The organism is Skermanella rosea (genome assembly GCF_016806835.2).
Taxonomy (GTDB): Bacteria; Pseudomonadota; Alphaproteobacteria; order Azospirillales; family Azospirillaceae; genus Skermanella; species Skermanella rosea.
Window position 1 is genome coordinate 4,517,422 of sequence record NZ_CP086111.1, and the last position, 113,587, is coordinate 4,631,008.

Annotated in this window: 108 protein-coding genes, 1 tRNA gene and 4 pseudogenes (2 of these 113 running past the window's edge); 73 read left to right on the top strand and 40 right to left on the bottom strand. The window is 67.6% G+C overall.

What is annotated here, in order from left to right; all coding sequences use genetic code 11:
* From gsiC to JL101_RS21155, 5 genes are all read right to left on the bottom strand, one after another.
* A protein-coding gene (gene gsiC, locus JL101_RS21135) for a glutathione ABC transporter permease GsiC (RefSeq protein WP_203096481.1) crosses the window boundary here: on the bottom strand, window positions 1-495 show its 5' portion. Its footprint begins 426 nt before the window's first position; only the first 495 of its 921 coding nucleotides appear in the window; it begins with the start codon at window positions 493-495; its stop codon lies beyond the left edge, outside the window.
* 67 nt (window positions 496-562) lie between these two features.
* Window positions 563-2,092 carry a glutathione ABC transporter substrate-binding protein gene (locus JL101_RS21140; protein ID WP_228435039.1) on the bottom strand — a complete coding sequence of 510 codons (1,530 nt, stop codon included), beginning with the start codon at window positions 2,090-2,092 and terminating at the stop codon, window positions 563-565.
* A gap of 28 nt (window positions 2,093-2,120) precedes the next feature.
* Complete coding sequence (locus tag JL101_RS21145) at window positions 2,121-4,022, bottom strand: ABC transporter ATP-binding protein (RefSeq protein WP_203096480.1); 1,902 nt, start codon at window positions 4,020-4,022, stop codon at window positions 2,121-2,123.
* An 11-nt stretch (window positions 4,023-4,033) separates the two neighbouring features.
* On the bottom strand, window positions 4,034-4,891 hold the full coding sequence (locus tag JL101_RS21150; RefSeq protein WP_203096479.1) for a D-amino acid aminotransferase: 858 nt from the start codon (window positions 4,889-4,891) through the stop codon (window positions 4,034-4,036).
* Window positions 4,888-5,748 (bottom strand): MurR/RpiR family transcriptional regulator, encoded by an 861-nt coding sequence (locus JL101_RS21155; protein WP_203096478.1) that lies wholly within the window; start codon window positions 5,746-5,748, stop codon window positions 4,888-4,890. Before JL101_RS21155 ends, JL101_RS21150 begins: the two co-directional genes overlap by 4 nt.
* Window positions 5,749-6,212: 464 nt before the next feature.
* On the opposite strand from JL101_RS21155, the gene JL101_RS21160 reads away from it, so the two are divergent.
* The 9 genes from JL101_RS21160 to JL101_RS21200 all read left to right on the top strand — a co-directional run bounded on the left by JL101_RS21160 (window position 6,213) and on the right by JL101_RS21200 (window position 15,566).
* Window positions 6,213-7,082, top strand: coding sequence for a nitrilase family protein (locus JL101_RS21160; protein WP_203096477.1), 870 nt, complete (start codon window positions 6,213-6,215; stop codon window positions 7,080-7,082).
* A 45-nt stretch (window positions 7,083-7,127) separates the two neighbouring features.
* A complete protein-coding gene (locus JL101_RS21165) occupies window positions 7,128-8,279 on the top strand; it encodes a substrate-binding protein (RefSeq protein ID WP_203096476.1) in 1,152 nt (383 codons plus the stop codon).
* Window positions 8,280-8,355: 76 nt separating this feature from the next.
* Window positions 8,356-9,192: a branched-chain amino acid ABC transporter permease gene (locus JL101_RS21170; protein WP_203096475.1), complete on the top strand. Its 837-nt coding sequence runs from the start codon at window positions 8,356-8,358 to the stop codon at window positions 9,190-9,192.
* Window positions 9,185-11,002, top strand: coding sequence for a branched-chain amino acid ABC transporter ATP-binding protein/permease (locus tag JL101_RS21175; RefSeq protein ID WP_203096474.1), 1,818 nt, complete (start codon window positions 9,185-9,187; stop codon window positions 11,000-11,002). Before JL101_RS21170 ends, JL101_RS21175 begins: the two co-directional genes overlap by 8 nt.
* Window positions 10,999-11,730 carry an ABC transporter ATP-binding protein gene (locus JL101_RS21180; RefSeq protein ID WP_203096473.1) on the top strand — a complete coding sequence of 244 codons (732 nt, stop codon included), beginning with the start codon at window positions 10,999-11,001 and terminating at the stop codon, window positions 11,728-11,730. Before JL101_RS21175 ends, JL101_RS21180 begins: the two co-directional genes overlap by 4 nt.
* Window positions 11,731-11,746: 16 nt before the next feature.
* Window positions 11,747-12,490 (top strand): DUF1028 domain-containing protein, encoded by a 744-nt coding sequence (locus JL101_RS21185; protein ID WP_203096472.1) that lies wholly within the window; start codon window positions 11,747-11,749, stop codon window positions 12,488-12,490.
* Between the two features lie 23 nt (window positions 12,491-12,513).
* A complete protein-coding gene (locus JL101_RS21190; protein WP_203096471.1) occupies window positions 12,514-12,687 on the top strand; it encodes a hypothetical protein in 174 nt (57 codons plus the stop codon).
* Window positions 12,687-14,084 (top strand): amidase, encoded by a 1,398-nt coding sequence (locus tag JL101_RS21195; protein WP_203096470.1) that lies wholly within the window; start codon window positions 12,687-12,689, stop codon window positions 14,082-14,084. The genes JL101_RS21190 and JL101_RS21195 overlap by 1 nt, the downstream gene beginning before the upstream one ends.
* 75 nt (window positions 14,085-14,159) lie before the next feature.
* On the top strand, window positions 14,160-15,566 hold the full coding sequence (locus JL101_RS21200; RefSeq protein ID WP_228435043.1) for an amidase: 1,407 nt from the start codon (window positions 14,160-14,162) through the stop codon (window positions 15,564-15,566).
* 151 nt (window positions 15,567-15,717) lie between these two features.
* Here JL101_RS21200 and JL101_RS36915 read toward each other — a convergent pair.
* Both JL101_RS36915 and JL101_RS21210 read right to left on the bottom strand, forming a co-directional pair.
* A pseudogene (locus tag JL101_RS36915) lies at window positions 15,718-15,822 on the bottom strand (hypothetical protein); the annotation flags it as partial.
* Between the two features lie 302 nt (window positions 15,823-16,124).
* A tRNA-Val gene (locus tag JL101_RS21210) sits at window positions 16,125-16,199 on the bottom strand.
* Window positions 16,200-16,389: 190 nt separating this feature from the next.
* Here JL101_RS21210 and JL101_RS21215 point away from each other — a divergent pair.
* A complete protein-coding gene (locus JL101_RS21215) occupies window positions 16,390-17,274 on the top strand; it encodes an N-formylglutamate amidohydrolase (protein WP_203096469.1) in 885 nt (294 codons plus the stop codon).
* Window positions 17,275-17,302: 28 nt separating this feature from the next.
* Here the strand turns inward: JL101_RS21215 and JL101_RS21220 are convergent, their stop codons facing one another.
* Window positions 17,303-18,064 (bottom strand): aspartate/glutamate racemase family protein, encoded by a 762-nt coding sequence (locus tag JL101_RS21220; RefSeq protein ID WP_203096468.1) that lies wholly within the window; start codon window positions 18,062-18,064, stop codon window positions 17,303-17,305.
* A 122-nt stretch (window positions 18,065-18,186) separates the two neighbouring features.
* Here JL101_RS21220 and JL101_RS21225 point away from each other — a divergent pair, with 122 nt between their 5' ends.
* From JL101_RS21225 to JL101_RS21250, 6 genes are all read left to right on the top strand, one after another.
* On the top strand, window positions 18,187-19,038 hold the full coding sequence (locus JL101_RS21225; protein ID WP_203096467.1) for a MurR/RpiR family transcriptional regulator: 852 nt from the start codon (window positions 18,187-18,189) through the stop codon (window positions 19,036-19,038).
* Between the two features lie 50 nt (window positions 19,039-19,088).
* Window positions 19,089-19,946 (top strand): FAS1-like dehydratase domain-containing protein, encoded by an 858-nt coding sequence (locus JL101_RS21230; RefSeq protein WP_203096466.1) that lies wholly within the window; start codon window positions 19,089-19,091, stop codon window positions 19,944-19,946.
* Window positions 19,943-21,142, top strand: coding sequence for a CaiB/BaiF CoA transferase family protein (locus JL101_RS21235; protein ID WP_203096465.1), 1,200 nt, complete (start codon window positions 19,943-19,945; stop codon window positions 21,140-21,142). The genes JL101_RS21230 and JL101_RS21235 overlap by 4 nt, the downstream gene beginning before the upstream one ends.
* Before the next feature lie 137 nt (window positions 21,143-21,279).
* Window positions 21,280-21,948, top strand: a complete 669-nt coding sequence (msrA, locus tag JL101_RS21240) for a peptide-methionine (S)-S-oxide reductase MsrA (protein ID WP_203096464.1) — start codon at window positions 21,280-21,282, stop codon at window positions 21,946-21,948.
* A gap of 236 nt (window positions 21,949-22,184) precedes the next feature.
* Window positions 22,185-23,672, top strand: a complete 1,488-nt coding sequence (locus JL101_RS21245) for a SulP family inorganic anion transporter (RefSeq protein WP_203096463.1) — start codon at window positions 22,185-22,187, stop codon at window positions 23,670-23,672.
* Between the two features lie 22 nt (window positions 23,673-23,694).
* On the top strand, window positions 23,695-24,558 hold the full coding sequence (locus tag JL101_RS21250) for a universal stress protein (RefSeq protein ID WP_203096462.1): 864 nt from the start codon (window positions 23,695-23,697) through the stop codon (window positions 24,556-24,558).
* Window positions 24,559-24,578: 20 nt separating this feature from the next.
* On the opposite strand, the gene JL101_RS21255 is transcribed toward JL101_RS21250, so the two are convergent.
* Both JL101_RS21255 and JL101_RS21260 read right to left on the bottom strand, forming a co-directional pair.
* Window positions 24,579-26,393: an extracellular solute-binding protein gene (locus JL101_RS21255; RefSeq protein ID WP_203096461.1), complete on the bottom strand. Its 1,815-nt coding sequence runs from the start codon at window positions 26,391-26,393 to the stop codon at window positions 24,579-24,581.
* Between the two features lie 155 nt (window positions 26,394-26,548).
* Window positions 26,549-27,055 (bottom strand): DUF4405 domain-containing protein, encoded by a 507-nt coding sequence (locus JL101_RS21260; RefSeq protein ID WP_203096460.1) that lies wholly within the window; start codon window positions 27,053-27,055, stop codon window positions 26,549-26,551.
* 216 nt (window positions 27,056-27,271) lie between these two features.
* On the opposite strand from JL101_RS21260, the gene JL101_RS21265 reads away from it, so the two are divergent.
* On the top strand, window positions 27,272-27,853 hold the full coding sequence (locus JL101_RS21265; RefSeq protein WP_203096459.1) for a superoxide dismutase family protein: 582 nt from the start codon (window positions 27,272-27,274) through the stop codon (window positions 27,851-27,853).
* Window positions 27,854-27,901: 48 nt separating this feature from the next.
* Here JL101_RS21265 and JL101_RS21270 read toward each other — a convergent pair whose 3' ends face one another.
* A complete protein-coding gene (locus JL101_RS21270) occupies window positions 27,902-28,441 on the bottom strand; it encodes a hypothetical protein (protein WP_203096458.1) in 540 nt (179 codons plus the stop codon).
* Between the two features lie 8 nt (window positions 28,442-28,449).
* The gene (locus JL101_RS21275; RefSeq protein WP_203096457.1) at window positions 28,450-29,244 is read right to left on the bottom strand and encodes a DUF3891 family protein; all 795 of its coding nucleotides are present in this window, start codon (window positions 29,242-29,244) and stop codon (window positions 28,450-28,452) included.
* 574 nt (window positions 29,245-29,818) lie between these two features.
* On the opposite strand from JL101_RS21275, the gene otsB reads away from it, so the two are divergent.
* From otsB to JL101_RS21295, 4 genes are read left to right on the top strand one after another with little or no spacing between them, the layout of a single operon-like run.
* On the top strand, window positions 29,819-30,583 hold the full coding sequence (gene otsB / locus JL101_RS21280) for a trehalose-phosphatase (RefSeq protein WP_203096456.1): 765 nt from the start codon (window positions 29,819-29,821) through the stop codon (window positions 30,581-30,583).
* Window positions 30,584-30,599: 16 nt separating this feature from the next.
* Window positions 30,600-32,438: a glycoside hydrolase family 15 protein gene (locus tag JL101_RS21285; protein ID WP_203096455.1), complete on the top strand. Its 1,839-nt coding sequence runs from the start codon at window positions 30,600-30,602 to the stop codon at window positions 32,436-32,438.
* Entirely contained in the window at window positions 32,435-33,832 is a 1,398-nt protein-coding gene (otsA, locus tag JL101_RS21290; protein WP_203096454.1) for an alpha,alpha-trehalose-phosphate synthase (UDP-forming), read from the top strand. Before JL101_RS21285 ends, otsA begins: the two co-directional genes overlap by 4 nt.
* A 30-nt stretch (window positions 33,833-33,862) precedes the next feature.
* Window positions 33,863-34,822, top strand: a complete 960-nt coding sequence (locus JL101_RS21295) for a glucokinase (RefSeq protein ID WP_203096453.1) — start codon at window positions 33,863-33,865, stop codon at window positions 34,820-34,822.
* 134 nt (window positions 34,823-34,956) lie between these two features.
* Here the strand turns inward: JL101_RS21295 and JL101_RS21300 are convergent, their stop codons facing one another.
* Complete coding sequence (locus JL101_RS21300; RefSeq protein WP_203096452.1) at window positions 34,957-36,414, bottom strand: phospholipase D-like domain-containing protein; 1,458 nt, start codon at window positions 36,412-36,414, stop codon at window positions 34,957-34,959.
* Between the two features lie 255 nt (window positions 36,415-36,669).
* Here JL101_RS21300 and JL101_RS21305 point away from each other — a divergent pair, with 255 nt between their 5' ends.
* The 4 genes from JL101_RS21305 to JL101_RS21320 all read left to right on the top strand — a co-directional run bounded on the left by JL101_RS21305 (window position 36,670) and on the right by JL101_RS21320 (window position 41,532).
* Window positions 36,670-37,191 (top strand): (2Fe-2S)-binding protein, encoded by a 522-nt coding sequence (locus JL101_RS21305; RefSeq protein ID WP_203096614.1) that lies wholly within the window; start codon window positions 36,670-36,672, stop codon window positions 37,189-37,191.
* Complete coding sequence (locus JL101_RS21310; RefSeq protein ID WP_203096451.1) at window positions 37,188-38,204, top strand: FAD binding domain-containing protein; 1,017 nt, start codon at window positions 37,188-37,190, stop codon at window positions 38,202-38,204. Before JL101_RS21305 ends, JL101_RS21310 begins: the two co-directional genes overlap by 4 nt.
* An 11-nt stretch (window positions 38,205-38,215) precedes the next feature.
* The gene (locus JL101_RS21315) at window positions 38,216-40,492 is read left to right on the top strand and encodes a xanthine dehydrogenase family protein molybdopterin-binding subunit (protein WP_203096450.1); all 2,277 of its coding nucleotides are present in this window, start codon (window positions 38,216-38,218) and stop codon (window positions 40,490-40,492) included.
* Between the two features lie 473 nt (window positions 40,493-40,965).
* The gene (locus JL101_RS21320) at window positions 40,966-41,532 is read left to right on the top strand and encodes a DUF1003 domain-containing protein (RefSeq protein ID WP_203096449.1); all 567 of its coding nucleotides are present in this window, start codon (window positions 40,966-40,968) and stop codon (window positions 41,530-41,532) included.
* 35 nt (window positions 41,533-41,567) lie between these two features.
* On the opposite strand, the gene JL101_RS21325 is transcribed toward JL101_RS21320, so the two are convergent.
* Entirely contained in the window at window positions 41,568-42,719 is a 1,152-nt protein-coding gene (locus tag JL101_RS21325; RefSeq protein ID WP_228435044.1) for a TIGR03364 family FAD-dependent oxidoreductase, read from the bottom strand.
* A 318-nt stretch (window positions 42,720-43,037) separates the two neighbouring features.
* The gene (locus JL101_RS21330) at window positions 43,038-43,217 is read right to left on the bottom strand and encodes a hypothetical protein (protein WP_203096448.1); all 180 of its coding nucleotides are present in this window, start codon (window positions 43,215-43,217) and stop codon (window positions 43,038-43,040) included.
* A gap of 232 nt (window positions 43,218-43,449) precedes the next feature.
* Here JL101_RS21330 and JL101_RS21335 point away from each other — a divergent pair, with 232 nt between their 5' ends.
* From JL101_RS21335 to JL101_RS21345, 3 genes are all read left to right on the top strand, one after another.
* Complete coding sequence (locus JL101_RS21335; RefSeq protein ID WP_203096447.1) at window positions 43,450-44,088, top strand: acyltransferase; 639 nt, start codon at window positions 43,450-43,452, stop codon at window positions 44,086-44,088.
* Window positions 44,089-44,250: 162 nt separating this feature from the next.
* Complete coding sequence (locus JL101_RS21340; protein ID WP_323374677.1) at window positions 44,251-45,327, top strand: glycosyltransferase family 2 protein; 1,077 nt, start codon at window positions 44,251-44,253, stop codon at window positions 45,325-45,327.
* Between the two features lie 14 nt (window positions 45,328-45,341).
* Window positions 45,342-46,985, top strand: coding sequence for a glycosyltransferase family 39 protein (locus JL101_RS21345; RefSeq protein ID WP_203096446.1), 1,644 nt, complete (start codon window positions 45,342-45,344; stop codon window positions 46,983-46,985).
* A gap of 34 nt (window positions 46,986-47,019) precedes the next feature.
* Here the strand turns inward: JL101_RS21345 and JL101_RS21350 are convergent, their stop codons facing one another.
* Complete coding sequence (locus JL101_RS21350) at window positions 47,020-48,474, bottom strand: putative bifunctional diguanylate cyclase/phosphodiesterase (RefSeq protein ID WP_203096445.1); 1,455 nt, start codon at window positions 48,472-48,474, stop codon at window positions 47,020-47,022.
* Between the two features lie 226 nt (window positions 48,475-48,700).
* Here JL101_RS21350 and bktB point away from each other — a divergent pair, with 226 nt between their 5' ends.
* From bktB to JL101_RS21425, 15 genes are all read left to right on the top strand, one after another.
* Window positions 48,701-49,903 carry a beta-ketothiolase BktB gene (bktB, locus tag JL101_RS21355; protein ID WP_203096444.1) on the top strand — a complete coding sequence of 401 codons (1,203 nt, stop codon included), beginning with the start codon at window positions 48,701-48,703 and terminating at the stop codon, window positions 49,901-49,903.
* On the top strand, window positions 49,896-50,312 hold the full coding sequence (locus JL101_RS21360) for a PaaI family thioesterase (protein ID WP_203096443.1): 417 nt from the start codon (window positions 49,896-49,898) through the stop codon (window positions 50,310-50,312). Before bktB ends, JL101_RS21360 begins: the two co-directional genes overlap by 8 nt.
* Window positions 50,313-50,345: 33 nt before the next feature.
* Window positions 50,346-50,789: a GNAT family N-acetyltransferase gene (locus JL101_RS21365; protein ID WP_203096442.1), complete on the top strand. Its 444-nt coding sequence runs from the start codon at window positions 50,346-50,348 to the stop codon at window positions 50,787-50,789.
* Window positions 50,790-50,854: 65 nt separating this feature from the next.
* Window positions 50,855-51,565 (top strand): transcriptional regulator NanR, encoded by a 711-nt coding sequence (locus JL101_RS21370; RefSeq protein WP_203096441.1) that lies wholly within the window; start codon window positions 50,855-50,857, stop codon window positions 51,563-51,565.
* A 50-nt stretch (window positions 51,566-51,615) separates the two neighbouring features.
* Window positions 51,616-53,361: a hypothetical protein gene (locus tag JL101_RS21375; RefSeq protein WP_203096440.1), complete on the top strand. Its 1,746-nt coding sequence runs from the start codon at window positions 51,616-51,618 to the stop codon at window positions 53,359-53,361.
* Between the two features lie 86 nt (window positions 53,362-53,447).
* Window positions 53,448-54,449 carry a sugar ABC transporter substrate-binding protein gene (locus tag JL101_RS21380; RefSeq protein WP_203096439.1) on the top strand — a complete coding sequence of 334 codons (1,002 nt, stop codon included), beginning with the start codon at window positions 53,448-53,450 and terminating at the stop codon, window positions 54,447-54,449.
* Window positions 54,446-55,471, top strand: a complete 1,026-nt coding sequence (locus JL101_RS21385; RefSeq protein WP_203096438.1) for an ABC transporter permease — start codon at window positions 54,446-54,448, stop codon at window positions 55,469-55,471. The genes JL101_RS21380 and JL101_RS21385 overlap by 4 nt, the downstream gene beginning before the upstream one ends.
* 12 nt (window positions 55,472-55,483) lie before the next feature.
* On the top strand, window positions 55,484-57,022 hold the full coding sequence (locus JL101_RS21390; RefSeq protein WP_203096437.1) for a sugar ABC transporter ATP-binding protein: 1,539 nt from the start codon (window positions 55,484-55,486) through the stop codon (window positions 57,020-57,022).
* Complete coding sequence (locus tag JL101_RS21395) at window positions 57,022-58,002, top strand: ABC transporter permease (RefSeq protein ID WP_203096436.1); 981 nt, start codon at window positions 57,022-57,024, stop codon at window positions 58,000-58,002. Before JL101_RS21390 ends, JL101_RS21395 begins: the two co-directional genes overlap by 1 nt.
* On the top strand, window positions 57,999-59,087 hold the full coding sequence (locus JL101_RS21400) for a Gfo/Idh/MocA family protein (RefSeq protein WP_203096435.1): 1,089 nt from the start codon (window positions 57,999-58,001) through the stop codon (window positions 59,085-59,087). The genes JL101_RS21395 and JL101_RS21400 overlap by 4 nt, the downstream gene beginning before the upstream one ends.
* A 622-nt stretch (window positions 59,088-59,709) precedes the next feature.
* The gene (locus JL101_RS21405) at window positions 59,710-59,844 is read left to right on the top strand and encodes a YHYH domain-containing protein (RefSeq protein ID WP_211111106.1); all 135 of its coding nucleotides are present in this window, start codon (window positions 59,710-59,712) and stop codon (window positions 59,842-59,844) included.
* A 597-nt stretch (window positions 59,845-60,441) separates the two neighbouring features.
* Window positions 60,442-60,831 carry a DUF4160 domain-containing protein gene (locus tag JL101_RS21410; protein WP_203096434.1) on the top strand — a complete coding sequence of 130 codons (390 nt, stop codon included), beginning with the start codon at window positions 60,442-60,444 and terminating at the stop codon, window positions 60,829-60,831.
* A complete protein-coding gene (locus tag JL101_RS21415; protein ID WP_203096433.1) occupies window positions 60,824-61,237 on the top strand; it encodes a DUF2442 domain-containing protein in 414 nt (137 codons plus the stop codon). The genes JL101_RS21410 and JL101_RS21415 overlap by 8 nt, the downstream gene beginning before the upstream one ends.
* A gap of 113 nt (window positions 61,238-61,350) precedes the next feature.
* Window positions 61,351-61,554: a type II toxin-antitoxin system Phd/YefM family antitoxin gene (locus JL101_RS21420; RefSeq protein WP_203096432.1), complete on the top strand. Its 204-nt coding sequence runs from the start codon at window positions 61,351-61,353 to the stop codon at window positions 61,552-61,554.
* Window positions 61,555-61,670: 116 nt separating this feature from the next.
* Entirely contained in the window at window positions 61,671-62,216 is a 546-nt protein-coding gene (locus JL101_RS21425; protein ID WP_203096431.1) for a type I pantothenate kinase, read from the top strand.
* 419 nt (window positions 62,217-62,635) lie between these two features.
* On the opposite strand, the gene JL101_RS21430 is transcribed toward JL101_RS21425, so the two are convergent.
* Window positions 62,636-63,370 (bottom strand): HNH endonuclease, encoded by a 735-nt coding sequence (locus JL101_RS21430; protein ID WP_203096430.1) that lies wholly within the window; start codon window positions 63,368-63,370, stop codon window positions 62,636-62,638.
* 825 nt (window positions 63,371-64,195) lie between these two features.
* Here JL101_RS21430 and JL101_RS21435 point away from each other — a divergent pair.
* From JL101_RS21435 to JL101_RS21480, 11 genes and pseudogenes are all read left to right on the top strand, one after another.
* Complete coding sequence (locus JL101_RS21435; protein WP_203096429.1) at window positions 64,196-64,576, top strand: hypothetical protein; 381 nt, start codon at window positions 64,196-64,198, stop codon at window positions 64,574-64,576.
* Complete coding sequence (locus JL101_RS21440) at window positions 64,573-64,860, top strand: hypothetical protein (RefSeq protein ID WP_203096428.1); 288 nt, start codon at window positions 64,573-64,575, stop codon at window positions 64,858-64,860. The genes JL101_RS21435 and JL101_RS21440 overlap by 4 nt, the downstream gene beginning before the upstream one ends.
* 217 nt (window positions 64,861-65,077) lie before the next feature.
* Window positions 65,078-65,911, top strand: coding sequence for a flagellin (locus JL101_RS21445; protein ID WP_203096427.1), 834 nt, complete (start codon window positions 65,078-65,080; stop codon window positions 65,909-65,911).
* A gap of 84 nt (window positions 65,912-65,995) precedes the next feature.
* Complete coding sequence (locus JL101_RS21450; RefSeq protein WP_228435048.1) at window positions 65,996-67,213, top strand: ribulose-bisphosphate carboxylase large subunit family protein; 1,218 nt, start codon at window positions 65,996-65,998, stop codon at window positions 67,211-67,213.
* Between the two features lie 384 nt (window positions 67,214-67,597).
* Complete coding sequence (locus JL101_RS21455) at window positions 67,598-68,995, top strand: four-carbon acid sugar kinase family protein (protein WP_228435050.1); 1,398 nt, start codon at window positions 67,598-67,600, stop codon at window positions 68,993-68,995.
* 37 nt (window positions 68,996-69,032) lie between these two features.
* Window positions 69,033-69,869: a phosphogluconate dehydrogenase C-terminal domain-containing protein gene (locus tag JL101_RS21460; RefSeq protein WP_203096425.1), complete on the top strand. Its 837-nt coding sequence runs from the start codon at window positions 69,033-69,035 to the stop codon at window positions 69,867-69,869.
* 36 nt (window positions 69,870-69,905) lie between these two features.
* A complete protein-coding gene (locus JL101_RS21465; RefSeq protein WP_203096424.1) occupies window positions 69,906-70,877 on the top strand; it encodes a TRAP transporter substrate-binding protein in 972 nt (323 codons plus the stop codon).
* Window positions 70,878-70,913: 36 nt separating this feature from the next.
* A complete protein-coding gene (locus JL101_RS21470) occupies window positions 70,914-71,420 on the top strand; it encodes a TRAP transporter small permease (RefSeq protein WP_203096423.1) in 507 nt (168 codons plus the stop codon).
* A gap of 26 nt (window positions 71,421-71,446) precedes the next feature.
* Window positions 71,447-72,721, top strand: coding sequence for a TRAP transporter large permease (locus tag JL101_RS21475; protein WP_203096422.1), 1,275 nt, complete (start codon window positions 71,447-71,449; stop codon window positions 72,719-72,721).
* 238 nt (window positions 72,722-72,959) lie between these two features.
* A pseudogene (locus JL101_RS36920) lies at window positions 72,960-73,121 on the top strand (hypothetical protein); the annotation flags it as partial.
* 64 nt (window positions 73,122-73,185) lie between these two features.
* Window positions 73,186-73,704, top strand: a pseudogene (locus JL101_RS21480) (EAL domain-containing protein); the annotation flags it as partial.
* 11 nt (window positions 73,705-73,715) lie between these two features.
* On the opposite strand, the gene JL101_RS21485 reads toward JL101_RS21480, so the two are convergent.
* Window positions 73,716-74,432, bottom strand: a complete 717-nt coding sequence (locus JL101_RS21485) for a VIT1/CCC1 transporter family protein (protein ID WP_203096421.1) — start codon at window positions 74,430-74,432, stop codon at window positions 73,716-73,718.
* 235 nt (window positions 74,433-74,667) lie between these two features.
* Here JL101_RS21485 and JL101_RS21490 point away from each other — a divergent pair, with 235 nt between their 5' ends.
* A complete protein-coding gene (locus tag JL101_RS21490) occupies window positions 74,668-75,522 on the top strand; it encodes a DUF2279 domain-containing protein (RefSeq protein WP_203096420.1) in 855 nt (284 codons plus the stop codon).
* Here JL101_RS21490 and JL101_RS21495 read toward each other — a convergent pair.
* The 3 genes and pseudogenes from JL101_RS21495 to JL101_RS36930 all read right to left on the bottom strand — a co-directional run bounded on the left by JL101_RS21495 (window position 75,483) and on the right by JL101_RS36930 (window position 76,490).
* Window positions 75,483-75,827 (bottom strand): ATP-binding protein, encoded by a 345-nt coding sequence (locus JL101_RS21495; protein WP_407697440.1) that lies wholly within the window; start codon window positions 75,825-75,827, stop codon window positions 75,483-75,485. The two genes, JL101_RS21490 and JL101_RS21495, sit on opposite strands and share 40 nt — an antisense overlap.
* Window positions 75,801-76,299: pseudogene (locus JL101_RS36925) on the bottom strand (methyl-accepting chemotaxis protein); the annotation flags it as partial. The gene JL101_RS21495 and the pseudogene JL101_RS36925, both read right to left, overlap by 27 nt.
* Window positions 76,185-76,490 carry a HAMP domain-containing protein gene (locus JL101_RS36930; RefSeq protein WP_407697441.1) on the bottom strand — a complete coding sequence of 102 codons (306 nt, stop codon included), beginning with the start codon at window positions 76,488-76,490 and terminating at the stop codon, window positions 76,185-76,187. The gene JL101_RS36930 and the pseudogene JL101_RS36925, both read right to left, overlap by 115 nt.
* Between JL101_RS36930 and JL101_RS21505 the strand changes: the two genes are divergently transcribed.
* Together JL101_RS21505 and JL101_RS21510 are read left to right on the top strand one after the other, a co-directional pair.
* Window positions 76,387-76,608, top strand: a complete 222-nt coding sequence (locus tag JL101_RS21505) for a hypothetical protein (protein WP_203096633.1) — start codon at window positions 76,387-76,389, stop codon at window positions 76,606-76,608. The genes JL101_RS36930 and JL101_RS21505 overlap by 104 nt on opposite strands.
* A 429-nt stretch (window positions 76,609-77,037) precedes the next feature.
* Window positions 77,038-78,195, top strand: coding sequence for an epoxide hydrolase family protein (locus JL101_RS21510; protein WP_203096418.1), 1,158 nt, complete (start codon window positions 77,038-77,040; stop codon window positions 78,193-78,195).
* A 15-nt stretch (window positions 78,196-78,210) separates the two neighbouring features.
* On the opposite strand, the gene JL101_RS21515 is transcribed toward JL101_RS21510, so the two are convergent.
* Window positions 78,211-78,732, bottom strand: coding sequence for a 2'-5' RNA ligase family protein (locus JL101_RS21515; RefSeq protein WP_203096417.1), 522 nt, complete (start codon window positions 78,730-78,732; stop codon window positions 78,211-78,213).
* Between the two features lie 239 nt (window positions 78,733-78,971).
* Between JL101_RS21515 and JL101_RS21520 the strand changes: the two genes are divergently transcribed.
* On the top strand, window positions 78,972-79,229 hold the full coding sequence (locus JL101_RS21520) for a hypothetical protein (protein WP_203096416.1): 258 nt from the start codon (window positions 78,972-78,974) through the stop codon (window positions 79,227-79,229).
* Between the two features lie 875 nt (window positions 79,230-80,104).
* Complete coding sequence (locus tag JL101_RS21525; protein WP_203096415.1) at window positions 80,105-80,788, top strand: class I SAM-dependent methyltransferase; 684 nt, start codon at window positions 80,105-80,107, stop codon at window positions 80,786-80,788.
* 5 nt (window positions 80,789-80,793) lie between these two features.
* On the opposite strand, the gene JL101_RS21530 is transcribed toward JL101_RS21525, so the two are convergent.
* From JL101_RS21530 to JL101_RS21550, 5 genes are all read right to left on the bottom strand, one after another.
* Window positions 80,794-82,221, bottom strand: a complete 1,428-nt coding sequence (locus tag JL101_RS21530) for a sensor histidine kinase (protein WP_203096414.1) — start codon at window positions 82,219-82,221, stop codon at window positions 80,794-80,796.
* 82 nt (window positions 82,222-82,303) lie between these two features.
* Complete coding sequence (locus tag JL101_RS21535; RefSeq protein ID WP_203096413.1) at window positions 82,304-82,837, bottom strand: molybdopterin-dependent oxidoreductase; 534 nt, start codon at window positions 82,835-82,837, stop codon at window positions 82,304-82,306.
* Between the two features lie 360 nt (window positions 82,838-83,197).
* Window positions 83,198-84,868 (bottom strand): alpha-amylase family protein, encoded by a 1,671-nt coding sequence (locus JL101_RS21540; RefSeq protein ID WP_203096412.1) that lies wholly within the window; start codon window positions 84,866-84,868, stop codon window positions 83,198-83,200.
* Window positions 84,869-84,965: 97 nt separating this feature from the next.
* Entirely contained in the window at window positions 84,966-86,471 is a 1,506-nt protein-coding gene (locus JL101_RS21545) for a tripartite tricarboxylate transporter permease (RefSeq protein ID WP_203096411.1), read from the bottom strand.
* 10 nt (window positions 86,472-86,481) lie between these two features.
* Window positions 86,482-86,991: a tripartite tricarboxylate transporter TctB family protein gene (locus JL101_RS21550; protein WP_203096410.1), complete on the bottom strand. Its 510-nt coding sequence runs from the start codon at window positions 86,989-86,991 to the stop codon at window positions 86,482-86,484.
* A 282-nt stretch (window positions 86,992-87,273) separates the two neighbouring features.
* On the opposite strand from JL101_RS21550, the gene JL101_RS21555 reads away from it, so the two are divergent.
* Window positions 87,274-88,893 (top strand): vanadium-dependent haloperoxidase, encoded by a 1,620-nt coding sequence (locus JL101_RS21555; RefSeq protein WP_203096409.1) that lies wholly within the window; start codon window positions 87,274-87,276, stop codon window positions 88,891-88,893.
* A 14-nt stretch (window positions 88,894-88,907) separates the two neighbouring features.
* On the opposite strand, the gene JL101_RS21560 is transcribed toward JL101_RS21555, so the two are convergent.
* Together JL101_RS21560 and JL101_RS21565 are read right to left on the bottom strand one after the other, a co-directional pair.
* Window positions 88,908-89,795, bottom strand: a complete 888-nt coding sequence (locus JL101_RS21560; protein ID WP_203096408.1) for an inositol monophosphatase family protein — start codon at window positions 89,793-89,795, stop codon at window positions 88,908-88,910.
* Window positions 89,792-90,706, bottom strand: coding sequence for a diacylglycerol/lipid kinase family protein (locus tag JL101_RS21565; RefSeq protein WP_203096407.1), 915 nt, complete (start codon window positions 90,704-90,706; stop codon window positions 89,792-89,794). Before JL101_RS21565 ends, JL101_RS21560 begins: the two co-directional genes overlap by 4 nt.
* 264 nt (window positions 90,707-90,970) lie before the next feature.
* On the opposite strand from JL101_RS21565, the gene JL101_RS21570 reads away from it, so the two are divergent.
* The 5 genes from JL101_RS21570 (at window position 90,971) to JL101_RS21590 (ending at window position 96,013) form a co-directional block, all read left to right on the top strand.
* On the top strand, window positions 90,971-91,459 hold the full coding sequence (locus tag JL101_RS21570) for an NUDIX hydrolase (RefSeq protein WP_203096406.1): 489 nt from the start codon (window positions 90,971-90,973) through the stop codon (window positions 91,457-91,459).
* Window positions 91,460-91,586: 127 nt separating this feature from the next.
* The gene (gene ilvA, locus JL101_RS21575) at window positions 91,587-93,143 is read left to right on the top strand and encodes a threonine ammonia-lyase, biosynthetic (protein ID WP_203096405.1); all 1,557 of its coding nucleotides are present in this window, start codon (window positions 91,587-91,589) and stop codon (window positions 93,141-93,143) included.
* A gap of 114 nt (window positions 93,144-93,257) precedes the next feature.
* Entirely contained in the window at window positions 93,258-94,139 is an 882-nt protein-coding gene (locus tag JL101_RS21580) for an ABC transporter ATP-binding protein (RefSeq protein WP_203096404.1), read from the top strand.
* Window positions 94,140-94,141: 2 nt separating this feature from the next.
* Window positions 94,142-94,924, top strand: a complete 783-nt coding sequence (locus tag JL101_RS21585; RefSeq protein ID WP_228435052.1) for an ABC transporter permease — start codon at window positions 94,142-94,144, stop codon at window positions 94,922-94,924.
* Between the two features lie 60 nt (window positions 94,925-94,984).
* A complete protein-coding gene (locus JL101_RS21590) occupies window positions 94,985-96,013 on the top strand; it encodes an ABC transporter substrate-binding protein (RefSeq protein WP_203096402.1) in 1,029 nt (342 codons plus the stop codon).
* A gap of 263 nt (window positions 96,014-96,276) precedes the next feature.
* On the opposite strand, the gene JL101_RS21595 is transcribed toward JL101_RS21590, so the two are convergent.
* On the bottom strand, window positions 96,277-97,221 hold the full coding sequence (locus JL101_RS21595) for a GlxA family transcriptional regulator (protein WP_203096401.1): 945 nt from the start codon (window positions 97,219-97,221) through the stop codon (window positions 96,277-96,279).
* A 121-nt stretch (window positions 97,222-97,342) separates the two neighbouring features.
* On the opposite strand from JL101_RS21595, the gene JL101_RS21600 reads away from it, so the two are divergent.
* The 4 genes from JL101_RS21600 (at window position 97,343) to JL101_RS21615 (ending at window position 101,462) form a co-directional block, all read left to right on the top strand.
* Window positions 97,343-98,155: an SDR family NAD(P)-dependent oxidoreductase gene (locus JL101_RS21600; RefSeq protein WP_202682010.1), complete on the top strand. Its 813-nt coding sequence runs from the start codon at window positions 97,343-97,345 to the stop codon at window positions 98,153-98,155.
* Window positions 98,156-98,221: 66 nt separating this feature from the next.
* Entirely contained in the window at window positions 98,222-99,589 is a 1,368-nt protein-coding gene (locus tag JL101_RS21605; protein ID WP_203096400.1) for an epoxide hydrolase family protein, read from the top strand.
* A 343-nt stretch (window positions 99,590-99,932) separates the two neighbouring features.
* Window positions 99,933-100,349, top strand: coding sequence for an organic hydroperoxide resistance protein (locus tag JL101_RS21610; RefSeq protein ID WP_202682008.1), 417 nt, complete (start codon window positions 99,933-99,935; stop codon window positions 100,347-100,349).
* Window positions 100,350-100,421: 72 nt separating this feature from the next.
* Window positions 100,422-101,462, top strand: coding sequence for an alpha/beta fold hydrolase (locus tag JL101_RS21615; protein ID WP_202682007.1), 1,041 nt, complete (start codon window positions 100,422-100,424; stop codon window positions 101,460-101,462).
* A 42-nt stretch (window positions 101,463-101,504) separates the two neighbouring features.
* Here the strand turns inward: JL101_RS21615 and soxA are convergent, their stop codons facing one another.
* From soxA to JL101_RS21660, 9 genes are all read right to left on the bottom strand, one after another.
* Window positions 101,505-102,272, bottom strand: a complete 768-nt coding sequence (soxA, locus tag JL101_RS21620; RefSeq protein ID WP_228435053.1) for a sulfur oxidation c-type cytochrome SoxA — start codon at window positions 102,270-102,272, stop codon at window positions 101,505-101,507.
* Window positions 102,269-102,589, bottom strand: coding sequence for a thiosulfate oxidation carrier complex protein SoxZ (gene soxZ, locus JL101_RS21625; RefSeq protein WP_203096399.1), 321 nt, complete (start codon window positions 102,587-102,589; stop codon window positions 102,269-102,271). Before soxZ ends, soxA begins: the two co-directional genes overlap by 4 nt.
* Window positions 102,590-102,592: 3 nt before the next feature.
* Window positions 102,593-103,057, bottom strand: a complete 465-nt coding sequence (locus JL101_RS21630) for a SoxY-related AACIE arm protein (protein ID WP_203096398.1) — start codon at window positions 103,055-103,057, stop codon at window positions 102,593-102,595.
* Window positions 103,058-103,070: 13 nt separating this feature from the next.
* Window positions 103,071-103,493 (bottom strand): sulfur oxidation c-type cytochrome SoxX, encoded by a 423-nt coding sequence (gene soxX, locus JL101_RS21635; protein WP_203096397.1) that lies wholly within the window; start codon window positions 103,491-103,493, stop codon window positions 103,071-103,073.
* Window positions 103,490-104,758 (bottom strand): NAD(P)/FAD-dependent oxidoreductase, encoded by a 1,269-nt coding sequence (locus JL101_RS21640; protein ID WP_211111105.1) that lies wholly within the window; start codon window positions 104,756-104,758, stop codon window positions 103,490-103,492. Before JL101_RS21640 ends, soxX begins: the two co-directional genes overlap by 4 nt.
* 10 nt (window positions 104,759-104,768) lie before the next feature.
* Window positions 104,769-105,053, bottom strand: coding sequence for a c-type cytochrome (locus tag JL101_RS21645; RefSeq protein ID WP_203096396.1), 285 nt, complete (start codon window positions 105,051-105,053; stop codon window positions 104,769-104,771).
* Entirely contained in the window at window positions 105,050-107,245 is a 2,196-nt protein-coding gene (locus tag JL101_RS21650; protein WP_203096395.1) for a xanthine dehydrogenase family protein molybdopterin-binding subunit, read from the bottom strand. Before JL101_RS21650 ends, JL101_RS21645 begins: the two co-directional genes overlap by 4 nt.
* Window positions 107,246-107,280: 35 nt before the next feature.
* Window positions 107,281-107,748 carry a (2Fe-2S)-binding protein gene (locus JL101_RS21655; RefSeq protein ID WP_203096394.1) on the bottom strand — a complete coding sequence of 156 codons (468 nt, stop codon included), beginning with the start codon at window positions 107,746-107,748 and terminating at the stop codon, window positions 107,281-107,283.
* 140 nt (window positions 107,749-107,888) lie between these two features.
* Window positions 107,889-108,818, bottom strand: a complete 930-nt coding sequence (locus JL101_RS21660) for a LysR family transcriptional regulator (protein ID WP_203096393.1) — start codon at window positions 108,816-108,818, stop codon at window positions 107,889-107,891.
* A gap of 78 nt (window positions 108,819-108,896) precedes the next feature.
* On the opposite strand from JL101_RS21660, the gene JL101_RS21665 reads away from it, so the two are divergent.
* Together JL101_RS21665 and JL101_RS21670 are read left to right on the top strand one after the other, a co-directional pair.
* Window positions 108,897-109,529, top strand: coding sequence for an NADPH-dependent F420 reductase (locus tag JL101_RS21665; protein WP_203096392.1), 633 nt, complete (start codon window positions 108,897-108,899; stop codon window positions 109,527-109,529).
* A 23-nt stretch (window positions 109,530-109,552) separates the two neighbouring features.
* Window positions 109,553-110,278: an SDR family oxidoreductase gene (locus JL101_RS21670; RefSeq protein WP_203096391.1), complete on the top strand. Its 726-nt coding sequence runs from the start codon at window positions 109,553-109,555 to the stop codon at window positions 110,276-110,278.
* A 22-nt stretch (window positions 110,279-110,300) separates the two neighbouring features.
* On the opposite strand, the gene JL101_RS21675 is transcribed toward JL101_RS21670, so the two are convergent.
* Entirely contained in the window at window positions 110,301-112,214 is a 1,914-nt protein-coding gene (locus tag JL101_RS21675) for a potassium transporter Kup (RefSeq protein WP_407697342.1), read from the bottom strand.
* A gap of 261 nt (window positions 112,215-112,475) precedes the next feature.
* Between JL101_RS21675 and JL101_RS21680 the strand changes: the two genes are divergently transcribed.
* Window positions 112,476-112,682: a hypothetical protein gene (locus JL101_RS21680; RefSeq protein ID WP_203096390.1), complete on the top strand. Its 207-nt coding sequence runs from the start codon at window positions 112,476-112,478 to the stop codon at window positions 112,680-112,682.
* 199 nt (window positions 112,683-112,881) lie between these two features.
* A protein-coding gene (locus JL101_RS21685; protein ID WP_203096389.1) for an AAA family ATPase crosses the window boundary here: on the top strand, window positions 112,882-113,587 show its 5' portion. It continues 299 nt past the right edge of the window; the window shows 706 of its 1,005 coding nt (coding positions 1-706); its start codon is at window positions 112,882-112,884; its stop codon lies beyond the right edge, outside the window.

The following is a 113,587-nucleotide window of genomic DNA, read 5'->3' on the forward strand; positions in this document are numbered from 1 at the left end:
GCCGGTCGGCAGCCAGCCGAGTTGGACCGAGAAGGCGTCGATCAGCAGCAGACCCAGCCAGAACGACGGGAACGATATGCCGGAAACCGCCACCAGCATGCCGGTATAGTCCTGCCACCGGCCGCGCCTGACGGCGGAAAGCACGCCGATCAGCAGGCCGGCGACGGTGGCCCAGACCATGCTCACGACCGTCAGCCAGAACGTCGGCATCAGCCGCTCGCCGATCTCCTCGATGACCGGGCGGCGGGTCTTCAGGGAGATGCCGAAATCGCCCTGGACCGCATTGCCGAGGAAGACCGCGTACTGCTCCCACAGCGGCCGGTCGAGGCCGAGCGACTGCCGGACGTTGGCGACGTCCTGGGGCGTGGCGTCGGGTCCCGCCACCAGCCGGGCCGGATCGCCCGGCAGGAGGTGGACGAAGGCGAAGACGAGCAGCGAGATCACCAGGATGACCGGCACCGTGCCGATCAGCCGCCTGATCAGATAACTGGACATAGATGGATCCCAACGTCCTGCTGGCGAAGCCCCCGCGCGGCACCGGTGCCGCGCGGGGGGACGGCGCTCAGTTCGTGAAGGCCGCTTCCTCGAGCGAGAAGCCGCGGTCGGGAAGCATGTAGACGCCGCTGAGGTTCTTGCTCTGGGCGGTCAGGAGCTGGTTGGTGCCCAGGAACACCCAGGGCGCGTCCTGCCAGATCAGCTTCTGGGCCTCGGCGTAGAACCCCGCCCGCTTGTCGGCGTCGGCCGTCCCGATCGCCGACTGGATGGCCTTGTCGACGGCCTCGTTGCGGTAGTAGGCGACGTTGAACATGGCCGGCGGGAAGCTGGTGCTCGCCAGGAGCGGACGCAGCGCCCAGTCGGCGTCGCCGGTCGAGGACGACCAGCCGGCGAACTGCATCTTGACCGTGGCGTCCTCCGGCTTCGCGACGCTCCAGATGCGCTGGGCCTCGACGCCCGCCTCCAGCGGGGTCACCGCGACCTTGACCCCGACCTGGGCGAACTGCTGCTGGAGGAACTGCATGGCCCGCATGGCCGTGGTGTTGTTCTTGCCGAACATCTCGGTCTCGAACCCGTTCGGATAGCCGGCCTCCGCCAGCAGCGCCTTGGCCTTCGCCAGGTCGAAGGCATAGGGCTCCTGCGCCTGGTGGAACCGGAGCAGCGACGGCAACGGCGAGTCGAGCGGGTCGCAGAAGCCGTTCTCGACGACCTTGCAATAGGCCTGCTTGTTGACGGCGTAGTTCAGCGCCCGCCGGACGCGGACGTCGTCGAACGGCTTCTTCAAGGTGTTCATCGCCACGTACCAGCCGACGATGGATGGGCGCTTGACGACCTCGAGGTCGGCGTTGCGCTCCGCGACCGTCACCATCTCGGGCGGCAGCGGGGTGATGAACTGCGCCTCCCCGGCCTGGAGCATCGCGACGCGGCTGCCGTTCTCCGGCACCGAGCGGATCGTGACGCCGTCCACCTTCGGCAGGTCCGGCTTCCAGTAATCCTCGTTGCGTACGACCTCGAAGGTGTCGGCGGCCCAACGCTTGAACTTGAAGGCGCCGGTGCCGACCGGGTTGCGGCCGATGTCCTTGCCGTGCTTCGCGATCGCCGCCGGGCTGATCATCATCGCGCCGGGATGGGCGAGATTGTTGGGGAAGGCGCCGAACGGCTCCTTCAGCACGACCTTGACCGTGGCGGGGTCCACCACCTCGACCCGATCCACCATCGACACCAGGCTGCGGCGGGACAGTCGGTTCTCGGGGTTGGCGAGCCGCTCGATGTTGACCTTCACGGCCTCCGCGTCGAAGTCGGTGCCGTCGTGGAACTTGACGCCCCGGCGGAGATGGAACGTGTACTCGGTCGCGTCGTCGCTGGCCTCGAACCGTTCGGCCAGCAGCGGAACCAGCTTCATGTCGCGGTCGAAGCCGAACAGGCCCTGGTAGACGGTGCGCAGCGAGGTCTGCGACAGCGTGTCGTTGATGTTGGTGGGGTCGAGGCCGGTGAGGTTGTCCTGCACGCCGACCACCAGGGTCCTCGCGGATGCCGTGGCCGGCATCGCGGCCAGGGCCGCGAGCGCGCAGGCCGTCATCAGTTCCTTGAATGCCACTGTGCTCTATCCCTTCGTTGTCGTGTTTTCAGCGGAAGTCGCCCACCGGATGCCGGGCGACCCAGTGTCCCGGACCGACCTCGACCAGCCGGTCCCAGGCCGGCTCGTCGCCGACCAGCCGCATCGGGCTCGGGATCTCGCCTTCCAGGAGCGGGCGGTTGCGGTCGCGCCGGGCCGGATCGGCGACCGGGACCGCCGCCATCAGCCGGCGGGTATAGGGATGCCGCGGGTTCTCGAAGACGGACTGGCGCGGCCCCAGCTCGACGATCTGCCCCAGGTACATGACGGCGACGCGATGGCTGACCCGCTCCACCACGGCCATGTCGTGGGAGATGAACAGGTAGCTGAGCCGCCGCTTCTCCTGGAGGTCCATGAACAGGTTGACGATCTGCGCCTGGACCGACACGTCCAGCGCCGCCACCGCCTCGTCGGCGATGATCAGTTCGGGCTCGGAGGCGAGCGCCCGCGCGATGCAGATGCGCTGCCGCTGCCCGCCGGAGAACTCGTGCGGGTAGCGCTTGGCGTGGTCGGGAGAAAGGCCGACGTCGGTCAGGAGACGGGCGACGCGCTCCTCCACTTCCCGCCCGGCCGCCAGCCCGTGGGTGACGAGCGGTTCCGCGATGCTGAAGCCGACCGTCAGGCGCGGGTTCAGCGAGGCGTAGGGGTCCTGGAAGATGTACTGGATCTTGCGGCGCATGCGGCGCCGCTCCTCGGCCTTCATGGCGAAGATGTCCTCGCCCCGGAACCGGATCGACCCGGACTCCGCCTGCTGCAACTGCATGATCGTGCGGCCGGTGGTGGACTTGCCGCAGCCGGACTCGCCGACGATGGCGAGCGTCTCGCCCGGCCGGACGTCGAAGCTGACCCGCTCGACCGCATGGACGCGGCCGACCAGACGGCCGAACAGCCCGCGGCGGACCTCGAACCGCGTGACGAGGTCGCTGACCTCTAGCAGCGGCTTCTCGTCCCGCCTGACGGTGTCCTGGACCTGCCCGGCATCCGCCGCGACGGCGGGAGCGCCTTCCGCCCTGTCGGACAGCACCGGGAAGCGGCGCGGCAGCGGTTCCCCCGAGAGGCTGCCGAGCTTCGGGACCGCGGCCAGCAACGCCCTGGTATAGGCCTGCCGGGGCCGCGCGAAGACGTCCTCCACCGGGCCCTCCTCGACCTTCCGGCCGCCATACATGACGAGCACCCGGTCGGCGACCTCGGCCACCACGCCCATGTCGTGGGTGATGAACATGACGGCCATGCCCATCTCTTCCTGGAGCGTGCGGATCAGGCGCAGGATCTGGGCCTGGATGGTGACGTCGAGCGCGGTCGTCGGCTCGTCGGCGATCAGCAGGCTCGGCCGGCACGACAGGGCCATCGCGATCATCACCCGCTGGCGCATCCCGCCGGACAGCTGGTGGGGATGGCGGTCGAGCAGGCGGCGGGCCTCCGGGATGCGCACCTTCTCCAGCATCGCCAGCGCCTCGGCGCGGGCCTCGCGCCGGCTCAGCCCCTGGTGCAGCATGACCGCCTCGGCGATCTGGTCGCCGATGGTGAAGACCGGGTTGAGCGAGGTCATCGGTTCCTGGAAGATCATGGCGATCTCGTCGCCGCGGACCGCGTTCATGGCCGGCAGGGTCTGCCGCGCCAGGTCGCGGCGCGCGCCGTCGCGCCCCTCCAGCCACAGGGAGCCCGAAGCGATGCGGCCGCCGCCGAACTCGACGAGGCGCATCAGGCTGAGCGAGGTCACCGACTTGCCCGAACCGGACTCCCCGACGATGGCCAGCGTCTCGCCGCGGTGGATGGTGAAGCTCAGGTCGTCGACGGCGCGGAAGGCGCCGTCCTCGGTCGGGAACTCCACGGTCAGGCCCCGGACCTCGATCAGCGGGCCGCCCTGCGTCCTGGAGACGGGGCCGGTGGTGACGTCGATGGTGGCTGTCATGGGTATCCGGGTCATCCTTGGCTGGCCTGGCGGCCGATCAGGGCGTCGAAGGCGGCGCGGATCTCGCGCCAGACGGGACCGGGCTTCCCGGACCCGACCGCGGCGCCATCGAGGGTCACGACCGGCGCCACTTCCTTGGTGGTGCTGGTGATCCAGATCTCGTCGGCCGTCCGAAGCTCCTCCAGCATGACGTTCCGCTCCTGCACCGGGATGCCGTGGTGGCGGGCGAGCCTGATGACGACCTGCCGGTCGATGCCGTCGAGGATGCGGTGATCGGCGACGGGAGTGGCGATCCGGCCCTCCTTGACGATCAGCACGTTGCTCGACGAGCATTCCGTCACCAGCCCGTCGCGGTGCAGGATCGTCTCCAGCGCGTTCCGCTCCTTGGCGGCCTGGGCCGACAGGACGGCGGGAAGCAGGGAGATCGCCTTGATGTCGCACCGCTGCCAGCGGATATCCGGAGCGGTCACCGCCGGGAAGCCCGCCGCCAGCGCATCGGGCCGCAGGCGGGCGAGCGGCGTGGCGAAGCCGAACACCGAAGGGGTCGCGTCGGCGGGAAAGGCATGGCCCCGGGTCTCGGGCGCGCCCCGCGTCACCTGGAGATAGACGGTGGCGTCGCCCGCGCCGCACTCCGCGCGCAGGCGGCGGAAGATCCCCGCGAAGCCGCAGGCGATCGGGTCGAGGGCGATCCTGATTTCGGCGAGGCTGCGCGCCAGCCGGGCGAGATGGGCGTCGAGCTCGAAGGCCTCGGTGCCATAGAAGGCCACGACCTCGTACACGCCGTCGCCGAAGACGAAGCCCCGGTCCAGCGGCGAGACCTTCACCGCGTCCAGGGGCATGTACTGTCCGTTCCAGTAAGCGAGCGTCAAATGGGATCCTCCGGCGGGGCGGGCGGCTGGGCGGGATCCGCCGGCCCGGCATCGTCGTCGACGAGATAGGGATAGATGCGTTCGGTGAGTTCGGTGGCGTCGGCGACCGTCTGGCGCCGGCGGGTCAGCACGGCGGCCAGCCCCTCCGCCATCGCGACGATCCCGGTGACGGAGGCGTGCAGGACCGGATGCTGGGCGCTGCCGAACAGCGCCACGTCGCAGTAGGGGACGATCGGCGAGGTCGGCGCGTCGGTCAGGCCGATCACGCCGGCGCCCTGCCCGCGTAGCGACCGGACCAGGTCGATGGTCGACCGGGAGTAGCGGGGGACGGTCAGCCCGATCACCACGTCACCGCCGCCGATCCGCATGGCGTGCCGCATCATCCGCTCCGGCCCGCCCCAGCCGGTCAGCAGGAGCTGGCCCCTGCAGAAGGGCGCCATGATCTCGGCCGTGAAATCCGCCAGGGCGGCGCCGATGCCGGCCCCGACGAGAACGACCGTGCCGGCCGACAGGATCATGTCCGCGGCCCTGCCGCAGGCGTCGCCGTTCAGCAGGCGCTCGCTTTCCTCCACATTGGCGGCGGCGGCGCGGAGGGCGGCCGCGAAGATCGCCGCGGGTTCGCGCGGAGCGCCCTCCTGGTCGCGAAGCTTCTCGATGGGGCCGATGGTCTGCTGGAACGCCTCGACCGAGCGCGCGCGGAATTCCGCGTAGCCGGCAAGCCCGAGCGCGCGGACGAAGCGGTTGACGGTCGCCACCGAAACACCCGCGGCACCGGCGAGCTGCTCGATCCCCATGGTGGCCGATTGCAGCGGGTTCGCCAGGATATGGTCCGCCAGCCGGCCATGGGACGCGGACATCGAACCGCGGTGGTCCAGGATAAGGGAGATGAGGGAACTTCGGCTTTCCATCGCACCATGCGCCCGATTGATGAAACATTTTTTTTCGAAACAACACTTTTATGCAAGGCTTTTTTTCACCAAGCGAATGGCTAGCCTTATCCCGCGTCCGCTTGGAAATGTCGTCGCCGGTGCCGAAACCCTTGACCGATGATCGGTCAGGCGATCGGAGGCCAAGAACGCCGTGTTTCGCGGCATAGCGCGGTCAAACTTTGCGCATAGTGTCTGTCCAATAGGCGTGTACGAAATTTGTGCGCGTTTCAGCGCCAATTTTCTTGATCGTGCTTCCGTATTCTGTATTGGGAATGCAACATAGTTAACGCGCTGGTAATACCAGCTGTCCAGCGAAACGACCGTGGGCAACCAGCGTCGCGGGTGGGCGGGAGCCTGCCGCCGGGCGCTTTGATCGGTAGGGCGGTGTGCACATGACAGGTGAAGCGGAGATCCAGATTTCATGCTTGCAGTTCGAGCCGCGGATCGGCGAACTGGAGCGCAACGTCGAGACCAGCATTTCCCTGATCCGCGACGCGGCGGGACAGGGCTCGAAGCTTGTGGTTCTTCCGGAACTCTGCAGTTCGGGCTATGTGCTCGGCTCCCGGAAGGAGGCCTACGAGCTTTCGGAAACCGTCGAAACCGGAAGCTCCATCGCCGCCTGGGCAAAGGCGGCGGCCGACCACGACCTCCATGTCGTCGCCGGTTTCCTCGAGCGGCAGGATGATCGCCTCTACAACAGCGCGGCCGTCATCGGGCCCAAGGGTGTGATCGGCACCTATCGCAAGAACCATCTGTGGAACGCGGAAGCGCTCTACTTCGAGCGCGGAGACCTGGGATTCCCGGTCTTCCACACGCCGTTCGGCAGGATCGGCGTCCTGATCTGCTATGACGGCTGGTTCCCCGAGGCGTGGCGGCTCCTGGCCCTTCAGGGTGCGGATCTGGTTTGTGTTCCGACCAACTGGGTGCCCATGGCGGAGCAGCCGGCCAACGCGCCGGCGATGGCCAACATCCTTTGCATGGCGGCCGCCCACAGCAACTCGATGTTCGTCGCCGCCTGCGACAGGATCGGAACCGAGCGCGGCCAGCCGTTCATCGGGCAGAGCCTGATCATCAATCCCAACGGCTGGCCGATCGCCGGCCCCGCAAGCGTCTCCGAGCCCGCGATGGTGACCGGCATCTGCAATCTTTCGGCAGCGCGCCGCCAGCGCACCTGGAACAATTTCAACCAGGTCATGCGGGATCGGCGGACCGACCTCTATCCGGAAATGCTCGGCACGTCGGCGCGGCCCAACTGGTACTGACAAGAACCTCGCCCAATAAACATCACTCAGGACAGGGAAAGAACCATGAAGACGCTTCAATGGATCGGAGGCCTCGCGCTGCTGGGCGCGCTGATGAACGGCGCCGCCGCGCAGGAGACGGTCAAGATCGGCATCCCGGTCGGACTGAGCGGCGCCAACAGCGTGGTGGCGCCCTCGGTCGTGCAGTCGAGCCAACTGGCCGTGGAAGAGATCAACGCGGCGGGCGGCATTCTCGGACGGCAGGTCGAATTGGTCGTCGCCGACGACGGCAGCGGCGCGCAGGGTGCGCAACGCGCCTTCAACTCCCTGGTCTTCCAGGACGACGTGGACGTCCTGATCTCGATGGAGACGAGCGCCGCCCGCAATGCCGGCCTGCCGATCGTCAACCGGGCGGGAAAGCCGTACATCTACACATCCTTCTACGAGGGCCGCTCGTGCAGCCCCTGGATGTTCGTCCCCGCCTGGGTTCCGGACCAGCAGGTCAAGCCGATCGTCGACCATTTCAGCGATACGCTGAACGCGAAGACCTTCTACCTGATCGGCAGCGACTACAATTTCGGGCGCGGCATGCTCGAGTTCACGCGGCAATACATCGAAGAAAAGGGCGGCCGGGTCCTGGGTGAGGAATACCTGCCGATGGACGGTTCCGACTGGACTCCGATCATCAGCGACCTGCGCTCCAAGAACCCCGACGCCCTGATCACCTCCACGGCCGGCGGTGCGCCCAACGTCACCCTGACCAAGCAGCTGCGCAACGCGGGCGTCACGATCCCCTACGGCAACCTCGCCGTCGACGAGGGCACCGCCAAGACGATGGGTGCCGATGCCACCGGCATGTTCATCTCGCAGTCCTACATGACCGGCATCGATAGTGCCGAGAACAAGAAGTTCCTGGATGCGATGCAGAAGAAGTTCGGCGGCGAGCTCAAGACCCCGAACGATCTCTCCGTCCCGCAGTACGAGGCGATCTACCTCTACAAGGCCGCCGTCGAGAAGGCCGGTTCCACTGATCCGGAGGAAGTCGTCGAGGCCCTGCCCGAAGTGTCGTTCACCGGGCCGCGCGGCACCATCCGGATGGACAAGCAGCACCACACCGCGCTGACGATGTATCTGGGCCAGGTCAAGGACGGCGGCAGCGTCGAGGTCATCAAGACCTTCGAGAACGTCGATCCCGGCCAGCAGTGCCCAAACCTCTGATCCTTCGTTCCGTAGGGCGGAAGGCCGCCGATAAGCCGCCCGCCCCGCTTCCAGCACGGCCAAGAACGGAAACCGGATGGCAGTCCTTCTGCTCGACATCGCGACGACGGCCTCGATGCTCTTCATCGTGGCCACCGGACTGATGATCATCCTCGGCGTCATGAAGCTGATCAACTTCGCCCATGGCGCCTTCCTGACCGTGGGCGGCTACACCGCCCATGTCGTCACCGCCCACGGTTACAGCCCCTGGCTGACCATACCGGCCGCCGCGGCCTTCGGCTTCGTCCTCGGGATCGTGGTCGAACGGCTGGTGGTCCGGCCGCTCTATTCCAGGCCCCTCGACGCGATCCTGGCGACCTGGGGACTGGGGATCATCATAGCGCAGGTCATCGTCTTCGCCTTCGGGCGGGAGGTGCAGTTCGCCCAAAGCCCGATCTCGGGGACCGTCGACCTGCTCGGGACCGCCTACTCCTCTTGGAGGCTCATCCTGATCGGGGTCGCGGTCGTCCTGGGCCTATTGCTGACGGCGCTGCTCTATCTCACCCGCTTCGGCCTCAATGCCCGCGCGGTGATCATGAACGAGAACCTCGCGCGGGGGCTCGGCATCGACAGCGTCAAGGTGCGCGCCGTGACGTTCGGGCTCGGCGCGGCGCTAGCCTGCGCGGCGGGCGCCCTGATCACGCCGCTACTGTCGGTGGATCCCAACATGGGCCTGCCCTGGCTGGTCAACTCGTTCATGCTGGTGCTTGTTTCCGGGGTCGCGGTGCCCGGCCTGGCCCTCGCCTCCCTGGTCCTCGGCGGCGCCCAGGTGCTCGTCAGCACCTTCGTCAGCCCCATCCTCGGCGGCATCACGATCGTCGTGCTCGCGGCGGTCATCCTGCGCATCAAACCTCAAGGACTCTCCCGTGGCTGAAGCGATTCCGGATACAACCGGGCGGTCGAGACGCCAGATCGGGCGCACGGCCGTGGGCGCGGCCATCGCCCTGATCATCATCGGTACGGCGCCGCTCTATCTCGGCACCTACATGACGAACATCCTCACCCGCGCGCTGTTCCTCGCGGCCCTGGCGCTGACGGTGGACCTTGTCTGGGGCTATGCGGGCGTCCTGACCTTCGGGCAGTCGGCCTTCTTCGGCATCGGAGCCTATGCCTGCGCGCTGGTCTTCACCCACTGGGGCTTCGGCCCGGGGTGGGCGATCGGCGCGCTGGCCGCCGGCATCGCCGTGGCGATGGTCACGGCCTGGCTGACGGGCCTGCTCTCGTTCTACCACGGCGCCTCGCCCCTCTATTCCTCGATCGTCACGCTGGCCCTGCCGATCGTGCTGGTGCAGGTCATCTTCTCCGGCGGGCGCTTCACCGGGTCGAGCAGCGGCCTGTCCGGGTTCCCGACCTATTACTGGTCGATCGACACCTGGTTCTGGATCGCCGGCGTCTTCCTGGTGGTGGTCGGCTCCCTCGCGTGGCTCTTCGTCCGCAGCGACTACGGCCGCATCCTGGTGGCGATCCGGGAAAACGAGGACCGCTGCGCCTATCTCGGCATCCCGGTTTCCCGGATCAAGACCGGCCTCTTCGTGGCCTGCGCCGGCATCGCGGCCGTCGCCGGTTTCGGCTACGCGGCCTTTTCCAACGTGGTGGCGCCGGAACTGGCCGGCTTTCTCCTGGGCACCGAGTCCCTGATCTGGGTGGCTCTCGGCGGGCGGGGCACGCTCATCGGCCCGATCCTGGGCGCAATCGGCATCGACGTCACGTCATCATATCTGTCGGGCAACCTGCCGTTCCTCTGGAACTTCATCGTCGGCGTCACCTTCGTGGTCGTCATCATCCTGCTGCCGAACGGCGTGGCGTCCCTTGTGACGGGCGCATGGCGCCGGTACCGCAGGCGCGATGCCGCCGACGGGGAGACGGCACGGGGAACCGGCATCAGGCTCGTCTCCTCCGCCAAGGGGAGCCCGGCCGCCACGAGCGGCTCTACCGCCCCGATCCGGATCGACGGCCTGACGTGCCGGTACGGCAGCCTGACCGTGCTGGACGGCATCCAGGTCGAGGGCATCGCGGGGCAACTGCTCAGCATCGTCGGGCCGAACGGCGCCGGCAAGACGACCCTGATGCGCTGCATCAGCAACGGCACGGAGCGCACCGGCGGCACCGTCGCGATCGCCGGGACCGAGATCGGGCGGAGCTCGCCGCAGCGGATCGTCGGGCTCGGCGTCGGTCGCAGCTTCCAGAACACCAGCTTGTTCGACAGCCTGACCGTCGGCGAGTGCCTCAAGCTGGCCCGCTACCGCATCGACGGAGCCAGCGGCCTCCATCGGAGCGAGACGGTGGCGCTGCCCGATCCGGCGCTGGAAATCCTGGCGGCCACCGGCCTGGACCACAAACTGGGCGTTGAAACGAGATACCTGTCGCACGGCATGAAGCGCGGGCTCGAACTGGCGATGGTCCTCGCCACCGAGCCGCGCGTCCTGCTGCTGGACGAACCGACGGCCGGCCTTACCCGGCCCGAGCGAGTCGCGATCGGGCATGTCCTGACCCGGCTGGTCGAGGAATACCGCCTCTGCATCTTCCTGATCGAGCACGACCTCGATTTCGTCCGGGAAATTTCCAACCGCATCGTCGTCCTGCACCAGGGCAAGCTGCTGCTCGACGGCACGGTCGAGGAGGTCGTCTCGTCCGATCTCGTCAAGGCCGTCTATGCCGGTCAGGAACTGGAGACCGCACCGTGAGCGGAACGAATATGGAAGCCGCCGGCAGAAGCCGGCTGGAGATCGCCGGCCTGAGCAGCGGATACGGCGCCGCGACGGTCATCCGCGACGTCTCGTTCTCGATCGCACCGGGCGAGATCCTGGTCGTCCTGGGCAAGAACGGGATGGGCAAGTCGACGCTGCTGAAGACCATCATGGGCTTCGTCCGGGCCAGGACCGGCACGATCCGCCTGGACGGGAACGAGATCACGAACCGCGCGCCGCACCTCAACGCCCGCGAGGCGCTGGCCTACACGCCGCAGGAATATGCGATCTTCCAGGATCTCACCGTCGAGGAGAACCTTCGGCTGGGGGTGACCGAGGATCGCCTCCTCGGCGAACGGATGGACGAGGTCGAGGCTGCCTTCCCGGTCATCGCCAAGCGGTTCAAGCAGCGGGCGGGAACGCTGAGCGGCGGCGAGCAGAAGATGCTGCTGCTGTCGCGCAGCCTCGTCTCCCGGCCCAAGATCATGCTGATTGACGAGATCTCCGAGGGCCTCCAGCCTTCGATGGTGAACAGGATGGCGCAGGTCCTGCGCTCGACCAAGGAGCGGAACGGGGTGACCGTCCTGCTGGTCGAGCAGAACCTGCCCTTCGCCCTGTCCGTCGCCGACCGCTACGCGATCCTGAAGATCGGCGAGATCGTGGAGGAAGGCGACGTGGCGCACGCCGACACCGCCGCGGCCCTGGAGCAGCATTTGCGCATCTGATGCGGAGGAACCAAGCATGAGTATCGAGGCGAATACCTTCTCCATCGTCGCCCGCTGCGCTTCGACGGGCGAGTTCGGGGTGGCGGTCGCGTCTGCGGTTCCCGCCGTCGGCTCGATCTGCCCGTTCGTCCGCGCCGGCGTCGGGGCCGTCAGCACCCAGTCCTGGGTCAACCCCTATCTGGCCGTCCGCATACTCGACGCCATGCAGGCCGGAAGCGACGCCCGGTCCGCGCTGGACGGAGCGCTGGCCCAGGATGCGGAGGCGAACCTGCGCCAGGTCGGGGTCGTGGACGCGTCCGGCGGCTCGGCGTCCTGGACAGGGGGCGATTGCACGCCCTGGCACGGCGAGGTCAACGGCCGGGATTTCGCGGTGCAGGGCAACATGCTGACGGGGGGCGAGGTGCTTTCCGCCATGGCCGAGTCGTTCCGGGAGACCGGGGGGCAACCCTTGGAAAACCGTTTGATGGCTTGCCTGGAGGCGGCGCAGGCGGCGGGCGGCGACAAGCGCGGCCGCCAGTCCGCCGCCCTGGTCGTGTTCGGCGCCGAAGCCTATGCGAAGCTCGACGTGCGGGTCGACGAGGACCCCGACCCGATCCCCCGCCTGCGCCGGACCTTCGAGATCGCCAAGGCGCAGCTGCTTCCCTTCATCGCCGGGATGCCGAAGCGGGAGGGCGGCAGCGCGTTCCCGCCCGAGGTCATGGACCTGCTCCTGCTGTCGCCGCCGGACCGGCCGGCAGGCGGGGGGAGCGCCGAGCCATGAGCGACGGAAGAGGAGAAAGCGTCATGCAGGAACACGCATCTGACCCCGAAACCCTGGTCGCGGCGGAGCGGGTCGCCGCTGTTCGCGAGGCCTTCAAGGTGATCGCCGCCGAGATCGGCAAACTGCGCGGCCTCGACCTGGGCGATCACCCCCCCGCCGTCGTATTCCGCCCATTGCGGAGAAAGGATGCCTCCTGATGCGTATCGAAGAGGCAATGCACCGGCCGATCGAGGAGGTCGCCGGGGCGATCCGGACCGGGGAACTTTCCCCCGTCGAGCTTACGGCCGCCTATCTCGACCGGATCGCGGATAAGGACGGCGTTCTGAACGCCTTCGTCCATGTCGCGGCCGATGCCCTCGACCAGGCCGGGACCCTGGCGGTCGCGGCCAAGGAGGGGAGGATCCTGGGGCCGCTCCACGGCATTCCCCTCGCGATCAAGGACAATTACCTGACCGCCGGCATGCCGACGCGGGCGGGCACCGAAGCCGCCATCGAGTTTCCAGGCACCGAAGGGGCGGCGGTCCGCAAGCTGCGCGAGGCCGGCGCCATCCTGCTCGGCAAGACCCGGATGCACGAGTTCGCCTGGGGCATGGAGACACCGCCGGCCCGCAATCCGTTCGACACCGACCGGGTTCCCGGCGGCTCCAGCGGCGGCTCGGGGATCGCCGTCACGGCGGGATTAGCCATGGCGGCGCTCGGGTCCGACACCGGCGGGTCGATCCGCATCCCGGCAAGCCTCTGCGGCACCGTCGGCATCAAGCCGACCTTCGGGCGGATCGGGCGGTCCGGCATCGTTCCCCACAGCTGGTCCCTGGACCATGCCGGTCCGCTGACGCGCAGCGTCGCCGACGCGGCATTGCTGGTCGATGTCCTGTCCGGACACGATCCCGCCGATGCCGGCTCCGCCGACGAACCGCCGACCGCCCTTCATGCTGCCGTCCGCCCGGCACGCGAGGCCGGCGCCGCCGGACTGCGCGTCGGCGTCTGCCGCAACCACTTCTTCGAGGCGCTTGACGACGAGGTCGGCGCCGCCGTCGAAGCGACGATCTCCCGGCTCGCCTCCGACGGCGCCGAGGTGGTCGAGTTCCAGGTTCCGGAGCTGGCCTATGGCCTGGGCGCCATCTTCGCGATCGAACTGGCGTCCTCGACCGCCTACCATGTCCATCACCTCGCGGCCGGCAGGACTTCCGCCTACCGGGACGACGTCCGCCTGCTGGTGGAGATGGGACGGCTCGTCACCGCACCGGATTATCTCCAGGCGGAGCGGTACCGCACGATGCTGGCGGAGAGGTTTCTCCAGGTGTTCGCCGAGGTCGATGTCGTCGTCGGCCCGACGATGCCGATCACGGCCTGGCGCTCGGGCCAGCGGGAAGTCGAGCTCGACGGCAAGCGGGAAAGCGTGCTCGAAACCTCCTGGAGGTTCACCTACCCGTGGAACCTGCTCGGCCTGCCGGCCATCAGCCTGCCCTGCGGCTATGACCGCAACGGCCTTCCCATCGGCTTCCAGATCGCGGGGGCCGCATTCGACGAGGCGAGCGTGATCAGGGCCGCGGCCGTGGTGGAGCGGACGGTGCAGCCACGGTGGTGCTTCTGAGGAGCGGGGAGACGGTCGCCCCAGCCGGCTGTTGCCACCGGGGAAAACAGAAGACAAGAGCGCCGGGAGACAGCGTTGACATCCGCCAGCCTGCACTATGAGTCCCTGACGAGGGTATCGGAGCTGATCCGGCGCCGCGAGGTCTCGCCGGTCGAGATCACCGGGGCGATGCTGGATCGTATCGGCGATCTCGACGGCCGCTATCACAGCTACGCGACCGTTCTCGCCGACCGCGCGTTGGACAGGGCGAGGACCGCCGAGGCCGAGATCGCCAAGGGCATCTGGCGCGGCCCGCTGCACGGCGTGCCGGTCGCCATCAAGGATCTGTGCTACACGACGTTCGGCGCGACCGCCGGCGGCACGACCCTGCACAAGGCGTTCATGCCCGACCACGACGCGACGGTCGTCGAGCGGCTGGAACAGGGCGGCGCGGTGCTGCTCGGCAAGCTCAAGATGACCGAGGGCGCCTATACGAGCCATCACCCTGACGATCAGGCCCCGCTCAATCCCTGGAACACGGAGCACTGGGTGGGCTCGTCCTCGACCGGCTCCGGCGTCGCGACGGCCGCGGGGATGTGCTACGGATCGCTCGGCTCCGACACCGGAGGGTCGATCCGCTTTCCCTCCGCGACGTGCGGCCTGACGGGCATCAAGCCGACCTGGGGGCGCGTCAGCCGGCACGGGGTCTTCCCGCTCGCCGATTCATTGGATCATGTCGGTCCCATGGCCCGGTCGGCCGCGGACGCGGCGGCGATCCTCGGCGTCATCGCGGGAGCCGACCCGAACGATCCCACGGCGCTTCAGGACCCGGTACCGAACTACCTGGCGGGGCTCGGCGACGGCATCCGCGGCGTCACGATCGGCATCGACCGTTCCTATGCCGGCGACGGCATAGACCCGGAAGTGGTCGGCGCCCTGGAAGAAGCCGAGCGCGTCCTTGTCTCGCTGGGCGCCCGGATCCGCGACGTCGGGTTTCCCCCCTTCGAGAAACTGGTCGGCATGTGGATCCCCCTGTGCTCGGTCGAGACGGCGATCGCCCACGATCATACGTATCCGGCGCGCGCCTCGGAATACGGGCCGGATCTCGCCGCCCTGATCGACCAGGGGCGCTCGCTCACCGGAGTCGAGGTGGGGGAGATCAACCACGAGCGGCTCAAGTTCTCGGGCGGCCTCGCGGCGATGTTCCGGGATATCGACCTGCTCCTGGTGCCCACCATGCCCATGCCCGTCCCGAGCCTGGAAAGGATGAGCGAGTACGGCGAAGATCCCGGCGTCCTGAACGGGATCCTCCGCTTCACCGCACCGTTCGATTTCTCCGGCAGCCCGACGATCACGCTGCCCAACGGGATCGACCGCATGGGGATGCCCCTGAGCATGCAACTCGTCGGCAGGCATGTCCGCGAGGACCTGCTGGTCCGGGCCGGTCACGCGTACCAGTCGGTGACCGACTGGCATGTTCGCCGCCCTCCGGATCTTGCCTGACGCTTCCGACGGCGCCACGATGGGGTAGCAGGCCATGGTTGCCCGATACGGGATTCCATCCCATCGGTGCGTCGGGCGGGACCAGGACGATCCGGGGGAAGAAGCTGATCAGCATCGGCTCGGCGACCAGCGCGAGGATGAAAGGCATCCCCTCGACGGTGAAACGCTGCAAGCGGACATTGGGTATCGAGCAGATCGTGTACATCGAGGTTCCGATCGGCGGCGTCACGCCGCCGATCGTCAGGTTCACCACCATCACCAGGCCGACCAGGCCGAAATGCACCGGGTACTCCCAAGCCGCCTTCCGGCAGCATGATCTGGCCCTGTCGCTCGGCACCCTTCACCGGATGGCTGGTGCGGCATGGCGAGCAGCACGTCCGGCTGAAGCCGCTTACGACTCAGCCAAAGAGCCCATGCGAACCGCCAATTACTCTTTCGACGCAACTTTGGCACGCTTGAAATGATGTACCCAGACCCAACAACGCGGGCGAGCGGAAGCTTTTGCTTGCCACCCGACCCGATCCAATCCGGAAAGATCCGCTAAATCAATTGAAAAGATGGTGGGCGCGACAGGGATTGAACCTGTGACCCCTACGATGTCAACGTAGTGCTCTCCCGCTGAGCTACGCGCCCATCTTTTTGCCTGCGAGGCAGTGCCCCGCTGCGGTGAAGCGGTGATTAGCAAACCGCGGACGGCCCCGCAAGCCCTCTCGTTCATCAAAACGCAAAAAGCTTCATCCCGCGGACAGTCCGGCCTGCCCCGCCCCGGCCCTCACCATCACCAGATGACAGAACCGTCTGATTCGGCTACACAAGATTGACCATGGATCGCCACTTCGACGCCGATGCGGACCGGGCCCAGGTTTTCGAAATCCTGGAACCACCGGTCCAGACGCTCCCGCTGGTGCTGGCTTCGCCGCACAGCGGTGCCTTGTACCTGCCCGAATTCCTGGCGGCCTCCCGGCTTGACGGTTTCGCGCTCCGCAAGTCGGAGGACAGCTTCGTCGACGAGATCTTCCTCGCCGCCCCGCTGCTCGGGGCGCCGCTGATCCGGGCGCTGTTCCCCCGTGCCTTCCTGGATGCCAACCGGGAGGCGTTCGAACTGGACCCTGAGATGTTCGCCGACGCCCTTCCGGCCTACGTCAACACCCGCTCGCCCCGCGTCGCCGCCGGCCTGGGAACCATCGCGAAGGTGGTCGCGAACGGGGAGGAGATCTATCGCGGCAAGCTGCGCTTCGCCGAAGCGCTGGGCCGGGTCAACCGGTTCTATCATCCCTACCACGCGGCGCTGAAACGCCTGATCGACCAGACCCGCCAGCGCTTCGGCTATTGCGTGCTGGTCGACTGCCATTCCATGCCTTCCACCGGCGTGCCGACCGACGCTCCGTCGGGCCGGTCCAAGGTGGATTTCGTCCTGGGCGACTGCTACGGCAGTTCCTGCACGCCGCTGCTGATCGAGACCGCCGAACGCGCGCTCCGCGCCCATGGCTACGTCGTCAACCGCAACACTCCCTATGCCGGCGGCTTCACCACCCGGCATTACGGGCGGCCGCGCATGGGGATCCATGCGCTCCAGGTCGAGATCAACCGGTCGCTCTACATGGACGAGCGCACGATCACGCGGAAACCCTACATCGCGACCTTGTCCGACCATATGGAGCGGCTGGTCGACATCCTCGCCAAGGTCCGCATCCCGAGGGCCGACTGACCGACGGGACCGCGGCCCGGCCGCCCGCCTACCTCGCCGCCGGGGCGAAGCGGGCGAGGTCCCCCGTATAGGTCTTGGGCAGCGGCCAGGCGAGATCGCCGTGCTTGCTGGTTCCCAGGCCGAGCCTGACCAGGCCCTCGACCTGGACGACCGCCGCGGCCACGCCGTCGATCACCGGCAGGCCGACCTCGCGCTGGACCCTGGCCACCAGGTCGGCCATGCCGGCGCAGCCCAGGACGATGGCGCCGCAGCGGTCCTCGGCCGCGGCCCGCCTGCACTCCGCGACGATCGCCCGGAACACCGGGCCGCCGCCCTCCCCGGCTTCCTCCCCGGTGCCTTCCAGGTCGAGCACGGGAATGTCGGTGCCGCGCACCTTGCGGCAGGCATGGTGCATGCCGTAGCGCTCGACCAGATGCTCGGCGATGACGCAGGTCCGGGTCAGCGTCGTCACGATGGAGAACCCGGTCGAGATGAAGCTCGCCGCATGCATCGCGGCCTCCGCGATGCCGACCACCGGCCCGGTCGCGACCTCGCGGGCGGCGAGCAGGCCGGGGTCCCCGAAGCAGGCGATGACATAGCCGTCGCACCCCTCGGCCTCGCCCTTCCTGACCTCCTCCAGGACGCCCAGGACGCTGACGGCCTCGTCGTAATGGCCCTCGATCGATACCGGGCCGGCGGCGGGGTTGACCGCGACGATCTCCGTTCCCGGCGCGGCGATCGCGCGCGCCGCCTCGCCGATCTTCGCCGTCATGCCGGCCGTCGTGTTGGGATTGATCACCTTGATCCGCATGGCGGGCCTCCAGGGTCGGTTGCAACTGGTTCCGTTCGACGCGCATCCTCGGCGCCCTTGAAATTCAGGTCAACGAATGCCTTCCTAGTGAAAATGGATTTTCATACCGGTACCTTCGGGGGATGGAAGCCCAAAGCGTCCCCCAGTCGCTGTCCGCACGGATCCGCTCCTGCTACGGCGACCTGTCTCCGACCGACCGGCGGCTGGCCGACCTGATGCTCGAATATCCCGGCGACATCGCCAGCTATTCCGCGTCCGAACTGGCGCGCCTTGCCAACTCGTCCAACGCGGCGGTCAGCCGCTTCGTCCAGCGCCTGGGCTTCCGCAATTACGAGGAATTGCGGGTACTGGCGCGGGAGGCGAAATCCTGGGGCTCGCCGCTCTACCTGCTGAACCAGGAGCAGCCGGGCTCCGGGCCCGATTTCGTCCAGGCGCACCTGAAGACCTGCGCGGACAATATCGCCGGCACCTTCCAGCAGATCGACCCGGCCGTGATCGACGACCTCGCCGGCGCCGTCGCATCGGCCCGGCAGGTCTGGCTGGTCGGGTTCCGCAACAGCTATTTCCTCGCTGGATACCTGCGCTGGCAGTTCATCCAGGTACGCGACGGCGTGCGGCTGCTGCCGGCGGCCGGCGAGACGCTGGGCGAGTATCTGGCCGGCTTCGCGCCCGACGACATCGTTATCGTCTTCGGCCTGCGCCGCCGCGTGCCGGAAATCGGCCGCATCGTCACGGCCGCCCACCGCATCGGCGCCCGCGTCGCCTATGTCGCCGACCACGGGATGACCGCCGATCCGGGAGCGACCTGGCTCCTGCGCTGCGACACCCGCTCCCACGGGCCGCTGGACAACCACGTCTCGGTGCTGGCGCTCTGCCATATCCTGGCGAACCAGGTGATCGCCAGGACCGGCGCCGAAGGCCGAAAACGCTTGTCCTCCATCGAGGAAATGCACGAGAACCTGGACGAGTTCTGATCCGGGCACCGGCCGGAAGGGACTTCGGACAGCACCAAGGGGACTTCGACATGGATTTCAGCGACTGGATCGGCCGGAGCGAGACGGTGTCCGACACCGTGACCGCGACTCCCTACGCCGCCCTGTCCGCCACGCTCGACCGGCCGGCCGACCGGCCGCCCGACGGCACTCCCCTGCCCGCCCTGTGGCACTGGCTCTATTTCCTGCCGCTGCACCGCCAGTCCGAGATCGGCCCCGACGGGCACGCCAGGCGGGGCGGCTTCCTCCCCCCGGTGCCGCTGCCGCGGCGCATGTGGGCCGGCAGCCGGTTCGAGTTCCACCGGCCGGTCCGCATCGGCGACCACGTGACCCGGGTCTCCACCATCCAGGACGTGACGGAGAAATCCGGCCGCACCGGTCCCCTGGTCTTCGTGAAGGTGCGGCACGAGATCGGCACGGCCGGCTCCGCCGATGCTCCTTCCGATCCGGCGATCACCGAATTCCACGACATCGTCTACCGCGAGGCGCCGAAACCCGGCGACTCCGCCCCTCCCCCCCGGGAGGCGCCGTCCGATGCCGCCTGGGAGCGGGAGTGGCGGCCCGACGACGTCCTGCTGTTCCGCTACTCCGCGCTGACCTTCAACGGCCACCGCATCCATTACGACCGCCGCTACGTCACCGAGGCCGAGGGCTATCCCGGCCTGGTCGTCCACGGGCCGCTGATCGCCACCCTGCTGCTCGACCAGTTGCGCCACCGCCTCCCCGACGCGGAAGTCGCCCGGTACGAGTTCCGCGCGGTCCGCCCGACCTTCGACATCAATCCCTTCTTCGTGTGCGGCAGGCCGGAACCGGACGGCAGGACGTTCCATCTCTGGGCCAGGGACCACGAAGGCTGGCTCACCATGGAAGCGACGGCGGTGATCCGATGAGCACCGGTTCCCTCCTCCGCCCCCTCGCCGGGATCACGGTCGTCACCCTGGAGCACGCCATCGCCGCCCCCTTCGCGACCCGCCAGCTCGCCGACCTCGGCGCCCGGGTGATCAAGGTGGAGCGGCCGGGCGTCGGGGATTTCGCCCGCGGCTACGACGAGCGGGTCAAGGGTCTGGCGTCCCATTTCGTCTGGACCAACCGCTCCAAGGAAAGCCTGACCCTCGACCTCAAGGACGCGGAGGCGCAAGGGATCCTGAAGCGCCTGATCCGGGAGCAGGCCGACGTCGTGGTCCAGAACCTGGCCCCCGGGGCGGCGTCCCGCCTCGGCCTCTCCTACGATGCCTTGGCGGCGGAGAAGCCCGGCATCATCGTGTGCGACATCTCCGGCTACGGCAACGACGGCCCCTACCGCGACCGCAAGGCCTACGACCTGCTGATCCAAGGCGAGGCGGGTTTCCTCTCGGTCACCGGCACCCCCGACACGCCGTCCAAGGCGGGCGCCTCGGTGGCGGACATCGCCGCCGGGATGTACGCCTATTCCAGCATCCTGGCGGCCCTGTTCCACCGGGCGAACACGGGCCAGGGCCGGCACATCGACATCTCCATGCTGGAGTCGCTGGTGGAGTGGATGGGCTACCCGCTCTATTACGCCCATGACGGCGCGCCCCCGCCGGCGCGGGCCGGCGCCAGCCACGCCACCATCTACCCCTACGGCCCGTTCCCGGCGGGCGACGGCCGCACGGTCCTGCTGGGATTGCAGAACGAGCGGGAATGGACAGCCTTCTGCGACGTGGTGCTGCGGCGGCCCGAGTTGGCGGCCGACGAGCGCTTCTCCAGCAACTCCCGGCGCCACGCGGCGCGCGACGACCTCGGCCGCATCATCGCCGAAACCTTTTCCACCCTGACCGCCGAGCAGGTGATCGCCCGGCTGGAGGAGGCCCGCATCGCCAACGGCCGCGTCAACGACATGGCCGAGGTCTGGAACCACCCGCAGCTGGCCGCCCGCAACCGCTGGCGGGAAGTCGGGTCGGAACAGGGGACTATACCGGCGCTGCTGCCGCCGGGATTTCCCGGCGACGGCGACGCCCGCATGGACCCCGTCCCGGCGCTCGGCCAGCACACCGACGCCATCCTGGCGGCGCTCGGCTATACCGCCGACCGGATCGACCGGCTGCGCGCCGCCAAGGTGATCTGAACGGGAGTGATCCGAACGGGGCGGTCCGGCGGCTCCCTCACGGGCATGTGACCGGGCGGCACCCGACCGTGACTGGCGCCGGCCGGCACGGCGAGCCAGATCAAGGTCGTACGAACCACCCATGCGGAGGAAGCGCCATGAAGACCAAGTTCACCATGCCGCCCATCGGGCGCCGGCTGGCGCTGGCCCTCGGGCTCCTGCTGGGAGCGACCGCCGCGAGCGCCGCCCAGGATACGCCCCCGGCGGCGATCGAGAGCGTCATCCTCGCTGGCGGCTGCTTCTGGTGCGTCGAATCCGACTTCGACAAGGTTCCCGGCGTCGTCGAGACAGTCTCCGGATACGCCGGCGGCCACACGCCGAACCCGACCTACAAGGCGGTTTCCGCCGGCGGCACCGGGCATCTGGAGGTGGTCCGCATCACCTACGACCCGGCCAAGGTCAGCTTCGGCCAGCTCATCGCCTATTTCTGGCGGACCGTCAATCCGACCGATGCCGGCGGCCAGTTCTGCGACCGGGGAGACAGCTACCGGACCGCGATCTTCGTTTCCTCTCCGGAACAGCGGAAGCTGGCGGAGGATAGCAAGGCCGGGATCGAAAAGCTGCTCGGCAGGCCGGTGGTGACGCCGGTGATCCCGCTCGACCCGAAATCCTTCACCCCGGCCGAGGACTATCATCAGGACTTCCACAACACCAACAATCTGAAATACAGCTTCTACCGGTACCGCTGCGGCCGCGATGCCCGCTTGGCGGATCTGTGGGGCGACGCCGCCGGCAAATGGCCGCCGGCCGACGCTCCCCAGAGCTGACAGGCCCGGACCGGATAGCGCAATACAGCCCTCGGGAGGGCGGCCATTGCGTTGCGGACGCGTCGGTGGTACACAACGACCATGCTGCATCGCAATACGCCGCCCTGATCCCCGGGATCTTCAGCCGTTTTGCCCGGCGCCTGCCTGGACAGGCAGCCGCAGCTTTCATCGTGCCTTCCATTCATAGGTCGCCCTGACTTCGTCGGAGATGCGGCCCCATTTCCTTTCAGGTTTCAATGACCCTCGATACTGCCAGACTCCGTTCGGAGTGGTTCGGCAACGTGCGAGGCGACGTGCTCGCCGGCATCGTCGTCGCACTTGCCCTTATTCCCGAAGCGATTGCCTTCTCGATCATCGCGGGCGTCGACCCTAAGGTCGGCCTCTACGCCTCCTTCGTCATCGCGGTCACCATTTCCATCGTCGGCGGACGGCCGGGCATGATCTCCGCCGCCACCGGCGCCATGGCCCTCCTGATGATCGACCTGGTCAAGGATCATGGGCTCGATTACCTGTTCGCCACCACCCTGCTGACCGGCGTCCTTCAGATCGCCGTCGGTCTGCTCAAGCTGGGCCGCTACATGCGGTTCGTCTCGCGCTCGGTCATGACCGGCTTCGTCAACGCCCTGGCGATCCTGATCTTCATGGCCCAATTACCGGAATTCGCCGGCGCCAACTGGCAGATGTACGCCATCGTCGCGGCCGGGCTGGGCATCATCTACCTGCTGCCGCTGGTCACCACCGCGGTGCCATCGCCCCTGGTCGCGATCGTGGCCCTGACCGCAGTCGCGATCCTGACCGGCGCCGACGTGCGGACGGTCGGCGACATGGGGGAGCTGCCCAGCGCATTCCCCGCCTTCCTGATCCCGAACGTTCCGCTGAACCTCGAGACCTTCGGCATCATCCTCCCGGTCGCCGTCACCCTTACCGTCGTGGGTTTGCTGGAGTCGCTGCTGACCGCGTCGATCGTCGACGACCTGACCGACACTCAAAGTGACAAGAACACCGAGACCCGCGGGCAAGGTATCGCCAACATCGCGTCGGGCCTGTTCGGTGGCATGGCGGGCTGCGCCATGATCGGCCAGTCCGTCATCAACGTGAAGTCCGGCGGGCGCGGCAGGCTGTCGAGCTTCATTGCCGGTACCGTCCTGCTGTTCCTGATCCTGGTGCTCCAGGACTGGGTCGTCCGGATCCCCATGGCGGCCCTGGCGGCCGTCATGATCATGGTGTCGATCGGCACCTTCAACTGGGGCTCGCTCCGTCAGCTGCGCACCATGCCGGTCAGTTCCTCGATCGTGATGATCGCCACGACCCTCACCACCGTCTTCACCCACGACCTGTCGAAGGGAGTCCTGGCCGGGGTCCTGCTCAGCGCCCTGTTCTTCGCCCGCAAGGTCGCCCACTTCGTCGCGGTCGAAAGCACCCTGGCGCAGGATGGCCGCTCCCGGACCTACAAGGTCTACGGCCAACTCTTCTTCGCCTCGGCCGACGATTTCATCGCCCGGTTCGATTTCCAGGAAAGCCTCGAACGCGTCGAAATCGACCTGACCGGCGCCCACCTGTGGGACTACACCGCGGTCGGCGCCGTCGACAAGGTCGTGCTGCGGTTCCGCCGGGAAGGCGCCGACGTAGAGCTGATCGGGCTGAACCAGCCCAGCAGCACGCTGCTCGACCGCCTGGGCGCCCACGACAAGCCGGAAGCAGCGCAGCAGGTCGGCGGTCACTGAGAAGAACCGGAGGAAACCAGCCATGAAACGCATCCTGCTCTGCCTGGACGGATCGGTCTATGCCCGCAGCGTCTGCGAGCACGCCGCCTGGTTCGCCAGCCGCCTGGAAGCGTCGGTCGATCTCCTGCACGTGGTGGATATCCGGGAGCGCGCCCCGGCCGGGCGCCAGGACCTCAGCGGCAACATCGGCATAGAGACACTGGACCACCTGATGAGCGAGATGGTCGACCAGGACCATGCGCGTTCCCGGACAGCCCAGCGGATCGGCCGCCACCTCCTCGACGAGGGCCGCTCGATCCTGAAGGAGGCCGGCGTCGCGAACACGACGGCAAGCCTGCGCAACGGCGCCGTGGTCGACGCGGTCCAGGACCTGTCGGCCAAGGCCGACCTGATCGTCATGGGCAAGCGCGGCGAAGGCGTCGATTTCGCATCAGGCCACCTGGGGTCGAACCTGGAGCGGGTCGTCCGCGCGATCGATCGCCCCTGTCTGGTGGCCGCCCGCGCCTTCAAGCCGATCGAACGCGTCCTGATCGCCTATGACGGCGGCAGAAACGCCCGTCGCGCCGTCAGCTTCCTGGCGAACTCTCCCGGCTTCAAGGATCTGGACATCCACCTGGTACTCGCCTCCGACCGGCCCGGCGACGCCGAGGTGACCAAGGCGCTCGCCTGGGCCGAGGAGGAACTGTCATCCGCCGGGCTCAAGGCCGCGTGCCGAATCGTCCAGGGCGAGCCGGAAGCGGTCATCACCGGCACGGTGGCGTCCGACGGCATCGGCCTGCTGGTCATGGGCGCCTACGGCCACTCCCGCATCCGCAACCTGATCATCGGCAGCACGACCACCGAGATGATCCGCGACTGCCGGATCCCCGTGCTCCTGTTCCGGTAAGTCCGGCGAGCTCTGGCCCGTCACCTGCCCGCGGAAGCGCCCTCGACCCACCAGGCGTCGAACGCGATACCGTAGGGCGGCAGGTCGCGGGGATGCTCCAGCTTGTCCCAGTAGGCGACGCGCACCGCGCCGGCATACCAGTGCGGGATGACGTAGTGCCCCCACAGCAGCACCCGGTCCAGCGCCGCGGCGCGGGCGCGCAGGTCCTCGCGGGTATCCGCCGCGATCAGCAGATCGACGAGTTGATCCACCGCCTCGCTCCGGATGCCGGCATAGTTGCGGCTGCCCGGCCGGTCGGCCGCGGCCGAAGTCCAGAAGTCGCGCTGCTCGTTGCCCGGCGACAGCGACTGCCCCCAGACGGCGGTGGTCATGTCGAAATCGAAGTCGCTGATCCGGTTCTGGTATTGGGCGGTGTCCACGGTCCGCACGCGGGCGTCGATCCCCAGCCGGCGCAGGTTCGCGACGAACGGCAGCGCCACCCGCTCCATCGAGGGGCTGTTGAGGAGGATCGTGAACTCCAGCGGCTGTCCGGTCTCCGCATTGACCCGGCGACCGTCCCGGATCACCCAACCGGCCTCCTCCAGAAGCTCGCGGGCCTTCAGCAGGTTCTCGCGCACGGCGGTCCGGCTTCCGGCGGACGGCGGGCTGTATCGTTCCGTGAAGACCTCGTCCGGGATGTTGCCGCGCAGCGGTTCCAGGAGCTTCATCTCCGCCTCGCCGGGCAGGCCCTCCGCCTCCAGGTCGGAGTTCTCGAAGTAGCTGTCGGCGCGCTGATAGGCGCCGTAGAACAGCACCGAGTTCGCCCATTCGAAATCGAAGGCGTGGGCGATCGCGTAGCGCACCCGGGGATCGGCGAAGACCGGCCGGCGCGTGTTGAACACGAAGCCCTGCATGCCCGCCGGCGTCTCGACGTCGATCTCCTCCTTTCTGATCCTGCCGGCCTCGACCGCCTGCCTGTCATAAGCGGTCGCCCAGTTCTTGGCGACGTTCTCGACCCGGAAATCCACCAGCCCGCCGTTGAAGGCCTGGAGCGCCACGGTCGGGTCGAGATAATAGTCGTAGCGCATGGTGCCGAAGTTGAACCGGCCGACATTGACCGCCAGGTCCTTGCCCCAGTAGTCCGGCACCCGCTCGTAGGTGATCGAGCGGCCGGGGTCGACGCGCGCTATCCTGTAGGGGCCGCTGCCGAGCGGCGGATCCAGCGTCGTTTGGTCGAAGGTCCGGCCCTCCCAATAGTGCTTCGGCAGGACCGGAAGCTGCCCCAGGATCAGGGGCAGTTCCCGGTTGTCGCCCGGCGCGAAGGTGAACCTGACCGTCCGCTCCCCCGTCCGCTCGACCTTCGCGACATTGGCATAGTAGGCCCGGTAGAACGGGTGGGCCTCGCGCAACGTGTCGAAGGTGAAGATGACGTCCTCCACCCCGATCGGCTGGCCGTCGTGGAACCGGGCTTCGGGCCGCAGGGTGAAGGCGACCCAAGCGCGGTCTTCCGGCAGCTCGATGCTTTCGGCGACGAGCGGATACTGGGTGAACGGCTCGTCCAGCGACTCCACCATCAGCGTGTCGAAGGTGTTGGCGATGCCGGCCGCCGCCACGCCCCGGATCGTGAAGGGATTGAGCGTGTCGAACCCGCCGAGCGCCGACAGCACCACGGAACCGCCGTTCGGAGCATCCGGGTTGACATAGTCGAAATGATCGAAACCCGGAGGATATTTCGGCTCACCGTACATTGCCAGACCGTGCCGTGGCGGATCGTCCGCCGCGAGCACCGCCATCCCCGCCGGAAGCGTCAGCAGCCATGAAACGAGGACGAGGAACGATGTACCAAGCCTAGTCATCGGCATTCCCATTGCTGAAAGCGGATCCCGTCATGTCTGACCTTTCCCGAGTCAAGCCGTCGCCTCAGGAAACACGCGGGCGGGAGGGATGGATGCAGGCGGTTTGCACGGTGATGCCGCAGCGGAGATCACCTCATGTCCTGGGGCTGAGCCATTCAACGACGTGCTTGCGTCGCGAGAATCGTGGCGACCGCTGCCGGACCGATGCCCGTGCGGGCACCGATCTCGCCCAAGGTTTCGCTGCCCGAGACTTCGATATTCGCAGACTTCAGTCTGGCGACGGCATCGCTCGGAGTCATTCCGAATGCCGGAGCGGCGGACTCCAGCGTGGCACCGGACAGGGCACGGAATACGGCACCGGGACTCGCATTCGAGGTATCGCCCGTAATCCCGGTAAAGACGATGCTTGCGACGAGGCTTGTGGATAGAACGGCGAGAGCCGTATTGCGCCTCAGGTACGCGGTGAAGGGCCTCCAGTTTCTCGCGAGGTGCCATATCGCCACGGCAGAGAATGCGAGGCTCAACCATTCATGAGAGAATCTGACGAGACCGGCTTTCCAGTGGAGCAGAAGCATGATCCCCGTGATCGTCGAGACGATGAAAGCAACGAACGTGACGGGGGTGACGACATCCCGGATCGGGATTCCAGCTTTTGGGAACATGGGGGAAACCACCTCGGTGGACGATCATTCAAATCCACTCAGGTGTAGCGCTGCAGCGTAACCGCAGTATGTCCCGGACGGAACAGGCTTGTAACGGAATGTAACGACGCCGAATCCGATCCGGTCTCCCGCCCCTTCCGGCCCACGAAATTGGGAACATCCGCCGCGCCCGGAGGTTGGCCTTGGGACACCTTCGGATCACGAAACGAGGTAGAGATGATCAGCAGCTTCCGCAAATCCGCCGTCTTCGCCACCGCGCTGGCTGCATCGGCACTGGCCCTTCCCGCAGCGGCCCAACAGCAGACGACGCCTCCGAACCCGACCACTCCCGCCCTCGGCACCGCGACGCTCAAGAACGCCCAGGACAAGGCGATCGGCACCGTCGCCTTCGTCGAGACCCCGAATGGCGTGCTGATCCAGGCGCGGATCGATCCCGGCAGCGGCCTTGCCCCGGGCATGCACGGATTCCACATCCACCAGAACGGGGCCTGCGAACCGCCGAACTTCCAGTCGGCCGGCGGCCACTTCAACCCGACCAACCACGAGCACGGTGTCCTGTCCCCGCGCGGCATCCACGCCGGCGACCTGCCCAACATCTGGGTCGCGTCGGACGGTGCTGCCCAGGCCGATATCGTGACCGACGCGGTGACGTTCCGCGAGGGATCCAACAGCCTGGTCAAGCCGGGCGGTACCTCGATCCTCATCCATGCGACGCCCGACGACTATACGACCAATCCGGCCGGCAGTTCCGGAGACCGGGTCGCCTGCGGCGTCATCGCCCAGACGGCCTCCCGCTAGGCGCAAGCCCCCTGGGGAGGATCGGACCGTCCCTCCCCGGGGAACGTCTCACCGGCCGTTCACGCCGGTTCCGATCAGGTGAACCGGCATCAGGAAGACCGCCAGGAGGAACAGCACCAGGGCGACGATCAGCAGGACGAACGCCCTGCTGCGGTCCCGCTCGGCGTCGACGTTGCTGGCCAATGCCTCGTCGTAGGCCCGGTGGAAGTAATCGATCTCGGATTGCGCTTCCCTGACAGCCTCGATCCGGTCGAAGTCGTCCAGGACGAGGCGCCGGTCCAGCTTGACCAGGCGCGCCATGGCCATGAACATCGAGGTGAGCGACGCCAGGCAGAGGATGATCATGGCCATCGTCACCGGCTCGCGCCACCGGGACACGTCCAGATATTGTGCGAACGAGACGAAGCCGAAGATCGAGAAGGAAATGATCGACACCGGCACGCTCAGGAGCGACTGGACGTTCGACCGCCGGGACCGTTCGGCCAGATACAGGCTCTTCAGGCTGTCGGTGGAAATCAGCCGCCCTGCGTGCCCCTCGTCATGAGGCTTGTCGTCGTGTCTTTCCCTAGTGTCGTGATGCTCTTGCACGGACAACCTCAGCGTGGGAGTAGGACGGTGTGAATCCCGACGCGTTCCGCGTCGCGCAGGGCGATGCGCAGTCGGGTCTCGTCGGAATGGTTTCCCCGCAGGCGCTTGCCCTCGCACACCGCCTCGACCCGGTCAGCCGCGAACGGCCAGGGATCGACCGTCAGGACGCCCGGATCGCCGTTCCGCGCCCGGATGATCAAACTCGTCCGGTCCTTTCCGACCGTAGGCACGTCGGGGATGACGGCTCCGCCCTCCCCGATTCCCCAGCAGACTTCCAGCGACATGCGGTCCGTCGCCGCGACCAGCCGACGGTTCCGCTCCACCGCCTCGGGCGCGACATCGGCGGCGAGCCTCGGGTCGGCGCCCAGCGCCTCCAGGGCCGCGCGCTGGAAGGCATGCTGATCCTCCAGGAAATCACGGACCAGCCGGGCATCCTCGGGCGGAGCCTTGTCGATATCGAAGTACGAGGAATAGATCGTGTCGGCGTGCAGCGAGACCAGCAGCGCCGGGTAAAGTCCGAAAACCCTGGCGCGCTCGACCCCCTCCGTCCACAGCGGAGCATGGACCGGGGGTCCGAGTTCCCGGAAATCGTGAGGCCTGCCGGTCCCACGGTTCAGCGTCGGCGCGGTCTCCCAGGACAGCCAGCCGATGTCGTGCAACTCGGCGCCGAGACAGACTTCCTCATACGGCGAAGGCCGCGCGAAGCCATCGCTGCCCCAGGCCCGCACGAACTGGCCGGCCAGCCAGGAATGGCTCGGCTGCCCGATCGCGATCACGCCGTCGCCGTCTTTCCGGAAAAGCATGGAGTCCGTCTCCCGTTCGTCACCTCCCCCGACTGAACAAAAAAAAGGGGCCGTGGTTGCCCACGGCCCGAGTCTAGGGAGGAAACGCCCAAGAAGTGCGTTACAGGATCGACCGCATCGCAGACACCATCAATCCCGCACTGCACAATATGATCGCACACGGTTTCGAAATCAAGCGAAAAAAGAAAGATGTATGGCAACAACCGCTTAGCGAGCTGGTTGGAATCAAAACAATCAATACCGCGAACAGTCATTGCTGCACTGCGGTATGGCTTCAACGGGGTTTTCAAGGGTGGTCCGGGGAATTTCATACACCCGGACTGTCTCCGGAGGCAGCGCTCCGGGATCGGGTGCCAGACTGCATGAAAGGTATGACCACTTCACCGTATCACAAGGTCGCATGGGCAAGAATTTTCGGGCGCGGAGGGCTTCCGCCGGAGCAATGCGGTCCTGCCCGCCGTTTTCTTCGGCACCGCATCGACCCGCGACACGGTTTCATGCGTTAAACCAGGGGTGGACGCGCTTAGCGATGGCTTCGGGCGTCCTCGATCCGTCAACGAAGCAGGCAGCAAGCATGGACGACAAAACGACGCATCCCATGACCGAATTGCCCGCTCCATCCTCCGACTGGGCGCTCTTCCTGGACTTCGACGGCACACTGGTGGAGATCGCCGCCCAACCCGACGGCGTCCAGGTGGCGCCCGGACTTCCGGAACTCCTGACCCGCCTGCACGAGGCGCTCGGCGGCGCCGTGGCCCTGGTCAGCGGCCGTGGCCTCGACGACATCGACCGCCTGCTCGGGCGCCTGCCGCTCGCCGCGGCCGGCCAGCACGGGCTGGAACGGCGCGACGCGGAGGGGCGGCGCGTGACCGCGTCGATCGATCGCCCGGCGCTGGCCGAGATCACGAGAGGCCTGGAAGAATTCGTGGCCGCCCATCCGGGCACGCGGCTGGAGCCGAAGGGCATGACCGTGGCGCTCCATTTCCGCAACGCGCCGGAAGCGGAAGCCGACGCCCGGGCGGTGACGGCCGCCCTGATGGAACGTTTCGGCGACGGCTTCCACGTGCAGGAAGGCAAGATGGTCCTGGAGGTGAAGCCGAAGGGGTCCACCAAGGGAACGGTGGTCGAACAGCTTCTGGCCGAACCGCCCTTCGCCGGGCGCACCCCGGTGTTCATCGGCGACGACGTGACCGACGAGGACGGCTTCCGCGTGGCAAACGCCCATGGCGGCCTGTCGATCCAGATCGGTACCCGCCTGCCGACCGACGCGCGGTCCCGCATCCCGTCCGTCCCCGACCTTCACCGGTGGCTGGCCGACATGGCCGACCTTCTCCGCTGAACGCGCCGGCCGAGCGATGGACAACCTCAACCTGGCCCTGATCGGCAATTGCAGCTTCACCGCCCTGCTCGATACCAGGGCCCGCATCGTCTGGTCCTGCCTGCCGCGTCCGGACGGCGATCCGGTCTTCTGCAGCCTTCTGAACGGCGCACCGGGTGATGACGGGCGCACAGTCCCCGACTGGGGCTTCTACGAGATCGAGCTGCTGGGCTGCACCGGCTCGGAACAGCGCTACCTGCCCAACACGGCCGTGGTGGAAACCGTCCTCCACGATGGCAACGGATCCGCGATCGAGATCACCGACTTCGCGCCGCGCCACCAGCACCACGGCAGGTCGTACCGGCCGGCCACGATCGTCCGCCTGGTCCGGGCGTTGCGCGGAACGCCGCGCATCGTGATCCGGGTCCGTCCGCGGTTCGACTATGGCGAGGTGGCGCCCGAGATTACCCGCGGCAGCAACCATATCCGCTACGTCTCGGCGGACAAGGTGCTCCGCCTGACCACCGCGGCGCCGATCGCTTACATCCTGGACGAGACTCCGTTCGTGCTGGACGACCCGGTCACCCTGATCCTCGGCCCGGACGAGCCCCTGCGCGCGCCGATCGACGAGAGCGGGCGCCGGCTGCTCGAGTTGACGCGCGACTATTGGCAGCAGTACGCCCGGTCGCTGGCGCTGCCGTTCGAGTGGCAGGACGCGGTGATCCGCGCCGCCATTACCCTGAAAATGTGCACCTTCGAGGAGACCGGCGCGGTCATCGCGGCGGTCACCACCTCGATCCCGGAGGCGCCGGGCACGATACGCAACTGGGACTACCGGTATTGTTGGGTCCGGGACGCCTATTTCGTCATCCAGGCGCTCAACAGCCTGGGCGTGACCATCACGATGGAGAATTATCTCCACTACATCACCAACATCGTGGCCGGCGCTTCCAAGGGCACGCTCCAGCCGGTCTACGGCATCGCGCAGGAGATGCGGCTGGTCGAGCGCACGGCGTCGAGCCTCGCAGGATACCGCGGCATGGGGCCGGTCCGCGTCGGCAACGAGGCCTATGCGCAGATCCAGAACGACAGCTACGGCGCCGTGATCCTGGCCTCCGCCCAGGCCTTCTTCGACCAGCGGCTGGCCAGGCCGGGGGGTATCGACCTGTTCCGGCGGCTGGAACTGCTGGGCGAGCAGGCGGTCATGCTCTACGACAAGCCGGACGCCGGCCTGTGGGAGCTGCGCACCACCGAGCACGTCCATACCTTCTCCTCGGTGATGTGCTGGGCCGCCTGCGACCGGCTGGCCCGGATCGCCTGCCAGCTCCGCCTGGACGAGCGCGCGGCCTACTGGCGGGAGCAGGCCGACGGGATCCGGGAGACCGTGCTGGAGCGGGCCTGGAATCCCCGGCTGAACAGCTTCGTGGACGCCTACCGCGGCGGCGACGGGTTCGACCATGACGACCGCGAGGGAATCGGCAAGATCGACGCCAGCCTGCTGCTGATGCATGAACTCCGCTTCATCGAGGCGCGCGATCCCCGCTTCCTCGGCACGCTGGCGGCGATCGAGAACACGCTCAAGCGGGGTAGCATGCTCTACCGGTACGTGGCCGCGGATGATTTCGGTTATCCTGAGACGGCTTTCACCATCTGCACCTTCTGGTATATCGACGCCCTCGCGGCGATCGGCCGGAAGGAAGAGGCTCGGACTCTGTTCGAGCAGATGCTGTCCCACCGCAACCATGTGGGATTGCTGTCGGAGGACATCGACCCGGCCACCGGCGAGCTCTGGGGCAACTATCCCCAGACCTATTCGATGGTCGGCCTGATAAACTCGGCCATGCGGCTGAGCAAACCGTGGGAGGAAGCGTTTTGAGCAGACTGGTCGTGGTGTCGAACCGGGTCGCCCCGATCGACGAGGGCAAGCAGTCGGCCGGCGGACTCGCCGTCGCCGTGCTGGCCGCCCTCAAGAAGACCGGCGGCATCTGGTTCGGCTGGAGCGGCGACGTCGTCGCGGCGCCGCCGTCCGCCCCCAGCCTGACACCGGTCGGTCGCCTGACCTATGCGACCCTGGACCTGGCGAAGCGGGACTACGAGGAATATTACAACGGCTACGCCAACTCCACGCTGTGGCCGCTGTTCCACTTCCGGCTCGGGCTGACCAATTTCAGCCGGCGCAACTACGCGGGCTACCAGCGGGTCAACAGCCTGTTCGCCTCCAAGCTGGCGCCGCTGCTGGAACCGGACGACATGGTCTGGGTCCACGACTACCACCTGATCCCGTTCGCCGAGCAACTTCGCATGATCGGGATGAAGCACCGCATGGGCTTCTTCCTGCACACCCCCTTCCCCGCGCCCGAGATCCTGGTGGCGCTGCCCAACCACGAGGACCTGGTGCGGGCGCTGTGCGCCTATGACGTGGTCGGGTTCCACACGCTGTGCGACCTGCGCTGCTTCATCAACTACATCCGGTTCGAGGCCCGCGGCACGGTGACCGACCGAGGTCCCGGCGAGGGCTATTACATCAAGGCGTTCGGCCGCACCCTGGTGGCCCGCTCGTTCCCGATCAGCATCGACACCGAGCCACTGGTGGCGCTGGCGGCGCAGGCGGCCAACACCCGCCAGACCGAGCGCCTGCGGGACAGCCTGGTCGGGCGCGACCTGATCATCGGCGTCGACCGGCTGGACTATTCCAAGGGACTGCCGCAGCGCTTCGAGTCCTTCCACTGCCTGCTGGAGAACTACCCGGCCAACCGGGGCCACGTCTCGTTCCTCCAGATCGCCCCGCCGTCCCGCTCCGACGTGCCGGAATACATCGCGATCCGCAAGGAGCTGGAGACGCTGAGCGGCCACATCAACGGCCGCTTCGCCGAGTTCGACTGGGTGCCGATCCGCTACCTGAACAAGAGCTTCACCCGCCGCTCGCTGGCCGGGTTCTTCCGGGTCAGCAAGGTCGGGCTGGTGACTCCGCTCCGCGACGGCATGAACCTGGTCGCCAAGGAGTACGTCGCCTGCCAGGACCCGGAGGACCCCGGCGTGCTGGTCCTGTCCCGCTTCGCCGGCGCCGCGGAGGAGCTGGATTCGGCGCTGATCGTCAATCCCTACGACATCGAATCCGTCGCCGACGCGCTCCAGCGGGCGCTGACCATGCCGCTGGAGGAGCGAAAGCAGCGCCATGCCGACATGATGGGCGTGCTCCGGCGGAACGATATCTCCGTCTGGCGCGAAAATTTCGTCACGGCGCTGACGCGGGCGCCCTACGATAGCTGACCACGGGGGGAAGCAGAAGGAGACGGACCCATGACCGGAACACGCTATCTCGTCGCCGACATCGGCGCGACCAACGCCCGATTCGGGTTGCTCGACGCGGCCGGCCGCCTGCTCCACACCCGCACCCTGCCCTGCACCGGCTATCCCACGCTGGAGGCCGCGGGCCAGGCCTACCTGGCCTCCGCCCAGCCCGACGCCCACCCGGCGGAAGGCGCGTTCGCGATCGCCGGGCCGGTGACCGGCGACGTTCTGACCATGACCAACCATCCCTGGACCTTCTCGGTGCTGGAGACCTGCAAGGCGCTCGGCCTCGGCCGGCTGGAGGTGGTCAACGACTTCACCGCCGTCGCCATGTCGATCCCGCTGCTGACCGAGGCCGACCGGCTCCAGGTCGGCGACGGGTCACCCGTCCCGGGCGACGTGATCGGCGTGATCGGTCCCGGCACGGGTCTGGGCGTCTCGGGCCTGGTCCATGGTCCCGGCGGCTGGACGGCGCTTGCGGGCGAAGGCGGGCACGTGACCATGGCGCCGATCTCGGACCGGGAGAGCGCCGTGCTCGACCGGCTCCGCAAGAAGTTCGCCCATGTCTCGGCGGAGCGGGTGATCTCCGGCCAGGGGCTCGTCAACCTGTACGAGGCCCTGTCCCTGCTCGAACACCGCGAGCCCGAGGGCCTCACCCCCGCCGACGTCGCCGGCCGCGGACTGGACGGCAGCGACGCGACCTGCGTCGAGGCGCTTGAGATGTTCTGCGCCATGCTCGGCACCGTCGCCGGCAATCTCGCGCTGACCCTGGGCTCGCGCGGCGGCGTCTATATCGCGGGCGGCATCGTGCCCCGGCTGGGCAGCTTCTTCACCCATTCCCGGTTCCGCGAGCGCTTCGTCGAGAAGGGCCGGCTGCGCGACTTTCTCGGGCCGATACCGACATATGTCGTGACCCACGAGCTGCCGGCCTTCCTGGGGCTGAAGGCCGTACTGGACAAGGTCGCGTAATGCTTCCCCACCGCTATTGGTGCTGCACAATGATCCTGAGCGGTAGGTCGGCCTTCGCCCGCCAGGGCGAACGCCGACACCCTGCGTCAACGCTCCGGCCAATCTGTCGGCGTCGGCCTTCGGCCGAGGCCGACCTACGATAAATCCAGGCGCACCTTGGCGGGATGCCTGAGCTTCCAGGCGCGCATCAGCAGCCCGCCGCCGACCAGCAGCGCCGCCAGCATGATCGGGACGGCGATCAGGCGCGGGAAGAAGGCGGCCAGGACCGCCACCACCAGCAGGATCGCCCCGGCCCCCGCCAGGACGCCGGCCTCCGCCCGGCCGACGGCGCGGCGGTTGGTCAGGGCCGCCCCCACCGTGTTGCCGATGCCGAGGCTGCCCGCCGCGACGCGGGCGGTGCTGGGTTTCTTCTGGCGGTGCCCCCGGGGGCTGCGGGGTGCTATGGCCTTGGGCCGGTGCTTGACGTCGAGCACCACCTCGGTCGACTGCGCCAGGTCCTCCAGGTACATGGTCTCCATCGCCTCGGCGAAGCCGCTGTCCTCGATCGCGAGGTCCAGTTCCCAGTTGCCGATCCAGCTGGCGATGTTGAGATTGGTCGAGCCAACCCGCGCCCAGTGGCCGTCGGCCACCGCGGTCTTGGCATGGAGCATCGGGCCGTTCCATTCGAAGATGCGGACGCCCGCCTCCAGCAGCGGCCGGTAGCTCGCCCGCGACAGCGCCTGGGTGATCGGGATGTCGCTGATGCCGGGCACCAGCAGCCTGACGTCCACGCCGTCGCGCGCCGCCTCGCCCAGCGCCTGGATATAGGCGGTGGTGCCGACGAAATAGGCGTCGGTCAGCCACAGCCGGTCCTGTACCCCGGCGGCGATCAGCAGGTCAAGGCGGTAGACTCCCATCTCCGAGGGCTGGCCCTCGATCAGCCGGATCGAGACGTCGCCGGCCGATACGGGGAGACCGCGCGGCTCCCGCGGCTCCAGCCGTTCCAGCGCCGGCCCCGCGGCGTTCCAGCTGTGGCGGAACGCCGCCTCCAGGTCGTCCAGCACGGGACCCTCGATCGCGACGCCGGTATCGCGCCAGGGCTTGCGCCTGCCGGTCGGATCGCCGGCCCAGGCATCGCCCACGCACAGGCCGGAGACGAAGCCGATCCGCCCATCCACGGTCAGCGTCTTGCGGTGGTTACGGCTGAGCCAGCCGAGGGGGCTGTCCAGGCGCGGCGGGTTGAAGGTCCGGATCTGGACGCCGGCCTGGGCCAGGGTCCGGAGCATGGGGCGCGACAGCTTGCGGAAGCAGCCGAGCCAGTCGTACAGGAAATATATACGGACGCCCGCGCGGGCGCGCTCCGCCAGCAGGTCCACGAAGGTGCGCCCGGTCGCGTCGTCGTAGATGATGTAGTTCTCGAACTGGATCCAGTCGCGGGCCGACACGATCGCCTCGATCCAGGCCGGGTAGTTCTCGGCCCCGTTCCGGAGCAGGCGGAGGCCGTTGCCGGGCACGGCCGTGGCGCCGGTCACCCTGGAAAGGGCCTGGCTCGCCAGCATCTGGTCCAGCGACCGCTCCTTGCGTGTCGCGGCGTGAAGAACGTTGGTCCGCATGGGGTCTACCGGCTCCGAGGGAAGTTCGTCCTGAAGGGTTCGTCTGGGTGGCCCGATGCCGATCCGGACAACACCCATATGCCGCTCCGGTTGCCCGGTTTCCACCGAATCCGACGGGAACCAGGCCTGCCGGGAACCCGGGGCCGGGGCTAAAGGTTAATGTCCGAACGGCCGAGTGATCTCCGCCCATCGGTCACGCCGTTCGGACGATTTCCATACCATCGACGCTTCCAGAGGAGGTTCGCCTTGAACTCCATGCCGAACATCGGGCCGGCAAGCGGCTCCGCGCAAGCCATCCCGATCACCCTGACCATCAACGGCGAGGTCCGGCACCTGACGGTCGAACCCTGGACCAGCCTCCTCGACCTGCTGCGCGACGGTCTCGACCTGACCGGCACGAAGAAGGGATGCGACCACGGACAGTGCGGCGCCTGCACCGTGCTGATCGACGACCGCCGGGTCAATTCCTGCCTGACCCTGGCGGTCATGCAGGACGGCGCCAGCGTCACCACGATCGAGGGCATCGCTGGCGGCCAGGACCTTCACCCGATCCAGGACGCCTTCATCGAGCACGACGCCTTCCAATGCGGCTACTGTACGCCCGGGCAGATCTGTTCCGCCGTGGGCCTGATCAAGGAAGGCAGGGCCCACACCGCCGACGAGATCCGCGAGCTGATGAGCGGCAACCTGTGCCGCTGCGGCTGCTACACGAACATCGTGGCGGCGATCGAAGAGGTGGTCGGCCAGGGCGACCGGATGAAGGAGGCCGCGGAATGAACCGCTTCTCCTATGCCCGCCCGAGCGACGTGGCCGGGGCCGTCCGCGAGGTGGCGTCCGATCCCCATGCCCGCTTCATCGCCGGCGGCACCAACCTGGTCGACCTGATGAAGTACAATGTCGAGCGGCCGACCCGGCTGGTCGACATCACCCGGCTGCCCCTGGACCGGATCGAGAAATCCCCCGGCGGCGGGCTGAGGATCGGCGCCCTGGTGCCGAACGCCGACCTCGCCTACGACCCGCAGGTCTCGAAGCGCTACCCGCTGCTGACGGATTCGATCCTGGCCGGCGCGTCGCCCCAGCTCCGCAACATGGCATCGACCGGCGGCAACCTGCTCCAGCGCACCCGTTGCCTGTATTTCTACGACACCGGCACGCCCTGCAACAAGCGCGAGCCGGGCAGCGGCTGCTCCGCGATGAACGGGGTCAACCGGATCAACGCGATCCTGGGCACCAGCGACAAGTGCATCGCGACCCACCCGTCCGACATGTGCGTCGGGCTGGCGGCGCTGGCGGCGAAGGTCCACGTGGCCGGGCCGGACGGCGAGCGGGTGATCCCGATGGCCGATTTCCACCGGCTGCCGGGCGATGAGCCGGAGCGCGACACCAACCTCGGCCCGCGCGAGCTGATCGTCGCGGTCGAGCTGCCGGACGAGGATTTCTCCAGCAACTATTCGTACCTGAAGCTGCGCGACCGGCTGTCCTACGCCTTCGCCCTGGTCTCGGTCGCGGCGGCGTTGCGCCTCGACGGCGGCCGGATCGCGGAAGCCAGGATCGCCCTGGGCGGCGTCGCCCACAAGCCGTGGCGCGACACCTCGGCGGAGGACCTGCTGCGCGGCAAGGCGCCGGAGGAGGCCGTCTTCAGGCAGGCGGCGGACCATATCCTGCGCGACGCCAAGGGCTTCGGCCACAACGACTTCAAGATCGACCTGGGACGCCGCGCCATCGTGCGGGCGCTGGCCCAGGCCGCGGCGGGAACGCCGCAGACCCAGATCGACAAGCGGATCCAGTGAGGCGAGACGGCATGACCAGCAACATCCAGGATTTCCGCCGCCCCGAGGGCGGGCGTTATGTCGGCTCGGCCCAGCGCCGGATCGACGGCCGGCTGAAGGTGACCGGCGGAGCCAGGTACGCCGGCGAGTTCCCGACTCCCGGCCTGACCTTCGGCTTCGTGATCTGCTCCGAGATCGCCCACGGCCGGATCACCCGCATCGACACCTCGGCCGCCGAGGCGGTCCCCGGCGTCATCAAGGTGCTCACCCACCTGAACCGGCCCAAGATCGCCGACGAGGACAAGAAATACCAGGACCAGACCGCCCCGCCGGGCTCGCCCATGCGGGCGCTGGGCGACGACAAGATCGCCTACAGCGGCCAGCCGATCGGGCTGGTCGTGGCGGAGACGTTCGAACTGGCCCGCTACGCCGCCACCCTGGTGGAGATCGAGTACGAGAGCTGGCCGCACAAGTCGGACCTGAAGGCCGAGCGCGCCGCCGCCTATGAGCCCAAGGAGAAGCGGAACGGCATCTCCCCGGCCCCGCCGCCGCGCGGCGACGTGGATGCCGCCTTCGCCAAGGCGCCGGTCCGGTTCGAGAACGAGTACCGGGTCGCGGTGGAGCACCACAATCCGATGGAGCCCCACGCCTCCACGGTGATCTGGGGCGACGGCGGCAAGCTGACCATCTACGACAAGACCCAGGGCGTCCAGAACTCCCAGAACTACGTCACCGGCGTGTTCGGTCTGAAGAAGGAGGACGTCCGGGTCATCTCGCCCTTCGTCGGCGGCGCCTTCGGCTCCGGCCTGCGGCCGCAATACCAGCTCTACCTGGCGGTGATGGCGGCGCTGGACCTGAAGCGGTCGGTCCGGGTGGTGCTGACCCGCGACCAGATGTTCACCTTCGTCCATCGGCCGGACACGATCCAGACGCTGGCGATGGCGGCCGACAGGGACGGCAAGCTCCAGGGCATCCGGCACGACGCGCTGGCCGAGACCTCGACCTTCGAGGACTACCAGGAGGTGGTCGTCAACTGGTCGGGCCTGCTGTACGACTGCCCCAACACCAAGCTCACCTACGAGCTTGCGAAGATGAACACCTACACGCCCGGGGACATGCGCGCCCCCGGCGCCACGCTGGGCGTCTATGCGCTGGAATCGGCGATGGACGAGCTGGCCTACGCGACCGGCGTCGATCCCGTCGATCTCCGGCTCAAGAACTATGCCGAGAAGGACGAGAACGAGGGCAAGCCGTTCAGCAGCAAGGAGCTGCGGGCCTGCTACGCCAAGGCCGCCGAGCGGTTCGGCTGGTCGAAGCGGAACCCGGAGCCCCGCTCCATGCGGGAGGGCCGGGAACTGATCGGCTGGGGCATGGCGAGCGGCGTCTGGGAAGCCATGATGATGCAGACCAGCGCGCGGGCCGTCGTGAAGGCCGACGGCACGCTGGAGGTCGCGACCGCCACCGCCGATATCGGCACCGGCACCTATACCATCCTGGCCCAGCTCGGCGCCGACGCCCTGGGCGTGCCGATCGAGGCCGTGACGGTCAAGATCGGCGACAGCTCCCTGCCGACCTCGCCGGTCGAGGGCGGGTCCTGGGCCGCGGCGTCGGCCGGCACCGCCGTCCAGGCCGCTTGCTACGCCGTGCGCGAGAAGCTGTTCAACGCGGCCCGCACCGTCGAGGGCTCGCCGCTCGCCAACTTCAGCATCGACCGCGTGGTTTTCGGGGGCGGGCGGATCTCCGTGGACGGCGACCCGTCGCGTTTCGTCACCCTGGCCGACGCCCTGGCCGCCAGCGGGCAGTCCGAGATCTCGGCCGAGGAGACGACCAAGCCCGATCCGGAGACCAAGAAGAAGTACTCGGGCTACACCCACTCCGCCATCTTCGCCGAGGTGCGGATCGACGAGGAGCTTGGCGTGATCCGCCTGACGCGCGTCGTCAACGCGGTGGCCGCCGGCAAGATCCTGAACACCAAGACCGCCCGCAGCCAGATCCTGGGCGGCGTCGTGTTCGGCATCGGCATGGCGCTCCACGAGGAGAGCCTGATGGACAAGGAGCTCGGCCGCTTCATGAACCACAACATCGCCGAGTACCACATCCCCGCCCATGCCGACGTCCGGGATATCGACGTGATCTTCGTGGACGAGCACGACGACAAGGCGAGCCCGATCGGCGTGAAGGGCCTGGGCGAGATCGGCATCGTCGGCACGGCGGCGGCGATCGCCAACGCCGTGTACCATGCCACCGGCCGCCGCATCCGGCACCTGCCGATCACGATCGACAAGGTGATGGGCGCGGGAGAGGCGTAGGCTCGGACGGCGGGGGTGGGATGGTGCGGCCATCCCGCCCTCCCCCCTCGGTTATGGACGCGAATGTCATCATTCGTGCGCAGGAGCCAGGGTGGTTGATCGCCCGCACGGATCCAGGCCGCGCAGCCCGACATCGCCACGCCGGGGGACATGCCGTCATTCGCCATCCCCGCGCGGCGGATACTGATTCACTTTTCAAAGATCCAGCGCGAGGCGCGCCGTCATGATGGCACAGGAGCGTTAAGAATATATTCCAGAAACAAAGGGTCAGGTTGACCAGAACCGCTGTTCTCAGTTCACGCGAAATCCGATATGGCTGGTGTTCCGGCCGGGATATCAGATGCGAAGGTGTGTGGATTGTCATGGCCGGCAGGGAAAAAGACCAGACCGGCGCATCGCCGGCGTGATCTGCATACGGCTGGCGAACCATCATCCGGCACCAGATCGGAAAAAGCGTGATCCGGAGAGGCGGCATGGCGGTTCAGGGCGATAAGGCCGGCACATCCAAGGCGAACGGCGTCAGGGCGCACCTGACCGAGGAGGAGCACCGGCTGCTGTCCCGGCTGCGGCACCGCAAGCCGGCGCGCAACCCTCCCGCCGAAGCGGGCGGGCCGGGGCTGGGGGACAGGCTGGCCGACCGGGTCGCCGCCACCGTCGGGTCCTGGCGCTTCATCATCATCCAGGCGGCGCTCCTGATCTTCTGGATCGTCGCCAACCTGTTCGCCTGGTGGAGCGCCTGGGACCCCTACCCCTTCATCCTGCTGAACCTGGTGCTGTCGTTCCAGGCGGCCTTCACAGCGCCGGTGATCATGATGAGCCAGAACCGCCAGGGCGACATCGACCGGATGAACGCGCAGCACGATTACGAGGTCAACACCAAGGCCGAGCTGGAGATCGAGCTGCTGCACCAGAAGATCGACCTGCTGCGCGAGCAGGAGATCGCCCTGCTGCTGAAGATGGTGAGCCGATTCGAGCAGCGGATGGAAGCGATGCAGGAGCGGGGCGGTTCCGGCAAGGCGGACGGCCCGGGCGGGGAGTAACGCCGTATCCCGGACCGCCGGCGCCGGGCGGGGCGTCAGGCCACCGGTTCCTCCCCGAACAGGTCGGCCATTGCCTCCTCGCCGATGGCGAAGGCGGTGCTCATGCCGGTTCCGCTGGAGACGACGGACAGGCGCACCGCCGGGTCGGGAGCGTCGATGAAGGCGGTTTCCGTGGGGGACGACGGATAGCAGCCGAGCCAGCGCTCGGTCACGGTCATGTCGGGAATGTCCAGAGTCTCAGCCGCGTGCCGGAGGATGATCGCGTCCACCCCGGCGGGGGCGAAGGGGTCGGGCGTCGGGTCGTAATGGTGGCTGTCGCCGACCACCAGCGAGCCGTCGGCGCCCTGGACGACGATCAGGTGGATGCCGTCGGCGAGCGCCTCCCCCGCCTCCGCCTCCAGCCGCGCGCGAAGGGCCGGCACGCCGGGCAGGTCGGTGTAGCCTTCGTAGCGCACCAGGCTGAGATCCTGCATCACCGATCCCGGCAGGCGCCAACCCGCCGGCTGGGGCGCGAGGCGCAGCATGTGGAGCTTGCTCTGGGTGAGGCCGCGCCTTGCCAGCGTCTCGGGGAAGAGGGACAGCAGGTCGCCGCCGGGGCAGACCGCGACGCGCGACGCCGTGATGCGCCCGGCGGTGGTGTCCACGACGGCGGCATCGGCCGCGCCGGTCTCGACGCCGCGCGCCTGGACTCCCCACAGGAAATCGACGCCGTGCACGGCGGCCAGGAAGGCAGCCAGCTTCGGCAGGGCTTCGCGCGGCTCGACGCGCAACTCATGCGGGCTCCACAGGGCGCCCTGGATGCCCGGACGGACCATCGGCAGGGTCTGCGCCGCCTCGCCGGGATCGAGCAGGCGGCACCCCTCGCCCATGGTTCCGGCGGCGAACTGTTCGAGGACGGCCATGGCCTCGGGCCGGTGGGCGACGACCGCCGTACCCCGGTGCAGGACGGGAATGCCCGCCAGGGGAGCCACCTCCGCCCAGACGTCGCGGCTGCGGCGCGCCCGGTTCCAGGTGACGCCGGCGCGCTGCCCGGTGACCGTCACGAATCCGAAATTGCGGACCGAGGCGCCGTTGGACCGCCGGTCCCGGTCGATCACGCAGACCTTCAGGCGGCGCCTCGCGGCGGCCAGCGCATGGGCCAGCCCGACGATGCCGCCGCCGATGACCGCCAGATCGTAATGCGTCACTCGATCCCTCCCGCCTGGATCCCGCTCTATCCGAGCGCCGCTGCCCGGGGGCACGGCCGCGGACGGGACAATCCGACAACGGGCACGGTTCGGCCAATGGTTTTTTCTGCGGGAGCATTCCGGGAGTTGGACCGCTCCTGCCGGAGCCGCATGTGCGGATCCAGTGTGGCCCTTTCACTTGATACGCCGGGAATCGCTCCGTCGGGGTCTCCGCCTTCCGGACGATCACGCTGATCGCCCGGAAAGGGTATCAATCGGTCAGCCCGTATGCCGGCCGCCATGCATCTCGAATATCGCCTTGAGCATGACGGAGACCAGTCAGGCGAGCAGCTTCAAGACCAGGGCTTCGTCAGCCTCCGCCAATTCAGGTTCCAGATCATGAAGATGACGGCGGGCCGCAGCATCATCGAAAGGCGGGCTGGTATTCTTCAGGGTCAGCTTTTCGAGGGCGCCAAGAGCCGGCAAGGGCTGGTTCCCGTCCTTATCACGCTCTGCCATGATGCCGTGTTCCGCTGGGAAGTTGCGTATCGCTCGGCGTCAGAAAGGTAACGCCGGATCAACCGCCGATTTCTCACCCCTACCTCTTTTTCGGAGAAGCCACAAGCTGTAAGCCCGGGATCGGTCGGAAAGCCGAGGCGTGATTCATTCCTGCAACGTTTATCCGGACCGGCCCCCGCCTACCCGTTATAGCCCATTGCCCGGCGGCCCGGAGGCATGCTCCAAGAGCGACATGGCGGGTGATTTCAGTTTCAGGGCGATGGTCAAGGCGCTGGTGGACGGCGCGTGCATCGCGGTCGCGGCGCTGCCGGCGGGCCTGTGCCGGCTGGAGGCGCGGTTCGGCGAGCGGGGCGACCTGTTCACGCTGTTCGGGCAAGGCTTCTCGATCGTCCCCGGGCTGCCGGGCAACTTCCTGCGGAGGGCCTTCGCGAGGCTGACCCTCGATGGCTGCGCGCGGGACTGCGAGATCGGCTTCCTGACCTGGTTCTCCAGCCGTCACGCCCGGGTGGGACGGGGGGTCTATATCGGCCCGATGTGCGTGATCGCCGACGCCGCGATCGGCGACGGATCGCTGGTGGCAACGCGGGTCAGCATCCTGAGCGGCAAGAACCAGCACGGGTTCGACGCGGAGGGCCGGCTGATCCCGTTCAGCCGCGACCGCGCCGCCTTCATCGGCATCGGGCGGAACACGTGGATCGGCGAGGGCGCCGTCGTCATGGCCGATGTCGGCGACGGCTGCGTGGTGGCGGCGGGCGCCGTGGTGACAAGGCCGGTGCCCTCCGGCCAGATCGTCGGCGGCAATCCGGCACGGGTCATCGGCACCGTCGAGGCTAGCTTCGGGGACGAAGAAAAGGGCAGAATCATGGCATGATGGGGGTAACTAAATCTTATCGTTTTCGATAGTTAATCATAATCAGGCATATAGCCCGGTGCGTTCGGTCGTGTTATAGAGCCCGCCGGCATTACCGGAACAACCTTGGGAGCTGGCGTCAGCCTTGCCGGGGCGGCGCTACCGTTATAGGCATTCGAAACCATGTCTTCCCTGGACGCAGTGTCGCCGGTCGTCGCGCCGTTCGAGCCCCGCCCCAACGAGCACGACCGGGAGGGACGCATGCTGCTGTCCCTGGTGATCCCCTGCTACAACGAATCCGCCAACATCGAACCGCTGTTCGCCCGGCTGTTCCCCGTGCTGGACACCTTGCCCATCGACTGGGAGGTGGTCTGCGTCAACGACGGCAGCCGCGACGACACCCTGGACAGGCTCAACGCCGTCCATGAGCGGGAGCCGCGGGTGCGCGTGGTCGACCTGTCGCGCAATTTCGGGAAGGAGGCGGCCCTGTCCGCCGGGCTGGCGGTGGCCGACGGCGATGCCGTCGTTCCGATGGACGCCGACCTGCAGCATCCGCCGGAACTGCTGCCCGACCTGGTCGCCCGGTGGCGCGAGGGTTTCGACGTCGTGATCGCGATCCGCCAGGCGAGGACCGGGCAGTCCGCGGGCAACCGGCTGGGCGCGCGGGTCTTCTACTGGCTGTTCGACCGCATGTCGGAGGTGCCGCTGCCGCGCGAGGCCGGGGATTTCCGGCTGCTCGACCGGGTCGTGGTCGACGTGATCAACCGCATGCCGGAGCGCACGCGGTTCATGAAGGGCATCTTCGCCTGGGTCGGCTTCCGCCAGACGACGATCCCCTATGTCCAGGGGGAGCGCGCCGCCGGCGAGACCAAATGGGGTTTCCTGAAGCTGCTGCGCTTCTCCATGGTCGGGCTGACCGCCTTTTCCACCTTTCCGCTGAGGGTCTGGGGGCTTGTCGGGGCCGTCGTCTCCGGGCTGGCCTTCTGCTACATCGTGATGCGGCTGCTGCGCACGGCGCTGTTCGGCATCGACGTGCCCGGCTATGAGTCCATCATCGTCACCGTGCTGTTCCTCGGCGGTGTCCAGTTGCTGACCCTCGGAATCATCGGCGATTATCTCGGCCGGGTATTCGACGAGGTGAAGGGACGGCCGCTCTACATCGTGCGCTCGATCCGCGGCAGGGCGGCGCCGTCGGCGGTCTCGCGCGGGATGGAAGCGGCGCGCGGCGCGGAGCATGCCTACCGGCGCCACGATTCCTGACCGGTTAGCCGCCGATGACCGTCATCGATCCGCGGCTCCCGCAATCCGCCTTCGACCGGGTTGCTGCGGGAGCCCTGCCGAGAAGCCTGTTCGACGACCTGGCCCTGGGGCTGCTGCTCTCCCTGGGCGTCCTGATCGTCCTGACCTTCTCCAACTACGGCATCATCTGGGACGAGGAGGTGCAGCGGACCTATGGTCTGCTGCTGCTGGACTACTATGGCTCGGGACTGCGGGACCTCTCCGCCTTCGGCTATGACAATCTGTACCTGTACGGCGGCGGCTTCGACATGGCCGCGGCGCTGCTGGAGCGGGTGTCCCCGGTGGGCGCGTACGAGACCCGGCACCTGCTCGGCGGGATGGTCGGGCTACTCGGCATGGCCGGCACCTGGCGGCTGGCGCGGCTGGTCGGGGGCGAGAGGACGGGTTTCCTGGCGCTGCTTCTGCTGGCGCTGCTGCCGGCCTACTACGGCCATATGTTCTCCAACCCCAAGGACATCCCGTTCGCCTGCGGCATGGTCTGGTGCCTTCACCTGTCGGCGCTGATCCTGCGCGAGCTGCCGCGTCCGCGCTGGGGCCTGGTCCTGGGTTTCGGGATCGTGCTGGGCCTGACGCTGGGCACCCGCATCGGCGGCGTGCTGGCGGTGTTCTTCCTGGGCGCCGCGGTGCTGGGCCATCTGGGCCGGGTCGCGGCGCTGCGTCGCGGCATCGCGCCGGCTGGCCGGCAGGCCGTGACGATCGCGCTGCGCCTGCTGCCGGCCCTGCCGGTCGCCTGGCTGGTCATGGTCCTGGTCTGGCCCTGGGCGCACCTGGATTTCCTGAACCCGGTCCGGGCGTTCCTGAAATTCTCCGCTTTCCCCTGGCCCAACGAGGTGCTGTACGGCGGCCGCTGGATCCCTGCGGACGAGCTGCCGGCGACGTACCTGCCGACCATGCTGGGGTTGCAGCTGCCCGAGCTGCTGCTGGCGGGACTAGTGGCCGCGGCCTGGTACGGGTTCCGCGCCCTGGTGCGGCCTCCCCTCGCGGTGGACGGGACCCGGCGCCTCCAGGTGGGGCTGGTGGCGCTGGCCGCCGTCTTTCCCGTGGCCTATGCGCTGGCCAGCCATCCCGTCCTGTACAACGGGTTCCGCCATTTCCTGTTCGTGCTGCCGCCTCTGGCGATCGTGGCGGCGCTGGGGTTCGACCGGCTGTGGGCGGCGGTGGCGGACAACCGGTCCCGGCTGCGCGCCCGCCTGCTGGCCCTGCCCTTCACGGCCGCCGTGGTGGCGCAGGTCTGGACCATGGCGGCGCTGCATCCGTACGAGTACGTCTATTACAACCGCATCGCCGGCGGCATCGCCGGGGCCGAGTGGCGCTACGAGCTGGACTACTGGGGCGCCGCCCTGCGCGAGGCCGCCCTCGCCCTGGACGAGTACGTGGCGAACGAGCGCGGCGGCAGGATCGGCACCGCCGAGCGGGTCCGCGTCTTCGTCTGCGGCCATCCGACTTCCGCGATGTATTTCCTGCCGCCCCAGTTCAGGCTGGTGGGCGAGCCGGAGCAGGCCGACTTCCTGGTGTCCTGGACCCAGGCGGGCTGCAACTTCACCATGTTCGGACAGGTGGTCGCGGAGGTCCAGCGCTTCGGGGTGACGCTGGCGGTGGTGAAGGACCTGCGGGAGTAGCGGGCCTCCGGGAGAGATCATCGGGCCGCCGGCGTCACGCCAGCGGCTTCCAGTGCTGGGCGCCTTCCAGCAGGCGGGCGGCGCCCGCCCGGTCGACCGGGCGGGAGAAGTAGTAGCCCTGGCCGAAGTCGCAGCCCATGGACCTGAGCTGCGCGATCTGGCCTTCGACCTCCGCCCCCTCGGCGACCACGTCCATGCCCAGGCTGCGGGCCAGGTTCATGATCGTGTTGACGATCTGGAAGCTCTCGGCGCTCTGGTCCATGGCCGACACGAAGGAGCGGTCGATCTTGAGCACGTCCAGCGGCAGCCGGTGCAGGTAGCTGAGCGACGAGTAGCCGGTGCCGAAATCGTCGATGCTCAGCCGTATGCCCAGCGCCTTCAGCTGGGACAGCATGCTCACCTCCCGGTCGGCGTCGCCGATGGTGATGCTCTCGGTGATCTCCAGCCGGAGGGTGTGCGGATCGATCCCGGTCTCCTCGACGATGCGGCGGACCTGGGACACCAGGTCGGGTTCCGCGAACTGCCGGGGCGAGATGTTCACGCTGACGGTGAGCGGCGTCTCGCGCGGGTACGCCTCCTGCCAGGCCCGCGCCGTGACGCAGGCCTCGCGCAGGATCCAGAAGCCCAGGGAAACGATCAGGCCGGTATCCTCGACCACCGGGATGAAGTCGCCGGGATAGACCAGGACGCCATCGGGACGCCTCCAGCGCACCAGGGCCTCGAATCCGACGACCTCGTGGCTCGCCAGCGACACGATGGGCTGGTAGTGCAGGACGAACTCGCCGTTGGCGAAGGCGCGCCGGAGGTCGGCCTCCAGGGTCAGCCGCGTGATCGCCGAGCGGCGCATCTCGCGGTGGAACAGCTGGACCCGGGACTTGCCCAGCGTCTTCGCCCGGTACATTGCCAGGTCGGCGTCGCGCAGGACATCCTCGGCATAGGCGTAGGCCGTCGTGCCCAGGGAGATGCCGATGCTGGCGCTGGAATAGACCTCCTGCCCGTCAATGACGAAGGGTTGCTTCAAGGCTCCCAGGACACGGTCGGCGAAGCGCACGGCGTCGGCGGGATCGGCGATATCCGTCAGCAGGACGGCGAACTCGTCGCCGCCGATGCGGGCCAGCGACCCGGCGCAGGGTTCCGTCAGTCCGGCCAGCCGGGCCGAGACCTCGACGATCATGCGGTTGCCGGCAGGATGGCCCAGGCTGTCGTTGACCACCTTGAACCGGTCGAGATCGATGAACAGGACCGCGAAGCCGAGCCGGCGATCCTCCGCTTGGCGGGCCATCGCCCGGGTCAGGAGGTCGAGGAACCTTGCCCGGTTCGGCAGCCCGGTCAGGGGGTCGTGGAAGGCGTCGTGGATCAGGCGCTCCTCGGCCCGGCGCCGCTCGCCGTCGGCCTCGGTGGCGATCGTCTCCAGCAGGGCGATCTGCCGCTTCTGCCTGGACAGGCGCCGTTTCAGCCGGGCGATATCGGCCGGTTCGCGGGAAGTCATGGAGATCCGCGGCCCGGGCAGATCGCGGCGTCCGGAAGATCTGAGGCGGTTCCCTTCATGTTTTGCGCAAAACCCTCCGGAGATGGATCCGTTAATCATGTTCATCAATCAATAGTCGCAACTGGTGAAAAATCGTTAAATACACCCGTATGACGATAGTCGGGGTGACGGTGGCGCGGGCGCGGCGCGGCGGGTAGATTGCGGCCAGAGATCGAAGGAGGAAACCGTGAGCGAAACTCTAGGGACGGGCCGGGACGTGGTCATCGTCAGCGGCGTGCGGACCGCCATCGGCGACTTCGGCGGCGGGCTGAAGGACGTTCCGCCGTCGGAGCTGGGCGCCCTGGTGATAGGGCAAGCGCTGGGCCGGGCGGGCCTGCCGGCGGCGGACGTGCAGCACGTGGTCATGGGCCAGGTGATCCAGAGCGAGCCGCGCGACATGTACCTGTCGCGCACCGCCGCCATCGGCGCCGGCATCCCGCCGGAGGTCCCCGCCCTGACGCTGAACCGGCTGTGCGGGTCGGGCGTCCAGGCGATCGTGTCGGCGGCCCAGATGATCCTGCTGGGCGAGTGCTCGGTCGCGGTGGCCGGCGGCGCCGAGAGCATGAGCCGGGCGCCCTATGTCACGACCGGCGCGCGCTGGGGCGTCAAGATGGGCGACAGCGCCCTGGTGGACGCCATGACCGCCGCGCTGCACGACCCGTTCGGCCACGGCCACATGGGCGTCACGGCGGAGAACGTGGCAGAGCGCTTCGGCATCGACCGGCGCACCCAGGACGAATTCGCGGTGGAGAGCCACCGCCGCGCCGCCCAGGCGATCGACGCGGGATACTTCAAGGAGCAGATCGTTCCGGTCGAGGTCAAGACCCGCAAGGGCGTGCAGGTGTTCGACACCGACGAGCATGTCCGGCGCGGGCTGGCGGTCGAGGACGTGGGCAAGCTGCGGCCGGTGTTCAAGCCGGACGGCAGCGTGACCGCCGCCAACGCCTCCGGCATCAACGACGGGGCGGCGGCCGTGGTGCTGATGTCCGCCGCGGAGGCCGAGCGGCGCGGCATCCGGCCGATGGCGCGCATCCTGTCGTGGGGCCATGCCGGCGTGGCGCCCGAGGTCATGGGCCTGGGGCCGATCCCGGCGGTTCCGAAGGCGCTGGAGCGCGCCGGCCTGTCGGTCGCCGACCTGGACGTGATCGAGAGCAACGAGGCCTTCGCGGCCCAGGCCTGCGCGGTGGCGAAGGAGCTGGGACTGCCGGCGGACCGGACCAACCCCAACGGCGGCGCCGTGGCGCTGGGCCATCCGGTGGGGGCCACAGGCTGCATCATCACGGTCAAGGCGCTGTACGAGCTGAAGCGGACCGGCGGGCGGTACGGGCTGATGACCATGTGCATCGGCGGGGGCCAGGGCATCGCCCTGGTGGTCGAGAACCTTGGTTGAGCGTCCCGTGGGTTTCGAGGAGCTCTCGGCGGCCGGCTGGGAGCAGCTGCCCGATTCCGGCTTCCTGGGCCTGGTCGGCCCGATATGGCGGCGGGGCGACGCGTTCGGGTTCCTGGCGGAACCCCGGCACGCCAATTACATCAACGTCGTCCAGGGCGGCATGCTGATGACCTTCGCCGACCGCGCGCTGGGGATCTGCGCGTGGGAGGCGGCGGTCAACAAGGCCTGCGTCACGATCCAGTTCGACATGCAGTTCATCGGGGCGGCGGATATCGGCGATTTCGTCGAGATCGCGCCGGAGGTGATCCGCAAGACCCGGACCCTGGTGTTCCTGCGCGGGACGATCCTGGACGGCGACCGGGTCGTGGCGTCGGCCAGCGGCGTGTGGAAGATCCTCGACCGGAAGTGATAGCCTGCCCTCCTGCTAATACGGGAGGGCTGCATGGTCGAGATCAGGAATCCGAAGCCGGAGGACGAGGGCGTCTGGCGGGAGCTGTGGGCGGGGTACAACCGCTTCTATGAAGCGAACGTGCCGGAGGAGGCGACCGCCGGCACCTGGGCGCGGATCCTGGACCCCGGGTCGGCGATCTTCTGCCGGCTGGCGGTCCGGGACGGCGCCGTCGTCGGCTTCGCCAACTGCGTCGTGCATCCCAGCACATGGTCGACGTTATCCTCCTGCTATCTGGAAGACCTGTTCGTGTCGCTCGATGCGCGCGGCACCGGGGCCGGCCGCGCGCTGATCCAGGACCTGATCGACCAGGGGCGGGCCAAGGGGTGGCGCCGGGTCTATTGGCACACCAGGCAGGACAACGCGGTGGCGCGGCGGCTGTACGACCGGTTCGCCCCGGCGGACGGTTTCGTGCGGTACGTCATCAATCTGGCTTGAGCTTTGGCGGCACTGGCGCGATCATGATACCAGTTTGAAGAACCCCATCCGCCAGAGCCGCCCCCATGACCTCCATCGACCCGATCCCCCGGCGCAAGCTCTACCAGGAGGTTCTGGACCGCCTGCTCGCCCGCATCTCCAGCGGCGAGTACGCGGTCGGCGACCAGCTTCCCAGCGAGCGCCAGCTGATGGAGATGTACAAGGTCGGCCGCCCCGCGATCCGGGAGGCGATGCAGACCCTGTCCCACATGGGGCTGGTGTCGATCACCCACGGCGAGCGGGCGCGGGTCACGCCGATCACCGCCGACCGAGTGATCGAGCAGGTCGGCGAGACGGCCAAGCATTTCATCGCCGGGGCTCCGGAGAACCTGGAGCACCTGAAGGAGGCCCGCGTCTTCTTCGAGGTCGGCATGGTCCGGCTGGCGGCGGAGCGGGCGACCGAGGAGGATATCGGCCGGCTGGCCCGCCGGCTGGAGGACCACCGGGACGCGCTGACCGATCTGCCGAACTTCCTGCCCTGCGACATGGCCTTCCACCGCGAGATCGCGACCATCTCCGGCAATCCGATCTATGTGGCGGTCAGCCAGGCCATGTTCGCGTGGCTGGCGGTCTATCACGTCAAGCTGCTGCGGGCGCCGGGCGCCGAGCTGATCACGATCGAGGAGCACGAGAGGATCTTCGACGCCGTCGCCGACCGCGACCCGGACGAGGCGGCGGCGGCCATGTCCGACCACCTGAAGCGGGCGAGCCAGCTGTACCGACAGTTCGAGAGTTGACCGGAAGAGCATAAGGCCGCGCGCAAGCGGCCGCAAGGGAGGAACGAGCCATGAACTGCGTCACGTCGTACGGGACGGAGAGACCCCCGGCCGTGCCCCGCGTCCTGCGGGCCGGAGGCTTGAGCGCGGAGTTGGAGGACGGCGCGGTGCGGGCCGTGCGCTGGCACGGCGTCGAGATCCTGCGCGGCATCGGTTACCTGGTGCGCGACACCGGCTGGGGCACCCTGCCCGCCACCCTGTCCAACCTGTTCATCGAGGAGAGCGGCGAGGGTTTCGCGGTTTCCTTCGAGGGCGCCGTGGCGGGAGGCTTCGCGTACCGGGCGGAGATCCGGGGCGATGCGGCGGGCCGGCTGAGCTTCGAGGTGACCGGGGACGCCTCGGCCGACCTGGAGACCTGCCGCACCGGGTTCGTGGTGCTCCACCCGATCGAGGGCGTCGCCGGGGAGCCGGTGGAGGTGGAGCATGCCGACGGCAGCCGGGAGACGGCGCGCTTTCCCCGGCTGGTCAGCCCCGGCCAGCCGATCTTCTCGATCCGGAGCCTGGCGCACGCGCCGGTCCCGGGCGTGCGGGCGGTCTGCACCTTCGAGGGCGACGTGTTCGAGATGGAGGACCAGCGGAACTGGACCGACGCCTCGTTCAAGACCTATGTCCGGCCGCTGGCGCTGCCGACGCCCTACACCATCGCGGCGGGAACCCGGCTGACCCAGGCGGTCCGGCTGGAGGTGGACGGGCGGCCGGCGACGGTGCCGGCGCAGGCGGCCGACGGCATCGCCGTGACGGTCGGGCGGGCGCTGGACCGGACCCTGCCGCCGGTGGGCGCCGGGATCGACTGGCAGTGCATCCCGGAGCGGGCGGAGCCGGGGCTCGGCTTCCTCGTCGCCCGGCTGGGCGACGTCGAGGCTTTGCGGGCCTATGGCGCGCTGGCCGGCCAAGCGGGCGCCGAGCTGTTCCTGGAATTGCCGCTGGAATGCAGGGAGCCGCCGGAGGCGGAGCTGGCGGAGATCGCGCGGCGGATCGAGGCGGCGGGGGCCGAGGTCGCGGGGGTGACGGTGGCGCCGGCGGCCTACCTGAAGAGCTACCAGCCCTCCGGGCCGTGGCCGGACGTGCCGGGCTTCGCGGAGGTCTACCGGGCGGCGCGGGCGGTCTTTCCCGGGCTGCTGGTCGGCGGCGGCATGCATTCCTTCTTCACGGAGCTGAACCGGGCGCGGCCCCCGGCGGAGGGGCTGGACTATGTCGGCTTCACCACCTCGCCCATCGTGCATGCGGCGGACGAGCGGTCGATCTGGGAATCGCTGGAGTCCCTGCCCTTCGTGATGGAGACGGCCCGGTCCTTCTGCGGCGATACGCCGATCCGGGTCGGGCCGTCCGCCATCGGGATGCGCGACAATCCCTATGGCAAGGGGCCGGTGGACAATCCCGAGAACGGCCGGGTCGCCATGGCCCGGCGGGACCCGCGCCAGCGCGGGAGTTTCGGCGCCGCGTGGTACCTGGGCTACGCGGCGGCGCTCGCCTACGAAGGGGCGGCGTCGATCGCCCTGGGCGCGCTGGACGGCGATTTCGGGATGGTCGGCACGCCGGCCGGGGCGGTGCTGCGGGCGCTGGCGGAGGCCCGGGGAGCGCGGCTGCGGGAGGTGGCGGTGACGGGAAGCCGGGCCGTGGCCGGGATCGCCTGGGACGGGGCGGACGGGCCGGTGCTGTGGCTGGCGAACGGGTCGGCGGAGCCGGTGCGGGTCCGGGTGGCGGGCGGAGGCGTGGTGGAGGTGCCGGCCTGCGCGGCGGTGCGTGCCACCCCCTAAATTCCAGTTGTCGGCCCACGGGCGACTGGTATGATGACTGTATGAGCGAACCAAGCGGCTGAAGCCGCGGCAGGGAGGAAGAACCAATGAGGCTGACGCGTCGGCAATTCACGATTGGCACCCTCATCGCGGCCGGCACCGCCGGGATGCCCCTGTACGTCAAGGCGCAGGGCAAGAAGACCATCGCCGTGCTGTTCGACGGGCTGTATTCGCCCTTCTGGGTGGCGGGGTTGGATGTCATCAAGCAGGACCTGACCCGGCGCGGGTACGAGATGGTCCAGGCGATCTCCGACAAGGACGACAACCGCCAGTTCGAGCAGGTGCGGGCCATGCTGGCGCGCAAGGTGGACGGCATCATCATCGTCCAGACCGACAGCAACGCGGTCATCCCGGCGATCAAGGCGGCCAACGAGGCCGGCGTGCCGATGGTCCATTTCAACCGCCCGCCGGCCAAGACGGAGGCCTTCTCGGTCGCGGTGGTGGCCGACAACCGCAAGATCACCAACGCCACGGTCGAGCACATGGTCGAGGTCGCCCGCAAGCAGGGCGGCAAGTTCAAGGCGGCGATCCTGATCGGCAACCTGGGCGACCCGAACGCGATCGGCCGGCGCGACGGCTTCTTCGACGTGGTGGACAAGAACAAGGACATCATCGACGTCGTCGCCCGCATCCCGACGGAGTGGAACGCCGACGTGGCGTTCGCGGGACTGACCAACGCGTTCCAGGCGAACCCCGACATCAACTTCCTCTTCACGTCGTCCGATTTCCTGTTCCCCCAGATCGTACAGGCAATGAGGGTTAGGAACAATTTCCATCCGATAGGACATAAGGACCATGTCATCTTCGGCGGGTTCGACGGCGACGCGATGGCCTACGAGCTGCTGAAGGACAAGTACCTGGATGCCGACGGGGTGCAGGACCTGTTCAAGGAGGCCGAGCTGGCGGTCAACGCGATCGTGGACCTGCAGGAGGGCAAGACGGTGGAGCGGGTGCTGCTGGACCCCGGCTTCGCGATCCACCAGGCCAACCTGGAGCAGGTCCGCGACCGCATGTGGGGCTACACCATCTACAAGCAGAAGAACGGTTGAGCGGGCTGCTGATGGCGGGGACGCGGTCGGCCGGGCCGCGCCGCCTGCTGCGGCACCTGCTGTTCTCCGAATATCTGGTGCTCTATCTCAGCGTCGCCTATTTCGCGGCGGTGGTGCCCTTCGTGCCGCAGATGGCCTCGGCCGAGGTGATGCGGAACATCCTGTCCGACATGCTGCCGCTGCTGGTGGTGGCGATCGGCCAGACCTTCGTGCTGATCGTCGCCGGCATCGACCTGTCGGTGACCTCGATCATCGCGATGGCGAGCGTGGCCGGGGCCAGCGTCATGACCGGCGACGGCGGCTACCTGGCGGGCTCGGCGCTGGCGGTGCCGGGCGCGATGCTGGCCATGGTGGCGGTCGGGCTGGCGATCGGGGCGTTCAACGGGTTCTGCGTCACCCGGCTGGGCATGCCGCCCTTCATCGTGACGCTGACGACGATGATGTTCTTCTCCGGCGCGGCGATCTGGTTCACCACCTTCCATACCGAGACCAGCAGCATCGCCAACCTGCCCCACGGCTTCGTCGTGCTGGGCCAGGGGAACCTGGGCGGCGTGCCGAACGCGCTGTGGGTCGTGGCGGCGGTCGGCATCGCGGCGCACCTGGTGCTGGCGCGGACGGCGCTGGGCCGGCGGCTCTATGCCTGCGGGCAGAACCGCAACGCGGCGGCGGTGTCGGGCGTGCCGGTGGCGCGGGTGGTCGCGGCGGCCTTCCTGATCTCCGGCGCGTGCGCGGCGGTGGCGTCGATCCTGTACACCGGGCGGCTCCAGACCGGGACGCCGATCCTGGGGCAGACGATCCTGCTGGACGTCATCGGCGCGGTGGTGATCGGCGGCACCAGCCTGTTCGGCGGCAAGGGCAAGGTGCTGTGGACGGTATTCGGCGTGCTGTTCCTGGTGCTGCTGGACACCAGCCTGAAGATGCTGGGGATGTCGCTGTTCTCGGTCTTCGCGATCAAGGGGGCGGTGATCCTGCTGGCCGCCGTGATCGACGCCGTCCGCACCCGTTTCGCCGCCCGGCTCTAGGAGGCTGATCCCATGGCCCTGCTCGAGTGCGAGACCCTTCGCAAGAGCTTCTTCGGCGTCGAGGTGCTGCACGGCGTCTCGTTCTCGCTGGACCGCGGCCGGGTGCTGGGGCTGGTGGGGGAGAACGGCTCCGGCAAATCGACCACCATGAACATCCTGGGCGGCGTGCTGAAGCGCGACGGCGGGCGCATCCGGGTGGACGGCGCCGACTACGAGCCGCGCGGCCCCCGGGACGCGCTGGCCTGCGGCATCTCCTTCATCCACCAGGAACTGAACCTGTTCGAGAACCTGTCGATCGAGGAGAACCTTTTCATCTCGGGCTTTCCCCGGATCGGCCGGGCCATCCCCTTCATCAGCCGGGGCCGGATGCGCCGCCGGGCGCGCGAGCTGCTGGAGCAGGTGGACATCCGCCACCCGCCCGGCACGCCGGTGGGCGCCCTGAGCCAGGGCGAGCGGCAGCTGGTCGAGATCGCCAAGGCGCTGAGCGTCGATGCCAAGGTGATCATCTTCGACGAGCCGACCACCTCCCTGACCCGGCGGGAGGCCGACCGGCTGTTCGGCATCATCGAGCGGCTGCGCGGCCGCGGCATCGCGATGATCTATATCAGCCACGTGCTGTCCGACGTGACGCGGATCTGCGACGACATCACGGTGCTGCGCGACGGCGCCGTGGTCGGCGGCGGGCCGGCGTCGGGGATGCCGACCGAGCGGATGATCGCCCTGATGGTCGGGCGGACGCTGGACCAGCTCTTCCCCGAGCGGACCGGCCGGCCGACCGACCGGCCGGTGCTGGAGGTGCGGGGCGTCACCCAGCCGGGCGTCGTCCACGGGATCGACCTGACGCTGCACGCGGGAGAGGTGCTGGGCATCGCCGGCCTGATGGGGGCCGGGCGCAGCGAGCTGGCCCGCATCCTGTTCGGCCTGGACGGCTTCAAGTCCGGGACCATCGCGGTGGACGGCGCCGTGATCGGGGAGCCCAGCCCCGGCGCCTGCATGGAGCGCGGCATGGCCTTCCTGACGGAGGACCGGCGCGGCGAGGGCCTGATGATGCACGCCACCATCGCCGACAACATCGCGCTGCCCTCGCTGGAGGACTATGTGTCGCCGTGGACGCGGTTCATCGACCGGACCCGGCTGGGCGACGAGGTCGGGCGGATCGGCCAGAAGGTCCGGATGCGCGCCGCCGACCCCATGGGGACGCTGGTTCGCCACCTGAGCGGCGGCAATCAGCAGAAGGTGGTGCTGGCGAAGTGGCTGCTGCGGACCCCCCGGGTCTTCATCCTGGACGAGCCGACCCGCGGGATCGACGTGGGCGCCAAGTTCGAGATCTACAAGATCATCGACACGCTGGTGGCCGAGGGCGCCGGGGTGCTGATGATCTCCTCCGAGATGGAGGAGCTGATGGGGATGTGCGACCGCATCCTGGTGATGAACCACGGCGAGATCCAGGCGGAGTTCCGGCGCGGCGGTTTCGACGGCGGGCGCATCCTGGAGGCGGCGATGAGGCGGCGCGGCCCGGCGGAGCCGGTGGGGCTGGAGGGGGCGGCGTGATGGACGCGACGAGACTTCGGCTGGCCCTGCTGCGCAACGCGCCGGTCGGCTTGTTCCTGGTGGTGCTGGCGGTGTTCGGCAGCCTGTCCGACCGGTTCCTGGACGTGCAGAACTTCACCAACATCCTGATCCAGTCCTCCCACATCGCGATCCTGGGCATCGGCATGACCTTCGTGCTGCTGACCGCCGGCATCGACCTGTCGGTGGGCGCCGTCATGTACCTGTCGGTGGCGCTGCTGGGGATCTACATGGCGGAGCTGCCGGTGGTGCTGGCGGTGCCGGCCATGATGGCGGTGGGCGTCCTGTTCGGGCTGGTCAACGCCTTCTTCGTGGTGCGGCTGCGGGTGGCGGCCTTCATCGTGACGCTGGCGACGCTGTTCATCGGGCGCGGGCTGGCGCTGTGGGTGACCGAGACCCGCATGGTGTTCTACCAGAACCACATCCTGTCGCTGGCCCAGGCGGAATGGCTGGGCGTGCCCTGGGCGATCTGGGTCTTCGCGATCGTCTTCGCGACGGCCTGGGCGGTGCTGAATCACACCCCGTTCGGCCGGCAGGTCCACGCGGTGGGCGAGAACCCGGAGGCCGCCGCCAAGGCCGGGATCAACGTGCCGCTGGTGCTGACCGCCGTCTACGCGGTGTCGGGCGCCTGCGCCGGCATCGCCGGCTTCGTGTCGATCACCCAGGTGGGCGCCGCCGCGTCCTCCTTCGCGGTGGAGAAGGAGTTCGCCGCCGTCGCCGCCGCGGTGCTGGGCGGCGTCAGCCTGTTCGGCGGGCGCGGCGGCGTGGCCGGGACCGTGTTCGGCGCGGTGCTGATCCAGACCGTGCAGAACGGCTTGGTGATCGTCAACGCCGACCCCTACATCTACCCGCTGGTCACCAGCTCCATCATCTTCCTGGCGGTCTTCGTGGACAGCCAGCGCTCCCGCATCCTGCACCGGCTGGGCCGGCGCAGGATCCGCATCGAGGAGAGACCCGTATGACTTCCCCGGCTTCTTCGGCCCCGGCTTCTTCGATCTATGCGCCGCGCCCCGGCAAGCTGCGCGGCACCCTGGTCGGCTGCGGCTTCTTCGCCGAGAACCACCTGAACGCCTGGTCCCTGATGCGGGACACCCCGCTGGAGGGAGTCGAGCTGGTCGCGGTCTGCGACAAGGACGTGGGCAAGGCGGAGGCCGCCGCCCGGCGCTTCGGCGTGCCGAACGTCTATGCCGACGCCGAGGCGATGCTGGCGGAGCAGAAGCCCGACTTCGTGGACATCGCGACCACCCTGCCCTCCCACCGGGCGCTGGTGGAGCTGGCGGCCCGGCACGGCGTGCCCGCGATCTGCCAGAAGCCCTTCGCCGCCAGCCTGGAGGACGCGGAGGCCATGGTGCGGGCCTGCGCCGAGGCCGGCGTGCAGCTGATGGTCCACGAGAATTTCCGCTGGCAGCACCCGCTGCTGGCGGTGAAGCAGGCGCTGGACGAGGGCTGGGCGGGCCGGCCGTTCTTCGGCCGGGTCCAGTTCCGCCACGGCTTCGACATCATCGCCAACCAGCCCTACCTGGCGGAGGACGAGCGCTACATCATCATGGACGTGGGGCTTCACCTGCTGGACGTGGCCCGCTTCCTGTTCGGCGAGGCCGGGCGGCTCTATTGCCGGACGGCGCGGATCGACCCGCGCGTGCGGGGGGAGGACACCGCGACCATGCTGGTGGATTTCCACGCCGGCGTGACGGGGGTGGTGGACCTGTCCACCGCGACCCGGACCGAGCCGGAGCCCTTCCCCGAATGCCTGGTGCGGATCGAGGGGACCGACGGCACGATCGAGCTGGAGCAGGGCTATCGGCTGGTGCTGAGCCGGCCGGGCCACCGGGAGGTGCGGCCGGTCGATGCGGAGCTTCTGCCCTGGGCCGCCCGGCCGTGGCACGTGGTGCAGGACAGCGTGCTGGCGATCCAGCGCCACTGGGTCGATTGCCTGCGCGAAGGCCGCGAGCCGGACACCTCGGGGGCGGACAACCTGCGCACCCTGGAGCTGACCTTCGGGGCCTACCGGTCGGCGGAGACCGGCGAGGCGGTGGCGTTCGGCTGACACCCCCTCCCCTGTGGGAGAATGTCAGCGGATGTCATGATTCCCGGATCAAGCCCGCGACTGCCCGGCACGATGACTGGTTGAGTCGTTGGAGAAATTTAGGTCGGGTAGAGCGAAGCGGAACCCGACGGCAACGCGCCGGCTTTTGTCGGGTGCCGCTTCGCTCTACCCGGCTTACAGGGCTGACACCCCCTCTCCCGTGGAAGAATGTCAGCCGATGTCATCATTGCCGGCGCGGTCGTGATGACGTGGGCGCTGGAAAGGCCGCAAAGGTCATCTTCGGTCACTACGGCGGGGCCGGATCGGGGCCGGTGCCTCTGTCGGGTGTCATCATGGAGCCGGCCGGAACAGCGGAGGCCCGGCGAGGCCGAAGGGATCACGGATGGACACGGATGAAAAAGGATGGGCACGGATCACGGCGAGTCGCTGCTTCAGCGATCAGGTGCCGGGTCACTATGACCGCCTGGAACCGGCCTGAAAGTCACTGGAAGTCACTATCCAGGCCTTGAGGCGGGCGGGCGGTCCGTCCAAGGCATACGCCCGCATTCTTCAGGTTGTATTGACTCCTATTCCGTTCTCGCTTTCGGCAAAATATCCCGATAATCAACTCGGGAGTGATCCGATGCGCCTGAAGCTTGTCGCCGTACTGTCCGCCCTCGCCCTCCTTCTGCCGTCGATCGCTTTCGCCCATTCCGGCGGGCTGGACCGCAAGGGCTGTCACCATGACCGGAAGAATGGCGGATATCACTGCCATTGACGCCCTGGGGTCATCGCGGGTCATCACGGGTCATCATGATGGCCGCCGGAGGCGGGGTGGTTGGGATCTATTCTCATGTCAAAGATCCGGCAAGGGCCGCGCCCTGCCCTTCGCCTTAAGGCTATCGGATCGTAGCACAAGCGGATCAAGGACATCAATCCTACCGATGTGCAGTGCGCCGCTGTTGTGGGAAACAGGGATCGCATTGACTGGTGAAGGTTTGCGCTGCCGGGAGTTCAAGATCCTTCATCAGATCAGTCGGTTTCATCAGCCGTTGAAAATGCCGGATTCAGTGAAATCCCTCCAGGCATCTCCAAGTCCTGGGTTCTCATCGAATGCTGAAACGAACATAGGCGTGAAGAGCTCTTCAAGCGGGAAAGATCGTTCGGGAATGCCGCACTCGGCCCTGGTGCCCAAAGACGGCAAGCTCGACGGAACGGGATCGGTTATCCTGTGGGACCTTCCGAGAATACAACCGGTACTCCGCTGTTCCGCTTGGCTGCGTAATGAAGCGTGATCAGCGGCGGAATGCCGCGTCGAGCCAACGCCTTCCTGGTTACCGATGAATGCGCAACAGGGTGGCGGAGAACGCAACTCATGCTAATCCTTTATCGGAGTGCTGCCTATCGGAAGGTCAAATGGCATGGCGTCGTTCTCTCAAACAGGCATGGCTTCACCCTGGGAATGGGCTCGTTGGCCGATGAACACTTGTCTGGAAAACCCAACCAAGATGGGTTATTGTTGACGGTAACGGTCCATAGGGCGTTTGGGTTTCGCTTCGTGATGTTCAGCAACGATCATTCTCCAGCCCATGTCCATGTCGTCGGTCATGGAGGCGAGGCGAAGATCACTTTGGCGGAGCCATTCCGCGCGAAGGTCGATTGGTCCACAGGGATCAGCCAAGCCGATCTCCGTCGGATCATGGCAGAGGTAGAGCGTAAGCGGCCACTCTTGATCGAGGCATGGGAGACGAGATGTGATGGATGATCTTTCCCTCCAGATCGCGGATGCGGAACGCCGCGGCACCGAACTGCTGATGACTGAACCGCGGGCCAAATCCGCGCGCTTCGACGTCTCCACCGGACGGATCATCGTGGATCTTGTCAATGGGTGCAGTTTCGCCTTTCCACCGGAACTGGCCCAAGGGCTTCAGGACGCCACCGCCGAACAGTTGGCCGAAGTGGAGGTGCTGGGACGAGGCATCGGATTACATTGGGAGAGCCTTGATGCCGATCTCAGCGTCCCCGGCCTGCTGGCGGGGTTGTTCGGCACCAAGGCCTTCATGGACAAGCAACGCGCCGCACGTGCCGGGGCGGCGACTTCACCGGCCAAAGCTGTAGCAGCGCGGCTGAATGGCCGGAAGGGTGGCCGTCCTCCGAAGGTGACTATGTAGAGGATGGGTATCAGGCTGCTTTTCCCAGGCAAGCGCGGTCAATCAGAGAGCACCTTTGTCAGTGCTTTTGGAGGTGCTGTCTTCTGTATCGTATTAAGGAAGAGGACGGACACATGGCACATCGAGTCCTGGCAGAGATGACCGCCAGCGTTTCGGAATTGAAGAAGAATCCGCTGGGCACGGTAGCAGCCGGTGAAGACTTTCCGGTTGCGATCCTGAGTCGCAATAAGCCGGCTTTCTACTGCATTCCGGCCAAAGCCTTCGAAGCGATGATGGAGAGGCTGGAGGTCAGTAAAAAGCTGAGAACAGACGAATAACATCATTATTTTTTTACATTTTAAGAAACTTTGCTATTAAATTTATTATAGGATTATTATACTATAGTTTTCCCACTCAAGCATCATAGAAAGCGGTTACGCTGGAGGGACTTAAAATGGTTGAAGAAATGTCTAGTGTACATCGGGTTCACCCGCCGAGCTACGAAACCCTACTTGATGAACTCCTCGCTGCCTTAGGGTTTCCCGATGAGCGTCGGCCTCTGCTCATCGCTATAGATGGCCGAGATGGCGCAGGAAAATCCTCATTAGCCTCTTGGCTATCATGGCAATTAAACATGCCGTCTGTAAATCTTGATTTGTTCTTAACTGGGAAAGGATTGCATTGGCGCATCGAAGACCTCGCTCGCCTTTTGGAGACCCGATGCGCCACAAAACCGTTGATCGTTGAAGGCATATTTGTACTTGAGATTCTGTCAGAACTCGATCGCACACCCGATTTTACTGTGTTTGTAGACAATCAGAAAAATATTTCAGATAATAGTTTGATGGCAGACATCCGAGATTACTGGAGGCGGTATAATCTGCCAGAGAGTGCGACATATAAACTTATCTGGGCCGAACCTGATTGTGATACCATAGAAACCGCTAAGATGAAGATGAACGCGCGCATTGGAGCTCGTATTTCCGGAGCGAGATCGTGAACCTTAATTTGTATGTTTGTGTTGAAATAACAAAAAATGCCGCACCTTTCTTGAGCTAATTTTACAATTGCCATCGTTTAGATTTGATACTCCGAAAATTGCTTCAAAGGATCAACGAACAAATGGTGCGGTTCGGAATCTTGACGTCACGGTACTTTGCCATAACGTCTGAATGCTACACAATACTCGCCGAGCCAACAAAAAAAGAAAACTCATTACTCAAGAGAACACCTGCCCTGAGGCAATTATGCTAATGGAAGACTGGTATAGTACCCCATTAACTGCCGAACTCATAGACCTTGATGATCATATTACTGATAATTCTATCAAAATTATTGTGTTCTGCGCCATGTGCTTGGAGAGCGCCATTAAACTTCATAACCTCATACTTTCGAGAAAGGCACACATGCTTCATGTTTCTACGCACCTTCTCCAGCACACAAAGAACAACTACCATTATCAGTTTTTTTTGTGATACTCAATTTCTCACCAAGAGATTGCTTATCGGGCCAGTTCTCAATGTTAGCTGGCAAATTAAGCCAGGAAGATGCCAACAAAACTCGCGCATTAGTAAGGTATTCAACACTGTAATCTGATTTTATCAATATGATACCCTTATCGAAAGCAACTTCATGGTTTAGACATAAACAAATACCGTTATTTATTTCATCACTTCCACCTTCTGCAACTGGCAATATATGAGAAGCTCTAAGTAAATTTACCTCTTGCAAACCACACAAGGCACATTCACTATTGTATGCTTCAAGAATTTTCTTTCGAAATGATTTTTGCTTTCTTACCGGAGCCTTGGTAATAGATCTTTTCCATTCACGACCATTCGGGTAAGGACTTCTTGAATTTACGACTGAAATATCCTCAAATTCCGTGTTGCCATCTTCTAAAAAAACAACGCCTGGAAGCATTTCATATCGCTCCCTGCTAATGTCAACACACTGAGAACCTACCTCGCTATCTTTTATAATTATCCTTAACTCATCTTTTATTGTATGAATGAATCTATGAATTATAAATTTGTAATCGTCTGGGATAGATTCAATGATTTTTGTGTCTATGAATCTATTTCTTTTCTCCCTTATGGCTGCGTTATTTACTTCTTTGAGAATAGCTTTGGTGACATATTTATGAGTATACACGTTCGCCCTCACAACTTTACGTACTGCTATTCATCTTTGGTAGTTCTTTGCTCAATGAACCAACATAAAGGTCGAGTCAAATCAAGCATACTCTTCGGGATGCACCTCAATGTGATGTTTTGCCGCGGAACATTCGAAACAGATCAATCACTGATCAAAACCCGTTCGACAATTCGGAAGTACCATGGCATTACCATCATGTTACCATGTCGTCTTCGGGACCAAAGGCGATGCTTCAACATAACAGTGTAATCAGATTTCCCTGCGAAAGGGATGGATCAAGGGTATCTCACTGACCTAACCAACAGGGTTTTCTGATAGCGGCCAAGGAGGCATACGCCGCCCCTCCCCCGCCTTGACATTCCGGGGTAACCCCTTCAGAGTCCCCACACCTCCGCACCCGCAGGGCGGCCGAGCGGGAGGCGCCAACCTCCCGGCCCGGCCTAACCATCGATAGTCCGGCTTAAGGAACAGTATCAATGGCTAAGGCAACCAATAGCACACCGCCCGGTGCGTTTTCGCGCCGTTTTTTGGTGACCGTCGCCGCGGGGGCTTCGGCCTTCGCGGCGGCGGGTGGACCGTATCGCGCCGCGGGGTTCCGCGGCGCCACGGTCGGGGCGTCTCTGCCCACCCCCGTCCCGTCCTGAGATCCCGTTCCGGCTCCAAGCCAAGCTTGCCGGCCCGGTCCCGGCGGCGCCCCGCCTGAGCGGCGGCCCGCTTCCCGGCTCTGCCCTCCCCCTGGGGTGAACCGCGTCCGTTCCGGGCGATCGCCGGCCCGTGCGCGCCCGACCCCTCGTCGTGTCGCTCCCTCGGAGACGCGGACCCATGACCATGCCCGATCAACACCCGTTCGACCATCTCCCGCACCTGTCCGATCACCCGCCGCCCGACTCGCCGGTCCACCGCGGCCGGTACCGGCTGATGCTTCCCAACGGCGAGGAATCGCCGGCCGAAGTCGCCCGCCATCTCCGCGAGCTGGTCGCCTTCCTGTCCATCCCGTTCGAGGGCGACGAGCGACCCAGGATCGAGGGGAACAAGTTGCAGGGGTTTCATATCCTGCTCTGCACGATCCAGGGCTGCCTCGCCGACCTGGAAGGGCAGATCCGGGACCTGATCGCGGCCAACGCCGCCGAATACGCGCGCGGCCGGGCCGATGGACTGCGCGAGGGCCGGGGCGGCGCCTTGGCCGGCGGCGGGCCGGCGTGAGCGGGGGCTTGGCCGTGCGCACGCTCGGCAAGCTGCTGGTCATCTGGGGCGTGCTGCTGCCGCTGATCACCCTGCCCTCCACGGCGGCCGGACTGTACGGCATCATCCCGCTGCTGAAGATTTCGCTGTGGCACATGGATGCGCGGATCGGGCCGGTGACGGTCGCCTATGAGACCATCGTCGTCGGGGCGCTGATCCTGGTCGGCGTCGGGCTGTCGTTCTGCGTTCTGCCCCGGCGGGAGCGCAGTCGGACGCGGCGCCGCGGACCTAATGAAGTTGGATAAAATGCAGTAAAACGGTATCCGGGTAGGAAAAATATGCCGCGTATCTTGTCCTTCAGGGAATGATTTGCCCACAGATGCCTGTCGATCCGCGCGGAATGACGGGGTTCCACTTGTTTTTGGTTCGAACACTACTTGGCATATGACTTGCATCAATCCGCATCATGGAACCGGATGCGCTGGATTGGTCGGTATGCTGTCTCTGAATACAAACGCCACGGTGACTCTTCTTCTGAACAACCGCAGCCGGCTCGACGCGGATTCCAAGGCCAGCCAGAAGGCGATCGCGACCGGCCTGGGCGTTACCGACGTCTATGACGACGGGGCGACCAAGGCGGTCGCGATGCGCATCCAATCCCAGATCGGCGCCACCGCCGCCGTGTCGGAGCGGCTTTCCATGGCGCAGGGCCTCGTCACCGTCGCCCGCGTGGCGAGCGAACGGCTGCTGGACCAGATGGGGCACCTGAAGGAGGTGATTCTCAAGGCGGCCGACACGGCGACCAGCGAGACCGAGCGGGCGAGCTATGACCAGGAATACCGGCAGATCCTGGGCGACGCGAAGGCGATCCTGGCCGATGCGTCCTACAGGGACGTGAACATCCTGATCGACCTGACGCTCGACAACGGGACGTCGATCCCGTTCAACACGACGCCGGGGGTCGTCAATTCGCAGGACGTGATCGTCTCGACCGACGGCGACACCACCCGGATACAGGCGTTCCGGCTGGACATGAACTGGAGCAGGCTGAACCAGGAGGGCATCGGGTCGCCGGAAGCGGCGCAACAGGCCCTGGGCGTCTGGGAGGAGCAGTGGACGGTGTTCGCATCGGCCGCGAACAAGCTGGGGGCCACCCAGAAATCGCTGGAGAACCGGCAGGCCTCCCTGATGAACCAGTCCAACGCCCATGCCGCCGGCCTGGGGGCGATGGTGGATGCCGACCTGGCGAAGGAGAGCGCGCGGCAGCAGGCCACCGACCTGAAGATCCAGCTGTCCAACCAGGCGCTGTCGATCGCGAATCAGGCTCCCCAGATCCTGCTCCGCCTGTTCCAGTGACAAGGGCCTTGCGGTGTTCCTGCATACTGGTATGATGAGTATATAAGAAAGCACGAACACGGACCTGGGGAGGTCGGACGCCTCATGGCAATGCCAGCGCAACGCATCACCGCGACATATCGGATAGAGACGGCCTACCCGCTCGAAGAGGCGGTCGAGACCATGGCGGGGGAGCAGTCCACCGGCACCTTCGTTCGGCTTCCGGGCGAGACCGACGAAATGCGGGAGCTGTACGGCGCCCATGTGGAGCGGCTGACCGAACTGGAGACGGTCGCGGCGCCGTCGCTTCCGGGGGCGGGCGTTCCCAAGGGGCTTGAGGGCAAGCCGGTCTGGCGGCGGGCGGAGGTGGTGCTGTCCTGGTCGCCGGACAATTTCGGCGTCTCGCTGCCCAACCTGGTCGCGACGGTGGCGGGCAACCTGTTCGAGCTGCGGCCCTTCAGCGGGCTGCGGCTGCTCGACATCGGGCTGCCGGAGGCGTTCGCGGAGAAGTATCCGGGGCCGAGGTTCGGGGTGGCGGGGACCCGGCGGCTGGCCGGGGTGGAGCGGCGCCCGCTGATCGGGACGATCGTCAAGCCGAGCGTCGGCATGGGGCCGGAGGCGACGGCCGACCTGGTCCGCGTGCTGTGCGACGCCGGGATCGACTTCATCAAGGACGACGAGCTCCAGGCCGACGGGCCGCACTGCCCGTTCGAGGCGCGGGCGCGCGCGGTGATGCGGGTGATCGACGCCTGCGCGGAGCGGACCGGCCGGAAGGTGATGTTCGCCTTCAACATCACCGGCGACCTGGACGAGATGCGGCGGCGGCACGACCTGGTGATGAATCTCGGCGGCACCTGCGTGATGGCGAGCCTCAATTCGGTCGGGGTGGTCGGCATGGTGGAGCTGGGACGGTTCAGCCAGCTTCCGATCCACGCCCACCGCAACGGCTGGGGCTACCTGTCGCGGGCGCCGGAGCTGGGCTGGTCCTATGTCGCCTGGCAGAAGATCTGGCGGCTGGCCGGCGCCGACCACATGCATGTGAACGGGCTCCAGAACAAGTTCTGCGAACCCGACGAGAGCGTGATCGCCTCGGCCCGGGCGTGCCTGACGCCGATGTTCGAGGGCAAGCCCTGCACGGTGATGCCGGTGTTCTCGTCCGGGCAGTCGGCCAGACAGGCGGCGGGGACCTATGCGGCGCTGGGGTCGGCCGACCTGATCTTCGCGGCGGGCGGCGGCATCATGGGGCATCCGAACGGGCCGGCGGCCGGCGTCGGCGCCCTGCGCGACGCCTGGGAAGCGGCGCTGGCGGCCCCGGCGTCATGAGCGGTTCCGACCGGAGGCTGCATGGCATGGCGGCACGATGGTCGCTCGTGGCGAGAATGTAATGGTTACGGATAGATACACTCCCTTTTCGTCATGGCCGGAGTTGATCCGGCCATCTTCTCCCAGGTCTCACCGGGGCTCCGTGGCCGGAGATGCCCGGATCAAGTCCGGGCATGACGAAAAATGAAGATGAAGTCGCTCGGAGAGCCCCTTTTGGTTGATCAGAAATCATTGTGCCGGTCAGCCGTGGACGTGATCCGGATATCTCCCGGCACGGCGACGTCGATGACGCCCGCAGGAGATGACCGGATCAAGTCCGGTCATGACGGTGAAAATGGGCGAGTTCTGCCGGGAAAGCCTCTGCCGGTTGACGGGGCAACAACCTTGCCGGATCGCCGGCGTTCCGCCCGGGGCCTGCCCGAGGGGCTGCTGCTGAGTTTCTACGGCGACGACTATACCGGGTCGTCGGCGGTGATGGAGGTGATGAGCTTCGCCGGGCTGCCGACGGTGCTGTTCCTGGGCGTGCCGACGCCGGAGCGGCTGGCGCGGTTCGAGGGGTACCGGGGGATCGGCTTCGCCGGGGTGGCGCGGTCGCAGGGCTTGGACTGGATGGACCGGCACCTGCCGGCGGTGTTCCGGACGCTGGCCGGGCTCGGGGCGCCGGTGGCGCATTACAAGGTGTGCTCGACCTTCGATTCCGCGCCGCATGTCGGCTCGATCGGGCGCGCGGCGGAGCTGGCGGTGCCGCTGCTGGGAGGCAAGTGGCACCCGCTGGTGGTCGGAGCGCCGGAGATCGCGCGGTACCAGGCGTTCGGCAACCTGTTCGCGGCGGGGGCGGACGGCGGGCGCTACCGGCTCGACCGGCATCCCGGCATGGCGCGGCACCCGGTGACGCCGATGGACGAGGCGGACGTGCGGGTCCATCTGGGCCGGCAGACGAGCCTGCCGGTCGGGCTGGTGGACTGCGTTTCCATGAAGCGGGGCGAGGCCGACGCCGCCCTGGAGAGGGAGATCGCGCGGGGAGCCGCGATCGTGGCGCTGGACGTGATCGACGCCGAGACCCTGGCGGAGGCCGGGCGGCTGGTCTGGGAGCACGGCGGGGAACGGGTTTTCGCGATCGGCTCCCAGGGGCTGGAATACGCGCTGGTGGCGTGGTGGCGGAAGGCCGGGCTGATCCCGGAAGCGGGCGAGGTTTCGTTGGCGCGGGCCGGGGCGGCGGAGCGGATCGCCTGCGTCTCCGGTTCCTGCTCGGCGGTGACGGCGGGGCAGATCGCGGCGGCGCTGGAGGCCGGGTTCGAGGGCATACGGGTCGATGCGGCGCTGGCGGTGGACGGCGCCGCGTGGGAGCGCGAACTGGGCCGGGCGGCGGAGGCGGCGCTGGCGGCGCTGGGCGCCGGGCGGGATCCGCTGGTGTTCTCGGCGCTGGGGCCGGACGACCCGGCCGTCGCTTCGATGCGGATGGCGGTGGAGGCCAGCGGTGTTCCCATGGAAGCCGTGAACGACAGGATCGGCGCGGGGCTGGGGCGGCTGCTGGACCGGGTGGTCCGGACGGCCGGGCTGAAGCGCGGGGTGATCGCCGGGGGCGATACCTCCGGCCATGCGGCCATGACGCTGGGGGTCTATGCGCTGACGGCGCTGGCCCCGGTGGCGCCGGGGGCTCCGCTGTGCCGCGCCCATTCCGACGACCCGGCCCATGCCGGGCTGGAGATCGCCCTGAAGGGCGGGCAGATGGGCAAGCCGGACTATTTCCGGGCCGCGAAGCGCGGTTCGGCCCAGGGATAAGGACGATGGGACAAAGGCGATGGGAGGGAGTGAAGGCATGACGAAGATCGCGCTGCTGGGGGCCGGGGGCAAGATGGGGGTCCGGCTGGCCACGAACCTGCACGGTTCGGAGTTCCAGGTGGACCATGTGGAGATTTCCGACGAGGGGCGGCAGCGGCTGAAGGACGCGATTGGCGCCGCCTGCGTGGACCAGGACCGGGCGCTGGCGGAAGCCGACGTGGTGCTGATGGCGGTGCCCGACCGGCTGATCGGCAAGATCGCCCACGGCTTCATCTCGAAGGTGAAGCCGGGGACCGCGATCATCATGCTGGACGCGGCGGCTCCCCATGCCGGCGAGCTGCCGGTGCGGGAGGACGTGACCTATTTCGTGACGCATCCGTGCCACCCGCCGATCTTCAACGACGAGGTCGAGCCGGCGGCGAAGAACGACTTCTTCGGCGGCATCGCGGCCAAGCAGCACATCGTCTGCGCCCTGATGCAGGGGCCGGAGGAGCATTACGCCCTGTGCGAGCGGATCGCCCGGGTGATCTACAAGCCGGTGATGCGGTCGCACCGGGTCACGGTGGAACAGCTGGCGATCTTGGAGCCCGCCCTGTCCGAGACGGTCGGCGCCACCCTGTCGCTCGCCATGCGCGACGCGGTAGACGAGGCGGAGCGCCGGGGCGTCCCGCGCGAGGCCGCGGTGGACTTCATGCTGGGCCACCTGAACATCGAGCTGGCGATCGCCTTCGGCGTGTTCCCGCAGGGGCGTTTCTCCGACGGGGCGCTGCACGCGATCGAGCAGGCCAAGCCGGTGATCTTCAAGGAGGGCTGGCTGGACCGGGTGTTCGACCGGGACGCGGTGCTGCGGTCGGTCCGGGACATCTGCAAGTAAAACCAACAAGAACGCGATAAAGGGAGGAACGGGATCATGAAAGGCGCGATATCGATGCTCTCCGGCCTGGCGCTGCTGGCGGCGCTGGGCGGCCAGGCCCTGGCGGCCGACTACGTCATCAAGGCGGGGCACGGCACGCAGACCACCCATCCGACGCACCTGGCGCTGGTCAAGTTCGCCGAGCTGGCGGACCGGAAGACCGGCGGGGCGGTCAAGGTGGAGATCTACCCGGACCGCCAGCTCGGCGAGGAGCGGGAGATGGTCGAGGGGCTTCAGCTCGGCTCGGTCGACATGGCGGTGGTCTCCACCGGGCCGCTGCTGGCCTTCGTGCCGCAGATCGGCGTGATCGACCTGCCCTTCGTCTTCAAGGATTCGGCGCACGCCTACAAGGTGCTGGACGGCGAGGTCGGCCAGTCCCTGCTGAAGAAGATGGAGGCCAAGGGCATCGTCGGGCTCGCCTGGTGGGAGAACGGCTGGCGCCACCTGACCACCAAGAAGCCGGTCGCCCAGCCCGCCGACATGAAGGGCATGAAGCTGCGCACCATGCAGAACCCGGTGCATATCGCGGCCTTCAAGGAGATCGGCGCGTCGCCCATCCCGATGGCCTGGGGAGAGGTCTTCACCAGCCTGGGCCAGGGCGTGATCGACGCCCAGGAGAACCCGATCACGATCATCTATTCCAACTCGCTGTGGGAGGTTCAGAAATACGTGACCCTGACCGGCCACGTGTACGGGCCGCACGCCGTCATGGTCAGCGAGGCCAAGTGGAGCACCCTGCCCGACGACGTCCAGGCCATGCTGCGCGAGGCGGTGACCGAGGCGACCGCGTACCAGCGCGAGCAGTCCCACCGGCTGGAGGCCGAGCAGCTGGTCAAGCTGCGGGAGAAGGGCATGGTGATCGAGACGGTGGACACGGCGCCGTTCCGCACCGCCACGGCCGGGATCGCCGAGAGCTCGAAGAACATCGATCCCGCGATGCTGGCGGCGATCCGCTCGGCCGGGGAGTGACCGGCTTTCCGGTGCCGTGAAGGAAGGGGGGCGCGGATGCTCGTCATGAAGCTGTGGTACGGGATCGAGCAGGCGGTGAAGGCCCTGCTGATCGGGCTGGTCACCGTGATGGTCGCGACCAGCCTGGCCCAGGTGTTCTGGCGCTATGTCTTCAACGACCCGCTGACCTGGTCGGAGGAGCTGGCCCGCTACCTGTTCGTCTGGATCGCGTACCTGTCGGCCTGGCTGACCTGGCGGCACCGCGCCCACATCGCGCTGGACGCCGTCACCTACCTGCGCTCGCCGGTGCTGGAGCGGTGGTCGGCCCGGCTGGTGGAGGTGCTGGTGCTGGGCTTCTGCGCCTATACCTTCTACGCCAATTTCCGGCTGCTGGGGCTGACGGTGGACCAGCCGTCGGCCGTGCTGGAGATCCCGATGGTGTGGGTCTACTCCGCCTACAACGTCATGACCTTCATGATCTGCGGCGACATCCTGGTGAACTGGCTGATGGGCGCCCTGGCCGTCCGGTCCGGCCGCGTCCAGGCCCTGAGCCGGCCGGCCTGAGGAGGCCCTGAGGAGGTATTGCATCCATGGCGACCATCCTGCTGGTCAGCTTCTTCGTGCTGCTGCTGGCCAATGTGCCGGTCTCGTTCAGCCTCGCCATCGCGTCCACCGCGGCGATCCTGTTCGGCGGGATGCCGCCGGGCGTGATCGTTCAGAAGATGACGGCGGCGATAGACAGCTTCGTGCTGCTGGCGGTGCCGTTCTTCCTGCTGTCGGGCCACCTGATGGCGCGCAGCGGCATCGCCCGCGACATCGTCGAGTTCGCGGACTCCGTCGTGGGATGGCTGCGCGGCGGGCTGGCCCAGGCCAACATCGCCGCCGGAACGCTGATGGGCGGCATGACAGGGTCGGCGGTGGCGGAAGCCGCCTCGACCGGCGGCGCGCTGATCCCGCCGATGCTGGACCGGGGCTACGACCGGCCCTTCACCGCGGCGGTGACGGCCAGCGCCTCCACCCTGTCGGTGGTGATCCCGCCGTCGATCCCCATGATCATCTTCGGCGTGGTGACCGGCGTGTCGGTGTCGGACCTGTTCATCGGCGGGATCGTGCCGGGAATCCTGATGGCGCTGGCCCTGATGGTGACGTCGTGGGTGCTGGCGGTCCGGCGCGGCTACCAGAAGGGGCCGGTGCCGTCGCTGGGCAGCATCGCGAAGGCGACGCGGGCGAGCGTGTGGGGGTTGCTGATGCCGCTGGTGATCATCGGCAGCATCCGCTACGGCATCGCGACGCCGACCGAGGCCTCGGTGGTGGCGGTGATCTACGGCCTCGTCGTGGGCATGCTGGTGTACCGCACGATCGGGGTCAGGGACCTGCCGAAGATCGTGCTGGAGTCGATGGTGACGACCGGCATGGTGATGCTGATGATCGCCACCGCCTCGCTCTACGGCCTGATCGTGACGCGGGAGCAATTGCCGCAGGCGGCGGCCCAGCTGATCCTGGGGCTGACGACCGATCCCTACTTGGTGCTGATCCTGTTCCTGGCGGTCTATCTGCTGGCCGGCATGCTGCTGGACCTGGGCGCCAACATCATCATCCTGGTGCCGGTGCTGTGGCCGGTGACCCAGAAGCTGGGGATCGACCCGGTCCAGTTCGGCATCGTGACGGTGATCGGCCTGGCGATCGGGCTGGTGACCCCGCCGGTGGGCGCGAGCCTGTTCGTCACCTGTGGCATCGCGAAGGCCAACCTGATCGAGGGCAGCCGGGCGGCCGCACCCTTCATCCTGGCGCTGATCGCGGTGGTGGTGCTGATCATCTTCGTGCCGGGGATCGCGACCTGGCTGCCCTACAGCGCGAAGGGCTGAGGGGGTTTTTCGGGTTCTGCCACAGATGGACGCAGATGGGCTCGGATGGGTTGATTATCCGGACCCATCTGTGGCCATCGCCGTCATCTGTGGCCCTGCCTCCCCGCTCCGCCGGCCGGCGCGTCCCAGGCGGCGAGCTACCCGCGGTGGACGGCGGCACCAACGCGTGACGGCGACGCGTCAGGAAAACATCATGGAACATACCGCGGAAGGGACGGTCGGCCGGCTGTCGGGCGACATGTTCGGCCTGCTGGTCCCGGTCCGGGGCGACGCCGACGAGGCGGCGGCGGCCCTGGCCGCGATCAACGACGGCTTCGAGGTCGCCCTGGAACTGGGCGGCTCCCTCCTGATGGCGAAGGTCTCGGGAGGCTACACGGTCGCCGGACGGGAGGACGCCGACGTTCCCCGGCTGATGCGCCACGCCGGCATGGCGCTGAAGCGCGCCAAGAAGGCCGGGCGGGTCCTGGATCCGACCCGACGCCCTCATTTCCGCGGCGGAGGATGCCGGCCAGATCGTGCCGCTGGGCGAATGGGTGCTGCGCCAGGCCTGCCTGCGGCAGGTGGCGTGGCGCGCCGAGGGGCGGGCCCGGCTGCGCATGGCGGTGAACGTGTCGGTGCGCCAGAGCCGCGACGGCGACTTCACCGCGGTCGCCGAGCGGGTGCTGCGCGAGAGCGGCGCCGCCGCGCCCGACATCGAGCTGGAGATCACCGAGAGCCACGCGATGGAGGACGCCCGGGTGCTCCACACCGCCGAGGCCCTGCGCGGCATGGACCGCAGGCCGGACAGCCGGTCGATCGCGTCCATGATCGTCAAGATGGGCCACGAGTTGGGGCTGGACGTGCTGGCCGAGGGGGTCGCGGACCGGTCGGAGGAAGCGGCGCTGCGCGAGCTGGGCTGCGACGAGGTGCAGGGTTTCCTCTACGCCAAGTCCCTGCCCGCCGCGGAGCTGGAATCCTGGCTGGAGAACCGGCCGGGGCCGTGACGGGGCGGCGATCAGGCGGTGAAGGTCTCCACCGCGGCGCCGGCGGCGAAGGCCAGGGCCGCCGCGGCCATGCCGATCGCCAGGGTCTCCAGCCCGGACCGCCACCACGCCGTCAGCGACCACAGGCTCTTGACCGACCCGATGGCGAAAAAGACGGCGGCGGTCGAGCCGGTGGCCAGCGCGACCGGCACCGGCAGGCCGAAGACGAAAGGCAGCAGCGGGATCAACCCGCAGATCAGGAAGGCCAGGAAGGTGCTGGCCGCCGCCTTGACCGGCGAGCGCAGGGTCGCGGGCAACCCGTATTCCTCCGCCAGCATGGTATCGACCCAGCGGCCGCGGTCGGAGGTGATGACCTGGACCGCGGTCTCCAGGCCGCGGCCCTGGAAGCCCTTGGCCCGGAAAATCTCCCTGATCTCTTCCAGCTCGCCTTCCGGGGCCAGGTCGATGTGCCGCTCCTCCACCGCGCGGAGCCGGTCCTTGTCGTCCCGCTCCGTCTTGGTGCCGCTGTAGTTGCTGGCGGCCATGGAGAAGCCGTCCGCCAGCAGGTTCGCGGCACCAAGGATCAGGACGGTCCGGGCCGACAGGCCGGCGCCGACCACGCCCGCCACCACGGCGAAGGTCGTCACGGCTCCGTCGATGCCGCCATAGACCCAGTCGCGCAGATAATTCTGCTCGGGGCGGACGGACAGGCGCCGCCGGATCGCCTCGGGGTCGTGGTCGTGCTCCATCGGATCCTGTTCCTCGCATTTTCGGTGGCCCCGGGTTTTCCCGGCTCCGGTTACCGGAAGTCATGCATCGAATCGGGCAGCATGCGCCTTGATGAAGATCACGGCGAATCAGCGATTCATACCCACAAGGAATAATCCGTAAGGCGCGGAACGGAATCTCTTTACCGGCAGGTGGATTGTCTGATTTATTTGGGCTTCAAAGCAAGAATACTGCCTTCCAGACCGGAAGATGCGGATGAAACGTTACTTGTGCCCGGTCCTGTGCGCCGGGCTGCTGAGCTTGGCGAGCAGCGGGGGATCTGCGCAGACGGGCGACGGCGCGGGCCTGTTCGCCGGATGGCAGAAGGAGGACAAGGCGCTGGCCCTCAACCTGGGCATCGGCGCCGCGGTCCTCGGGTGGGGCTTCGCCAACTGGGACTACGGCACCGGCGGCCCGCGGTTCCAGGACGAGGGCTGGTTCGGCCGGGAAACCGACGAGGGCGGGGCCGACAAGCTGGGCCATCTCTACACGACCTATCTGTTCACCCACCTGTTCGCCGGCCAGTACGAGCGCTGGGACTTCGAAAAAGACGAGGCGATCCGGTGGGGCACCCTGTCCGGCCTGGGGGTGAGCACCCTGATCGAGGTGGGGGACGCCTTCAGCGACCGCTACGGGTTCTCCTACCAGGACATGGTGTTCAACACGCTGGGGGCGGCCGCGGGCTATCTGCTCTGGTCCTATCCGGAACTGTCGCGGAAGATCGACCTGCGGGTGGAGTACAACCCGTTCCTGGACGGCGACTACCAATTCGACGTGACCACGGACTACGACCGCCTGGGCTACGTGATGGCGATCAAGGCCGACGGGTTCGACTTCATCGAGAACGAGTACCTTAAATACCTGGAACTGCATGTCGGGTTCCGGGCCCGGAACTACGACGACTACAGCGACCGGCCCGACATCGACCTGCGCAAGCAGTTCGCCTATGTCGGCATCGGCCTGAACCTGTCGAAGCTGCTGGAGCCCCACCTGGACGTCCCGGTCTTCAACTATCTCCAGGTGCCCTACACCTATGTTCCCGCGACCGTCCGGGTTTCCGGTCCGCCCTGAAGCGGGGCGGTCCGGTCGAGGACCAGGGTGAAGCGGGTGCCCCGGCCGGGCTCGCTGTCCACGGCGATCCGGCCGCCCAGCACGCGGGTGACCAGGGCATAGGTGATGTGCAGGCCGAGGCCGCTGCCGCCGAAGCCCAGCCGGGTGGTGAAGAAGGGGTCGAAGATCCGCGGCAGGTCGGCGGCCGGGATGCCGCGCCCGTCGTCGATGACCTCCAGTTCCTGGGTGCCCTGGGCGGCGCTGGTGACGGCCCGGCTGATCTCCGACGTGGCGGCGTTCTGTTCCTCGACCGCCGCGGCGATCACCGAGCTGATGCGGGAGACGTTGTCGACGATGTTGGCGACCTCCGTGATGTCGGCGGCGGTGCCGTCGGTCGAGGCCTGGATCGCCCCGATATGCTGGGTCATGTCGACGGTGGCGCGGGCGGTCTGGGCCGCGAGTTGCTTGACTTCGTTGGCGACCACGACGAAGCCCTTGCCGGCCTCTCCGGCGCGCCGCCGCCTCGATCGTGGCGTTCAGCGCCAGAAGGTTGGTCTGGGCCGCGATGGAGTTGATCAGGCTGACCACGTCGCCGATCCTGCCGGCGGCGCCCACCAGGTTCCTGACCTTCTCCACCGCCTCCTGGGCGCGCCGCGAGGCTTCCATCGAGACGGTGTGCGAGTTCAGCGAGCGGGCGGCGATCTCCCGGATCGAGGCGGCGAGCTGTTCCACCGCCGCGGCGACGGTCTGGACGTTGGCGCTGACCCGGTCGGCCGCGACCGACGCGGCTCCCGACATGTGGCTGTTGCTGTCGGCGGTCCCGTGGACCACCGTCGCCGAGGAGGCCATGGCGGACGAGGTGGTCTCCAGCAGGGACAGATCGCGTTGTCGCGGAAGGTGACGACGGCGGAAGCCATCCGCCCGATCTCGTCGCGCCGGTGGGTCGCGGGGATCGGCGCGTGGACGTCGCCGCCGGCCAGGGCGGTCATGATCTCGATCGGGCGGGTGATCCGGCGCAGGATCAGGGTCAGGGCCAGCAGCAGGCAGACCAGCGCGATCGCGCCGACCAGGACGATGCGCCGGGTCGTCTCCTCGATCTTGGCGTAGACTCCCTTCAGGCTCACCGCCAGTTCAAGGGTGCCGACGGGCTTGCTCTTGCCGCCGGCGCCGTAGACCACGGGGCCCGCTCCACGATCAGGTCGGCGGTCGCCGCCTTGACGTCGCCATGCTCGGAGAACACTTCCCCGGTCGTGGCGGTCAGCCGGCTGTAGACATAGTCGTGATCGGAGGCTTCGGCGGAAGATGGTGAGCATGGCGGATTCCGTTCTGGACCAAATGCAGCCATGCCCCGAAGCGGAGCCGAAGCGACTCTTTTCTGTCAATTTCTTGAAATGTGCATTCACCACCGGACACCGGTCGGCGGCCCGGCATGATCCGGGCATGCTCGACGGGGAGCGCGGGTGCGCGGTTCCCTCGCGCAACGCCTCGGGGTTAAGATCCGGCAAGGAATATGAAAAGGACGAAGGGAGGAAAGCCATGCCGGCGACACCGGAACCATACCGGCTCCATGTGCCCGACGATGCGATCGAGGACCTGCGCGAGCGGCTCGGCCGGACCCGCTTTCCCGACCAGGCGCCCGGCGAACCCTGGGCCTTCGGCACCGACGTGGACTGGATGCGGAGCTTCACGGCCTATTGGCGGGACCGATTCGACTGGCGGGCGCAGGAGGCGCTGCTCAACGGGTTTCCCCAGTACAGGGTGCCGCTCCACGGGATCGACCTGCATTTCCTCCACGTCCCGGGAAAATCCGCCGACGCGATGCCGCTGCTGCTGTCGCACGGCTGGCCCGGATCGGTGTTCGAGTTCCTCGACCTGATCCCGCGCCTGACCGACCCCGCGGCCTTCGGCGGCGATCCGGCCGACGCCTTCACCGTGGTGGCGCCGTCCCTGCCCGGCTTCGGGCTGTCGTTCGCGCCCGGGCAGAAGCGTTTCGGCGCCGAGGAGATCGCCGACTGCTTCGCCGCGCTGATGACCGGGGTGCTGGGATACGACCGGTACGGCGCCCAGGGCGGCGACTGGGGATCCTTCATATCGTCCCGGATCGGCCATGCCCACCGGGACCATGTGGCGGGCATCCACCTGAACCTGATGCCGCTGCGGCGCGACCCGGCGATGGTCGGGTCCCCCACCCCGGAGGAGCGGCGCTACCTGGAGGAGCTGAAGGTCTTCCTGAAGGAGGAGACGGGCTACCAGTGGATCCAGGGGACCCGGCCGCAGACCCTGGCCTTCGGGCTGACCGACAGCCCGGCCGGGCTGGCCGCCTGGATCGCCGAGAAGTTCCGGGCCTGGTCGGACTGCGGGGGCGACGTGCTGTCGGTGATCGACCGGGACCGCCTGCTCGCCAATATCGGCCTGTACTGGTTCACCGGGGCGATCGGATCCTCCTTCTGGCCCTATTACGCCCGCCTGCACGGCCCCTGGCCGATCCCGGAAGGCGGCACGGTCGACGTCCCGACCGGCTATTGCCAGTTCCCGACCGAGATCCTGCGCCCGCCGCGGTCGATGGCGGAACGTACCTTCACCGATATCCGGCGCTGGAGCGTGATGGAGCGCGGCGGCCACTTCGCCGCGATGGAGCAGCCCGACGCCCTGGCCGCCGAGATCCGCGCCTTCTTCCGGCCGCTGCGCGGCTGACCGGGGAAGCGGCGGTCACTCTGCGAAGGGGAACTCCCCCAGCGGCTGCCACGGCCCGCCGAGATAGCGCCACAGCAGCAGGCTTTCGCCGACCACCCCGAACGGCTCGAAGCCGGCTGCGAGCCGTTCCAGCAGGGCGCGCGCCTCGGCCGGGGCCGCCTTGTTCTGGACGGTGACGTGGGGCCGGAACGGCTGCCGGTCCTGCGGGGTCAGATGGGCTGCCCAGCGGGCCGCCAGCGCCGCCCGGACCTCCGCCAGGGCGGGAGCGTCGAAGCCATAGGCGACGCCCTTCCCCAGGAAGCGCAGCCCCGTCGCCCGGAGGAGCGGCCGGGAGCGGCCGGCCAGCGCCTCCCGGAGTCCGGCGGCGATGCCGGCCGGGTCGTCGCCGGGAAGGTGGTGGAACAGGGTGAGATGCGCCGGCAGGAAGTTCCTCTCCGGCGGGAAATGCGCCCGTCGCAAGGCGTCCAGCCGGGCGAAGGAGTCGCCGTCCATCCCGAGCGTCAGGATCAGGGGCGCCGGTCCGCCCGGCGCCGTCATGGCATCCTCCCCGGCGAAACGGCCGCGGTGACTCGTCCCATGAATTCGCCCAAGGCAATACCATGGCGGGCAATGCCTATTCCTTCGGCAAGATAACAGTATATATCAATTTGTTGGGATATGACCCGGTTATGCTCTGGCATGTCGGTGCGATTCTTTCGAAAACTTGAAGTCATTAACTGCTCGTCAATCCATTCCTTATAAATTGAAGCTATCGCAAGACAAAGAGCCCGAAAGCCATGCCCTCCCCAGCCTCACAATCATCCTCAGCCACTCCCTACCCCGCCGCCTCGCCGGTCGATAAGCTCCACGCCGAGTATGCGGCTGCCCGCGACCAGATCCTGCGGCAGACCAACTCGACCCATGTGAGCGAGTGCCTGGACGCCATCCGCCCGCTGTGGGCCGCGTACCAGGCGAAGCTCGCGGCGCTGGCCTCCGCCGGGCAGGCCTTCGAGCCGGCCGCTGAGGAACCCGTCCTGGTCCGGCTGTCCGCCTGACAGGCGATATGGGCCGTTTCCTGCCGAAGGCCAGGAAACGGCAGGCGCCGGTCGGCAGAACGAACTTTCCCCGGACAAAGGACGCTTTTCCGGCAGAGCGTTCACCCTTCTGTCGTCATGGCCGGGCTTGACCCGCAGCTGTCCGGCACGATGATTGCTCATTCTGCGGAAGGGTTGATAGCGGGCAGAAACACTCCTTTTTCGTCATGGCCGGACTTGATCCGGCCATCTTTCGCGGGAAGCATCGAAGCCTCCGTGCCTTGAGATCCGCGGGTCAAGCCCGCGGATGATGAACCGAAGGAGAAAACAGTCGCTAGAAGTGTTCTCAATGGTTGATAGGCAAGTACCGTGCCGGACAGCCGTGGACTTGATCCGGGTATCCCCCTGCACGGCGGCGCTGATGGAGTCTGCAAGCGATGACCGGGTCAAGCCCGGTCATGACGATGAACAAAGGAACGCTCCACCAGAAAAACGCTCTCTGATTGAATCGGCAACAACCGTGTCGGACAGCCGCGGATCAAGTCCGCTCATGGCGGATGGGGTTCTTCTGCGTGCCTGATACACTGTCGGGCAACAGGCAGAATTCTTGCCGGATCACTTCGACTACGCAGCATGAACCGTGCAGAACGCCCCCAGAGGCTTGCCGCTCCGCTGCCCCCTCCCCCGCACGCCGCTCATTTTGCATGCGTATGAAACTTTTAAACATATAGGGGTATACAGTATAACGGCATCGACGTCCCGCCGAAGATAGTATTTCTGCTCCCCAAGGTGTCTTCTTGCTCTCGCCTCTTTGTCCCTGCTGCCGGAACTCCGGATATCCGATTGGTCAAATCGATCTCGGGGAAAGTTGCAACGATGCTTTCGAAGGGCGTCGGATGTTCCCCGACACAGGCAAGATGATCCGATACTCGGCCTGCCTGGCCTGCGACCACATTTGGACTACCTGCCTCGACCATTGGACTTCGGCTGACTTTCAACGGCACATCTACAATGACGATTATGTGCTCGCCGATCCCCCCTTCACGTACGACCGTCCCGCGCGCAACGCGGCACTGATCGACCGGATGGTCGGTCCCATGAAGGAAACGGTCGATATCCTGGACTGGGGCGGCGGCAACGGCCTCATGGTGCGCCTGCTCGCCGAGCGCGGCTTCCGTCATGCGGTCTCCTGCGACCCCTTCTACGGCGACGGCAAGCCGGCCCCGGGGCGGCGCTTCGACCTGGTGACCTGCTTCGAGGTGGTCGAGCACGTCCCGGACCAGCAATCGCTGTTCGCCGAACTGGCCCGCCTGGTCGCCCCGCGGGGAGCCCTGCTGCTGAGCACCCTTGTGCAGCCGGACGACATCCACCGGATGGGACTCGGCTGGTGGTACGCACGCCCCCGCAACGGACATGTCCGCCTGCACAGCACGGTCAGCCTGGAACACTGCCTGGCGGTCGTGGGACTGGAACTGGTGTCGCTGTCGGCCGAGTTGCACGTCGCATTCCGGACGGCGGACTCACCGGTGGTCCAGGCGCTGCTCGCGGCGGAGGTCCATGAGCCGTCGCTGCCCGGCTGAACCGCTCAGGGAAGCGACCGGGATACCGGGACGGCCGCGCCGAGGAGCGCCCGCTCGGGCGGCAGCTCGACCAGCACCTCGGTGCCGCTGCCGGGCTCGCTCGACATCCGGACCGTGCCGCCGTGGCGCTCCACGAGTTGGCGCACCAGCGGAAGGCCCAGCCCGGTGCCCTGGGCCTGGCGGGCATGCCGGCTGTCGGACTGCTCGAACGGCTGGAAGACGCGCGCGAGGTCGTCGGGCGGGATCCCGATGCCGGTATCCGTCACGACGATGACCGTGCGGCCGTCGGCGGGCCGCTCCAGCGAGACTCCGATCAGCCCGTCGGCGGGCGTGAACTTGATGGCGTTGGACAGCAGGTTGTCCAGCACCTGCCGCAGCCTCAGGCGGTCGCCGAAAACGCCGATATGGCCCAAGGCCGGCTCCAGTTCCACCCTGACGCCCGCGGCGCGGGCGGCTTCCCGCAGGTCGCGGATCGCTTCCGCGGCGACGGCGACCAGGTCGACGGCCTCCTCCCGAAGCTCCAGCTTGCCGGCCTCCAGCTTGGCGAGGTCCAGGATGTCGTTGATCAGCGACAGCAGCCTCTGGCCGGCATGGTGGATGTCGCCGATATACTCGGCCTGACGCTCGCCCAGCCGGCCGAAGATGCCGGTCATGAGGGCTTCGGAGAACCCCAGGATCGCGTTCAGCGGCGTGCGCAGCTCGTGGCTGACATTGGCCAGGAAGTTGGACTTGGCCTCGCTGGAGCGCACGGCGGCGTCGCGCGCGGCCACCAGGTTGCCGGTCAGGTCCAGGAGCTGGCGGTTGGTGGCGCGCAGCGTCGTCTCCGAACGCATGTGGCGGCGCATCAGCCATCCGAGGGCCAGCAGCAGGAGGACGAAACCCACGCCGTAGCCCAGCAGCTTGACCTGGAAGGCGCTCACCTGGGACTGCATCCGCCCGATCAGCGCGTTCTGCCGTTCGACCACGGCGAGCGACATCCGCCGGTGGACGATGATGGCCTGCTGGACCCCTTCGTCGGCGACCCGGCGGAACGCGGCCGGGTCCGACGCCAGCAGCGGCAGTACCCGGTCGATCAGGTCGACGGCGCGGCGGACGTCGGCGACGCCTTCCTCGGACCTGATGCCCCGGGTGTGCCATTCGGAGCTGCCGGTCTCCGGCAGCGAGTTGATCCGGTTGAAGACGTTGTCCAGCCGGAGATTGATCTCGTCGACCTGCGCGGGGTCGGCCGATTCCGGCGTCACGTCGGGATGCAGCCCGCGGATGGCGACCTGGAGGCGCAGAAGATCGCCGGCAAGCTGCCCGTCGTACCAGATGTCGGCGCCGCTGGCGATCTCCACCGACCGCTGGATGGCGATCAGATCGAAGACGAGCATCGGCGAACTGCACAGCAACAGTACGAAGGATACCGTCCAGACGATCTTGCCCAGGTCCATGAAACGCTCCCTGGCAGCCATCAGCGGGTACGAGGTCGCGGTAGCTTGGGGACGGGACCGCGACGCAGTTTCACGCGGTCCGTCATTCCACCATGATCGATTTCAGTTGCCAGACCCAGCGCGACAGGTAATCGCGCTGGCCCAGTTCCGGAAAGGCGTGTTGCGGATAGATCACCCAGATCGGGCCGCGGTCGCGCCGCGACATGTATTCGCCATCCCGCTTGAGGGCCAGCATGACGGGCCAGGTGCGGGCGTCGGCGGCCGGGGTCGTGCTCTCGAACTCGTTGAGCGCGATCAGTCTCAGCGTGGTGGCGGCCGGGTCGGCGCCGACCGCTTCGAGCAGGGCCGAGAGCAGGACCCCTTCGAACACGGAGGGTTCGACGGTCCAGCTCGTCAGGGTGGTGAAGCGGACCAGCCCCAGGGATTCCAGGGTCGGCAGGTCGAAGCGGATCGGGCCGTCGGCGGCGATCTTGCCACCGATCGTCAGGATGACCGGGCCCTTCGGCTCCGGGAAGTCCATGCCCGCTTTCAGCGTCGGCTCGGTGACCCGCTCGTAGACGGGCGAGGAGGCCTGCGCCGCCGCCTGCCGGGGAGCCGCCGCAAGGCCGACGGCCACGAGGCAGGCGAACATCCCGGCAAGCACGAGCTTGAGGACACGGGGATTCGGCAATGATGATGATAAAGCGAAATGCTGCGCCACGGCGAGACTGCCCATGTCCGGGGGGACGAGTTGAAATACTATATGCACCGGTAGCGGTGCATCTGTTATCAAATTTGGTCATTCATTACTTAAGATCCGATGAAAAATCCCCGCGGCATGGTTTCAGATATCCCCCGCGGACCTTTGTGATAGGGCATCGGCACCTTCTGTTTCCAAGTTCATATGACGGACGGCCGAAGAGTCGGCTTCGCCCGGACAGGGGCTTCTCCTTCGCTTCGGGCCCGACGCAGGGAACCGGATGCCTCGGCCGGCCCCCTAGAGCAGAATCGTCTCGCCCTTTCGGCGGACCCGGAACCAGCGGCAGCCGTAGCGGCCGAGGTCTATACTGACCTCGCCGTCCTTTCCCAGGGTGAAGTCGCCATGGCCGAACAGATCGACCAGGCTGTCCCATCCCAACGCATTCTCCACCTTGAAGCTGGCGCCGCATTCCTTGCCTCCCAGGTTGTGGATGGTCAGGACGGTCCGGCCTTCCCAATCGTAGCGCAAGGCGAAGACCGCGGGATCGGTCACCGGGACGACGCTCCAGGTGCCGTAGGCGATCTCGGGCGTCTCGTTGCGGCGGCGGATCAGGCGCTCCATCCAGTTCAGCAGGGAGGCGTCGTCGCGCCGCTGGGCCGCGACGTTCACGCCGGCCGGCCCCCAGCGCTTGCCCGAGACGACCGGGCGGCGGAGGTCTCCGGGCTTCGCGGTCGAGAAGCCGCCGTTGATCTCGTCCGACCACTGCATGGGCGACCGCACGCTCAGCCGGCCCGGGATGTCGAGGTTCTCGGACATGCCGATCTCCTCGCCGTAGAACAGGACCGGGGCGCCCGGGAGCGCGAACATCAGGCTGTAGGCCATGTGGATCCGGGCCTGGTCGCCGTCCAGCATGGTCGGCAGCCGGCGTCGCAGGCCCCGCCCGAACAGCTGCATCTCCGGCTTGGGGCCGAACGCCCGGAAGACCTCCTGCCGCTCCGCCTCGGTCAGCTTGTCGAGCGACCATTCGTCATGGTTCCGGATGAAGTTGCCCCACTGGGCATCCGCCGGCAGCGACGGCAGGGCCTTGAGCCCGTGGATCAATCCGCTGGCGTCGCCCCGCGCCAGCGCCATCGCGAATGTCTGGTTGAGGTTGAAGTTGATGCACATGTGGAGTTCGTCGCCGTCGTCGCCGAAGAAACGGCGGACGTCTTCCGGCTCCAGGTTGACCTCTCCCATCAGGATCGCGTCGCCCCGGCGCCGGCCCAGGAAGGCGCGCAGTTCGCGCAGCCAGTCGTGGGGCGCTATGTCCATCTGCCCCTTGATGCCGATCGTCTCCAGCAGGAACGGCACCGCGTCGACCCGGAAGCCGGCGAGGCCGAGTTGGAGCCAGAAGCCGATGATCTTGCGGATCTCGTCGCGCACGGCCGGGTTGGCGATGTTGAGGTCGGGCTGGTGCTTGTAGAAGCGGTGCAGGAAATACTGGCCGGCCTGCTCGTCCCACTCCCAGTTGCTGTCCTCCTTGTCGGGGAAGACCAGGCCGCCCTGGTCGCCGGCGGGAATCTTGTCGCTCCAGACATACCAGTCCCGGTAGGGCGACTTGGGGTCGGACCGGGCCGACTGGAACCAGGGATGCTCCTTCGAGGTGTGGTTGACCACCAGGTCCGCGATGACCCGGATGCCGCGGTCTCGCGCGGTCCGGATGAACTCGACGAAGTCGCCGAGCGAGCCCAGGCGAGGATCGACGCCGTAATAATCGGTGATGTCGTAACCGTCGTCGCTGTTGGGCGTCGGGTAGAACGGCATCAGCCACAGGCACGTGACCCCGATCCCGGCCAAGTAATCGATCCGCTGGATCAGCCCGGCGAAGTCTCCGATCCCGTCGCCGTCGCTGTCCTGGAAGGTTTCCACGTCGAGGCAGTAGAAGACGGAGTTCTTCCACCAGGTGTCGCTGGTCCGGGTGATCGCCATGATGGTCCTCTTATCCTTGGTGGACGCCCAGGGCGCGGACGTCCCCATGGAAAGGCCGGCGGCGCCGATAGGTTCCAGCCGCCCGCGCGGGGTCAGGTCAGGCCCGGCCCGCCTCCCCGGCCCTCCTCCGACGCCGGCGCAGCAGGAACGGCACCAGGACGAGCAGCAGCGCCGTCACCAGGAGCCCCAGCGAGATCGGCTGGGTGAAGAACACCGACACGTCGCCCTGGCTGATCGCCAGCGCCCGGCGGAACTGCTGCTCGACCAGCGGCCCCAGGATCAGGCCCACGACGCAGGGCGCCACCGGCACGTCGAGCACGCGCATGCCGAAGCCGATCAGCCCGATCACCCACAGGATGACGAGGTCGACCACGTTGTTGTTGAGCGTGTAGGCGCCCAGGGTGGCGAACACCAGGATGCCGCCGTAGAGCCACGGGCGCGGGATGGTCAGCAGCTTGACCCAGATCCCGACCATGGGCAGGTTCAGCATCAGCAGCAGCACGTTGCCGATATAGAGGCTGGCGATCATGCCCCAGACCAGCTCGGGATTGGTGTCGAACAGCAGCGGCCCCGGCTGGAGCCCGTACTGCTGGAAGGCGGCCAGCATGATGGCGGCGGTGGCCGAGGTCGGCAGGCCCAGCGCCAGCAGCGGGGCGAGCGTCCCGGCCGCCGAGGCGTTGTTGGCGGCCTCCGGGCCGGCGACCGCCTCGATGGCGCCCTTGCCGAACTCCTCCGGGTGCTTGGACAGGCGCTTTTCCACAAGGTACGACAGGAAGGTCGGGATCTCGCTGCCGCCGGCCGGCAGCGCGCCGATCGGGAACCCCAGGAAAGTGCCGCGAAGCCACGGCTTCCACGACCGCTTCACGTCCTCGCGGCTCAACCACTTCGAGCCCTTGAGGGCGTAGATCTCCTCCGTCTCGAAGCGGTAGCGGGACGCGACGTAGAGCGTTTCCCCGACCGCGAACAGCCCGACCGCGACCACGACGGTGTCGATCCCGTCGAGCAGCTCGGGAATGCCCAGGGTGAAGCGCGCCTGGCCGGTCTGGAGGTCGATGCCGACCAGCCCGAGGGACAGGCCGAAGAACAGGCTGGCGAGGCCGCGCGGCAGGCTGTCGCCCAGCACGGCGGTGACTGTGACCAGCGCCAGCACCATCAGCGCGAAATACTCCGCCGGCCCGAACAGCAACGCCATCTGCACCATCAGCGGCGCCACGAAGGTCAGCGCGATCGTGGCGATGGTCCCGGCGACGAACGAGCCGATCGCCGCGGTGGCGAGTGCCGTGGCGCCGCGCCCCTGGCGCGCCATCTCGTGTCCGTCGATCGCGGTCACGATGCTGCCGGACTCGCCCGGGGTGTTCAGCAGGATCGCGGTGGTCGAGCCGCCATACATGGCGCCGTAATAGATACCGGCGAACATGATGAAGGCGGATGTCGGTTCCAGGTTGTAGGTGATCGGCAGCAGCAGGGCCACGGTCAGCGCCGGACCGATGCCGGGCAGCACGCCGATCGCCGTGCCGACCGTCACGCCCAGGACCGACCAGAGCAGATTGTAGGGTGTCAGCGCCACGGCGAAGCCGTGGCCGAGGGCCGCGAGGGTTTCCATCGGTGTCCGCCTATTCCGCCGCCGGCTCGGCCGGGGCAAGGAAGTCCTCGACCATCTCGCCGGGGATGCCGCCGGGCAGGCCGAGGTCGAGGCCGTAGTTGAAGACGACGAAGGCCAGGACCGCCAGCCCCAGGCCGAGCCCCGCGTCCACGAGGATCCGGCGGCTGAGGAAGGCCCGGGCCACCAGGACGAACAGCAGCGTCGCGGCGACGATCCAGCCCGCATATTCGATCAGCAGCATCTCGACGATCAGGCCGGCCGAGACCAGCGCCACGGCGCGCCAGTCCAGCTCGATCCCGCGCTCGTGGGCGATGCGGCCGGCCAAGGCCTCGCGCAGCAGGGTGGCGCCGATGGCCAGCAGCCCCACCGCGATCAGGAAGGGGAACAGCCGGGGGCCGACCGGCGCGTTGCCGCCGGCACCGCCGAGCATCCAGGTCTCGATCCCGATGAACAGGCCGAGCGCCACCACCGCCCCGCCCAGTACCGCCTCGCCCAGGCGCAGGCCGCGTCCCGTCGTCATGTCTTCCCCCCAGGTCTTCCGCCGTTGTGGTCCGGCTTTGCGTGCATCGTCCGGCCAGCTTACCGCCGATCGGGGCTGCGGTCACCATGCCGCGGCCGTCAGGCCCGAACGGGATGGCAGGTGCATCCTCGTGAAGATGCCCATCCAAGTAACATATGTAATCGTTCTGGAGTTCTATAATGAATTATAGACCACGGAGAGAGATATTTTTCACCCGGCTCAAAGTAACTTCAGCACGGCGCAGACTTAATCTCGCTTTCCAACTAGGGTCAGGAGAAACCGATGATCGCAGATCCGATTCTGTTCTGGAACGATGTCTCTCTTGAGGTACATCGGCGTGATTTCAGCTTCGAGGAAGCGCCGTCGAAAGGCCATGGATCCAAGGCCTACATGGATCAGCAGGTATCGGTTCCCGAGCAAGGCGGGCCCACGAGAACGTCCCGCGCGCTGGCGATCGTCCATCTCGCGATGCACGACGCCTGGATCGCCTACCGCGACCAGGGCACCCGCTATCACGTCGATCCCGTCCTGCCCCTGTCGGAGGTGGATACCGACGGCGGCTATGCCGCCGTGGGCGAGGCCGCGGCCATGACGCTCACCGCGCTCTATCCCAGGCAGGCCGCCTTCATCCGGAGCAAGTGCCAGGAATGGACGGCGCTGATCGCGGACATCGACCCGGCCCAGTCCGACAGGGGCGCCATCTTCGGCGCGGCGGTGGGCAAGCTCCACCTGGAGGACCGTAGGAACGACGGCTCGGAGAAGGCTGGCGACTACATGGTCGCGGGAACTCCCGGTGCCCACCAGCCCGACCCTTACGCTCCCGACCAGGGTTTCCTGACCCCGGCATGGGGCGAGGTCAGGCCGTTCATCGGCGGCGGGCCCGTCCCCGGTATCGGGCCGTTCGGCCTGACGGAACTGTCCGACGTGCTGAAGCACGCGGACTGGCACCGGGAGGTCGAGGAGACCCGGACCAAGGGCGGCGCCCCGGGCACGCCCGGCCTGACCCGGACCGCCGAGGAAACCATCGTCGGGATTTTCTGGGGGTACGACGGCGTCCGCCATCTCGGGACGCCGCCCCGGCTATACAACCAGTGCGTCCGGACCATCTCGAAGCAGGCCGGCCTTTCCCCGACCGAGAACGCCAGGCTGTTCGCGCTGGTCAACATGACCATGGCGGACGCCGGCATCGCCGCCTGGAAACTGAAATACGAGATCAACCTGTGCCGCCCCGTCATCGGGGTGCGCGAAGCCGCACGGGGATACGGCAAATACGGCAACTCGTCCCCGGCCACCTTCGCCGGCGGCAGCCTCGCCATGCCGGTTCCGGACACGGCTGACGCCATCAAGGCATGGCTGGCGGTCGAGCCCGTCGGCATCTCGACCCGCTACCACACCCGGGCGGCCGATCCCGCGGCGATGACGCCGGAGATGCATTTCGACGGCGACCCGACGTGGCGTCCCCTGGGCGCTCCCCAGACCAACGATCCGGGCAAATTCCACCGCACGCCGAACTTCCCGGCCTATCCTTCCGGACACGCGACGTTCGGCGCCGCCTGCTTCATGACGGTCTACCACTTCCTCAAGGCCCGCATGGACTGCGGCGGCGGGACCGATCCGGACACCCTCGCCTTCGCCTTCACGTCGGACGAGTTCAACGGCGTCAACGGGGACCCGGACGGTTCGGTCCGGCCGAGGCACATGCGGAAGATGACGCTGGCGCAGGCGATCCATGAGAACGCCGTCAGCCGGGTCTATCTGGGCGTCCACTGGCGGATCGACGCGATCGAGGGCGTCCGGCTCGGACAGGAGATCGCCCGGCAGGCCGCGACGATGATCCCGGGGCCGGGCGGCGCCACGGCGACCATCGCGGAATTGAAGAAGTCCCTGGTCGCGGGCGACTGACGACCCGGCACGGCTCAGGTCGGGCGGACCCGCGCCATCCGCTCGACCGCGCCGGGCTCGCCCAGGATCAGGGGCCGGCGCCAATTGCGCAGGTCGGGGGCGCCGCCCGAAGCCCCCGCGACGGGCTCCAGCCGCTCCAGCGGGACCCACCCCCGCTCGTCCCGGTACCGGACCTCGCCGCCGGCGGCCAGGACCAGCGGGATACCGCCGGCGACGTCCCAGACGTTGGGGCGCTCGAACCGGGCCACCCGCAGCAGCCCTGCCGCCACGAAGGCGCATTCGACCGCGGCGGAGCCGGTCTTGCGGATGTCCCATTCCAGCGCCGCGTCCGGCGTCGCCTCGGGCTCGCCGGCGAGGCGGCGGCGGACGGCGGGATTGGGCCTCGGGTCGAGCGCCTCCTCGTCGAAGCAGAGGGGGCCGCCCGCCCTGGCATGGTAGACGCCGGGACGGAGCGCATGGCTGGTGCTGCACCAGACCGCGCCCACCACGGGCCTCCCCCGGTGAAGCACGCCGACCGACCCGGCGAACAGCGGGAACCCGTTGACGAAATTGGTCGTGCCGTCGATCGGATCGACCGCCCAGACGAAGTCGTGGTCGCGGCCCGGCCGCTCGTCCATCTCCTCGCCCAGGATGTCGTGCTCCGGGAACCGGTCGCCGAGCCGGGCGCGGATCAGCACCTCGACCTGGGAATCGACCTCGGAGACGGGGTCCTTGAGGGACTCCCCGGCCGCCGGGGCACCCTCGGCATTACCCTTGTAGCGGACTTCGAGGGTGCGGCCGAGGGCGGCGACGATCTCGGTGCCGGCCAGCCTGGCCAGTTCCACCGCCACGCGCTCGATGTCGCGCAGCAACTCCTGCGGAGGGACCCCGTCGGGGCCGCCCCTGGCCGGTTCGCCACTCATGGCGTCCTCCCTGGCTTGTCCGCGGCGGCACCCCGCGCGGCGGACGCCGGCACCAGGATGCGGACCTGTTCGGGTTCGAGACCGATGGAGACCCGGCCGACCACGCCCGGCGCCGGGGAAAAGTTGTCGCCGAGGCGGAGCGACTTGCCCGCCCAGACGATCTCGACCTCACGGCCCCGGATGACGTCGAGCGGGGGCATGGCGACGTCGGGGCCGCCGTCCAGCCATTCCAGCATCTCGGCCCGGCGATCGGCCGGCATATGCACGACGTCGAGGAGGCCGTCGCCGGGATCGGCGTCGGGCGCCAGCGTCAGGTCGGGGCCGGTCTGGCCGATATTCATGACCTCGAAGACCAGGAAGTCGCCTTCCAGCGTGCGGCCGTCGACGATGGCCTTGAGATGTTCGGACGCGCCTTCGGCCACCTTTTGCCGGAACGTCTCCCGGCTGGTCCGGATCTGCTCCTCGCCCGCAACGCCCGCCTCGTCCACCTCGGCCATGGCGCGGGCCAGCAGCCCCATCCCGACGGCCTCGATGAAGCGATGGTGGCCCCACGGCCCCTTCGCGAACCCGATGTCGAAGGGCCGCGGCACCATGTTGCCCAGGGCGGCGGCGATCTCCGCCGGATCGCCGGCGATCCCGAGCGCGTCGGCGATGTTGTTGGCGGTTCCCTGCGGGACGATCGCGACCGGTATGCTCCGGTCCGGCAGGTGCGTCAGCACCCGGGTGACCGTGCCGTCGCCGCCCACCGCCACGACCAGGTCGGCGGGGCGGCACAGCACGTCCGAGAAATCGGTTCCGTTCACCGCGCAGGAGAAGGGCTCGCACCCCGCCTGGCGGAAGATTTCCAGAAGGTCGTCCTGCGATGGTCCGTCATCGCCGGCCGACGGGCTATGTAGAAGAAGCGTGCGCATGACCCCGCCAACATGCCGCCCGCACGGCGAGTTCCGGCGGAAAATGCACAAAACCGTGTCCCTGAGTGTTGAACAAGGAAGCAATTTTCCGCTGAACGGAACCCGCTGCCGAGAAAACGTTTAATTTGCACGTATCCAGGAACTATATGTCAGTGTACCTTGTCGCAAATATCTCACAGGGAGAGTCGCCGCCGGTAAGAATCCGGTACATCACCTGCCAGCATAATGCCGTCTTCCTAGGGCGCTTCTTTGGAACTAAATAAAATGCCACGATCTCAACTTGCCGTCATTCCGTTCGAAGTCCGCCAGGATCAGTTGATGGTGCTGATGGTGACCTCGCGCGAGACGCGGCGCTGGGTCGTTCCCAAGGGATGGCAGGAAAAGAAGGTTCCGGACCCCGAGCAGGCGGCGCGCGAGGCCTACGAGGAAGCGGGCGCCATCGGCCAGGTAGGCGCCAAGCCGATCGGCTCCTACCGTTACGAGAAACGCCTGAAGAACGGCCGGTCGAAGACCCTGGACGTCGCGGTCTACCCGTTCGAGGTCGAGGATCTGCTGGATGAGTGGCCGGAAATGGAGGAGCGCGAGCGCCGCTGGATGACCCCGGCCCAGGCCGCCCTGGCGGTCGACGAGGGATCGCTCGCGGCACTGCTGCTCGGGCTGGAGGCGAACCCGCCTCGGCTCGGCGGGTCCGGGCCGTCCCGGAAATCCTCCGCCGGCCGCCGGAACGGCCGCGCCTCGGCGCACCCTTTCTGACGGGTTCCGCCGGAGCCGGCCCGCGCTGCCCAGACGGCGCTTGAAACGGGCCGGGGGATGTATAGCATCCCGCGGCACGCAGCAGCTGCGCCCCGACATTCCGCCGGGGCTCCGGGAGTCCGCCCTCGTGCATGATTACGCCAAGAAGATCCTCACCGCCCGCGTCTACGACGTCGCCGTCGAGAGCCCGCTGGACGCGATGCCCCGCCTGTCGCAGCGGATCGGCAACCGGGTCTTCCTGAAGCGCGAGGATCTCCAGCCGGTCTTCTCCTTCAAGATCCGCGGCGCCTACAACAAGATGAGCGGCATGGCGCGGGCCGACCTGGAGCGCGGCGTGATCTGCGCCTCGGCCGGCAATCACGCCCAGGGCGTCGCCATGGCGGCGGCGCGCCTGGACGTCCGGGCCATGATCGTGATGCCCTGCACGACGCCGGCCATCAAGGTCCAGGCGGTCGAGCGGCGGGGCGGCCAGGTGGTGCTGCACGGCGACGGCTTCGACGAGGCCTACGCCCATGCCCGCCTGCTGGAGGCGGAGCACGGGCTGACCTTCATCCACCCCTACGACGACCCCGACGTCATCGCCGGCCAGGGAACGGTGGGGATGGAGATCCTGCGCCAGCACCCCGACCCGATCGAGGCGATCTTCGTGCCGATCGGCGGCGGCGGGCTGGCCGCCGGGGTCGCGGCCTTCGTCAAGTTCCTGCGGCCCGACGTCAAGGTGATCGGGGTGGAGCCGGACGACGCCGCCAGCATGAAGGCGGCGCTGGATGCCGGCGAGCGGGTGGTGCTGGACCAGGTCGGGCTGTTCGCCGACGGCGTCGCGGTCCGCCAGGCCGGGGCCGAGACGTTCCGGCTGTGCCGCGAGCTGCTGGACGGCATCGTCACCGTGGACGCGGATTCCATCTGCGCCGCGGTCAAGGACATCTTCGACGACACGCGGGCGATCGCCGAGCCGTCGGGCGCCGTGGCGCTGGCCGGGCTGAAGCTCTACGCGGAGCGGGAGGGCATCTCCGGCCGGGCGCTGGTCACCGTCAACAGCGGTGCCAACCTGAACTTCGACCGGCTTCGCCACATCGCCGAGCGCGCCGAGATCGGCGAGCACCGGGAGGCGCTGCTGGCCGTCACCATCCCGGAGCGGCCGGGCAGCTACCGCCGCTTCATCCAGATCCTGGGCCGCCGGTCGATCACCGAGTTCAACTACCGCTATGTGGACGATCCCGAGGCGCACATCTTCGTCGGCGTCCAGCTGACCGGGGGCGAGCGCGAGAAGCGGGAGATCATCGACCTGCTGCGTGCCGAGGGCTTGCCGGTCCAGGACATGAGCGACAACGAGATGGCGAAGCTCCATGTCCGCCACATGGTCGGCGGACGCGTGCCCGGCCTGCGCGACGAGCTGATCTATCGCTTCCAGTTCCCGGAGCGGCCGGGCGCGCTGCTGAAGTTCCTGGACGGGCTGGCGACGGACTGGAACATCTCGCTGTTCCATTACCGCAACCACGGCGCCGACTACGGCCGCGTGCTGGCCGGCATCCAGGTCCCGGAGGCCGACCGGCCGATCTTCCGGCAGCGGCTGGCCGAGCTGGGGTACCCGTGCTGGGACGAGACCGACAACCCGGCCTACCGATCCTTCCTGGACGGCGGCGGCCGCACTATCCGTGCCGGGAAAGATCATTATCCGATCTAAAGTTTTTCTTGTGGCGCGCCTGGGAAATAGATATGCCGATGCGGACAATTTTCGGGATGTGCGCGGGACGGCGTATATCCGACAGGACGACGTGACGGAGGGGAGGTGGCGCGGATGGCGCGAGCAGCCGCAGTTTCCGGGGAGTCGGTATCCGGGGAGCCGGTATCCGGGCAGAATGGCCGTGAACCGGCCGGCCGGGCCGCCGCGGTGGCGCTGGACGGGGTCGGGATCAGCTTCGACCTGCCGGACGGCGGGACCTACCAGGCGGTCGCACCGACCCGCCTGGCGGTGGCGGAGAGCGAGTTCGTCGCGATCGTCGGGCCGACCGGCTGCGGCAAGTCCACGCTGCTGAACGCCGCCGCCGGACTGCTGAAGCCGGCCTCCGGCACGGTCAGCATCCTCGGCGAGCCGCTGACGGGCCTGAACCGCCATGCCGGCTACCTGTTCCAGCAGGACAGCCTGATGCCGTGGAAGACCGCGGCCGAGAACGTCGCGATCGGGCTGGAGGTCGCCGGCATTCCCCGGACCGAGGCGAGCGACCGCGCCCGCGACTGGCTGGGCCGGGTCGGGCTGAAGGCGTTCGGCGACCGCTATCCCCACATGCTGTCGGGCGGCCAGCGCAAGCGCGTCGGCCTGGCCCAGGTTCTGATCCGCGATCCCAGGATCATCCTGATGGACGAGCCGTTCGGCCCGCTGGACGCGCAGACCCGGCTGATCATGGGCGACCTGCTGCTGGAGCTGTGGTCGGCCGACCGCAAGGCCGTGATGTTCGTGACCCACGACCTGGAGGAGGCGATCGCCCTGGCCGACCGGGTCGTGATCATGTCGGCGGGACCGGCCGCGCGGATCATCGGCGACTATCCGATCCCGCTCGACCGGCCGCGCGACATCGGCGAGATCAAGCTGGACCCGCGCTTCCTGGAGACCCACCGGGAGATCTGGCACGCGCTGAAGGAGGAAGTCCTGAAAGGCTATCGCCAGAGCGAGGGGGCATGACCATGAGCCGCGCGAAACTGCTGCCGCTCCAGATCCTGGTGGCGGCCGCCGCGATCCTGCTGTGGTACCTGGTGTCGGAGACGGCGCTGTTCGGCGACCCGAAGACCATGCGGTTCTTCTTCTCGACCCCGCTGGACGTGGCCGAGCGGATCGGCGAGTGGATGATCGGCGGGACGATCTGGTACCACCTGGGCATCACGCTGCTGGAGGCGGCGCTGGCCTTCGTGATCGGGTCCGTCAGCGGCGTGCTGATCGGGTTCTGGTTCGCCCGGAAGCCGCTGGTGGCCGGCGTGTTCGACCCCTACGTCAAGGCCGCGAACGCGCTGCCGCGCGTCGTGCTGGCGCCGATCTTCGCGCTGTGGCTGGGGCTGGGCATCTGGTCCAAGGTGGCGCTGGGCGTCACGCTGGTCTTCTTCATCGTCTTCTTCAACGTCTACCAGGGCGTCAAGGAGGTCAGCCCGACCGTGCTGGCCAACGCGCGCATGCTGGGCATGAACGAGCGGCAGTTGCTGCGCCACGTCTACCTGCCGTCGGCGCTGAGCTGGATGTTCTCGTCGCTCCACACGTCGGTCGGGTTCGCCATGGTCGGCGCCGTCGTCGGCGAGTATCTCGGATCGTCGGCCGGGCTCGGCTACCTGATCCAGCAGGCCGAGGGCGTGTTCGACGTGACGGGGGTGTTCGCCGGCATGTTCGTGCTGATGGCCTTCGTGATCCTGATCGACTGGCTGGTGACCAAGGTGGAGAACCGCCTGCTGGTCTGGCGCCCGCAGCCGGCGGCGGCCTGAGGCCGCCAATCATCGATAATCAGAATGCAAGATGGGCACAATGCAAGAGGGGAAGCATCCATGAAGATCCTGATGAAGGGCCTGTCCGGCGCGCTCGCGGTCGCCGGCCTGGCGCTGGCCCTGGCGGGCGCCGCCGCCGCGGCCGAGCCGGAAAAGAAGGACGTGTCGCTGGCGGTCGGCGGCAAGCCGCTGCTGTACTATCTCCCGCTGACCGTCGCCGAGCGGAAGGGCTTCTTCAAGGAAGAGGGCCTGAACGTGGAGATCAACGACCTGGGCGGCGGCGCCAAGTCGCTCCAGGCGCTGATGGGCGGGTCGGTCGACGTGGTGACCGGCGCCTACGAGCACACGATCCGCATGCAGCAGAAGGGCCAGGACATCCGGGCCGTGGTCGAACTGGGGCGCTTCCCCGGCATCGTGCTGGCGGTGCGCAAGGACTTGGCGGGCGAGATCAAGTCGCCGGCCGACTTCAAGGGCCGCAAGATCGGCGTCACGGCGCCCGGGTCGTCCACCGCGCTGACCGTGCAGTACGCCATGGTCAAGAACGGCCTCGCCGCGACCGACGGCAGCCTGATCGGCGTCGGCGGCGGAGCCAGCGCGGTGGCCGCGATGAAGCAGGGCCAGATCGACGTGATCTCTCACCTGGACCCGGTCATCGCCAAGCTGGAATCCGACGGCGACATCGCGACGCTGATCGACACCCGCACCGAGGACGGCGCGCGGGCGCTGTTCGGCGGATCGAACCCGGCCGCCGTGCTCTACGCCAAGGCCGACTTCATCGAGAGCAATCCCGAGACCATGCAGCGCCTGACCAACGCCTTCGTGAAGTCGCTGAACTGGATCGGCAAGGCGACGGCCGAGGAGATCGCCGCGGTGGTCCCGCCGGAATACCACCTGGGCGACAAGGGCCTCTACATGAAGGCGGTCGAAAGCTCCAAGGAGAGCTATTCGCTCGACGGCATCATCAAGAAGCAGGGCATGGAGAGCATGCTGGCGATGCTGAAGACCCTGGAGCCCGACTTCGCCAACGCTGACATCGACCTGGACAAGACCTTCGACCCGACCTTCGTGCAGAAGGCCCAGGCGAAGTAAGGGGACGCTCTTCCTGGAATCGAGGGTGGTAGCGGTTCACATGAAGCTCGCTTGATGCCGTCGCCATCCCCGTTCCGGGCGTATTCGTTACGGCCATGGCACACAGTCCCGTGCTCATGGCGGCCGGCCGTCAGGCGGACGTGGACCGAATAAACAGCCTCTCGGCGCTGAAATCGATGACTTCGTTGAAGGTCCGATGGAAGGTGTGAGCCTTGCCTTCGGAGCGGAGCAAGGAAGTCGCGCCCCCCGGGATCTCCGCGTCATTACGCCATTTGGCTTAACCTATCGTTTCGCCGGATCGTCTGCGGCGGCTGCCCGAAGGCTCGCACGAACGCTCGACGCATTCGGTCTCGGTCGGCAAAGCCCGTCTCCCGCGCGACCTCGTCCATCGAATGCCGACCTTGTTCCATCATCAGCCGTGCTGCCTCGACCCGCAGCTGCTCCACGGCCTTGGCGGGAGAACGACCCGTTTCCGCCAGGAACGTGCGGCTGAACTGCCGCGGACTCAGGTGAGCGGCGTCGGCAAGCTGTTCCACGGAGATTGTATCGGCCAGATGCTCCTTGGCGTAGGCAAGCGCATTCTGAACGCGATCGGACTTCGGTGACATGTCGAGAAGCGCGGAGTGCTGCGACTGCCCGCCCGCGCGCCGGTGATAAACGACAAGGGACTTGGCGGCATGCCGCGCCACATCCGAACCGAAGTCCTTCTCGACCATGGCCAGTGCCAGATCGATGCCGGCGGTTGCTCCGGCTGATGTCCAGATCGCGCCGTCAATGATGAATATGCGGTCTTCCTCGACTTTGATCGCGGGGAAGCGCGCCTGAAGCTCAATCGCATTGCGCCAGTGTGTCGTCGCCCTCCGTCCGTCGAGCAAACCGGCCTCAGCCAGGATGAAGGTGCCGTTGCAGATCGCCGCGATGCGGCGCGTGCCATCCTGCGCTGAACGGAGAAGGTCGAGCAGGCCTGCCGTCGGCCGTGGTGGGCCGAGCCCGGCCCCGACGATCAGCGTGTCGATCTCGCCGGGCTCGAAGGGTACTGTCTCGACGATCATGCCGAGCGAGGAGGCGACCGGACCACCGGTCTCGGAGAGGACGCTGATCTCATAGAGCGTCTCGCCGGCGAGCATGTTCGCGAACTCGAACACCGAGGCCGCCGCCAGCGTCATCATCTGGAACCGCGGGATGAGGATAAACCCGACGCGCTGCATGAGGCGACTCCGGTCACATGTCCGAAAAGGCAGTGTAAACGACTTAGGGGCCGAGCGCCAGCGAGCCTAAAGTGTGCCCAGCAGCCAGCAGGGTGCTGACTGACAAACAAAAGGCAACATCATGCTTGGCCACAATAAAGGCACTGCTCTCGTCACGGGCGCATCTGCGGGCATCGGAGCAATCTACGCCGATCGCCTCGCCGCACGAGGCTATAATCTAATCCTTGTTGCCCGGAGCCGGGTTCGACTGGACATGTTGGCGGCAGGAATTACTGACCGCACCGGACGCTCCGTCGAGGTGATCGCGGCCGATCTCGCGTTGAAGGCGGACCTCGCGCGGGTTGAAACCATCCTCAAGTCGGACGCCAGCATCACGCTCCTCGTCAACAACGCCGGAATCGGTGCGCCAGTGCCGACTTGGCAGGCCGACGTCGATCTGATGGAGCAGATGGTCGACGTCAACGTCACCGCTCTCATGCGGCTCACCTACGCCGCGGTGCCCGGCTTCGTCGCTCGCGGCAAGGGCACGGTCATCAACATCGCTTCCACCGTGGCACTGGCGCCCGAGTTCCTGCTCAACGGCGTCTACGGCGGCACCAAGGCCTTCGTGGTGGCCCTCTCGGCCTCGCTGCACAACGAGCTCGCCGACAAGGGCGTCCGGGTCCAGGTCGTGCTTCCCGGCGCTACCGCGACCGACTTCTGGGACATCTCGGGCGTGCCGCTCGCCGGCGTACCGACTGAGATCGTGATGCCGGCCCCGGCCATGGTCGACGCGGCGCTCGCCGGCCTCGACCTTGGCGAGATCGTCACCATCCCGGCGCTGCCCGATACCGCGACTTGGGACGCTTTCGAAGGCGCGCGCGCCGCGATGGTGCCCAACCTCTCGCGGGCGGCGCCGGCCGAGCGCTATCGCCCGACCCCCGCGGCTGCCTGAGATCGGCGCCGGTCACAGCGCAAATCTGCAGCGCCACCGTATCCCGCTTCATCGAGGAGAACGATCATGCCTGCCCTCTCGCTCGTCTCTCGCCGCCAACTGCTGCTGACGACCACGGTCTCCGTCGCGGCATTCGGCCTCGCCCTGCAGACCGGCGCCGGCTTTGCTCAAACTGTCGCCGCTCCCGCCTCGGTCAGCGTCGCCGCGCAAGACGCAACCATCCGCCCATTTCGTGTGAACGTGCCGGAAGCGGCACTCGTCGATCTTCGCCGCCGCATCGCCGCGACCCGTTGGCCGGACCGGGAAACCGTCCCGGATCAGTCGCAAGGTGTCCAGTTGGCGAAGCTGCAAGACCTCGTCCGCACCTGGGGCACGGACTACGACTGGCGCAAGGCCGAGGCGAAGCTGAACGCCTTGCCGCAGTTCATCACCACGATCGACGGCGTCGACGTCCAGTTCACCCACGTCCGCTCGAAGCACCCTGACGCCATGCCGCTGGTCATGACCCACGGCTGGCCGGGGTCCGCGCTCGAGCTGCTGAAGGTCGTGGGCCCGCTGACCGATCCCACCGCTCACGGCGGACAGGCGGAAGACGCCTTCCACCTCGTCCTGCCGACTTATCCGGGATACGGCTTCTCCGGAAAACCGACCGAGGCGTGGGGCCCCGACCGGGTCGGCCGCGCCTGGGATGTTCTCATGAAGCGCGTGGGCTACGAGCGCTACGTGTCGCAGGGCGGCGACTGGGGGGCGATCATCTCGCAGGTGATGGCGGTGCAGGGGCCGCCGGGGCTGCTTGGAATCCATACCAACATGCCCGGCACCACACCTCCAGCCGTGCTGAGGCTGATCCGCAACCGCGAGTCCGCGCCGGCCGGGTTTACGGACGCCGAAAAGGTGGCGTTCGCCGGGCTCGAGACCTTTTACAGGAAGGGGTTCGGTTATGCCGAGATGATGAACACCCGGCCGCAGACGCTCGGCTACGGTCTCGCGGATTCGCCGGTCGCGCTTGCCGCCTTCCTGTACGAGAAGATCGCGATCTGGACGCACAGCGGCGGTGATCCGGAACGTGTGCTGACGCGAGACGAGATCCTCGACAACATCACGCTCTACTGGCTCACGAACACAGGCACCTCGTCATCCCGGTCCTACTGGGATGCGGCACAGGGTGAAGGCGGGCCGTTCAACGCCATCGAGATCACCAAGGTGCCGGTCGCAGTCACGGTCTTCCCGGGCGAGATCTACCGGGCGCCGCGGAGCTGGGGCGAGCAGAGCTTCAAGAAGCTCATCTACTGGAACGAGGTCGACAAGGGCGGGCACTTCGCCGCCTGGGAGCAGCCGGAGCTCTTCGCCGGTGAGATCAGGGCGGCCTTCAGACCCCTTCGCTCATCGCAGCCGTCCGACCAAGCCGATACGTTCAAGGCGGTCGAGCGATGACCGCCGGCATCACCCATCCGCTCCTCGCCAAGGCCCTTGTGGCCGACAGCGGAATCGAACTCCGGCGTGATCTCAGGGGGGATTGTCTTCCCCCGTCGTGACGGGTAGCCGCCTCCGGGATCCGAAGGGCAGCGACATGCCGCCGGCGCCTCCCCCCAACGGGTCCACTCCCAGGAGCAGGAGCAGCAATATCTCGCGCGTAACGCTGTCGCGGAACCGGTGGCCATCATGGTCGGTGTCACCGCTCGCCCTCTCGATGACTCCCGGCGCAGCCGCCCACACTCCCGTAACGAACATAGTCAGGCCCGACACCGCGCCGATCAACAGGAGAAGGACCACGATCATGAGCAAGCTTGAAAAGGTCGTCTACACTGCCAAGACCCACACGACTGGCGGACGGGACGGCACCTCGCGCAGTTCGGACGGGCGGCTTGAGGTCAAGCTCTCTACGCCCGGCATCGCCGGTGTGGGTACGAACCCCGAGCAGCTGTTCGCGGCTGGATGGTCTGCCTGTTTCGAGGGCGCGATGGGGCTCGCGGCGCGTAGCATGAGAATCGCGCTGCCAACAGACGCCGCGATCGATGCGGAGGTGGATCTCGGCATGACGGGGGATGCTTACCTCCTGCAAGCGCGCCTCAACGTCAGCCTGCCGGGGCTTGAGCGGGAGGTGGCTCAGGCGATTGTCGACCGGGCACACCAAACCTGTCCCTACTCCAAGGCCACGCGGGGCAACATCGACGTGACCATCGATCTGGCCTGATAGACCCCGCTGCGACTGGCCGGCCGCACGGCCGGCGAGCCGGTTTTCCCGAACCCTGCCGGAGATGGACCGATGACCACGCCGCTGAATCACGACCGACGACGCTTGCTCGGTGCCGCAATGGGCATTGCCGCTGTCGGCTTTGCAAATGTGCCCGTTCCGGCGGGGGCTCAGGATGCGCCGCAGAACGACCTCAGTCGCATGCCGCCGCCCGGCTTTGGCGCGCTCAAGCAGATCCGGGCGGGCGTTCTCGACATCGGCTATGCCGAGGCCGGCCCGTCGAGCGGCCCGCCGGTCATCCTGCTGCACGGCTGGCCCTACGACATCCACACCTACGTGGAGGTCGCTCCTCTACTTACCGCTGCCGGCCACCGTGTCATCGTTCCCTACCTGCGCGGCTATGGCACGACCCGCTTCGTCTCGAATGACACGCCCCGCAACGGTCAGCAATCCGTCTTCGGCGCCGACACGATCGCCTTGATGGATGCGCTTGGCATACGAGAGGCGGTGATCGCCGGTTGTGACTGGGGCGCTCGGACAGCGTGCGTCATCGCGGCGCTCTGGCCGGAGCGCTGCAAGGCTCTCGTCTCGGTGAGCGGCTATCTGATCGGCAGTCAGCACGCCAACAGCATGCCCTTGCCGCCCAGGGCGGAACTCGCCTGGTGGTATCAGTTCTACTTCGCGACAGAACGTGGCCGGCTCGGTTACGAGGCGAACCGGAACGCGTTCGCGAAGCTCATCTGGCAGACCGCCTCGCCGACTTGGGCTTTTGACGACGCCACGTTCAACCGCTCCGCCGAAGCCCTCACCAACTCTGACCATGTAGCGATCGTCATCAACAATTACCGCTGGAGGCTCGGCCTCGCTGCGGGCGAGCCGATGCTCGAAGCGATCGAGCAGCGGCTTGCGGCGGCTCCGATCATCACGGTCCCGACCATCACCCTGGAGGGCGATGCCAACGGTGCGCCGCATCCCGAGCCGTCAGCATACGCGGGCAAATTCTCCGGTCGCTATTCGCACCGGACGGTCGAGGGCGGCATCGGCCACAATCTGCCTCAAGAAGCACCCAGGGAGTTTGCAGACGCAGTAGGCGAGGTCGCTCGCTGGGCATAGCGCAGAAGGCTCTTCCTGAATTCCGACCGGGAAACACCCGCCTCATGGCCGCACGCCGGGCGTCTCCATCGGCAGCCCGCGCGCCCGTGCCATCAGGAACAGTTCCAGCTCCGCGTGCTCCGGGGAGCCGTAGGCGTAGGGTTCGGCGCGGACGCCGGTCATGCAGTTGCGCAGGCGACGCTGGAGGGAGCCCATGGACTGCCATTCCAGGCGATAGATCGGGTAGCCGGTCGGGTGCGCCTGGGGGATCACGGCGCCGCCGAGGTGCCGGCCCCAGTTGTCGTCGTGGCAGTCGGCGCAGGAGAAATCGAGCTGTCCCTTGGGGCCGGTGAACAGCGCGCGCCCGCTCTCGACGAAGGGGGCGAGCCGGGGATCGGCGCCGGTCTCGACCGGCAGGCCCCGGGACTGGTGGGCGACATAGGCCGAGAGGGCCAGGAGGTCGGGGCTTTCCCACTCCAGCGGTTCCGCCTGCTGGCGGGTTTCTCGGCATTGGAGGATGCGGCCGTCCAGCGTGACCGGGCGCCCGCTCCCCTCGTCGTAGGCCGGATACCGCGCCGCGACGCCGCGCATGGACGCGGCGGCGTCGCCGTGGCAATCGGCGCAGGAGCGGCCGGACGCGCCGGCGGCGCGGTTCCACAGGGCCTCGCCGTCCAGGACGGCGAGCATTCCGGGATTGGACATGTCGTCCTGCTGCATCGCCCGGGTCTGCGGCCCCAGGAAGTCGAAGCCGGAAAGCCGGCCGTCGGCGCCAAGGGCCGCACCGCCCAGCAGGGCCAGGGCCAGGGCGGCCGCGAGGTGCCGCCCGGTCATTCCACCGTGATCTTGACGGTTTCCGTCTGGGTCTTGCCCTGGTCGTCGGTCCAGCTCAGCGCGATCTCGCCGCTCTCATCGGCCACCGTCGTGAAGGTGAGGAAGGGGTTGGCGGTGATCGCGGGGAACAGGTCGGCGCTGAACACCTCCTCCCCGTTATAGGTGCAGGCGAAGCGGTGGATGATGTCGCGCGGGATCAGGGCGCCGTCGGAGCCGGGGCGGAAGCCGGTCTCCATGGGATGCGAGATCAGGGCCTTGATCTCGATGACCTCGCCGCGCTTGGCGGTGGGCGGGACGTTGATCAGGGTGCGGGCCATGGCTCAGCTCTCCGCGCAGGCGGGAAGGGTCACGATCACCTCGGCCTCGTCGGACCAGAAAGTGCCGTCGCTGAGCTGGGCGATGGCGACGATCTTCTGGGAATCGCCGAGGCGGATGCGGGTGGAAACGCTCGCCCGGCCGGACCGCGGGGTCAGGTGGAAGGTCGCGACGTTGGGCTGGGGGTTCTTCTCGTTGAACACGGCGATGGTCCGGACGAAGTCGCCGGGCTGCATCCAGTGGGCGACGTTGACGCTGAGGGGGACGGAGTTGCCGTTCTCGACCAGCGCCGGCAGGACAAGATCGACCTTTCCCGGGTTGACCGGCGCGCCCTTCGTGAAGTCCTTTATCGCGTCCGCCATGGCGGCCGGCGTGGCCCCGGCCGGCCGCACCAGCAGGAGCACGCCGAGCGCGGCGCCGGCGCGCAGGACGTCCCGCCGCGTGGTTCCCATCGGATCGCCATTCGCCATGGGCAGGGTCTCCTCAATCCTTCAGTGTCGCCAGGAACGCCACGACGTCCTCGATCTGCCCGGCGGACAGGATCGGCTTGCCGCGCCATGCCGCCGCCACGCGGTCGAGCCCGTCGGTCCTGTAATAGGAGGGCATGATGGTGTCCGGATCAAGGCTGCCCGGGTCCACGATCCGCAGCCGGATCCGGCCCTCGGACAGGCGGGCGCCCACGCCGGCCAGCGACGGCGCCAAGTCGCCCTGGAAGCGCTCCTCCGGGAACGGGCCGGAATGGCACAGCAGGCACAGGCCGGTCTGGCGGCTGGTCACGATCTCGCGCCCGCGGGCCGGGTCGCCGACGGCCCCGGCCAGGGGCTCCGGGATGGAATCGCCGACGACCGTGTAGGCCGGGACCGGGGCGGGTGCCAGCGCCAGCGCGAGGGCGACCGCCCACATCATCCGAACACCTCCGCCGTGACGATGTCGAACCAGGAATGGGCATAGGCCGCCTCCCTGGCCCGGAACGAGGGATCGGCATCGAGCGGACTGGTGCCGCCGGCGCCCTCCACGTCGGCCAGCGTGCCGGAGGACGGCGCATAGACGCCGGCGACGGAGATGCCGTAGTCGGGCGCCACCAGGCTGTAGCAGGTGTTGATCAGCTTGGGCGGGACGGGCCGGTCGCCGCGCAGCAGGGCGGCGACGGCTTCGGCGCAGGCCTTGGCCTGGGCGTTGGCGGAGAAGGCCGACTTCGGCATGGCGCCCGCGATGGCGGCGTCGCCGATCACGTGGATGCCGGGCTGGAGCCGGGATTCGAAACTGACGGGGTCGATCGGGCACCAGCCGGAACGGTCCGCCACCCCGGCGGCGTCCGCGATCGCGGCCGCCTTCTGCGGCGGGATGACGTTGGCGACGTCGGCCTTCACCCGGTCGAAGTCGGTGACGAAGGTCAGGCCGTCGGGCTCCACCGCGGTGACCTGCCCGCCGCCGGACAGCGGCACGAGTTCCAGCAGGCCGGGATAGAGCTCGGCCCAGGCCGCCTGGAACAGCCGCTGCTTGGAGAAGCCGTCCTTGGCGTCGAGCACGATCAGCTTTGAGCGCGGCTTGCGGGTCTTGAGGTAGTGCGCGATCAGGCTGGCGCGCTCGTACGGCCCCGGCGGGCAGCGGTAGGGATTGGCCGGGACCGACATGACGACCACGCCGCCATCCTCCAGGGCTTCCAGACGGCGCGCCAGCAGGACCGTCTGCTCGCCCGCCTTCCAGGCATGCGGCATCACCTGGGCGGCCTTCTCGTCGTATCCGGGCAGGGCGCCGTACCGGATGTCGATGCCGGGAGACATGACGAGGCGGTCGTAGTCGAGGGTGGCGCCGTCGCCGAGCGTGACGCGGCGGGCCTGGGGATCGACGCCGACGGCCCGCTGGTGGACCACGGCGACGCCGGCGCGCCGGATGCCGTCATAGCCGAACCGCTGCCGCTCCATGGGCCGCAGTCCCACGACCACCGGGTTGCTGAGCGGGCACGCGGTGAAGGTCGGTCCGGGTTCGACCAGGGTCACGTCGAGACCATGGCGCTTGAGGAAGCGGGCGCAGGTGCCGCCGCCGAAACCGCCCCCGATCACGACGACGCGCGGCGGCGCCTGGGCGCGCACCGGACGCGCCAGGGCCACCGACGCCCCGGCGGCCAGCGCCTTCAGGACCGCGCGGCGGCTGGCATGATGCCGATCCATGGCGTCTCCGTCAGCGGCGGGAGGCGATCCAGGCGGCTATCGCCCGGATCTCCTCCTCGGTGAAGCCCTTGGATATCCGGTCCATCACCGTCGGACCGCCCTCCCCCGCCCGGTATGCCAGCATCGCCGCCGCGATCTCGTCGGCCGACTTCGACAGGATCGGCGGGATGCCCGGCGCCGCCTCGCCGCGCAGGGCGTGGCAGCCGGAGCAGGAGGAGGCTCCGGGCGGTTCCGCCGCCGCCGGGCTCGCGGCGGCGAGGCAGAGCACGCCGGACAGGACGGCGGCGCGGATCATGCCTTCCGCAGGTCCGCGTTCGCCAGGGGCACCGAGCGGATGCGCTTGCCGGTCGCCGCGAAGATCGCGTTGAGCACGGCGGGCGCGGCCACGAAGATCGTCGGCTCGCCGACGCCGCCCCAGAAGCCGCCCGACGGCATGACGATGGTCTCGACCTTGGGCATCTCCTCCATGCGCATCATCGGGTAGGTGTCGAAATTCTCCTGCTGGACCCGGCCGTCCTTCAGCGTGATCTCGCCGTAGAGCAGGGCCGAGAGGCCGTAGACGAACGATCCCTCGACCTGGGCCTCGATCTGCTGCGGGTTGACCGCGTGTCCGCTGTCGGTGGCCGCGACGATCCGGTGGATCTTCAAGGCCCCGTCGTCGCTGACCGACACCTCGGCGCAGGCCGCCACGTAGCTGCCGTAGCCCATGTGCTGGGACAGCCCGCGATACACGCCCTCCGGTGCCGGCGTGCCCCAGCCCGCCTTCTCCGCGACCGCGTTCAGCACGGCCAGGTGCTTGGGATGATTGACCAGAAGCTTGCGGCGGAACTCCAGCGGATCGGCGCCGGCGGCATGGGCCAGCTCGTCCATGAAGCATTCCAGGTAGATCGCGTTCTGGTTGTTGTTCACGCCGCGCCAGAACCCCGGCGGCACCGGCGGGTTGCGCATGGCGTGGTCGACCAGCAGGTTCGGGACGGTGTATCCCAGCACCCCTTCCGTGCCGCCCGGGTTCAGCCCCTGGAACGTCGCCGGGTCGCGACCGCCCTGGAGCGCCTGCGGGTTGATCGCCGCCAGGATCGACTGGCCGGAGATCCGCATGTGCAGGCCGTCCAGGTTGCCGTCCGCGTCCAGCGCGCCGGTCAGCTTGCACTGGGTGACCGGATGGTAGCGGCCATGGAGCATGTCCTCCTCGCGCGACCAGATCAGCTTGACCGGCGTCCCGGGCATCTGCTTCGCGATCAGCACCGCCTGCCGGACATAGTCGTGGCTGGACGAGCGCCGGCCGAAGCCGCCGCCGAGATGGAGCCGGTAGACCTCGCATTGCGGGATCGGCAGCCCGGCGGCGGTGGACGCGGTGGCCAGCGCCGCCTCCGCGTTCTGGGTCGCGGTCCAGACTTCGCACTTGTCGGCCGTGAACAGCGCGGTTGCGTTCATCGGCTCCATGGTGACGTGGTGCTGGTAGGGATAGCTGTAGACCGCCTCGACCAGCTTGTTGCCGGGCTTGGCGAGCGACGCCTTGATGTCGCCGGCCTGGTTGCCGACGAAGGCTTCCGGCGCGTCGAGCCCTTCGCGCAAGGTTTCGGCGATCGCCTCGCTGGACAGGGCGGCGTTCGGTCCCTCGTCCCACTCGACCGGCAGGGCCTCCAAGGCCGTCTTGGCGCGCCACCAGGTATCGGCGACGACCGCCACGCCGGTGTCGCCCACGGCGACCACCCGCTTGACGCCGGGCATCCCTTCGACCGCGGCGGCGTCGAAGCTTCTCACCTTGCCGCCGAACACGGGACACTCGCGGATCGCGGCGTTCAGCATGCCGGGCAGCTTGACGTCGATCGAGTAGACCTGGGCGCCGTTCAGCTTCTCGGCCGTGTCGAGGCGCTTGACCGGCTTGCCCGCGATCTTCCAGTCCTTGGGGTCCTTGAGCGGAACGTCGGCGGGCGGATCGAGCCGGGCGGCGGATGCTGCCACCTTGCCGTAGGTCGTGGTCCTGCCGGACGCGGCGTGGGTGATGACGCCCTTGTCCACCGTGCAGTCGGCCGCCGGGACCTTCCATTCGTTCGCGGCGGCCTGGACCAGCATCATGCGGGCGGCGGCACCACCCTTCCGGACATAGTCGTGGGAATCGCGGATGCCGCGGCTGCCCGCCGTCTGGAAATTGCCCCAGACGCGGTTGCGCGCGACGTTCTGGCCGGGCGTCGGATATTCGGTGGTGACCCGGGACCAGTCGCAGTCCAGCTCCTCGGCGACGAGCTGGGCCAGGCCGGTCAGCGTACCCTGCCCCATCTCGACGCGGGCGATCCGGACCACCACGGTCTCGTCCGGCCGCACCACCACCCAGGCGTTGAGTTCGGGCGTCCCGGCCGCGGCATCGGCGGCGGGTGTCGCCGCCTCCGCCCCGAACGGGATGTGGAAGCCCAGCATGAATCCGCCGGCCGTGGCGGCGGAGCCGACCAGGAAGCCGCGGCGCGATGTCTTGAGCGCGATCGTCATCTTTCTCTCCCCGAAGAATGGCCCGACAGGCGGCTTCAACCGCGCCCGACGTCGCCGCTGCCGGCGGCGAGCCTGATGGCCGCGCGGATGCGGTTGTAGGTCCCGCAGCGGCAGATGTTCGTCATCTCGGCGTTGATGTCGTCGTCGCTCGGGTTCGGGTTGGATTGCAGCAGGGCCGCGGCGGCCATGATCTGGCCGGACTGGCAGTAGCCGCATTGCGGCACGTCCAGCTCCGCCCAGGCCCTCTGGAGCGGATGGTCGTTGTCGGGCGACAGCCCTTCGATGGTGACGATCTGCTGGTCGGCACCGACGGCGCTGACCGGCGTCACGCAGGAGCGGACGGCGACGCCGTCCAGAAGGACCGTGCAGGCGCCGCACTGCGCGATGCCGCAGCCGAACTTGGTGCCCGTCAGGCCGACCTGCTCCCGGATCGCCCAGAGAAGCGGCGTATCGGGTTCGACCTCGATATCGTGCGCCGTGCCGTTGATGGTAAGCTGGACCACGTGCTTCCTCCTGTGCCGGCCGCCCCGGGTAAGTTTCGGAGGCGGAACCCCAATTCCATGTAATAATTTGTTCTTTTTGTTGGTTGGTCCAATCAAGATGGACATTTTGGCAAGATAGACCGGACGGAAGAAACGCGCAATCACCGCTGGTATCGCGCCACGACGGCGCGGAGATGGCCGACCAGCCAGTCGTGCAGCGGGTTCCTCGCGTCGCGGCGATGGCGGACGGCCGATATGGCGAACCCGGGCACGGAAACCGGCGGTTCGGCGGTGACGAGGCCGAAGGTGGGGGCGTAGCGGGCGGCCAGCAGACGGGGCACGGTCGCCAGGCAGCCCGTCTCGGCCACGGCGGCGAAGACCGGGAAGAACAGCGGCAGGGCCGCGACGACCGTCCTTCTTGCGCCCAGCGCGGCCAGGGCCGTGTCCACCGCCCCGGACAGGTCGCCGACCGGCGACATGATGACGTGGCGGGCGGCTGCATAGCTCTCCAGCGTCAGGCCGCGGAGCATCGCCGGATCGTCCCCGCGCCCGACGACCAGGAAAGTCTCCTCATACAGCGTCTCGGCGAAATCGTCCGGCCCGAGGTGCCGGAAGTATCCCAGCGCAAGCTCCAGGTCGCCGCCCGCCAGGGCATCGAGCGCCGCCTTGCGGACGACCGACCGGGCGCTGATCCGCATGCCCGGCGCCTCGGCGCCGGCGAGGCTTATCAAGGGCGGCAGCAGGGTCGTCAATTCGTTGTCGAACGCGCCGATCCGGACCATGCCGTCGAAGCTGGCCGGCACGAAGGACGGCGGTCCGGCCAGCGCATCGGACAGGTCCTCGACCACGCGCCTCACGGTCGGTTCCAGCGCCAGGGCCACGGCGGTCGGCTCGAACCCATGCGGGCGGCGCAGGAACAGCTCGTCGCCGAAGACGTCGCGCAGCCGGCGCAGCGCGTGGCTGATCGAGGATTGCGTCAACCCCATCTCGGCGGCCACCGCGGTGGCCTTGCGATGGCGGAGCAGCCCGAGGAAGACCAGCAGCACGGTGAAGTCCAGGCGCCTGAGTTTGATCCTGTCTATATCGATCATGAAGCGATTTCAGTTCAATCGATGACGGTCCGGCGATATCACGGATGCACCGAAATCACCAGCCCCGGGGACAGTGTCATGCGTATCGCGATCATCGGCGCCGGAAACGTCGGAGCCGCACTTGGGACAGGCTGGACCCGGGCCGGGCACAGCGTCGCCTTCGGCGCCCGCGACCCATCCGCCGTGAAGCTGAAGCCCCTGCTGGACGCCACCGGCGCCGTCGCCCTCGCTTCCGCCGAAGCGGTGCCGGGCGCCGACATCGTCGTGCTCGCCCTCCCCTGGGCGACGGCGGAAGAGGCGGTCAAGGGTCTGGGCGACCTGTCGGGCAAGATCGTCATCGACTGCATGAACCCGCTGACCATGAAGGACGGGAGGCTGGATCTGGACCGGGGATACACGGGTTCGGGCGCCGAAACGCTGGCCGGGTGGCTGCCGGGCGCCCGGGTGGTGAAGGCCATGAACCAAGTCGGGGCCGAAGCGATGGCGGATGCGTCCGGTTTCCCGTCCCGTCCGGTGATGTTCGTCGCCGGCGACGACGGGGAAGCCAAGGCCGCGGTGCGATCCCTGGTGGAGCAACTGGGATTCGAAGCCCTGGACGCCGGCCCGCTCCGGCAAGCTCGGCTTCTGGAGCCGTTCGCCATGGTCTGGATCGATCAGGCGATCCACCGCGGCCTGGGCCGCGACTGGGCCTTCGGCATCCTTCGCCGCTGACCGGCCCCCTTCGGAGAATCGACATGTCCCTTGCGACCGATCGCATCCTGATCATCGGCGGCAGTTCCGGAATGGGGCTCGCCACCGCCCGGCGCCTCGGCGCCGCCGGCGCCCGGCCCATCATCGCGGGCCGCAACGCCGCGAGGCTCGGCGACGCGCTCGCCACCCTGCCGGCCGGCGCCTCGGCGGAAACGGTGGATTTCGCCGACGAGGCCAGCATCGCCGCCCTGTTCGAACGGGTCGGCGCGATCGACCACCTGATGCTCTGCGCCTCCAGCGGAGCCGCCTGGGGTCCCTTCGCGACGCTGGAGACCGCCGCGGTGCGCACCGCCTTCGACAACAAGTTTTGGGGATACTGGATGGCGACCCGCCTGGCGCTGCCCCATCTGGCGGAGCGGGGCTCGATCCTGATGGTGACCGGCGCCGCCGGGCGGGCCGCCATGCCGGGAACCAGCGGCTTGGCCGCCGTCAACGCCGCCATCGCCGGTTTCGCCAGGACGCTGGCGGTCGAGCTGGCGCCCCGCCGCGTCAATGTCCTGTCCCCGGGGCTGGTGGATACCGATGCCTATGGGTGGATGCCGACGGACGCCCGGTCGGCCTTCTTCGCCGACACGGCGGCGAAGCTGCCGGCCGGGCGGATCGGTGCCGCCGACGATATCGCCGCGATGGCCGAGACCATGCTCGCGAACCCGTTCCTGACCGGCGCCGTCATCGACCTGGACGGCGGCGCCAGCCTGCATCGCGGCTGATCCGAGGGCCGTCCGGGCCGGATCAGATCTCCACCTGCCCGCCCAGTTCCACGACGCGGTTGACGGGCAGGCAGAAGAACTCCATCGGCGTCGCCGAGCTGCGCACCATCCAGGCGAACAGCCGCTCCCGCCACTGGGACATCCCCGGCCTCGAGCTGGGGATCACGGTCTTGCGGCTCAGGAAATAGGAGAGCCTCATCGGCTCGTAGAAGAACCCGAGCTGGTCGTAGCGGGCGTTGGCCAGCGTCTTGGGAATATTGGTGGACTGCATGTAGCCGTAATGCAGGATCACGCGGAAGCAGTTGTCGCCGATCCGGCGGGACTCGACGCACCGCTCCGGCGGCACGAAGGGCACCTCCTCGATGATCACGCTCAGCAGCACGACGCGCTCGTGCAGGACCTGGTTGTGCTTGAGGTTGTGCAGGAGGGACGACGGCACGCCTCCCGTCACGCCGGCCAGGAACACCGCCGTTCCCGGAACCCGCACGATCCTGTCGGAGATCCTGGCGAAGAAGTCCTCCGCCGGGGGAGCGTCGCTCTCCAGCCGGGCCCTCAGCAGCGCCCGGCCATGGTTCCAGGTGGTCAGCAGCACGAAGATCGCGATGCCGACGGCAAGCGGGAACCAGCCGCCGTGAAGGATCTTGGTCGAGTTGGCCAGGAAGAACGCGAGGTCGACGAACAGGAAGAAGGCGATCAGGACGAGCGCCGGCTTGGCGGGCCATTTCCACAGCAGGAACATCACCAGCGCGATCAGCACGGTGTCGATGATCATGGTGCCGGTCACGGCGATGCCGTAGGCGGACGCCAGGTTGCTGGAGGTCTGGAAGCCCAGGACCAGCGCCATGACGAACAGCCCCAGGGTCCAGTTCAGCACCGGGATGTAGATCTGCCCGATCTCCCGCTCCGACGTGTGGACGATGTTCATGCGCGGCAGGTATCCCAGCTGGATCGCCTGCCGCGTCACGGAGAAGGCGCCGGAGATGACGGCCTGCGAGGCGATCACCGAGGCGACCGTGGCGAGGATCACCAGCGGCACCCCCGCCCAGTCGGGTCCGAGATGGAAGAACGGGTTTCCGACCGCCTCGGGATGGGCGAGCAGAAGCGCGCCCTGGCCGAAATAATTGAGCATCAGCGCCGGCAGCACCAGCAGGTACCAGGCCAGCCGGATCGGCAGCCGGCCGAAATGGCCCATGTCGGTATAGAGCGCCTCGGCCCCGGTGACCGCCAGCACCACCGACCCCAGCGCCAGGAAGGCGGCGACGCCGTCCTCCAGGATGAAGGCGACGGCATAGTGCGGGCTGAGCGCCCAGAGGACGCCGGGGGCTTGGCCCAGGTTCTGGATGCCGAGCACAGCCAGCGTGGTGAACCACAGGGTCATCACGGGACCGAACAGCACGCCGATGCTGGCCGAGCCGTGGCGCTGGACCATGAACAGCCCGACCAGGATCGCGATCGTCAGGGGCACGACCGCGTAATGGAGCTGGGGTGCCGCGACCTCCAGCCCTTCGACCGCCGAGAGCACCGAGATCGCGGGCGTGATCATGCTGTCGCCGTAGAACAGCGCCGCCGCGAAGACTCCGAGCACGCTGACCAGCTTCACGACGCCGGTGCGTCCCTCGGCCGCCCGGCGCAGCAGGGCCAGGAGGGCGAGGCTGCCACCCTCCCCCCTGTTGTCGGCCCGCATGATGATGATCACGTACTTGAGCGACACGATGCACATGACCGCCCAGAAGATCAGCGACAGGACGCCCAGGACATGCAACTCGTCGAGGGCCAGGGGGTGCGGGCCGGCGAAGGTCTCCTTCATGGTGTAGAGCGGGCTCGTGCCTATGTCGCCGAACACGACGCCGATCGCGCCGAAAAAGAGGGCGGCGACGGACGATCTCCCCCCGTGCGCGCCCATCGCGCCCTCGGCCGTCTCGCTTCTGCTCTGCATGCACACTGTCCTCAGATCACGATGGTTCGACCCAGGGGTGATAACCGGCTGCACGCCCCCTGCGCCTTGCCATCAGTAGGTTTGCCCCGAAAATGCGGTGCGGTGCGTGGATGCATACTAAAGAAAGCGCCGGGTCCCGGGTGCTTCGACTCCTCGCCGCCCAGACCGGAACGTCTTGCCGGAACGTCCCGCCGGGCCGTCCTGTTGAGGCCGCCGTCTATAGCATGCGATCATCGCCAACATCCGCGAGGGGACAGAACCATGGCTGCCGACGATAAGGAAAAGACGGTCGTTCCGGAAAAGACCGACCGCACCCAGGTCCAGGCATCGCAGGGGTCCGGCACGGGAAGCGGAAGCTCCAAGCCGGTCCTGCGGGAGCCCGGCCAGAACGTCAAGGAAAGCGAGATCAAGGCCACTGCCGCCGCGAAGGAAAGGATGAAATCCGACCAGGCGGGCGGCAAGGACTGACCGGCCCTTCCCGGGGATGGGCGCGGGTGGGTCCGGAGCGCCGGCGCCCATCCGCGCTCCCGAGTCGTTTTTCGGCCCGGACGACAGATTTTCGTGAACAAAACGCGAACTGCGTGCTATGGTCCGATCATGCACGCCTCGCTTTCCTGGCGTACGGCCACGAAGCAAGGCTACCGGGACAAGTTTCAGAGACTTTGCCATGGCTTTCAAGCGAGTTGACAAGGATACGCTCCCGCCGCGGCGCTGGGCGCTCAAAGGCTATTACGGTGACGGCAAGTCGACCTTCATCCTGGCCATGCACCAGCCGACGCTCATGATCGACGCCGACGGCCGCCGGCATGAGCTGAAGGGGAGCGAGCTTTACGAATTGAGCGAGGAGCCTTCGGACCACCGCTCGGTCGAGCGCATCCAGGACATCCTCGACAAGAACATGCCGGGGTCCGGCATCCGGACCATCGCGATCGACAGCGTCACCTCGCTGATCGGCACCTCCATCGCGCGCGCGATGCTGGACAACGCGGCCGACCGCAACAAGAACAAGAACCAGGCCTGGGTCGACAAGGCGGAGCGGATGCGCCTGCTCCAGGACGCCGTCACCGCCCACGGCTCCCACGTCCTGTGGATCTGGCACCTGGAGGATGCCCAGCTGAACGGCGTCGCCCAGATCCGCGAGACCCTGCCGGAGACCGAGCGCGAGCGGCTGTTCCGCTCGCTGAACGCGTCGCTCCGCATCGTCCGGGAGAAGGACCGGCGCGGCGTCCTGGTGGAGTGGTCGCGCGAAGGCCCGGCGGGCATGGTGATCTGGGACGAGGAAGGCCTGTGGAAAGGCGTGCCGGAGCGCATCGAGGCCGCGATCTACGGACGCGGCGGCGGCACCAAGCCCACGCCCCCCAAGCCCGCGGCTT

Bases quoted from the DNA above. Each gene is read 5' to 3' on its own strand.
- JL101_RS21550 (WP_203096410.1), bottom strand. From the start codon at position 86,991: ATGACGACGGGACGCGGCCTGCGCCTGGGCGAGGCGGTACTGGGCGGG.
- JL101_RS21560 (WP_203096408.1), bottom strand. From the start codon at position 89,795: ATGAGTGGCGAACCGGCCAGGGGCGGCCCCGACGGGGTCCCTCCGCAG.
- JL101_RS21530 (WP_203096414.1), bottom strand. From the start codon at position 82,221: ATGGACCTGGGCAAGATCGTCTGGACGGTATCCTTCGTACTGTTGCTG.
- JL101_RS21660 (WP_203096393.1), bottom strand. From the start codon at position 108,818: ATGATCGATATAGACAGGATCAAACTCAGGCGCCTGGACTTCACCGTG.
- JL101_RS21165 (WP_203096476.1), top strand. From the start codon at position 7,128: ATGAAGACGCTTCAATGGATCGGAGGCCTCGCGCTGCTGGGCGCGCTG.
- JL101_RS21565 (WP_203096407.1), bottom strand. From the start codon at position 90,706: ATGCGCACGCTTCTTCTACATAGCCCGTCGGCCGGCGATGACGGACCA.
- JL101_RS21615 (WP_202682007.1), top strand. From the start codon at position 100,422: ATGACCACGCCGCTGAATCACGACCGACGACGCTTGCTCGGTGCCGCA.
- JL101_RS21515 (WP_203096417.1), bottom strand. From the start codon at position 78,732: ATGACGGCGCCGGGCGGACCGGCGCCCCTGATCCTGACGCTCGGGATG.
- JL101_RS21310 (WP_203096451.1), top strand. From the start codon at position 37,188: ATGAACCGCTTCTCCTATGCCCGCCCGAGCGACGTGGCCGGGGCCGTC.
- JL101_RS21320 (WP_203096449.1), top strand. From the start codon at position 40,966: ATGGCGGTTCAGGGCGATAAGGCCGGCACATCCAAGGCGAACGGCGTC.
- JL101_RS21315 (WP_203096450.1), top strand. From the start codon at position 38,216: ATGACCAGCAACATCCAGGATTTCCGCCGCCCCGAGGGCGGGCGTTAT.
- JL101_RS21190 (WP_203096471.1), top strand. From the start codon at position 12,514: ATGCAGGAACACGCATCTGACCCCGAAACCCTGGTCGCGGCGGAGCGG.
- JL101_RS21540 (WP_203096412.1), bottom strand. From the start codon at position 84,868: ATGGCGATCACCCGGACCAGCGACACCTGGTGGAAGAACTCCGTCTTC.
- JL101_RS21330 (WP_203096448.1), bottom strand. From the start codon at position 43,217: ATGGCAGAGCGTGATAAGGACGGGAACCAGCCCTTGCCGGCTCTTGGC.
- JL101_RS21545 (WP_203096411.1), bottom strand. From the start codon at position 86,471: ATGGAAACCCTCGCGGCCCTCGGCCACGGCTTCGCCGTGGCGCTGACA.
- JL101_RS21225 (WP_203096467.1), top strand. From the start codon at position 18,187: ATGGAAGCCCAAAGCGTCCCCCAGTCGCTGTCCGCACGGATCCGCTCC.
- JL101_RS21490 (WP_203096420.1), top strand. From the start codon at position 74,668: ATGAAACGTTACTTGTGCCCGGTCCTGTGCGCCGGGCTGCTGAGCTTG.
- JL101_RS21675 (WP_407697342.1), bottom strand. From the start codon at position 112,214: ATGCAGAGCAGAAGCGAGACGGCCGAGGGCGCGATGGGCGCGCACGGG.
- JL101_RS21375 (WP_203096440.1), top strand. From the start codon at position 51,616: ATGAACTGCGTCACGTCGTACGGGACGGAGAGACCCCCGGCCGTGCCC.
- JL101_RS21300 (WP_203096452.1), bottom strand. From the start codon at position 36,414: ATGCGGACCAACGTTCTTCACGCCGCGACACGCAAGGAGCGGTCGCTG.
- otsB (WP_203096456.1), top strand. From the start codon at position 29,819: ATGGACGACAAAACGACGCATCCCATGACCGAATTGCCCGCTCCATCC.
- JL101_RS21340 (WP_323374677.1), top strand. From the start codon at position 44,251: ATGTCTTCCCTGGACGCAGTGTCGCCGGTCGTCGCGCCGTTCGAGCCC.
- JL101_RS21435 (WP_203096429.1), top strand. From the start codon at position 64,196: ATGACCATGCCCGATCAACACCCGTTCGACCATCTCCCGCACCTGTCC.
- JL101_RS36930 (WP_407697441.1), bottom strand. From the start codon at position 76,490: ATGACCGCCCTGGCCGGCGGCGACGTCCACGCGCCGATCCCCGCGACC.
- JL101_RS21595 (WP_203096401.1), bottom strand. From the start codon at position 97,221: ATGCAGCGCGTCGGGTTTATCCTCATCCCGCGGTTCCAGATGATGACG.
- JL101_RS21305 (WP_203096614.1), top strand. From the start codon at position 36,670: ATGCCGAACATCGGGCCGGCAAGCGGCTCCGCGCAAGCCATCCCGATC.
- JL101_RS21195 (WP_203096470.1), top strand. From the start codon at position 12,687: ATGCGTATCGAAGAGGCAATGCACCGGCCGATCGAGGAGGTCGCCGGG.
- soxA (WP_228435053.1), bottom strand. From the start codon at position 102,272: ATGACCGGGCGGCACCTCGCGGCCGCCCTGGCCCTGGCCCTGCTGGGC.
- JL101_RS21510 (WP_203096418.1), top strand. From the start codon at position 77,038: ATGCCGGCGACACCGGAACCATACCGGCTCCATGTGCCCGACGATGCG.
- JL101_RS21645 (WP_203096396.1), bottom strand. From the start codon at position 105,053: ATGATCCGCGCCGCCGTCCTGTCCGGCGTGCTCTGCCTCGCCGCCGCG.
- JL101_RS21580 (WP_203096404.1), top strand. From the start codon at position 93,258: ATGGCGCGAGCAGCCGCAGTTTCCGGGGAGTCGGTATCCGGGGAGCCG.
- JL101_RS21265 (WP_203096459.1), top strand. From the start codon at position 27,272: ATGATCAGCAGCTTCCGCAAATCCGCCGTCTTCGCCACCGCGCTGGCT.
- JL101_RS21605 (WP_203096400.1), top strand. From the start codon at position 98,222: ATGCCTGCCCTCTCGCTCGTCTCTCGCCGCCAACTGCTGCTGACGACC.
- msrA (WP_203096464.1), top strand. From the start codon at position 21,280: ATGAAGACCAAGTTCACCATGCCGCCCATCGGGCGCCGGCTGGCGCTG.
- JL101_RS21170 (WP_203096475.1), top strand. From the start codon at position 8,356: ATGGCAGTCCTTCTGCTCGACATCGCGACGACGGCCTCGATGCTCTTC.
- JL101_RS21250 (WP_203096462.1), top strand. From the start codon at position 23,695: ATGAAACGCATCCTGCTCTGCCTGGACGGATCGGTCTATGCCCGCAGC.
- soxX (WP_203096397.1), bottom strand. From the start codon at position 103,493: ATGATGTGGGCGGTCGCCCTCGCGCTGGCGCTGGCACCCGCCCCGGTC.
- JL101_RS21400 (WP_203096435.1), top strand. From the start codon at position 57,999: ATGACTTCCCCGGCTTCTTCGGCCCCGGCTTCTTCGATCTATGCGCCG.
- JL101_RS21405 (WP_211111106.1), top strand. From the start codon at position 59,710: ATGCGCCTGAAGCTTGTCGCCGTACTGTCCGCCCTCGCCCTCCTTCTG.
- JL101_RS21215 (WP_203096469.1), top strand. From the start codon at position 16,390: ATGGATCGCCACTTCGACGCCGATGCGGACCGGGCCCAGGTTTTCGAA.
- JL101_RS21470 (WP_203096423.1), top strand. From the start codon at position 70,914: ATGCTCGTCATGAAGCTGTGGTACGGGATCGAGCAGGCGGTGAAGGCC.
- JL101_RS21350 (WP_203096445.1), bottom strand. From the start codon at position 48,474: ATGACTTCCCGCGAACCGGCCGATATCGCCCGGCTGAAACGGCGCCTG.
- JL101_RS21650 (WP_203096395.1), bottom strand. From the start codon at position 107,245: ATGACGATCGCGCTCAAGACATCGCGCCGCGGCTTCCTGGTCGGCTCC.
- JL101_RS21585 (WP_228435052.1), top strand. From the start codon at position 94,142: ATGAGCCGCGCGAAACTGCTGCCGCTCCAGATCCTGGTGGCGGCCGCC.
- JL101_RS21160 (WP_203096477.1), top strand. From the start codon at position 6,213: ATGACAGGTGAAGCGGAGATCCAGATTTCATGCTTGCAGTTCGAGCCG.
- JL101_RS21235 (WP_203096465.1), top strand. From the start codon at position 19,943: ATGAGCACCGGTTCCCTCCTCCGCCCCCTCGCCGGGATCACGGTCGTC.
- JL101_RS21410 (WP_203096434.1), top strand. From the start codon at position 60,442: ATGCTAATCCTTTATCGGAGTGCTGCCTATCGGAAGGTCAAATGGCAT.
- JL101_RS21345 (WP_203096446.1), top strand. From the start codon at position 45,342: ATGACCGTCATCGATCCGCGGCTCCCGCAATCCGCCTTCGACCGGGTT.
- JL101_RS21185 (WP_203096472.1), top strand. From the start codon at position 11,747: ATGAGTATCGAGGCGAATACCTTCTCCATCGTCGCCCGCTGCGCTTCG.
- JL101_RS21570 (WP_203096406.1), top strand. From the start codon at position 90,971: ATGCCACGATCTCAACTTGCCGTCATTCCGTTCGAAGTCCGCCAGGAT.
- JL101_RS21630 (WP_203096398.1), bottom strand. From the start codon at position 103,057: ATGGCGAATGGCGATCCGATGGGAACCACGCGGCGGGACGTCCTGCGC.
- JL101_RS21465 (WP_203096424.1), top strand. From the start codon at position 69,906: ATGAAAGGCGCGATATCGATGCTCTCCGGCCTGGCGCTGCTGGCGGCG.
- JL101_RS21395 (WP_203096436.1), top strand. From the start codon at position 57,022: ATGGACGCGACGAGACTTCGGCTGGCCCTGCTGCGCAACGCGCCGGTC.
- JL101_RS21460 (WP_203096425.1), top strand. From the start codon at position 69,033: ATGACGAAGATCGCGCTGCTGGGGGCCGGGGGCAAGATGGGGGTCCGG.
- JL101_RS21525 (WP_203096415.1), top strand. From the start codon at position 80,105: ATGTTCCCCGACACAGGCAAGATGATCCGATACTCGGCCTGCCTGGCC.
- JL101_RS21640 (WP_211111105.1), bottom strand. From the start codon at position 104,758: ATGGATCGGCATCATGCCAGCCGCCGCGCGGTCCTGAAGGCGCTGGCC.
- JL101_RS21425 (WP_203096431.1), top strand. From the start codon at position 61,671: ATGGTTGAAGAAATGTCTAGTGTACATCGGGTTCACCCGCCGAGCTAC.
- JL101_RS21335 (WP_203096447.1), top strand. From the start codon at position 43,450: ATGGCGGGTGATTTCAGTTTCAGGGCGATGGTCAAGGCGCTGGTGGAC.
- JL101_RS21220 (WP_203096468.1), bottom strand. From the start codon at position 18,064: ATGCGGATCAAGGTGATCAATCCCAACACGACGGCCGGCATGACGGCG.
- JL101_RS21260 (WP_203096460.1), bottom strand. From the start codon at position 27,055: ATGTTCCCAAAAGCTGGAATCCCGATCCGGGATGTCGTCACCCCCGTC.
- JL101_RS21415 (WP_203096433.1), top strand. From the start codon at position 60,824: ATGGATGATCTTTCCCTCCAGATCGCGGATGCGGAACGCCGCGGCACC.
- JL101_RS21380 (WP_203096439.1), top strand. From the start codon at position 53,448: ATGAGGCTGACGCGTCGGCAATTCACGATTGGCACCCTCATCGCGGCC.
- JL101_RS21390 (WP_203096437.1), top strand. From the start codon at position 55,484: ATGGCCCTGCTCGAGTGCGAGACCCTTCGCAAGAGCTTCTTCGGCGTC.
- JL101_RS21230 (WP_203096466.1), top strand. From the start codon at position 19,089: ATGGATTTCAGCGACTGGATCGGCCGGAGCGAGACGGTGTCCGACACC.
- JL101_RS21145 (WP_203096480.1), bottom strand. From the start codon at position 4,022: ATGACAGCCACCATCGACGTCACCACCGGCCCCGTCTCCAGGACGCAG.
- JL101_RS21665 (WP_203096392.1), top strand. From the start codon at position 108,897: ATGCGTATCGCGATCATCGGCGCCGGAAACGTCGGAGCCGCACTTGGG.
- JL101_RS21155 (WP_203096478.1), bottom strand. From the start codon at position 5,748: ATGTCCGCGTCCCATGGCCGGCTGGCGGACCATATCCTGGCGAACCCG.
- JL101_RS21555 (WP_203096409.1), top strand. From the start codon at position 87,274: ATGATCGCAGATCCGATTCTGTTCTGGAACGATGTCTCTCTTGAGGTA.
- JL101_RS21420 (WP_203096432.1), top strand. From the start codon at position 61,351: ATGGCACATCGAGTCCTGGCAGAGATGACCGCCAGCGTTTCGGAATTG.
- soxZ (WP_203096399.1), bottom strand. From the start codon at position 102,589: ATGGCCCGCACCCTGATCAACGTCCCGCCCACCGCCAAGCGCGGCGAG.
- JL101_RS21600 (WP_202682010.1), top strand. From the start codon at position 97,343: ATGCTTGGCCACAATAAAGGCACTGCTCTCGTCACGGGCGCATCTGCG.
- JL101_RS21475 (WP_203096422.1), top strand. From the start codon at position 71,447: ATGGCGACCATCCTGCTGGTCAGCTTCTTCGTGCTGCTGCTGGCCAAT.
- JL101_RS21285 (WP_203096455.1), top strand. From the start codon at position 30,600: ATGGACAACCTCAACCTGGCCCTGATCGGCAATTGCAGCTTCACCGCC.
- JL101_RS21670 (WP_203096391.1), top strand. From the start codon at position 109,553: ATGTCCCTTGCGACCGATCGCATCCTGATCATCGGCGGCAGTTCCGGA.
- JL101_RS21450 (WP_228435048.1), top strand. From the start codon at position 65,996: ATGGCAATGCCAGCGCAACGCATCACCGCGACATATCGGATAGAGACG.
- JL101_RS21245 (WP_203096463.1), top strand. From the start codon at position 22,185: ATGACCCTCGATACTGCCAGACTCCGTTCGGAGTGGTTCGGCAACGTG.
- JL101_RS21590 (WP_203096402.1), top strand. From the start codon at position 94,985: ATGAAGATCCTGATGAAGGGCCTGTCCGGCGCGCTCGCGGTCGCCGGC.
- JL101_RS21295 (WP_203096453.1), top strand. From the start codon at position 33,863: ATGACCGGAACACGCTATCTCGTCGCCGACATCGGCGCGACCAACGCC.
- JL101_RS21370 (WP_203096441.1), top strand. From the start codon at position 50,855: ATGACCTCCATCGACCCGATCCCCCGGCGCAAGCTCTACCAGGAGGTT.
- JL101_RS21610 (WP_202682008.1), top strand. From the start codon at position 99,933: ATGAGCAAGCTTGAAAAGGTCGTCTACACTGCCAAGACCCACACGACT.
- JL101_RS21485 (WP_203096421.1), bottom strand. From the start codon at position 74,432: ATGGAGCACGACCACGACCCCGAGGCGATCCGGCGGCGCCTGTCCGTC.
- JL101_RS21680 (WP_203096390.1), top strand. From the start codon at position 112,476: ATGGCTGCCGACGATAAGGAAAAGACGGTCGTTCCGGAAAAGACCGAC.
- JL101_RS21365 (WP_203096442.1), top strand. From the start codon at position 50,346: ATGGTCGAGATCAGGAATCCGAAGCCGGAGGACGAGGGCGTCTGGCGG.
- JL101_RS21275 (WP_203096457.1), bottom strand. From the start codon at position 29,244: ATGCTTTTCCGGAAAGACGGCGACGGCGTGATCGCGATCGGGCAGCCG.
- JL101_RS21255 (WP_203096461.1), bottom strand. From the start codon at position 26,393: ATGACTAGGCTTGGTACATCGTTCCTCGTCCTCGTTTCATGGCTGCTG.
- JL101_RS21520 (WP_203096416.1), top strand. From the start codon at position 78,972: ATGCCCTCCCCAGCCTCACAATCATCCTCAGCCACTCCCTACCCCGCC.